Origin of the sequence: Thalassotalea profundi (assembly GCF_014653195.1) — a bacterium.
GTDB lineage: Bacteria > Pseudomonadota > Gammaproteobacteria > Enterobacterales > Alteromonadaceae > Thalassotalea_B > Thalassotalea_B profundi.
This window is the reverse complement of the sequence record NZ_BNAH01000006.1, coordinates 1-115,343: the sequence shown is the minus strand read 5'-3', so window position 1 is coordinate 115,343 and position 115,343 is coordinate 1. Positions and strand designations below refer to the sequence as shown.

The following is a 115,343-nucleotide window of genomic DNA, read 5'->3' as shown; positions in this document are numbered from 1 at the left end:
GAGGTCATTGGCGAGCGTCCCTCCCAAAGTACCAACAGTATCTTTACCATCTATAACTTTACTTGGCTGGGTTTCTCTAATACTGTAGCCAGTGCCGTCGGAAGCAGCTACTAAAAACAGATAATCGCCATTAGCATCAGTTACTGTTGTTTGGTTTATAACAATACCATTACCGTCTTTACCTGTTAGGGTTAACCTAACCCCAGCTATACCAACTTCTCCTATATCGACCACACCATCATCATTTGTGTCTCGATAGACTTTGCCACTAACTTTGGCACTTTGTTCACCAAAATTATAACCACTACCTTGTTGTGCAGCCGTTAATATAATATTAGAAAAGACATCGTTAGCGATATTACCGCCAGCATTACCTAATTGTTCTGAGCCATCGGTCCATACAACAGGATGGGTTTCAGTAACAACATAAGTACCTGCTATTAAGTTATCAAACTCATAATTTCCGTTGATGTCAGTTTGAGTAATAATACTTAGCGTGCCGCTTAATGTGACAGTAACATTCGCAATACCTGTTGTTTCAGCGCCATCTTTTACGCCGTTATTGTTTTCATCGTGCCAAACACTGCCTCTAATACTTGCCCGTCCTAATTCACCAAAGTTATAATTTTCTAAGTTGGTATCCGCCACTAAGACTATCGCATTAATAGTATCTGTAGCACGGCTATTCGTGACTAAACTACCGTTTGCATTTTCTAACCCATCATCAAAATCAGCAGGTTGTATTTCGGTAATGCTATACCCCGACGCATTACTAGGTATAAGTTCGTCAAATAAGTACTGACCGTCAATATCTGTAGTTTTAGTAATATTAACGCTATTACCATACAAATCTATTCCGCTTAGGTTGAGAGTAACGCCTGCGATGCCATCTTCGTTACCAGCAACAATACCATCGTCATTTAAATCAATATAAATCTGACCAGCAATAGATGATTGTGTCACCGTTACTATTTCCGTATCGCTGTTATTACTGCTATCAGAGTCAAAACCGGCAGTAGTAATAGTAGCTGTATTACTGCTAGTTCCGCCTGTTGGATAAGTAATGAAGCGTACTGGCAATTGCACACTTGCAACATTACCATTATTAATAGTGCCAAAATCACAATCAAAACTTGTTTCTGTATTTATCCCTGTACAAACGCCTTGGCTAGGTACTGGTGGCCCAGTTAACTCCATACCTGCAGGCAAGTTATTGGTTAATTCTGAATTAGCGCTGTTCCCTGGACCATTGTTGGTAACTATCATGGTCCAATTAAATGGTTCATATATGGTAACGGATGTTTTAGAAGGGGTTATATCAACGGCTAAATCCAATGCAATACGTAAAGATGTACTTTCACCTTCCGAGTTATTAGGCGTATAAGTATCGAACTCATTAGAGGCTACGGTTGGTGTAATGCTTAATGTATCACCCGTTGGATCAGGTGCCGTATCTGCACGAAAGAATAAATAACGAGTATAAGTATCGTTAACCTCTAACTCTGTGCCTGAAGGTAATTCGCAGCGCATTGTCATGGTATTAGCACCTATTACCGAGTTACCCACATTACTACAAATCACATCAGCTGAAGTACAACTACCGCCACTTGCATCTGTAATGCCATCACATAAAAAAGTGAATTGTTTTCCTGCTTGCGGCTCCAACACAGCATCAAAATAAACATCAGTTGCAACTGATGGGCCGCGATTAGTGATCTCCATTTTATAACGAACTATATTGTCTGTAGTGGCAGGAAATGCACCAAAGCTAGGGTTCCAGCTAATAGGATCTTCAATATCAGTAGTATTAATTAATAAATCTAATTCGGATGATACAACGCTTAAGTCTTCACTCTTGCTATTATTACTTAAATCGCTCTCTATTGTTGTGGTGGTAATTGCAGATGTATTTGTTAATACCCATTCTGGATTGCCACTTTCCCAACGGGGACGCACTTTTAAAGTGATAGAATGACTCTCGTTACGGGTTAACGTGCCAATCGTACACGTTAATACATTTCCAACTAATGCCGCACAATTACCTTGAGTGGTAGTTGCTGAAATTAAATCATAGAAATGCCCATTGGGATTAAAAGTATGAGTAACCTCAACATCTTCAGCCGCGGATGGACCATTATTTCTAAAGGTGAGTACCTTGGTAACATCCGTTCCTGCTTCAGCTGTGCTTGGAGTGAGCCCTAAACTCACCATTTCTACGTCGGCAATAGGGTTAACCGTTAATGCAACACTATCGCTATTGTTCGTTTGATTTGGATCGCCCAATACTGCCGAATCTACTTCCGCTGTATTGGTAAAGGAACCGTCGTCTAATGGTCTGTCTACTATAATAGTAAAAATAGAGACATCACCTTGAGACATAGTTTCGCCATTTTTTAACTCACAACGCACTACTCCACCGGTAGTAGCGCAGTCAAATTTATTATGGTCATCACTAACCGCAATGCCCGTATTGGATGGGGTGGCGCCAATAACATTGGTTAAATAAGCGGGAATATCATCGGTAACTACAACTGCGTCATTGTCATTACCATTAAGGATATCTCCAGCAACATGTGTAACTGTTAGTGTATAAGTAACTTGGTTTTCGTTTGTTTCTAATACATTTACAGTACCACCTACTGTACTTACCGCTTTAACTATAGATAAGTCTGCTGTGTCAGTAGTACTTTCAACGCCAGCACCTGTACAGTGGTTAGGTATAACACTATCAGGTTCTCCGCCTATATCATGAGCACAGGCATTATTGGTCAGGGTACCAGCGGCATTTGCTTTAGTGACAATATACAAATAATCTGAAGAAGCACCATTACTTAGCTGGTTAGAAAATTCACATGTAACCACTTCAGGGCTGGCGTTATCACTATTACAACTCCAATTAGTGCCCGAAAAAGACACATACTCTTCATCATCATGCAATGTATCAATCACAGTAACTATGCCTGAGGTTGCTTTAGGGCCATTATTTTTAACCCTAATACTGCTGGTCATGTTTGACCCTAAAGCCACTGGATTAGGACCTTTGGTTTTACTTATTTCTAAATCAGCACCATCTGGCACAATATCAAAAGTGACTGAATCTGTATTATTACTGGCAATAGAGTCGGTATCTGTCGTTGATATGGCTACCGAATTCACCACATTAACACCTGTTGCGGGTACCGATGTTTGGATTTGAATATTATCCGTTGCACCAACAGCATACGTAGAACGGCCACAAGTAATAGTTTCTGGGTTAGCGCCATCGGTATTACAAACCCAGCCAGCTCCTGTTGCACTTACCATGATAAAATCGGCAGGTAATGTATCAATAACTTCAACCGTATTAGCTAAATATGGACCATTATTTCTTGGCTTTAATGTAAAAGTGGCATTTGTGTTAGCTATAACGGGGGCGTCAACCGTTTTTGTAATACTTAAATCCGTGCCTGGGTTAATTGTGGTATTTTCAGTTTGAGTATTATTGTTAGTATTTGGATCTTTAACAATGCCTGTAGCTGATACTATCGCGCTATTAGTAACTGTACCTGAAATCGCTCCCACAACTTTCGTATTAATCGTAATTGCGGGTGCATTACTATTATTAGCTAAAGCGCTACGTGTACAAGTGACTACTTGACCGCTATTGCTGCAACTCCATCCACCGCCATTGGCTGAAAGGTAATTAACACCTGTAGGTAAAGTATTTTCAACTTTAAGAGCGCCCGAGTCATTAGGGCCTGCATTATTTACAATTAATGTATAGCTAAATTCTCCACCCGCGGTTACAGGGTCAATACTATCACTCATTGTCAGGTTTAGATCGGCACCATCCTCAATCGTTGTATTCTGAGTAGATCTATCATTCAATGCATTTGTGTCTGTAGAAGAGGTTGTTGCAGTAGCTTCTACAGCAATTGAAGCTGGTGTAGTTTCACTGGTTTTTATAATAATATTTAAATCAATCTCTGCTAGCCCAGCCAGATTGCCAAAGTCACAATTTACACTACCAGGTGCACCGCCATCGTGGGTACAACTACCATTATCGACGGAAACAAAACTAGTAGTTGCGGGAAGTGGAAAGGTTAATTCGACATCAGCCGCCGCATCTGCGGCATTATTACCAACGGTAATAGCATAATTTATTTCGCCACCACGTGGCGCGGGATCTGGACTATCTTCCAAAGTAGAAACAAGGACATCAGCAGCAAATATTTTTGCAGTGAAAAATATTAGAAAAAGACTTAAAGAAGATAAATATTTCATAAATTTGATATATACCTTTGACCATAGATTGATGAACGCCCAAATGTGAGAGGCATATAATAGGGAGTAAGAGAATTATGTGCTTATCTGAATCGGTCATTCTTTTATCTGAAACGGTCTAATTAGGCTTTCATTGGCTAAAACAATTTGATTTAGGACTGGTTTTACGGGTACTGTCTGAAATACGACAAAAAGGAATTAATAATATTAATGTTAAAAGCTATTGATAATGCCATCTAAAATAATGAAAAATAATTACTTGCTAACCACTTATTTCGGGCTTTTATGTTACTTTTTCTTTAACTCGTTCTATTCTCTAGCTGTTTCTGTTGATCATCTTGGTAAAAAAAATGGATTAAGTAACTCAAATGTAAACACTATATTTCAAGATAGTGATGGAATTCTCTGGGTGGGAACAGAAACCAAGATAAATTGGTATTTAGGTGGTCAATTCAACGAGTTAGAAGTTAAATTAAATGATACTAAAGTAAAACCTTTAAATGTTGCCCGCATTTTTGAAGATAATGACAAAGGGATCTGGTTTTTTAATGTTGTGAATGGAATATTCCGGCTAGACAAGCAGAAATGGATATTTTCAAAAATTTCGATAAAAGATGAGAAAAATAATTTAACAGAGTTAACGGGAAATCAGATTTTTGTCGATAAAAAAGGCACTATATGGTTAACAACTAATTCTGGTGTCTTTACTTATGATACCACTCGCCAAGAACTTACTCCCATTCCTCTTTCCAGACAAAAATCTGATGAAGTGCTCATGTTCAATCAAATTACTTATTTTTCAGATGATCAAATAGCGCTGGTCACAAGCCAAGGAATTTATCTTTGGCACGCCGAACAACGACAATTTATTACCTTAGAGTCGGATATGTTAAAGCAAAAAGAAATACTCAAAATTAGTGTTTCAAAAAATACAAGCTGGGTACTTACAGCTAAGTCAATGTACAAAATTAATAATAAAACATATGAAACTGAGGAAATTTTTACTATCAGTACGAACCCGAAGAGGTTATTCGATATGTTTATTGAAAAAGACCTTAGTTATTGGGTAACAGCTAAGAATGGTATCTACCATATGTCCTCTGATAACAACTTGATACGTTATTTTCAACCTAAAGAATTCTCTGGTTATGATAAAAATCATGCTGAAGGTATACAAAAAATAGATGGTAGACTATTGATTGCAGTAACTGGGTCATTAGTTACCTACGACTACGATAACGATAAAATGGAACTTCTTGGAAGTAATATCAAGCTTCAAAATGGTGGTGCTGGACTAATAGATAAACTTATTAGTGATACTTCGGGAAATTTATGGGCGATAACCCAAAAAGGTATTGCTAGAATTAGCTTTAATAGACCTACATTTAATGTCTACCAATTTGATCCTAAATCTGCTTTTGGGCCTAAAAGTCAATTAACTAGGGCCATTTTATATGATTCTCAATCTCAGCTTTGGCTAGGGAGTCAAGACAAAGGTATTAGCCGTTTTAACAGTAAAACTAAAGTATGGGATTATTTTACTTATAATAAAGATATTAGTGATTCAATATCCAATATTCATACTAGAGCTTTGCTAGAAGATAAGCAGGGAAATATTTGGGCAGGAACTGAGGGAGGGGGGCTTAATTTATTCAATAAGGATAAACAAAACTGGCAACACTTTAAACAAGGAAAAATGCTAGATCATATTTTCAGTTTACAAGAAGGAAATGATGATAACTTATGGATTGGTCATGGAAGAGGTATTGCATCTTTCTCTAAAAAAACACGAAAATTCACCAATTATTCTCCTGTTGATAAAAATGATACTTCGCCAATGGTCAGGGCATTAAGTTTAGATAATAAAAACAATCTATGGGTAGGTACTCATTTTATTAAAAGTAAAGAATTAGAAAAATACACATATGCGCGCGGGTTATACAAATTTAATACAATTAGCCACAGGTGGAAAAATTACCATCATATACCCAACAATCCGGATAGTCTGTCAAATGATTTAATATTTGCCGTTAATGTTGATAGTCAACAAGACGTTTGGGTTGGAACATGGGGCGGTGGTATTAATTTGTTAAAAAATGATGGTGAAAGTTTCCAACACTATACAACGAATGATGGCCTATCAAGCAATGTTATTTATGCTATTTTTGAAGATAAATTGGGGCGTCTTTGGATTAGTTCAGCCGGCGGGCTTGATCGTATGATCCCCTGCCACCGAAAATCGGCGGCAATTAACTATCAATGTAAACCTATAATTAAGAATTATGATTTTTCTGCGCCCTTATCGGATATAGAGTTTGATTCAGAAAGTGCGTTTCAAGCCGAGGACGGCACCATATATTTTGGAGGGCTCAATGGCGTGATAAGCTTCAATCCAAACAAACCTATGGAATCTAACTCACACCGCCCTCAGAATACATTTTTTAGTCAATTGAAGATAAAAGGAGAATTTGTTACCCCTGATTTACACCATGGTTTGAATCAGTGGATAGGCTACGCTGATAAATTAACACTTAATTATGATGAAAACCCCTTTTCACTTTCTGTGGCAAATAATGAATTTACTCAGCCAGAAAAAAATCAATATCGCTATAGAGTGGATAACGGCTATTGGTCCAGTATTAATCCTAAGTACAAGGATTTAACATTTAGGAAGTTAGGTTTTGGTAAATATAAAATTGAAATTGATTCAAGTAATAACGAGGGTATTTGGTCCAATAACCCTAAAGCGTTGACATTAACTATTACACCGCCATTTTATTACTCTTGGGTTGCCCTCTTTTTGTATGTCTTTATTATTATTGCAGGTATTTTCCTTTTTATATTAGCGCGCCAAAACAAACATAAAAAACGCAAAAATCAACTCAAAAAAGAAGTTAATTTGAAGACAGTAGAAATTCTAAAAGGTAAAAATGAAGTTGAAGAGCTACTTAAAGAAAAACAGCACTTTATTGAAAATATATCTCATGAATTGAAAACACCATTAACACTAATTTTTAACTCGTTAGAGACCATATCCAATAGAGAGTTAACTGGTGAAATTAGTAAAAAAATTAACAATATAAAGCATAATGGCCAGCGCTTATTTCATCTTTTTGAGCAGTTACTATCGCTCACTAATAATGAAAAAACAACAACCAAAAAGTCAATTATATTGTTGGCAAATACTTGTCAACAAGTCATTAATAATTTATCAGGCGTCGCATCAGAAAGACAACAGACAATTATACTTGATTGCAAAACCAATGCAGAACTAATTATTGAAGATCAAGCATTAGAGACAATTCTTAATAACCTTATTTCAAACGCAATAAAATATGCAGATAATTCAAGTATAATCAAGGTGATTTGTACGGTAGAAAACCTTAATTGTGTTATTAAAGTCACTAATGTTGGAAGTAATATTCCAGCAAAAGATTGTGAATCAATTTTTAAAAAATTTTACCGATTAGAGCAGCACCAGAAAATTGAAGGCCAAGGCATTGGCTTATCACTAAGTAGAGAGTTGGTTGAATCTCATCAGGGCACGTTAACATTAGATAACAGCCAACCTAACCTGATTCAGTTTATTGTTTCACTGCCAATTGATTTAATTTTTAATCTTGATCAAGCATTAGTTGAAGATGATGCTGGTGAGAACGCTAAAACAGATTACATACTAAATTCGAGTGGTAAAAAACTGCTTATTGTTGAAGATAATCTTGAAATTAATCAATTCCTTACTCAGTTATTAGCTCCAAACTATAAAGTATTGAGTTTATACAATGGCCAAGAAGCCGTTGAACAAATTGAAGCCTTTCAACCAGATATTATTTTATCAGATGTAATGATGCCATTAATGGGAGGATTTGAGTTATGTGAATTTATAAGATGCAGCGATAAGTCTTATAGTAAAATCCCAATCATTTTGCTTACCGCGAAAAGTGATATATCAAGTCAAAAGAAAGGCTTACAGGTAGGGGCTACAGATTATGTAAACAAGCCTTTTAGCGGAGAAATATTAAAGTTAAAAATAGCAAATTTATTAGATTCTTTAACAGACAAAAGAAATAAAATCACGGCATCAGCTGCCAAATATTTACAAGTAAATCAATTAAATGATGATATTCAAAATAGCTTTATTCAACGCACGAAAGTTTTTTTAAAAATACATTTTCCAGATCCCGAGTTTAATGTAAAAAAACTTTCAGAATTATTAGCGATGGATGAAAGAACTTTAAGAAGAAAATCAGAACTTTATTTATCACAAAAGCCCAAAGATGTTATCCGAGAGTATAGATTACAATGTGCTTTTGAGATGTTAAAGTCAGGTGATAGTATTTCGAATATAGCGATATCTTGCGGCTTTACAACTTTGCCACATTTTTCAAAATGTTTTAAAGATAAGTATGAAACAACGCCTAAACAAGCACAAGGGAAACTACTTATCTCAGGTGATTGCGAATAAGCATCAATTTGAGTAGCTTATGGTAGCATGAGTAATAAGGGCTTATTTTTTAAGATTTAATTAAATTATTATAATCAATATTCTAAGTTTTAAGTATTCAAGGATATTTAAAATAAAATGGCCCACCCTGCAGGAGTCGAACCTGCGACCTTACCCTCCGGAGGGGTACGCTCTATCCAGCTGAGCTAAGGGTGGAAGATGTTAAGCGCGGCAATATTATAGTTTTCATTGATAGTTGTCTAGCCATGCATCATGGCTTAGTGCGAGTTTTTCAAATGTAACTATAATTAAACATTAAACTGTTTGATAAACTGGCCGTTATAAACAGGGAAAAAGGTGTACTTTTTTTGATAATCAGCCTAAAGTAACCTTTACTGTTGATAATTATTAGTTATTGAAGAGCAAAGTAATTTTCCATGATGCGTGTATTTTTTGTTTTATTTTTAAGTTTTATTTCATTGTCGATCATGGCGCAAAGCTATGAGTCACAAAAGATCACTGCGACTCCATTTCAGCAAGCGATTAGCAAAACAGGTAAATTAGACTTTAAACGAACGCTCGACTTATCATTTAAAGCAACAGGATACTTAAAAATACTAAATGTCGATGAAGGTGAATACTTTGAAGCTGGCGATATTCTTGCGGCATTAGAAACAACCGAACTAACAGCAGATAAAAATGCTAAATATGCTTCATTATTAAATGCTAAACGTAATGTAGGCCGGATATCTGAACTCATCGCTCAGGATTTAAGTTCAGCTCAAGCACTTGATTTAGCTCAAACTGAGGTTGAAACGACTAGAGCAGCGTACCGTAGCGCATTTTATAATTTAGAAAAGGCGCAAATAATGGCTCCTTTTTCAGGACAAGTGCTTAAACGGTATACAGAAGTGGGGAAATTAGAATCCCCGTCGCAGATAGCGCTTTCTATTGCGTCATTAGAAAATAATTGGATAATCAAGGTCGCACTTACTGAAGCTGAAATAGCCTTGGTTACATTAAAGCAGCCGGTAAATGTTCGTTTGAATAATGCAGGTAACGTTAATGGGGTTATTTCTAAAATTCCTGCAAGTGCCGATGCCGAAACTCAATTATTTAATATTGAAATACTTTTACCTGACGTTACTAAAGAGTACCGTTTAATTGCAGGCCAACTAGCTCAAATTACGATTAATACTACAGTAGATGACTATGTTTTTGCTGTACCAATTGATGCTTTAGTTGAAATAGATGAGCAAGGCAATGCAATATTAATGACGTTGAATGACACCACTTTGCCTATTTCACAAGCTTTTCCTATATATAAACTCGATAATCAATATATATATTTAAGCGCTGATAGTCGCCTAAGTGAAATGACTGTGATCACTCACGGTTGGCATAATTTTAAGTAGTGAAGTGCGCATGAAACTCCCTCGAATAGCCATAAACAACGCACAATTTACTTTCATTATTGCAATACTGTTGGTGCTAGTTGGGATAGTTTCTTATTTTCATATGCCTCGTTCAGAGGATCCCCAATTTGACCTTCCTATTACGCTAATTGAAGTCGTATATCCGGGTGCCTCTCCTAGTGATATTGAGTCGTTAGTGGTTAATCCAATTGAACAAGAAGTTTCTACGATTGAAAATATTTTAAAAGTTGAATCTCAAATTAAAAATGGTGGTACTCGTATTACCATTGAGTTTATTTATGGTGTTGACCCTGAAGAGGCTTTTAATAAAGTAAAACAAGCCGTTTCTTCTATTCAGTCAAGTTTACCTGATGGCATTCAGCAACTATCCGTTTTTAAAGCAACACCTATTAGCGTTGCTATTATGCAGATAGCGTTGTGGAGTGAACCTCATGATTACAAGTCGATGGAGTTTCATAGCAAACAGCTTGAAAAACGCCTAGAAGCCTTGTCAGGCGTTAAAGAAGCTGAAATTTGGGGCTATCCTCAACAGATTGTGGCGGTAGATGTTAATTTAGATTTATTGAAGCATTATAAACTGTCAATTACTGATATTAGTAATACTCTTAAAGGCCGCGCGCTAAATGTAACCCCTGGCTTTGTTGATGCAGGGAATCGTCGTTTTAATGTTACCAGCAGTGGTAGTTTTGAGCACGTAAACGAAATATCGGAAACTGTGATTCGTTCAGACCAGCAGGCTATTTTACGCTTAAAGGATGTTGCTCATGTTCATTTAACGGATCGTGAACCTACGTATTTAGCTTATTATCAACATAAACCCGTTATATTTATTACTGTACAGCAAAGTAAGGGAACCAATATTTTTGAACTGACCAAAAGTATTGAAGCTGAAATATCTCGGTTCCAACAATCGCTTCCGAGTGAAATAAAATTAGAAACACTGTTTAAGCAAGCTGATAGTGTTGAAGTAAGAGTTGATGGTTTTTTTGATAACCTTTGGCAAGGGCTGATTATTGTTGGCTTAATGTCTCTGCTTTTTCTTGGTTTTCGTGAAGCTGCAGTGGTAGTTGCTGCTATTCCATTGTCTTTTTTAATCGCAATCGGCTGGTTAGATTTCGCAGGCTTTGGCTTACAGCAAATGTCTATTGTTGGCTTAATTATAGCGCTTGGTTTGTTAGTGGATAATGCCATTGTGGTAACTGAAAGTATTCATCGAGAGAAAGCTAAAGATGAAAGTCTGGTGTTAGCCTCAGCCAAAGGAACCAGTAAGGTAGGTTGGGCGATCACCTCTGGCACTGTTACTACGATGTTTGCTTTCTTACCTATGTTATTGATGGCGAGTAATACGGGTGATTTTTTACGCTCTATGCCAGTAACTGTCGTTTTAGTCTTATTGGCGTCATTATTGATTGCGTTAACAGTTACTCCTCTCTTGGCGAGTAAATTATTTAAGAAGAAAGACGGAAAAATAAAAGCATTACAGCACTATCTTAATATTTTTGCAGAAGGTATTTATGCTCGATTTTTAGCTGTAATAATTCGTTTTAAAATACTACTTATTATTATATTTATTATTGGGCTTGTTGGTATGGTTTCATTATTCCCACAGGTCGGCGTAAGCCTATTTCCAAAAGCGGAAAAGCCTATGCTATTAATTGATGTGGAAGCACCAGTAAATTCATCACTCAATTACACTGAGCAAGTGATGCAAGAAATTGCACAAGACTTATCTACTAAAGCCTTGGTTAAAAATATTGCGTTAAATATTGGCAATGCTAATCCACGTATTTACTATAATGAAATGCCTAAGCGTGGCGTTCCTCAATATGGACAGATATTGGTATTATTGACTGAATATGAGTCAAATAAAGTAAATGAATTAGTTAATCAACTTCGAGCACAATATAAAAACTGGAGTAAGGCTGACGTTTCAATTAAAGAATTTACGCAAGGACCTGTCACTGATCAGCCCGTTACTTTTCGTTTAATGAGTGAATCGCTAGCAGACCTACACAAAGTAGCAGCAGATTTAACAGAAAAAATGAAAAGCACTGCTGGCATTATCAATATTAATAATCCTATCGGCATGCCTAATACTGAAGTTAATGTCGCTATTGATTACGAGAAAGCAGGTTTATACTCTATTGATATAAATAAACTTGATAACACCATTAAAACCACTTTATCAGGTGAAAATGTGGGCTTTTATAATGATCTTAACGGTGAAAGTTATCCGGTTGTTTTGCGTAGAAATCAATTTGATATTGAAAGCTTAAATGATATTTATATTGAGAATAATCACGGTAAAAGCATACCATTAAGCCAAGTTACCGAAATAAAATTACAGCAGGGGCAAACTGATTTTTTCCATTATCAAAAGCTGAGAATGGCTAAGGTCTCAGCTGATGTTGAACAAGGCTATTCGATTAATGAATTAACCTTAAATTTAGTCGAATATTTATCTGAATATAAACTCCCCCAAGGTATGTACTTTATGTTGGGTGGTGAGGAAGAATCTCGTCAAGCGTCATTTTCAGGCCTATTTCAAATATTAATGATTACAGCGGTGGGTATTTTTGCGGTGTTAGTATTGCAATTTAAATCAATTTTACAGCCTTTAATTATTTTTACTTCTATACCTTTTGCAATGGCCGGCTCGGTTATAGGTTTATATTTAACAGGCCTTTCGTTTTCAATCATGGCCTTTATAGGACTTATCAGTTTATTTGGAATAGTGGTCAATAACGCTATTATTTTGATAGATACTGCGAATACAAATTTGAAACAGACACAAGAAAAACAACAAGCGATTGTTAACGCTGCTTCAACACGTTTTACCCCTATATTACTGACAACATTAACAACTATTGGTGGTTTATTACCGTTAACATTATACGGCGGCGCAATGTGGCAATCTTTAGGTGTGGTGATTATTTCAGGCTTATGTGTTTCAGCAATTGCGAGCTTTTTATTGGTACCTGTTTTAACATTAGTTTTTACTAAAAATAAAAAGGTTATAAATACAACAGGCACTAAACTTGATGTTAAGTGATAGGTGATTTTATGCAAGTTTCAGAAATAATGAGTAAATCGGTTGTTAGTGTATCAATGGACGATACATTAAAAGTGGTCAAAGATATTTTTGAAAAAGCGAGTTTTCATCATCTTCTTGTTGTTGAATCGAATAAGTTATGCGGTGTTATTTCTGATAGAGATCTCCTTAAAGCGATTAGTCATAACTTAGGTACAGCGTCTGAAACAACAAAAGATATTGCTACTTTAAATAAAAGAGCTCATCAAATTATATCTCGTCAATTAATCACATTACCACCAACAGCAGGTGTTTATGATGCCATTTCACTGTTTAATAACCACAAAATTTCTTGTATACCTATTGTTAATGAGGCAGGAAAGCCTGTAGGTTTATTAAGTTGGCGAGATATTTTTAAAACCATTGAAAATCGAAAGAATAATAAAACTAATTAATACTTTTATGAAGGAGTTAACATGAATAAAATCGTACTAATAATATTAGCAATCTTATTGCCTCCAGTAGCTGTTTTCTTGAAAAGTGGCGTGGGTAAAGACTTAATTATTAATATCATATTGAGTTGTTTGTTTTTTATCCCAGGAGTTTTACATGCACTGTGGTTAATCACCAAATAGTGCATTATTACGCTATAAATTGTTGATGAGTAAAACAAACTGAGTGTTCATCCACTTGGTTTGTTTTTTAATAATTCGCGCAAGTTAGCAACGCCCATTTTTGCTGTCGCTTGTTTTTTTTCAACACTTTGCTTAGTTTGAGTTAATTCCCAGCTTAAATCGTCTTGCGGTAATTCATGTAAAAAACGACTGGCTTCGGTACGCGCAACTTCACCAAATTGACGGCGCTCTTTTGCGTAAGTAAAAATTAATTCTCTTTGCGCACGGGTAATACCCACATAAGCTAAACGACGTTCTTCTTCTACGTTGCCTTCGTCCATACTGGTTTGATGAGGCAATAAACCTTCTTCCATACCGATTAAGAATACATAAGGAAATTCTAACCCTTTAGATGCATGCAGCGTCATTAATTGTACTTGGTCGGCATTATCTTCATCTTCGCTACGTTCCATCATATCGCGTAATGTTAAACGTGTGACTACTTGGGGTAAGGTCATTGGTTCATCATCTTCAGACCCTTCTAACATTTGGGTTACCCAACTAAAAAGCTCTGTTACATTTTTCATACGCATTTCAGCAGCTTTTGCACTAGGAGACGTATCGTAAAGCCAATCTTCATAATTCATTTCACGCACCATGCCTCGTAAAACGGCTGCAGTATCTCCGCGTTCAGCATGGTCAGCCGTTTCTACTAACCAACGAGTAAAGTTTTGTACGTGTAACAACCCACGACCAGTTAAGGTTTGCTCAAGGCCTAATTCAAAGCTGGCAGCAAACATGCTGATTTGGCGCATATTTGCGTAACTGCCTAATTTTTCTAAAGTAGCGGGACCAATTTCTCTACGAGGTACATTGACTATACGTAGAAATGCATTGTCGTCATCAGGGTTAACTAAAACTCTCAAAAACGCCATCATGTCTTTAATTTCTGAACGAGAAAAAAATGAAGTACCACCACTTATTTTATAAGGAATGCGGTTTGTCATTAAGGCTTTTTCAAGTAAACGAGATTGATGGTTACCTCGATACAAAATAGCGTAGTTGCGAAATTGACTTTTGTTTAAAAAACGATGGCCAATCAATTCGCCAACGATGCGTTCAACTTCATGTTCTTCGTTCTTTGTTTGTACTACACGCAACTCAACACCATAGTTTAATTCACTAAAAAGTGCTTTATCGTATACATGGGGGTTATTGGCAATTAAGGTATTGGCACATTTTAAAATACGCCCGCTAGAGCGGTAATTTTGTTCTAGTTTGATTAATTTTAATTGTGGGTAATCTTGTCCAAGTAAGACTAAGTTTTGTGGCTTAGCCCCACGCCATGAATATATTGACTGATCGTCATCACCCACAACGGTTAATAAACCAGCTTCACCTGTGATTAATTTCACTAATTCGTACTGGCTCGCATTGGTATCTTGGTATTCATCAACCAACATATATTGAATTTTACTACGCCAACGCTGACGAACTTCTTCATAGTTTTTCAGTAATAAGGTAGGCACTAATATCAAATCATCAAAATCTAAAGCGTTGTAAGCTTTCATGTGCTTTTGATAACGCGCATAACATTCGGCAAAAAGTGCAGTATCAGCATCAATCGATTGTTTTAAAGCCTGATCAGGTAGTAATAAGTCATTTTTCCAATTAGAAATCATACTTTGCAATTTGCTCAGCAGATCTTTATCCCCATCAAATTCTTCTTGAGTGAGTTCTTTCAATAACGCTAAAGAATCTTGATCATCGAATAAGGTAAAACCAGGTTTATATCCTAAGGTTTTAATTTCTCGGCGAACGATATCTAAGCCCAGAGAATGGAATGTTGATACGGTAAGTCCGCGAGTTTGGTCTTTGCCTAGCATTTTAACAACACGTTCTTTCATCTCGCGTGATGCTTTATTAGTAAAGGTTACCGCGGCAATATTACGTGCTTTGTAGCCACACTTTTGAATAAGATAAGCAATTTTTTGACAAATAACACCAGTTTTACCGCTACCAGCGCCAGCTAATACCAAGCAAGGGCCAGTAACATATTTAACCGCTTCATTTTGTCTAGGATTAAGTTTCATTAAAATTGCACGCCAACAATACACTAACAATCAGGGGCGAAGATTTTACCTTGTTTTAACCATTGGCAAAACAGCTAAAAGCTTTACAATAGACATTAATTGAAAATGATGAGTCTTAAAGATGATTAACAGCAAAAAAATAGAAGATATCGCTAAACAAGTAACTGAAGCGATTCCACCAGGCTTGAAAAATTTAGCTAACGACTTTGAAGAAAAAACGAAAATCGTTATTCAGCGTAAACTGACTGAGTTAGATGTTATTTCACGTGAAGAGTTTGATGTCCAAACCCAAGTACTATTAAAAACCCGTGAAAAATTAGCAGCCTTAGAAGCTAAAGTTGCTGAACTAGAAGCAAAAATGAACGAAGTTGAGTAGATTGATTCTATTAACTGACTTAAACCGCATTTCATTTATAATTTACCTAGAGATAAAAAATGGATTTTGATCAAAGCCAATATAAGGCATGGAAGTTACCTAATTTATTGTTATTACACTGGGTAATTAACCCAGGTCTAGCATTTAATGAGATAATTTTAGGTCAACGTATTCCTAAACTGACGTTAATTGATAAAATAAGTGATGCGCCTTTAATGGAAAGGCAATATGTTCCATGTCCGCATTGCGCTACTATTCATAAAGGTACTTTATGGGCAAAAAAAGCAGCCTTTGGTAATTGGTTTGGTTATTTATGCCCGACTTGCGATAAAACAATTCCTTGCCTTTGGAATATTACTAGTTTAATTCTGCTCACCCTTACTTTTCCTGTATGGGGATGGTTTCGTTCTTCGTTAGAGACAAAATGGCGAAGTGCTAAAAAGCGTCAATACGCGAACAGTTCAGACGATGAACCAGTAACAGCTAAAAATACCGCTTGGCTGAAAATGGGCTTACTATATGGAGTAATAATGTTTTGTGGTATGTCCTTACCGCAAATACTTAAAAGTGAAGTATCACTAGTTTATATAGCGACTCAAATAGGTATTTGGTTAATTGCTGGCCTTGTATTCGGTGGTGCAATGAAATTATTCCTTGGACGAAAGAATAAGAATATTAAAAATAGTGAGAGAAATTAGGTTTTGTCTTTATTAGTTATCGATAACAGCTCTAGTGAGTACTAGAGCTGTTAACTGGGCCAAGCTACACTGCCTTTTTCATTATGCCAGCAAATTCAGAACCGCCTTCAAGTTCGCGAAAATCTACATTCACTAACTCCCAGCCGTCTTTACCTAACTCGTTTAAATAAGCTTCTACATCTTCACGTTTTCTGCCTTTAAACAAACCTGCAGCTTCAACATCGCGAGTATCAATGATTTTATACTTAAACTTTGTCATTTATATATCCATCCCTTTGCCTTTTAGTGGGTAAATAAATCAAATACATTGCCTAACGTACTTGTTTTGCCACGATAAAATTCAGTGTATGTACAATTGCTGCAAATAACGGCAGTAAATTTACGATTTTGCATATCAAAGATTTTAGACCAACCACTACCTGTCGTTGCAATGGTGTCTGTATCATATTCTTGGCAATCACATTTTGGGCATTTCCAACGCTTAGTCATCGTCATTCCTCTTTTTTGGTAAAGGTACCTAATAAAGTGCTTTTACAGCTAGCTCCTTTATTTTTCTTTCATATTCCATAAAATATCTTGCCCATTTCCCATGACTGTTGACGGTAACTTACCATCCCATTGCTGTGCTTTTACATAGTCTACTAATAAGCTACTATTTTTGAGCGATTCAGCTTTCTTCATCATAGACTCAGCTTCAGCTAGACCTTTTAATTTAATCGCTTCAGCTTCGGCTCTAGCTTCGGTAGTAATGGCATAAGCAGAACCATCTGCTCGTGCTTTTTCAGCGTCACGTTTTGCTTCTGCAGTATTTACTTCGCGTTGCGCTTCTAATTTTTGACGTTCTAAGCGATGCATTTCAGCAGCAGCTAGGTTTTTTTCTGTTTGTTTGGTTTCAATACTTTGTAAATACTTAGGAGGTAAAACTAAGTTTTCAATCTGCACACTATCTAATTTTACGGGAAAATTAACCATTTCTGATAATAAGGTTTCTTCAATTTTTTGAATAACTTGTCCACGATTTTGAATAATCTGCTCTGCTTTAAAACGTGCCAAGGCATCTTTAGTTGCGGAACGTAATCGTGGATCTAAAATACGATTTTCAAATTGATCTAAACCACCATAATTTTTATATAACTCAAAAGCTTCAGGGCGAATTACTGTCCAGTTGACTGATACTTCAGCGGTAACCGGCATTTGCTCATAAGTAGAAGCCTTTAGCATTTCTGAATTTTTTCTGGTACGAATTTCTAATTCTTCTACTGTATCTGCAAATGGTACTTTGGTATGTAAACCAGGATTCACCTGTGTAGTGGCCTCACCAAAACGTTTCACAATACCGACATGGCCTTCATCAATAGTATAAAACACTTTCCAAGCACCCACTACTGCTACTGCGACGACAACGACTTTCCAGAGATGTTTAGTTGCATTTTTGGGATTTACTTTAACTGTTGAGTTACTTAAACCATTATTCATTATTATTACTCCTTCGGCTTAATTTAGGCGACAAGACATAATATGTCACGGCGGGACATATTATGTCAACTTATTTGGATTTTATTAAATATGCATGGGTTGGAATTTTTTGTAAGTTATTGATCTCCATAGCCACTCCATTGGACCGAAGCGGTAATGATTAAGCCACCATGTTGATAACAGTATTTGAAAAATAATAATAGCAAGCACAATCAATACTTGAGGACCACGCGATATTTCCCCATATTGCCCACCAGCATACCCATAAAAAATAGAGGTCAAAATTATTGAATGCATTAAATAATTGGTTAAGGCCATTTTTCCCATAGGAGCAAATTTCGCCAAACGAGCATGCCATTTTGTATTATTTAACAAGCAAATTACAAGACCCAAATAGCCAGCTGTAAGTACATATTGGCCAACAAAAAATATCATTTCTCCCACAGAAGCTATGACAGTTGAAATCTGAGCAGCGGGTTGTTGTAGTAATAATAATCCAGCAGCATTAAGGAAAATACCTAAAGATAAACCTATGCGCATCATCATCTTATACATAGGTATATATTGCTGATAATTAATAATGCGTTTACTAGCAACAAACCAAAAGCCTAAAATGAAGATAGGAATTAACATCATAAAAGCGAATAAAGGTGAAAATGGTAGCATGAAGGCTAAAAATTCAAGGCGGTATTCGGTAGCTTTCCAGTAACTCCCCTCGGTAAAAGCTTTAGTTTCTGCCAATTCTTTTTCTTGAATGTCTCTTTCGGCAGTTACGAGTTCTTTTATACTCTCTTCTTTGGGGTCTTCACTTTCGTCAGCTTCACCTGTTGACTGATTAGCTACTTCTTCATTTTCTAATTGACTGGAATCTTTGTGTAATTTATCCGTTTTGATTAATTCGAGTGGTTCCGCCGATATTTCAAGACGTTGTGCAACTATGGCAGAAATTTCTTGTTCTTCTGACCAATTAGCAAGTGTTTTTTCATGGTCGATAAAAATACCGGCACCAATACCTGCAATTGTAGAGAAAAAGATTGGGAGAAATAACCAAATAAGGGAGAGTTTTAAATAAGAGTGAGTATTATCATATTGTTGGAAGCGAGGCTTTTGCAACAAATAGACCCATGCTAATAATATTAATCCTGCTAGGGCGTAATCATGCAAAATATCGCCACCCCAGAGAAAAACCATATGAGCAATGCCAAGTATCCATAACGCTAACATTCTGCGAGTAAACCAAGCGCCAAAAGGTCGACCAACTTCTTTAGCCCTTATTAACATAACAGCAAAGCCCATGCCGAATAGCAAGGCGAAAAGTTTATAAAATTTACCTTCAACAAAACAACGAATTAACCAACCGACCGCATGATCTGTACCAGATAATGAATTATCGAAGCCAATTAAATTGACCATAGGACGGTTAAACCATTCGATATTCATCAATAATATACCGATTAATGCTATGCCTCGAAGAATGTCGAGTGCATCAATTCTTTTGGATTCGTCAATAGGCGCTAACTTAGTTAAAGCGTTCGTTAATTCAGATCCTCCTTGAGCATTTTCCATTATTTATTTCCTTGTTTTTCATGTGCTTTTCTTATTTTTAATTCACAATAAATTAACATAAAGCGAAATGCAAAATTATAATTAACTAATGTGAGAGCAATGCGCTAATTTAAATGGGCTCGACAAATTTGTAATGATTCAGCAGAGGTCAGTGCTTCGTCAAAATGAGAGCAATACCCAGAGTCACTCATTTTAAAGTGGCAACAAGTAAAACATTGCCCAAACGATTGGCTATTTCCATTGTCATGTATTTGATGATAAATGGAATCTAAGCTTCTAATTAACGCTTTTTCGTTGGTTTTACTGAGATTTGTTAATGCAGCTTGAAGTTTTGAATGCTCAGTCAATTGCGCAAGGATATGCTTGCCGACGGTTGTTACTTTGATGTGTAATACCCGTTTATCATCTGGGCTTACTGTTTTATGGATTAGGGCTTTACGCTCCAATACTTTTATGGATTGAGAAATAGTGCCTTTGGTATGACCTAAGTATTCAGACACCGAAATGGCATTATCTGAATGTTTATTTGCCATTGATAAATAAAGCAAAGCGTCAAGTTGAACAGGTTGTAAGCCAAATTCAGCTAGGGCTTTACGTTTTTCATTGATGAGTGTGTTAGTTAAACGGTCAATTAATAAATATAAGTCTCTCATGTAAAACTCCAGCTTAAGGGTGTTGATCACGCTTGAAGTAGTTTTAATCGAAGAGTAATCACCCCTAGTTTCGGCTCAAAACGAAACCAGTTTATTTTATAACTTTAGCTGAATTTTAGGATTTTTGAAGTTTTGCTCAAAAAACGTGCAGAACAGGTGTTTTGCACATTTTTAGGATTCTTTAAATGTTATTTCAAAAACGCTTGATAGGCCTGATTTTCAGTCTCTTCTTGCCAATCATAACCTAAGTCATGAAGATGATTAAAAAAGTCAGCCTGATTAGCATCTGTGACCTCAAAACCAGCAAGCACTTGTCCAAAAGCGGCACCATGATTACGGTAATGAAACAAAGTAATGTTCCAATGTTCGCCTAAGGTATCAAGAAACGTTTCCAATGCTCCAGGGTATTCAGGAAATTGAAAACGAAAAATGCGTTCTTGCAATGGCAACGCATGCTGGCCACCAATCATATAGCGAACATGTAATTTAGCGAGCTCGTTATCAGTAAAATCATCTACTTGATAATTTTGTTGTTCAAGTAAATGAGTAAGTTTTGTTCTTTCTTCTACCCCTGCGACGCGAACACCAACAAAAATATTGGCTTGATTATTATCACTATCGCGTTTATCAACAAAGCGGTAATTAAATTCAGTGATCACGCGTCCTTCAAGGGCATGACAAAAACGTCTGAAACTGCCTTTTTCTTCAGGAATAGTGACCGCTAATACCGCTTCTTTTTGCTCACCTAATTCACAACGTTCTGAGACATAACGCAATGTATGAAAATTCATGTTGGCACCAGACAATATTGCAACTAATGATTCATTTCCATTGCTGGTTTTACAATATTTTTGTAGGCCAGCGAGAGAAAGCGCGCCTGCGGGTTCTGCAATAACACGTGTTTGCTCAAAAATGTCTTTGATTGATGCGCAGATTTCATCGGTAGTTACCGTGATCACTTCATCACAGTAACGTTCAATTAGATCAAAAGTATGCTGACCAATACGCTTAACAGCAACACCGTCTGCAAATAATCCCACTTGATCTAAATCTACTGGTTTACCGGCAGCAAGTGCTGCTTTTAAACAAGCGGAGTCTTCAGCTTCAACACCAATGACCTTTATTTCAGGTCGTAACTGCTTTAGATAAACAGCCATTCCTGCGAGTAAACCACCACCACCTACAGGAATAAAAACGACTTCGGTATTTGGCTGCTGTTGAAGTAGCTCTTTAGCAACGGTACCTTGACCAGCAATTACGTCTTCATCGTCGAAGGGATGAATGTACGTTTTATTTTCTTGTTCGGCATACGCCAATGAAGCAGACTGTGCTTCGTTAAAGCTTTTACCAACAAGACGAACATCAGCGCCAAAACGACGGACATTATCGACTTTAATATCTGGCGTTGTAATTGGCATCACAATCGTCGCTTTAATACCTAACTTGTGAGCCGCCAATGCCAAACCTTGAGCGTGATTGCCTGCGGAGGCTGCAATCACTCCATGTATACACTCAGCTTCAGATAAATTGGCGAGTTTATTATATGCACCACGTAATTTAAATGAATGAACTGGTTGCTGGTCTTCGCGCTTTAAATAAATTTGATTACCTAAGCGCGTCGATAATTTAGTTAATGGCGTTAACTCTGTTTCTAATGCTACATCATAGACTGGCGCAAGTAATATTCTGCGAAGATATTCAAGGCCAATACTTTGATTAACGACTTCTGATTCAGTCATCACTCTCACCATCAAGTAACTTGCGATTACGTACAGCACCTTTATCAGCACTTGTTGCTAACATGGCATAATTTTTCAACGCGTAACTAATTGGGCGAACACGAGATTCCGCTTTCCAAGCATCTTTGCCTTTCGCTTCCATATTTGCCCGACGTGCTGCTAACTCTTGTTCACTCACTTGTAATGTAATTTCACGAGTTGGAATGTCGATATGAATAATATCGCCTTGCTCAACTAGGGCGATAGTACCGCCACTTGCTGCTTCTGGAGAAACGTGACCAATTGATAAACCTGACGTACCACCTGAAAAACGACCATCGGTTAATAACGCACAGGCTTTACCTAAGCCCATTGATTTTAAATACGTGGTTGGATACAGCATTTCTTGCATACCTGGGCCACCTTTAGGGCCTTCGTAGCGAATAACAACCACTTCGCCAGCCACTACTTTACCATCTAAAATACCAGCTACTGCGGCATCTTGGCTTTCAAAAATATGCGCAGGGCCAGTAAACGTTAAATTATCGTCTGATACGCCTGCCGTTTTAACTACACAGCCATCAATAGCAATATTACCTTTTAATACAGCTAAACCACCTTCCAATGAGAAAGCATTGTCTATACTGCGGATACACCCATTTTCACGGTCATCATCTAAAGTATCCCAACGACAATCTTGGCTGAATGCTTTGGTGGTACGGATACCTGCAGGGCCTGCACGGTAGAACTTTTTAACGTCTTCGTCATCAGTTACTTTAATATCGTACTTTTCAATCACGTCAGCTAAAGTGGTGCCTAATACGTTTGGCACATCAGTATTTAATAAACCTGCACGTGATAACTCCCCTAAAATACCAATAACACCACCCGCACGGTGAACATCTTCCATGTGGTAATCTGGTGTTGATGGCGCCACTTTACATAGCTGTGGTACACGACGTGATAATTCATCCATATCAGCCATGGTGTAATCAACTTCAGCTTCTTGCGCTGTCGCTAATAAATGTAAGATAGTATTTGTTGAACCGCCCATTGCTATATCCAAACACATGGCATTATGCAATGCTTCTTTACTAGCGATATTACGTGGCAAAGCACTCTCATCATTATCTTGGTAGTAACGCTTAGTTAACTCAACAATTTGTTTACCCGCTTTTAAGAATAACTGTTCGCGATCAGCATGTGTTGCTAACATTGAACCATTACCCGGTAATGCTAAGCCTAACGCTTCTGCCAAGCAGTTCATTGAGTTAGCAGTAAACATACCCGAACATGAACCACAGGTAGGACATGCTGAACGTTCAACTTGGTCACTATCTGCGTCTGTTACTGTAGGATCAGCCCCTTTAATCATGGCATCTACTAAATCAAGCTTGATAATTTGGTCTGAAAGCTTAGTTTTACCTGCTTCCATTGGGCCGCCAGATACAAAAATAACCGGTATGTTTAAACGCATTGCTGCCATTAACATGCCTGGAGTAATTTTGTCACAGTTAGAAATACATACCATGGCATCAGCACAATGAGCATTAACCATATATTCAACTGAATCAGCAATTAGATCTCGCGATGGTAAGCTATAAAGCATACCTGAGTGCCCCATAGCAATACCGTCATCTACCGCAATGGTATTAAATTCTTTTGCAACGCCGCCAGCTTCCTCAATGGCTCCAGCAACAAGTTGTCCCATATCTTTTAAGTGCACATGACCCGGTACAAACTGAGTGAAAGAATTCACTACCGCAATAATCGGTTTGCCAAAATCCCCGTCCGTCATTCCAGTTGCGCGCCATAATGCTCGGGCACCAGCCATATTACGGCCTTGAGTTGAGGTTGCAGATCTTAATTTAGGCATGATTCTTTCCATTAACGTGTTGATTATTAGTTTACAGCCAACAATTATTGGCATTGTTTAATTTATAACTAAGCAGTACTTTGTTGTGTTTTACTATCTACTTTGACTTCTTTAATATCGATTAGCTTGTTAATTTGGTCGACCAATAGTTCAATTGGACGGTCACTACTGACCATTAACTCAATTGTGCCAATATGCGTTCCTGTATTAACTTTTGCATTTATACCGTTAATTAAAAAACCACGATAGCGTGTGACTTGCAAAATTCGCTCGAGTACTACTTGTTTATCATCTGCTAAGATAATTAATTGATAGTCATTCATCTTAGGTACTCTCCATCATTTTGTCATTTGCGGTTTCTGGTGGTACGAGCGGCCACACATTATCTTCGGCATTAATTTTTACTTGTAATAAATACGGGCCGTTGTGGTCGAGCATTTCTTCTATTGCAGCTGATACTTCATTTTTTAATGTAATTTGTTTGGCTTTAATGTCGAACGCGTTCGCTAACATGACAAAATCAGGATTATCAGATAAATCAGTTTCACTTAATCGACCACTAAAGAATAAGTCCTGCCATTGGCGTACCATGCCCAATTTTGAATTGTCTATTAAAACTATTTTCACAGGCAATTGAAAACGCTTAATTGTTGCTAGTTCTTGGATGTTCATCATTATAGAACCATCGCCAGAAACAGTAACAATACAATCGTTCGGCCGGCTAATTTGTGCACCTATAGCAGCAGGTAAACCAAAGCCCATAGTTCCCATACCGCCACTGGTTAAGAAATTGCTAGGATCTTGAAACGACATATGTTGTGCCGCCCACATTTGATGTTGCCCGACATCTGTTGTAACACAGCTATTTTTAGGCATTTTTTCACTAATTTCTTTCAATACGGCAGGAGCAAAAATAGTCTCATTGGGGTGATCATATTGCCAACCAAAATCATGTTTCATTTGGCGACATTTGTCTTGCCACGGTTTGATAGATAAAGGTACAGATAGTGCGGGTAAATTAACCTTTAAATCACCTAAAATGGCAGAATCTACAGCTCTACGCTTGTTAATTTCTGCGGTATCAATATCAAAATGAATGATTTTCGCATTAGGGGCAAATTCATTTAATTTTCCTGTTACTCGATCATCAAATCGTGCGCCAACTGCAATTAATAAATCGGATTCTTGTACGGCAAGGTTTGCGGCTTTTGTGCCATGCATTCCTAACATACCTAAGTAATTTTCATTATCAGGATCTAATGCGCCTAACCCCTTTAATGTTGAAACACTCGGCAAAGCGGTTGCTTTAACAAATTCTCGCAGTTCATCAACAGCGTTGGCCATACCTACACCACCACCAACATATAATACGGGTTGTTTTGCTTGGCTTAATAGGGCAATAGCTTTACCGACATTAGCAGGGGGAAGTTTAACTTTATTTTGTAAATTAACGGCATCATTAAGTACCGCATTAACAGTCGCTAATTGAATATCTTTTGGGATATCCACTAAAACTGGTCCTTGTCGACCTTCTAGGGCAATAGCAAACGCTTGATGTAAAACATTCTCAAGCTCATTAACATTAGTAACCTGAAAAGAATGTTTAGTACAAGCTAGTGATAAACCGAAAATATCAACTTCTTGGAAAGCATCAGAACCCATTGCCGCTGTAGCTACTTGGCCTGTGATTGCAATAATTGGTATTGAATCTGCCATAGCATCGGCTAAGCCGGTAATTAAGTTAGTTGCCCCTGGGCCAGATGTGGCTAGACATACGCCAACTTTACCTGAGGCTCTTGCGTAGCCTACAGCTGAAAACGCAGCGCCTTGTTCGTGGCGACATAAAAAATGCTCTACATCACTATCGTATAACGCATCATATATTGGCATAATTGCGCCGCCAGGATACCCAAAAACATGCTGAACCCCATGCTGTTGTAATACGTCAAATAATAACGAACCACCAGTTTGTTTCTTTTCGATTACCATAATCAATTGCACCATTCATTTTTAATTTATATTCACCTGCTTAAAAATGAATTAGTTGTTCCTTAATTTGAAAAATTTAAAAATTCACCATCTCAAAACGTACTTGAAACCCTAAAAGAAAAACCCCCGGTCCTTTCGAAGCGGGGGTTTATGTTTACGTTTAGCTTTTCTTAGCCCAATAAACATCCCCGCGATGATTTAATAATCACCACGATGAGAATGTTAATAATGACAGAGACTAAATGTTGCATATTTATTCACATTACCTGAAAAACTAATTAATTAGGTTGGCTTCTTATCAGCCTTATTAAATTAGTACCATAGCTCTAATATCAGACGCAAGTTTTTTTATTAGAGAATTTTTAAGGGCGTTAGTGAATTTAGTTATAACACCGGTTTTTAATTATGATGAAATATGAAACTCGCGCAATAAAAATATCTCAACTAAACTGAGTTTATGGATTTAAAATAAAATGGAATTGTATGTCTCTTGCCTGTGTATACAGTCGTGCTCGTGTGGGTTTAACTGCCCCTCTTGTTACCGTTGAAGTTCATTTGGCTAATGGCCTGCCTGCGTTTAATATTGTTGGTTTACCTGAAACGTCAGTGCGTGAAGCGAAAGATCGGGTGCGCAGCGCCATTATTAATTGTGGTTATGAATTTCCCGCAAAACGTATCACTATAAATCTAGCGCCAGCCGATTTACCCAAAGAAGGTGGACGTTTTGACCTTCCTATTGCCGTAGGGATTTTAGCCGCATCAGGGCAAATTCCAACAGAAGATCTTGCGCGCTATGAATTTTCTGGGGAGCTAGCTTTGTCTGGGGAGTTGCGTGAAGTGATAGGAGAAATTCCTATGGCAATGGCCTGTAGTGAAAGTGAACGAACTTTGATCCTCCCGCAAGACAATGCTGAACAGGCAAGCTGGGTAAAGTCAGCTAAAATTTATGCAATTTCACATCTAAGTGAATTATATCCGCATTTGTTGCACCAACAAATACTGCCTTTAGCAATGAATGTAAGTCAATTAGCACCTGAAGCTGAAAGTCAAAACGATATTGCAGATGTCATTGGGCAACCAATGGCCAAACGAGCCTTAGAGATTGCCGCGAGCGGCGCGCATAATCTACTGTTTATTGGTCCGCCGGGAACAGGAAAAACTATGCTAGCGAGCCGATTACCGGGTATTTTACCAAAGATGACTGAAACTCAAGCATTAGAAGTTGCGGCTATTCAATCTATTTGCCATCACAGTATTACTGTTAATTCTTGGCTTACACGCCCTTTTAGATCGCCACATCATACCGCATCATCGGCAGCACTCGTGGGAGGTGGTAGTCAACCTCAGCCTGGAGAGGTGTCCCTAGCTCATCACGGTGTATTATTTTTAGATGAATTACCTGAATTTGAAAGAAAAGTCCTTGATGTTTTAAGGGAACCACTTGAATCGGGTGAAGTGACTATTTCACGGGCTATGCACAAACAAACATTTCCAGCACAGTTTCAATTAGTTGCAGCAATGAATCCAAGTCCTACAGGGTTTTACAATGATAACCGTAGTACGCCAGAGCAAGTCTTACGTTACTTAAATCGATTATCAGGCCCATTTCTTGATCGCATTGATATTCAAATTGAAGTGACACGCTTACCAAGAGGTTCTTGGTCTAATAGCGATGGTAGAGGTGAAACCAGTGCTGAAATTCGTAAACGAGTTCAGCAGTGCGCAAGTATTCAACAGCAACGGCAAGGCAAAGCTAATGCTCATCTTTCAAGTGCAGAAATTCGCAAATATTGTCAATTAACAACAGACGATAATGAGTTTCTTGAATTAGCGGTTGAAAAGTTAGGCTTATCAACACGGGCCCATCATAAATTATTAAAAATAGCGCGTACCTTGGCGGATATGGAACAAAAGCAAGATATTGAAAACCATCACCTTGTTGAGGCGCTTTCCTATCGTGCAATGGATAGAATTTTGCGCCACCTAACTGAAGCTGTAGCGGTTTAATGGATTTATAGCGTAGCAAAAAAGGCCTTTACTAATGCTTGCTCTCGGCTTTGGTTTAGGCAGCAAATACCAAGATCAAACGGCTCAATTTCACCAACGCCGTTAACATATTGCACACGATCTTTCACCGGACTATTTTCAACAACCACTTTGGGCGAAATCGCAATACCACAACCTAACGCCACCATACTAACGAGTGCTTCGTTACCCGCAACGGTCGCGTAAATATTGGGTTTTCCTTGTTGCTTCTTTCTGAACCAATAATCAAAACGTTTGCGGGCTGCGCCATGTTCCGGAAGAATAAAGGGAATGTCAGACCATGGAATTATATCTGATTGTAATTGTTGTTGAACTCTACAAGGCATGGTTGGTGCAATGATGGCTAAAGGCAATGTTGCTATTTGATGAAAATAATACATTCTTGATAATTTTTCTGGCTTAGCAGCAATGGCTAAATCAACGATGCCGCTACTGACTTGTTCAAAAGCATCGGCTGCATCACCGGTTGATAATACAATCTCAACTAACGGATGTTGCTCGCGAAATCTATCGATTAGAGATGGTAAATGACTATATGCTGCAGTAACTGAGCAGTATAGATGTAACTTGCCTTGAAGCTGAGCTTGTTGCTGATTTAATGAAAGTTGTAATAGTTTCCACTGTTCAATTTGTTGTTCAGCGAATAATTGAAATTGTTTCCCTGCTTCGCTTAATGTGACTGTCCGGTTGTCTCTATGCAATAAATCACAACCCACTTGTTCTTCAAGTCGCTGAATAGCACGGCTAAGGGTAGATGGACTCACATGATACATCTCGGCGGTTTTAGCAAAGTGTAAACTTTTGGCTAAACTAACAAACATTTTTAATGATTTTAAATCCACACGATGCCTTAAATTTTTTATTATTGCAATATATGCAACATGGTGATGCAAATATATCATTTTAAGCAACAAAAGAAAAAAGATATGATGTTTTCATCGTCAGAAAATGCTGACATTAATAATTTTATCAAATTTACAATAAATACTCATATAAAGTATTTGGAGAACATCATGGCTAACTATTTTAATACATTAAGTTTGCGCGAAAAATTAGCGCAATTAGGCAAATGTCGTTTCATGAAGCGCGAAGAATTTGCTGATGGTTGTAATTTTATTAAAGATTGGAACATTGTAATCGTTGGTTGTGGTGCGCAAGGTCTAAACCAAGGTTTAAACATGCGAGATTCAGGTTTGAATATTTCTTATGCTTTACGTGACGCAGCTATTGCTGAAAAACGTCAATCTTATCAATGGGCAAGCGAAAACGGTTTTACTGTAGGTACTTACCAAGAGTTAATTCCTCAAGCTGATTTAGTTTTAAACCTTACCCCTGATAAACAACATACTTCTGCTGTTAGCGCCGTTATGCCATTGATGAAGCAAGGTGCTACGTTATCGTATTCTCATGGTTTTAATATTGTTGAAGAAGGCATGCAAATACGCCCTGATATTACGGTGGTTATGGTTGCTCCTAAGTGTCCAGGTACTGAAGTTCGTGAAGAATATAAGCGTGGTTTTGGTGTACCAACGTTAATTGCTGTTCATCCTGAAAATGATCCACAAGGAAATGGTTTAGCTATTGCTAAAGCCTATGCCTCAGCAACCGGTGGTGATCGTGCTGGTGTACTTGAGTCATCATTTATTGCTGAAGTTAAGTCTGACTTAATGGGTGAACAAACCATTCTTTGCGGTATGTTACAAACAGCAGCTATTTTAGGACATAAGCAATTAATTGCCCAAGGTATGGATGCAGCATATGCCCGTAAACTTTTACAATATGGTATCGAAACTACGACTGAAGGCTTGAAGCACGGCGGTATCACTAACATGATGGATCGCTTATCAAACCCAGCTAAAATTAAAGCATTTGATATGTCGGAAGAATTAAAGGTTATTCTTCGTCCGCTTTTTGAAAAGCATATGGATGACATTATCGAAGGGCGTTTTTCTTCAACCATGATGGAAGATTGGAAAAATGATGATGCTAATTTATTAAAATGGCGTGCAGAAACTGCTGAAACGTCATTTGAACTAGCTCCTGACTGTGAAACAAAAATCACAGAGCAAGAATACTACGATAAAGGTATCTTTGTAGTCGCTATGGTGAAAGCGGGTGTAGAGCTTGCTTTTGAAGCAATGGTTGCTGCGGGTATTATTGAAGAATCAGCCTATTATGAATCGTTACATGAAACACCATTAATCGCTAACTGTATTGCACGTAACAAACTTTATGAAATGAATGTAGTTATTTCTGATACTGCGGAATATGGTAACTATTTATTTAGCCATGCTGCTGTTCCTTTATTAGAAGAATTTGCGAGTAAGTTAACACTTGAAGAGTTAGGCGAGGGCTTAAAAGAAACTTCAAATGGTGTCGATAATGTACGTTTAATTGAAGTAAATGAAGCAATTAGAAGCCACGGTGTTGAAATAATTGGTAAAGAATTACGTGGTTATATGACCGATATGAAAAAAATTGTTGAATAAAAATACATAGCGTTTTGCTCGCAACCCTTTACTAGTAAATTTGTTAATTAACTGATGATTTTAGTACAAGGTTAAAGGGCGGTATTGGAACCCTGAACCCAATACCGCTTTTTTATACATGGATGTATTTATCCTCACGAGCCACGGATGGTGTTAGTGAGGTTTTATGTACAGGATAATTTAGCTTTAACTAATTAAAAAATGAGGAATTTATGTCTCAGTTAAGCCAAGTAACATTAGAAATTGCCGCTAATGTTTATTTTGACGGTAAAGTGACCAGCAGAAAAGTAACATTAGCTGATGGTAGTGTTAAAACGTTAGGTATTATGATGCCCGGCGAATATGAATTTTCAACGGCTGAAAAAGAGCTTATGGAAATAACCGCTGGGGATATTGATATATTATTACCTGAAAACACTCAATGGCAAACGATTAAAGGTGGCGAACAGTTTTATGTTCCTGCCAACGCGAGCTTTAAAGTCAAAGCAAAAACGCTTACAGATTACTGTTGTTCTTATTTAACCGAATAACTTGTATTTTGTCGTTGATAAGTAATCCCCTAGAAGAATACTAGAGGATTACAAACCGATTAATCGCGAACTTGTCCATCACCATATACAACAAATTTTTCAGTGGTTAAAGAGCTTAGCCCCATTGGACCGTAGGCATGTAATTTACTGGTAGAAATACCTATTTCTGAGCCTAAACCTAATTGTCCGCCATCTGAAAATCTTGACGATGCATTAACCATGACTACCGATGAGTTAATCTGTTTGATAAACGCTTGAGTACGCGAGGTATCTTGACTAACTATTACTTCAGTATGATCAGAGGTAAACTCATTAATATGGTTGATCGCTGCGTCAAAACTCTCTACCACTTTAATCGCAATTTCTTGATTAAGATATTCCGCGTGGTAATCATCATTAGTCGCTAAAATTGCATTATCAAAGTAGTTGATACTCTGTTGACATGCATGTACTTTTACTTGTTTAGGTAACAATGCTTTAGCAGCTAAAGGTAAAAACTTATCAGCAAAACTCTGGTGAACCAATAAGGTTTCTAGTGAATTACAAGCGCTGGGACGCTGGGTTTTGCCATTGACTAAAATGTTAATCGCTTTGTCGAGATCAGCATATTTATCAATAAATAAATGACAAACCCCTTTAAAGTGTTGAATCACAGGGATTTGGCTATGCTCTGTTACATAGCGAATCAAGCCTTCACCACCTCTAGGAATGACTAGATCAATGCTTTCACGCTGTTTTAATAGCTTTTCAATTACTTCACGACTGGTATCTGGAATTACAGTCACCATATTGGGATCAAGGCCTTGATCTTTAATGACTTGATGTAAACATTCAGCCAATGCCAAATTACTGTGTATAGCTTCTGAGCCACCCCGTAAAATAACGGCATTACCTGATTTAATGCATAAAGCGGCTGATTCAGCAGTTACATTTGGGCGTGCTTCATAGATCATTGCAATAACACCTAATGGAATACGCATTTTACCCACTTGTAAACCATTAGGTCGTAATATTAAATTAGCGACTTCACCAATAGGGTCTGCCAGAGCAATAATTTCTTTTATTGCATGGGCAATGTCTGCGATCCGCTGCGGCGTTAAAAGTAATCGGTCAAGCATTGACTCAGATAAACCTTTTGCTTTACCAGCGTCGATATCTTTATTATTTGCTTTAAGAATAGCGTCACTATTATTTTCAATTGAAGAGGCTATTTTAAGTAGTAATTGATTTTTTTCATTAGTGTTAAGTTGAGCCACTTGCCGAGCTGCAATTCTTGCTTGTTTGGCACTCGTTTCAATATTAAATGTCATATTTACCTCTTATTGCTAAGTCGCTTTACATAATTACCATATCATCGCGGTGAACTACTACTTGACTGGGACAGCAGCCTAAAATTTCAGTTATCTGATCACTTTTTTGACCTTTAATACGCTCTAAATCGCGTGCACTATATTGTGAGATACCTTTAGCAATGACTCTGTTATTAATATTGTTAATAATTTCAATGGAATCACCGCTAGAAAAACTATTTGTGACTGAAACTATACCTGATGGTAATAGTGATGCTCCTTTATCGCAAACGGCAGAAGTAGCCCCTTGGTCAATAACAATTTTACCGTTACTTTTTAAGGTGTGCTTTAACCAATGTTTTCGGGCTTTATTCGCCGCTTGTTTTGCTAAAAATTGAGTGCCTGGGTTTTCACCTTTTAATAATTTTTCGAATACATTAGCACTACCGCCATTTACGATGAAAGTGGTTATGCCATTTTCTACTGCTTTTTCGGCTGCCTGTATTTTTGTTTTCATTCCCCCGGTTGCTATAGGGTTATTTGTGGTTCCAGCCATTGCATATACTTCGTCAGTAATCTCTTTAATTTCAGGAATTAGAATAGCATCACTGTGTTGTTTTGGATCTTTGTTATACACGCCATCGATGTCACTTAAAATAAATAAGCTATCGGCCTCACTTACTAAAGCAACAAGTGCAGCTAAATTATCGTTATCACCGACCTTCAGTTCGTCAGTTGCCACAGTATCGTTTTCATTAACGATGGGGATAACGCCATTTTCTAATAAAATTCTGAGCGTGTTCTTAATATTAATATAACGTTCACGATCTTTTAGGTCGCCATGAGTGATTAACAATTGGCTACAAGGCACATCAAAGAACCGTTGCCAGTTTGCCATCATTTGCATTTGGCCAACGGACGCCATTGCTTGTTTCATTGGGATAGAGGGAAGAGAACTATGTTGTATTAAATGACGTCCAGCGGCAACACTGCCTGAAGATACTAAAATAACTTCTTTGTTCACTTTATGGCATTCGGTAATAAAACGTGCAATAGCAAGTAAATACTTACCACTACAGCCATTATTGTCAGGTGCAACTAATGCACTACCTACTTTAATAACAACACGATTAAATTTCATTTGTTTATCCTCTAAATCGATATATTAAGCATGCACCTAAACGTGGGAAATAAGCAACTTACTTTTACCGTTTTTCTAGACTATATCGTTATTTTTACTTGCTTTCGGCAATAAAGAAATTAAATCCTTTTATTTGAGTAGTTAAATAAGAAGATTTATTGTCAGGTTTTATTATTAAATTTCAATAGATGTATTATCGAGCACTATTTAAATTGCTTTATAAGGTATATATCCACTAACTATGGGAACTTATTGTTAGATAAATATAAATTCTTTTTTAGCTTTTTAGCGATTAGCAAAGATTTTTCCCTTCAATCATCTAAATTACTCTATTAGCTTGAAAGTTTATTAATTCTTCAAGCGTAAGAGTAAACGACTAATACGCTTTTTAAACGAAGGTAACAATGATAAAATAATTTTACTCTGTTGCTATATTAACGAACTTTTTTAGACGTATTATGTTACATTTTTTACCTGCTTTCTTAATTGGCTTTTTGTCGTTTTGCTTTTACGCACTTAATACTTTTTTATGGTTAATTCCTATTATTGTTTTTTCAATTTTAAAGGCATTATTACCATTTAATACCACGCAAAAAGTATTTAGCTATTTACTTGATCATATGGCCAGTAATTGGGTGGCGATTAATACACTCAATCAAAAATTATTTACTAATTTATCAATAGATGTCTCTGGGCTTGAAGGAGTAAATCCTAAGCAATGGTATTTAGTGGTGTGTAATCATCAATCTTGGGTAGATATATTGATATTACAACGCGTCTTACATGGAAAAATTCCATTTTTAAAATTTTTCTTAAAAAAAGAATTAATTTTTGTCCCATTTCTAGGTATTGCGTGGTGGGCGCTCGATTTTCCATTTATGAAACGTTACAGCCAAAGTTTTATCAAGAAAAACCCACACTTGAAGGGAAAAGATATAGAAACCACAAAAAAAGCCTGTGCTAAATTTAAATATAAACCTGTGAGTGTGATGAATTTTATTGAAGGCACTCGTTTTACCGATGAAAAGCATCAAAAGCAGAATGCAGGCTTTAATAATTTATTAAAACCTAAAGCCGGTGGAATAGGTTTTGTACTTTCAACTATGGGTGAGAGTTTAAATAAAATTGTTAATGTCACTATATATTACCCTGAGGGCATGCCTAACTTTATCGACTTTTTATGTGGAAAAATTAAGAAGCTTAAAGTTGTTATTGAAATTAAAGACATTGAGCAAGATTTGCTTGGTGATTACGTAAATGATAGAAATTATAAAATTAGTTTTCAAAAGTGGGTTAATCAATTGTGGATTGAAAAAGATCAATTATTAGACCAATTAAAAAATAATAATCGTTAGGAAAAAACATGCTTGCAGTGATAACACAATGGTTAAGCGATAATGGAATATCTGATGTAAATCTTACATTGAGTGTAACGTTCGTTGGAAGTATCTGTATTTTTTTCTTATGTGCTGTTAGCTATTACTTAGCGAAGCATCAGGTGCTTAGATTAGTGCAAAAAGTAGTCATACATTCGAATAACACGTGGGATGATTTATTTTTTGAGCATGACGTATTTCAACGAATTGCATTAATGCTGCCTTACATAGTGTTACTGTTTTTAGTGCCTATTTTTACCCTTGAAGATACCTTATACCGCCAGTTTTTACTGACCATAGCTAAAATTGCAATTTGCTTTCAGGTTGCTCGGGCTATTTCTTCATTACTTAACGTTATAAAAAGTATTTATGAAAGGAAGGCTAGTGAACGCTACCTCCCCCTTAATTCAACATTGCAAGTAATTAAATTACTAGTGTATTTAGTGGCAACTATTTTATCTATTTCATACATACTTGATCGTTCTCCTTTCTATTTACTAAGTGGTATAGGTGCTTTAACAGCAGTATTATTACTTGTATTTCAAGATACTATTAAAGGTTTAGTGGCAAGCATTCAAATTTCAGCGAATAAAATGGTAGCGCCAGGTGATTGGATTGAAATACCACAATATGGTGCTGATGGTGATGTTCTTGAAATAGGACTTAGTACAGTAAAAGTTCAAAATTTTGATCGTACCGTTACCACTGTGCCCACTTATGCATTGATTAGTGGCTCATTTAAAAACTGGCGGGATATGTTTAACTCTGGTGGTAGACGAATTAAAAGAGCACTTCATATTGATATTTCAAGTATAGATTTTTATAACAAAGAACAATTAGAAGAACTTAAGAAAATTCGTTTACTAGCGCCATATTTAAAAGAGAAAACGCTTCAGCTTGAAAATCATGCAGAAAAATTTAATTTAGAAGACACTGACGTAAATAGCCGTCAACTTACTAACATAGGTACATTTAGGGCATATATTGAAGCTTATTTAAAACAACATGAAAAGGTGCATAAAAATATGACCTGCATGGTAAGACAATTACCCTCAACAGCCGCAGGCCTGCCGTTAGAGTTATATTTTTTTAGTAATGATCAAAACTGGGTCAACTATGAGAATATCCAAGCCGATATTTTTGACCATCTCTTTGCAATGGCTAAGGTATTTAATATACGCCTCTTTCAGCATCCTAGCGGTAAAGATTGGCAAACTTTTCGCCAATCATAACCATTAGTAAAAATATTAACGTTGACGCATAACTCCTTCTTGCATAGTACTGGCGACTAATTCACCAGTGCGTGTATATATTTGCCCGCGTACTAAGCCTCTGCCCCCCCCAGTAGTAGGACTTTCAATCACATACAATAACCAATCATCCATACGGAAAGGGCGATGAAACCACATAGAATGATCAATTGTTGCTAGCTGAAAATTAGGTTGCCAATAACTTACGCCATGTGTAAATAAAGCCGTTGGTAAAAAATGAAAATCAGAGGTATAAGCCAACATATAATTATGGACACGCAAATCATCTGGCATTTTTCCATTTGCTTTTATCCACATATGACAGATTGGAGCCATTTTTTCTGGTTTTATCCAGTTATATTGCTCTATCGGCCTTAACTCTATAGGTTTCTCTGCTAAAAATTTATCCCGAATTTCTTCAGGAATAAAATGTTGGTGCTCTACGATAAAGTCACGATATGAAGGCACTTCTTCAGGTGGTGGAACAATTGGCATAGTATTTTGATGCTCAAACCCTTCTTCTACGGCTTGAAATGATGCCGTTAAATAAAAAATTACTTTACCATTTTGAAGCGCTTTTACTCGCCGTGTATTAAAACTTTGACCATCACGGATATTTTCAACTTCATACACTACAGGCTTACTTGCATCACCAGGTCTGAGAAAGTACGAATGCAGAGAATGAACATAGCGGGTTGAGTCAACAGTTTCTTGGGCTGCAGACAATGCCTGTCCCATGACTTGGCCCCCAAATAATGCTCTAAAACCTAAGTCTTGGCTTTGTCCACGGTATAAGCCTTGTTCGATTGACTCTAACTTTAATAGGCTTAATAACTCATCTAATACTTGGCTCATAGTGCTCACCGTTAACTTTTTGAAATATGACAATAAAGATAATCAATGTTAACGTAAATTACGAACTGGTACTATCAGTATGATTTATTGTAACTTATTACGATAAAATAGTTGTAAAGCGATAAAAAGTAATATACTGTCCATTATTAATGGTTTTTTTGATTACTTCCTATAGAATACAGAGGTTTTTGTGCAAGCAATAATGGAAAGAGAAGTGTTATTAGAGAGAAGACACTACACTCCTGAGCAAGCGACGCTTTGGGACAAATTGTCTTTGGCTCAAAAATTTGCGGCGAGTAGTTTAACTCAGTTCGGCTATAATTTAGCGTTTATTCGTACAAGCACTACAGGTAGTTTAGCTGTTTTGCTTTGTGATCAAAACCCTGCAACTATTAGTGATGATGGTGAAATTAATACTAGCCCTGAAATAGTTATCCGCCCATAAAAAGTAGAGAAACAATTGATATATTGTTTCTCTAGTTCATTAATACCACTAAAATAATTCACCAAAATTTTTATTTTCACCTAATAAAATTGTTATAACACTCTTAGATTTTATTTTTTAAAGGTGGGCGTTTCTATGCTCGCTGATTCGCTTAGTCGCGATAAAAAGATGAAGGGGTCTATATCTTGGGGGCTAGGAGATTGACAGGAATAACTGTTTTTAACTGAAAAATCGCCTAAATTAGCAAAAAAACGAGTATTTATTGCATTTGAAAGTAAGTTTAATTTGGCCTGTAGACTTTCTTTACTTTGATGTGGTGATAAGAATAGATATTCACCCTCGTTAATTAATCCAACTTGATCAAACTCGCCAATATATTCATTAATTAATAGTGCGATTGTTTTAGTCACTTCTGCAACAACTTTCTTGTTAAAACTAAAAGTAAGTTCTTGCCAATTATCAATTGATAAATAACCAACAGATATGACATATTCGAATTTTCGTGCCTTTTTGAAGTTTAATTGATACATCTTTTTTGTTTGCGGCGGCGGAGCAATGTAATCAATAGGTCTTTCAATATCGTCATAGGCTTTATTTAATCGTTGATTTCGTTGACTCAAATATAAATAAAAAGAAGTAAATAAAAAAATAATGAGTAGCGCTAATAATAAATAAATTATCTTTTTAGTGTTTTGATATTTTTTAAAATAAGATTGACGTAAATCTGATTGGACAGCAACGTTTAACGCGATTTGCTTATTTTTTAAATCAAGAGAAATGTCTTTTTCACCTTGCGCCGTAACAGGCTTTTGATAATAGTGCTCTTTATAAAGTTGTAGCTGCTTTTTCAGGGCTTCAAGTGCTTGTTGTTCTTTATTTTTTTCGCTATACATGTCAGCGAGTAATGTATAGAGATCCAGTTGATCGTAACTTATTTCAATTTTTTGAGCTAACTGCTCTGCTCGTTTAAGTGCTATATAAGAGGCTGGTTTATCGTCAATGGCAGAGTATGCTTTAGCTAAGTTTATTAGAGCCGTTAAATAAGGAGCGCCAAAACTTTCGTTTTTTAGTCGAGATTCTGCTTTTTGTAAATGTTCGATGGCTTGTGCATAATCTTTTTGCAGCAATAACACTTGGCCTAAGCCTAAATTAGCAAAGGCGATACGAATGGGTAACTTATTTTTAGTTGCTTGCTGCTTAGCTTGATAAAAGCCGCTATAAGCATCATTTAATCGGGCTAATTTTAAATTTGTTGTTGCAAGATAATAATAGCTTCGATCAATACCATCTATTTTATTGGATTCAAAACGTAATTTTATTGCTTTATTATATAGTGTTTTTGCGGTGTTATAGTCTTGTTGGTATAAAAGCGCTAAAGCAAGTATCTCAATAACTTCAAGGTGATTATTAAATTGATTATTATCTGCCAATAATTGAGATACTTCTTGTAATTCTTGGTGTGCCGCAGAATTGTTAGCGATTAAAGCATTTGACATGGCGCTATAGCTTAACGCGACAAGCAATGATTTTACTGAAGTGATATGTCTTGATAGTTTTACTGCTTCTTGAGCGAACTCATGAACTTGATGAAAATGACCTTCTACATAATAGCCAGCGGCTAACTTTAGTAATAAATTAACTCTAAGAACGTTATTAATACCAACAACACCTAATCCATCTTGAGCAAATTGTATTGATTTTCCTAAGTCGCCCTTATTATCCGCAGTGTCAGACAATAATATAAACATTTTTGCGATGGTATTAGCACTATAGTAGTGACGTTGTTTGATAACCTTATTAGCCAGGGTTATTACTTCGTCAGCAGGAAGTATTTCTTTTTCCATTGCAAAAAAAGCATCAATCTTTTTAATGTTTTCAGTAATCGCAAGTTCTTGAGCTATAGTATGACCACTTAAGAAAATACAAATGAAGACAACTAAATATAATGCACGTCGTTTCACCAAAGCCCTCATCTATAGAAATGTCCTAACACCGCAGAAATTATAATATCTAAACAGTATAACCATACCAAGAGTATTTTGTCGGAATTAAGTGTTAAAGATGATTATCTATAGGTTTACAAGGATTTTTTTTTCCTTATAATGGCTTTTGAGCTACTAAGGCTCGAAAAGGGCAAATCTAATGAAAATTAGAGACGCAAAGTTACCGGCCTACGGATTACTCTATGGCAGCGGAACTACCGAATTTAGATATAGTGGGGGCTTATCTGAAAACTGTATTCAGTTGTTTGTACCTGCGGTAACTTTTGCGCGCCACCTTTTTCTGTTTTTTGTTAAGAAAATCTATATAGCATTCGCTAAAACCATTAATTTACGCCATTTTTAATAAATTCCTTCACTTATTTTGTATTTTCTATAGATGTTTTCATGCTTTTCCTAGAGAATATGAAAATAATAAATTTTTCGTAATTTGAAATGTTGTATATGAAGGGTGAATTGTGAAGAATCATGATTCTATTACACAAGCGGATCAAAAACTTGCACTAGCAATTAAACAATTGCAGAAATGGTGTTTGCCTGCGACCCCAATAAACTATGCTGTGAGTTATGAGTACATTAATGATAAAAATGCGACTTTAACAGCACTTATCAACCAGCAATTATCTTCAGAAAAACCACTCGATAACTTTTTTCTTGACGAAGTCTACCGACAGATTTTATTGGGGGGAGATCAATTTCGAGATGAGATAATTAGTGATATTGACAATGTTATTGAGCAAGTCAAAATTAGCAGTAAAAAGTCATCACAACAGGCAGAGCAATTTATTACTGATGTTGATAAGCATTCCGAAAGCCTTTATTCACAAGATCATCAGCAAATTAAACAAGCTCTCTTAAGCATACATAAAGCATCAAGAAACTTTAAACTACAGCAAGAAAAGCTTAACTTACAATTACAGCAATCGAAAGTGCAAACTGTTACTTTGAAAAATGAGTTACAAGAAATTCGTAAAGAAATTTATTTAGATCCTTTGACAGGCTTATATAACCGAAAAGCACTAAATAAGCACATTGAAGATTGGATAAAACAAGATCCCAAGAAAAACTTAGCTGCAATAGTCATTAATGTAGATCAACTGCAACAGGTTACTGAAAAATTTGGTGGCCTAATTAGTGATGTTTTATTAGCTAAAATAGCTAATAAAGTGACTAGTTATGTTGGTGAAAGTGGGTTGCCAGTTCGTTCTTCTGGAGATGAATTTACGATTTTATTACCTGAAATAGACAGTTTAGCTGCATCTGAAATAGCCGAAAAAATACGTCAAGGTGTTGAGCGATTAAGGTTTGTTAGCAGTAAAACTGGTATAAGGTTGCCCAAGATGACAATTTCTCTTGCTGTTAATACCTTTGATTTAACTAAAAATGTGCATAGTGCTATTAACCAGACTCGAGCACTAATAACTAAAATGCAACAGAGCTCACAATATAATCAAATTGCTGTTGCTAGTTAAAATTAAATTAGCTTAGTTCAGTTCAATAAATGATTTAACTCATCTATCTGGTGTTCAGAAAATACCTGAATACCATTTTCCTCTAATAACGCGGCAGTAACTCCCATACCTGATATTTTTGAGTTGGAGAATGTGCCGTCATAAATAGTATGGCTACCACATGAGGGACTAGATTCTTTTAATAGCGCATAGCGAATTTCATATTTTTGACATAAAAATAACGCTTTTTCGGCGCCAAGTAGAAATTGATGACCTACGTTTATACCTTTTTGGGTTATAACACGCGAATCGGGCTGTATTTCCGCGGGCTCTCTTGGAATCGTAAGCCCTCCTGCGACTTCTGGGCATATGCTAATAATTCGACCTTGTTGCTGCCACTTATTTAGCATAACGTGATGTTGTTGCTGACTATTACCATCATATCTAACCTTTTCACCGAGCAAACAGGCACTGACTAAAATTTTTTTCATGGTAGATCCTGTAAAAGTTGAGATTTTATTTCTTGAAATAGTATGCTGAAAATGTCTTTATGTGACGTAGCATAAGCATCAATCCAGATAGATTCACATATACATTCAATGTTTAAAATAAATTCATTGTTCTGGTAGCTGAAGCGTAAGCTATGCCTGTCTGCACCATCAATTGTTTCAATTAAATGTAAGTTTGTTAACAACTGAAAAAATGAACGAGTAAATATAATTATTTCCTCGCTCTGCCAGGTGAAATTGACAATCTGAAAGTCAATTATTTCGTAGGTATCATCTAAAACAATACGTTTAATAACATTTTTTAGGTAATTATGGGACATCTAAAGCACATTTTTATGATCAATAGCAAAGTTATGCGTATAATACAAAAAAAGCAACGACAGCTTTGGTCTTTTTACATATAATCCATTAAGACTAAATCTATTATTAACCATGAAAGAGAGATAAATTATGAAAAAATTTACTTTAGCTATTGCAGCTACTGTGATGATTGCATCTCCTGCATTTGCTGGCGATGTTGCGGCAGGTAAAGCTAAAGCGGCAACATGTGTTGCTTGTCACGGTGCAGAAGGTATATCTGCAATTCCTATGTATCCTAATTTAGCCGGTCAAAAAGAAGCTTATCTTGTTAAGCAATTAAAAGACTTTAAATCTGGTGCCCGTAAAGATCCTGTGATGTCAGCAATGGCAATGCCATTATCTGATGAAGATATTGTTAATATCTCAGCATATTACGCAAGTAAAAAATAAATTTAGTTATATTTGAATATTAGCGCTCTTACTTGGGCGCTTTTTTGTATGTGCTTTTTCAAAGCACTAGTTATTTAAGTGTAAGTGTTCTTGAATGACGTCGATAAATGGCTTTCCATAGCGTGTAAGTTTGGTATCACCAACACCACTTATCATTAAAAATTGTTGTGCGTTTAACGGCTTGATACTCGCTAGTTCAGCTAATGTTGCATCGTTAAATACAATATAAGGGGCAATATCTTCAGCATCGGCAATCATTTTTCGTAATTCTCGTAGTTTACTAAATAATTTCCTATCGTAATTATTTCTGTGTTGTTTATTCTGTTGCCAATAACTGGCTTTTTGTAGCCTTGGAGCAGCTAACATTAATACACTTTCGCCTTTTAGTACGTTACGAGAGGCTTGAGTTAAACAAAGCATTGATTGGCTAGCAATATCTTGTTGTAAATAACCTAAATGGATTAATTGTCTAATTATTGCGTGCCAATAACCGGGGGTTTTATCTCGCCCTATGCCGAAAGTCGATACTTTTTCATGATCACTGGCTATTACTTGTTTGTTTACTTCACCACGTATGACTTGAATAAGATAATCAATATTACCTTGCTGTCCAATACGATAGACACATGATAGAACTTTTTGAGCGGCAAGTGTTCCATCAAAAAGAGTGGGGGGATCCAAACAAATATCACAGTTTCCACAGGATTTTTCGGTATATTCAGCAAAGTAATTTAGTACAACTTGTCGTCGACAAGTTTGCGCATCAATAAACCCTTGCATTGTTTGGAAACGCTGCATTTCTACATCAACACGTTGTTCATCATCATTGTCATTGATACGTTTTATAATTCGTTGCACATCTTTATCATCATAAAGAAAAAGTGCCTCTGCGGCTAAACCGTCTCGGCCGGCACGACCAATCTCTTGGTAATAAGATTCTAAGGTCCGCGGTGGTTCAAAATGAATTACATACCTAACGTTTAACTTATTAATTCCTAAGCCAAATGCTATTGTCGCTACTACAACTTGAATATTATCTTTGGCAAAGTTTTCCTGTACATTGTTACGTATTTCACTTTCTAAACCCGCATGATACGCCGCGCAGTTAATGCCTACCGAAGCAAGTGACTTAGCAACATTCTCAACTTGCCAACGGCTATTACAATAAATAATACCGCTTTGATTCCCTTGTTTTTTTATATAGCCGATAGTTTGTTGAATACCGTTATATTTATCTGCCATCGTTAAGCGAATATTAGGCCGGTCAAAACTATCGATATGGATATTAGGCTGATTTAACTGCAGTTGCGTTAAAATATCCTTTCGCGTTGTTACATCAGCAGTAGCTGTTAAAGCTAAAATAGGAATATGCGGAAATTGTTGCTTCAAACAATTTAATTGGGTGTATGCTGGTCGAAAGTCATGACCCCATTGGGAGATACAATGTGCTTCATCTATTGCAAACAAGCTGATCGGTAAGTTATGAAGACCCTCAATAAAATAGCGACTTTTGAGCCGTTCTGGTGCTAAATAAAGTAATTTAATTTCCGCATTGGCTAAACGTTGAAAGATAAGGTTAATTTCTTCGTTTGTTAAGCTTGAATTGATGTACGCTGCAGAAATTCCTTGCCTATTTAAGCTATCAACTTGATCTTTCATCAAAGATATTAGTGGAGAGATAACAATGGTGATACCAGGGAGTAATGCTGCGGGTAATTGGAAGCATAATGATTTCCCCCCCCCTGTAGGCATTAACACTAAACTGTCTTTACCTTCCATTACTTGCTCAATAATTTTTTCCTGACCAAAGCGAAAACTGGAATAGCCAAAAAAATGCTGTAAAGCATTTAATAGTGTTGAATGGTCAGATTTTATAGGAAGAGCAGACAATGATAATTTTCAGTTAATTGGTAATTCTGGGTATTTTACCTGAGAGCGACAGGGCGAAACAGTGATTTATTGTTAAATATGTGATTATTCCTATACACTAGAATTCTTAACTCATCTTACCAGTAGGTTTCTTATGGATCAGGCACTAATACTGCAGCAAATGCAAAAGTTTTGGAATAATGACATGCCATTTAATCAATTACTTGGGTTAAATATCACTAAATTTGATCACCAAGAGTCAGAAGTTAGGTTTGTTTGGCAAGATAAGTTAGTCGGTAATCCAATGCAAAAAATTCTACATGGTGGTGTTACGGCAACCGCTTTAGATTTAGTGGGAGGCGTTGTAGCGGCAGCCAATATTATTGCTCAACTGACAGATCATTCTTCACAAAGTATCGCTTTAAGCCTACGGAAATTGAGCACTATTGACCTACGTACTGATTTTTTACTTCCAGGGAGAGGTGATGAATTTATTGCCACGGCAAAAATTATCCGTAGTGGTAGTAAAGTTGCCGTAGCGAGGATGGAACTTCATAACGAACAAAATGATCATATAGCCTTTGGTACTGGAACTTATATGGTGGGTTAACCATGTATATGATAAGTACTGTGTATGATGAATTTTGAAGATAGGATGCTTATGATGACATAAGAATAAATAATTTTGAATTAGCCATACTTGTATGACTTAACATAATGATATAATGATTCTTTATCTTCATTGCTTTTAATATGACTCACAACCAACTCGCATCGAAAGAACAACGCCAAGGTGTTATTAGTGCTATCAGCGCTTATTTTCTCTGGGGAATTGCCCCTATTTACTTTAAGTTGCTCGATAATATTGGTGCTGATGAAATTATGGTGCACCGTGTACTTTGGTCATGCCTACTATTACTAGTGATTATTGTTATTACGGGGAAATGGCGTTCACTAGCTTTATTAATTAAAAACTCCCCTAAGCTGGTATTTCAGTTAGCAGTTACCGCACTAATTTTAGGAGTTAATTGGTTTCTATTTATTTGGGCAATTAATAATGATCACTTATTAGATGCTAGCTTAGGTTATTATATTAACCCATTACTTAACGTGGCTTTAGGCATGCTTTTTCTTCATGAAAAGCTCAGTAAGTGGCAACTATTTGCAGTACTTTTAGCAGTTATAGGGGTATTAATTCAAGTTGTTATACTTGGGTCGGTACCGATCATATCGTTAGCCTTAGCAGGCACTTTTGGTATTTATGGTTTACTTAGAAAAAAAATGGCAGTCGATTCGTTTATTGGTTTGTTAATTGAATCTATTTTAATGTTGCCAATTGCCGCTGTTTATTGGTGGTTGTTTATCTCAAGCGATACCAGCAATTTATTTAATAACTCTATGGCTTTAAATGCAGGGCTAATACTCGCTGGTGTGGTCACTACGGCGCCATTATTGTGTTTTACTGCGGCTGCGAAACGTTTAACATTATCAACTTTAGGGTTCTTTCAGTATATTGGGCCAAGTATTATGTTTTTACTCGCTACTTTTTATTATCAAGAACCTTTATCAACAGCAAAAATAATTACCTTTGTTTTTATCTGGGTAGCACTGGTAATTTATAGCCTTGATTCATTTCATAACCATAAAAAGAAAGCTCGCCAGTTAAAACCGGCTATTACATAAGCTTAATTAGGATAATTAAATACATTAGTTGGAATGATTACTCAATTTGCTACTTTTATTTGGTTACGTCCATTTTCTTTTGCATAATAAAGTGCATCATCAGCAATACTGAGCTGTTTCGCGAGAGGGTCAGTACTATTAAAGATTACGCCGATACTGACAGTAAACCTAATAGTGTCTTTCTCAAAGGGTGTTATCGCTTCTTCAATATCTTGTCGGAATCTATCTACTTTATTAAGTAACTGCTTTTTGTCTGTATCCTCAATTAAAATAGCGAACTCTTCCCCCCCTAAACGGGCAATTAACCCTGAACCAAAATTTTTTCTTAAATACAACGCCATTATTTTTAATACATGGTCACCGGCATCATGACCATACGTGTCATTAACTTTTTTGAAGAAATCGATGTCAATCATAGCCAAACAGAAGTTAGTTGCCTTGCTGTGATAACGAGCTATTGCCCCCTCTGCTTGTTGAAAAAAAGCGCGTCTGTTAGGTAGTTCAGTTAAGTAATCAGTCAAAGCTGCTTTTTTAATTTTTTCAATATTGGCTAAGTTTTCGATATTTTGGGTAACGCGGCAGTAAAACTCTTCGGGACAAAATGGTTTTCTTAAAAAGTCATCAGCCCCATTTTTGATAAAACGTGCGGTGTTTGAACCATATGTTGCCCCTGAAACACCTATGATAGCCAGCTTTTCGCGATCAAATCGTCGACGTATTTCATTTGTTAATTCGATACCATCCATTTCAGGCATTTCTAAATCAGTGATCACCATTTTAATTGAAGGGTATTCTTGGAGAAGTTCCATGGCTTGCATGCCGTTTTCGGCAACATATACAGTAAAATTACGTCTTTTTAATAACTCAGCGATTAATACTCGAGCAGAGCGAGAATCATCGACAACCAGTATGCCTATTTCACTATTAATCATTTGCCAATAGAGAATACGCTTTAAATACATATAAGCTTGGCTGTTTTCTTTAGGTATGTAATCAATAACAGCCTGGGCGAGTATTTTTTGGCGAGTAACATCATCCATTACCCCCGTCATAACAACCCCTGGTATTTTATGAGACAATACATAATCGATTGCCTCACCATTGGGGCCGTCAGGTAAAGAATAATCAATAGTCGCTGCAAAAAAGTCCGTACTTTGTTGAAGAATAAACTCTAATTTCGCCATGCTTTCAGCAATGGTTACTTCATAATTAAGTGACTCACCAATTTTTTGTATTACTCGAGCAATGGCTTTGCTATCTTCAACAACTAATAACTTTTTTGTCATGTTAAACCTAACTTTTATACTGCCTTAAGGTTAGCATACGCTACTACTAGCCATTTGCTACCTACTTCAGAAAAATTTACTTGAATACGACTTTGAGCGCCACTACCTTCATAGTTTAGCACAACGCCTTCACCAAACTTTTGATGTACAACAGACTGCCCTAATTTAAAGCCGGTGTTTTCAAAAGTTTCTAAAGTTATCGTATTCGAAAAACGCCCTGTTGTGGTGGGACGAGATACTTGGTTTCGTATGCGAATATCTTCTACACACTCTTCAGGTAATTCACGTAAGAATCGACTGGGTGGATGAAATTTTTCTTGTCCATATAAGCGCCTGCTCTCTGCATGACAAAGATAAAGTTTTTCCATTGCTCTGGTCATGCCGACATAGCATAAACGTCGTTCTTCTTCTAAGCGGCCAATTTCTTCAACGGATTGTTGTGATGGAAACATACCTTCTTCTAAACCGGCAATGAACACTAACGGGAATTCTAGCCCTTTGGCAGAATGCATTGTCATTAACTGAACTGCAGGTTCGTATTCGTCTGCTTGTGATTCGCCAGATTCTAAAGCAGCATGAGTTAAGAAACCAGTGAGTTTGGTTTGCTCTTCTTCTAACTCAGGTTCCATTTCATAGGTTTGACATGCCGTCACTAATTCGTTCAGGTTTTCAATCCGAGCTTGAGCACGTTCGCCTTTTTCAGCTTGATACATAGCTTTCAAACCACTATGTTGAATGACAAAGTTGGCTTGTTGGTCCAAGTCTAAATTAGTTGAATCGTCTTCTAATTGTTCAATTAACCGAATGAATTGCGTGATAACTTTAGCACTTCGTCCTTTTAGTTCGTCGTTAGCCAACATCTGTTGACAAGTTTGCCATAAAGTAAGTTCTAAACTTCTAGCCGCATCTCTTACCAAAGCTAAAGTGGTGTTACCAATACCTCTAGTGGGTGTATTGATAATACGTTCAAATGCTGCATCGTCATCGCGATTATTAATTAAACGTAAATACGCCAGTGCATCTTTAATTTCTTGGCGTTCAAAAAAGCGTAAACCTCCGTAAATGCGATAAGGTAATTTGGCTTGAATTAAGGCTTCTTCGAGTAAACGCGATTGTGCATTACTACGATAGAGAATAGCGACGTTATCTAGCGAACCATTATTTGAACGCCATTGTTCTATCCGTCCTGAAATAAAGCGGGCTTCATCTATTTCATTAAAGCGGTATAAATTGAGATTTTTTCGCCAGCATCATCTTCTGTCCATAGCTCTTTACCTAAGCGGTTATTATTGTTAGCAATGAGCTTATTAGCTGCATTGAGAATATTAGCACTGGAGCGATAATTTTGTTCTAAACGTACAGTTTGAGCCTCATCAAAGTCATTTAAAAAACGCTGAATGTTTTCAATTTTTGCACCACGCCAGCCGTAAATTGACTGGTCGTCGTCTCCAACTATCATGACTTTGCTTTTATCTTTACCCAGTAATGTTAACCAAGCATATTGAATTGCATTAGTATCTTGAAATTCATCTACTAATACATGACGAAAACGTTGTTGATAATGGGCTAATAACTCCGGATTATGTAACCATAGCTCGTGAGCTCTTAATAATAACTCAGCAAAATCTACTAATCCGGCTCTATCACAGGCATCTTGGTAAGCTTTATACACCTTAACGAAGGTTTCTTCGGTTTGATCGAATTGTGTATCAATATGTTGCGGGCGAAGCCCTTCATCTTTCTTGCCATTGATATACCATAGCATTTGTTTAGCTGGCCAGCGCTTTTCATCTAAATTTAAAGAGCGTATTATTCGCTTTATTAAACGAAGTTGATCATCCGAGTCAAGTACCTGAAAGCTTTGTGGCAGCTTAGCTTCTTGAAAGTGCATGCGCAATAAACGATGAGCTAAACCATGAAAAGTGCCAATCCACATACCGTGAATATTACCACCTGCCACCTGTTCCACTCGAGATCGCATTTCAGCAGCCGCTTTGTTAGTGAAAGTCACGGCTAAAATACTATGGGGAGAAACATGTTCAACTTTCATTAACCAAGCAATACGTTGTACTAATACTCGGGTTTTTCCACTGCCTGCGCCGGCAAGTACCAGCATGTTTTGTAATGGTGCGGCAACGACATCACGTTGTTTATCATTTAAGTCGTCTAAAAGTTGAGATACATCCATAAAATAAGGTGTTTTTATTGTCGGCAGAATGTCGAGATTATACCGAAATTAGGTGGCTTTGCGAAATCTAGTTAGCGAAGTAGTCTATCAAGGAATATAACTTACATTAAGCCAATTTATGTAGTTCTGTAATATCAGCTATTTCAATATTGGGTAACATAGATAATGGCTTGCCTACAGTATAGCGAGACAGCCAAGCGCTTTGACAGCCAGCTTTAATCGCTCCGTAAATATCGCTGTGTCCACAATCACCGACATGCAATAAATGATGGGGTTCAATTGATAAATCTTGGCATGCCAGTGAGAACATAGCGGAGCTAGGTTTTTGTTGTTTACTTAAATCAGCATGGTAAATATGATTAAAATAGTGTGCAATGCCGATTGTTTCTGTGTTTACATTGCCATTACTGATTGCCACCAAAGGATATTTTTTTGATAACTCTTTTAAAAGTAAGTGGCTTTTTTTCGGTACGGTAAAATTACTACGATGAAAATTAAATGTTTCCATTGCAGAGTGTGCGATCTTATTAGCCTGCATATCACTAAAGCCTAAAGATTTTATGCCTATAAGGTAAGTTTGAAAACGTAAAGCTGCAACATCATGTTTTAACGTTGGATTATTCATTAACACTTGTCGGCGAAACTCAAACCAAAACTGATAGTTATACTGGTTTGAGCTTTTAGGCAGATGTTGTGTAAAGTAATTAATCATCTGGTGATCTGTTTTGGTCATCACAGGATGATTACTATACAAAGTATCGTCTAAGTCAAAACTAATGGCCTTGAAAGGCATTAGCCGTCGATAAAATTTCATCTATAGTTCCCGTAATAACAGATAAAATAACCTTTAATTACTTAGATGCTATGTGTTGGCGTAATAACTTTGACACCAAGCGTGTAAATTGGCTGATGAGTAGCGTATCCATTCGAGGATCAAAATGATCAGCGTCTTGGCTACTAATTGCTAAAAATCCGATAGTGCCGTGCTGATCACTTAATTTGATTAATACCACAGAGCCAAGCACGCTTTCTGAAAATATTTGTTGTTGCTCACTTTGTTGCAAACGACCAAAATAATAGGTTTCTTGCGCTAAACGATTATCAAAGATGTCTTGGCAGTTTTCGTTACAAATACTCGAGTGAGCAATATCTGCAGGCTGAGCTAACCACAGTTTTAAGCCTGATAACGATAATAATTCAGTAGTAGCTTGGGTAAGACAATCAAGAAGTTCAGTGCTGTCCTTACAATCGAGTAAACGTAAATATAAGTCACTATATAAAACAAAAAGTTGTTCATTTTGATTGGCGACAGACATTAAATGAGTGATTTCTTCTTCCAAGTTATGAACTTTAGTACGTAGCAATTGTTGCTGGCGCTCAACTAACGATACTGTACCACGTTGGAAGTCTTGTACTCGTAAGCTTGTGACAAGCTCTGGATGCCGATTAAAAAACTCTGGGTTATCTTGTAAAAAGCTAACGACAATGTCATCCGATAGCGCTATTTCTTCAGTCTGGAGTGATTCTACCGAACTTGTGTCAGAATTCATTTCTTTACTCATATTGATAATTGTCCATCAAAGACATGTGTTGCAGGACCCGTCATCTTTATTGGATGGCCAGGGCCTTTCCAATATATTTTTAATTTTCCACCGGGTAACTCTACAAATACTTGTTTTGCTAATTTTTTTTGCATTTGGCCGATAACAACAGCCGCACATGCACCGCTACCACAAGCCAATGTTTCTTGTGCGCCTCGTTCGTAAACGCGTAACTTAATTGTATCGGCTGAAACAATTTCCATAAAGCCAATATTTGCACCTTCAGGAAAACGCTCATGCACTGATAGCTTAGCTCCTAATTTTTCTACAGGAGCTTCCTTAATAGAGTCAACAGTAATCACACAATGTGGATTACCAAGTGATACCGCACCGCAAAGAACGGTATCGTCTTCACTACGTAAAATATAGGTACCTTCTACTTTTTGCGCATTAAAAGGAATTTTATTGGGTTCAAACTGCGGAACAGGCATAGTCACGGTAATATTACCGTCTCGCTCAACGAATAATGTCATTTTCCCAGCATGAGTTGAAACGCGGATCTTATTACGATTGGTTAATCCTTTCATCCGAACAAATTTGGCAAAACAACGAGCACCATTACCACATTGATTAACTTCACTACCATCAGCATTAAAAATACGATAATGAAAATCTAAATCAGGATCATAAGGTGGTTCAACCACCAATAATTGATCAAAGCCGACACCAAAATTACGATCTGCTAATCGCTTTATTTGATCGTTTGGTAAATACACATTTTGGGTAACATTATCAATAACTAAAAAGTCGTTACCTAAACCATGCATTTTTGAAAAGTTTACTAGCATTTTTGTATTATTCTCTTACCGCTTAAGTTTTAATTAAGCTACTTGTTATCTGGTAGTAAGGATTCACCTTGCCACAGTTGGGCTAATGTTTCACGTTGACGAATTAAATAATGCTGCTCACCGTCAACCATGACTTCTGCGGCTCTTGGTCGGCTATTATAATTTGAACTCATAGTAAAGCCATATGCGCCAGATGAACGCACAGCAAGTAAATCACCAGCTTGAATCGCTAATAAACGGTCTTTACCTAAAAAATCACCGGTTTCACAAACGGGTCCTACAATATCGTAGGTTTTACTTTCAAGTGTATCATTGGGAGTGACAGGAACAATATTTTGCCACGCCTGATATAATGCTGGGCGTATAAGGTCATTCATTGCGGCATCAACTAAAGCAAAATGTCGACCTTGATTAGTTTTAATAAATTCCACCTCGGTAACTAAAATACCCGCGTTTGCCATAATCGCGCGGCCAGGTTCAAACAAGATGGTTAACTTTCGTTCGCCTATGCGTTCAATAATTGCTGCTACATATTCGCTAGGCATTGGCGGCTGCTCATCCTGATAAGTAACACCTAAACCACCGCCTACGTCAATATGCGATAAGTTAATACCTTGTTCGGCTAAATTATCGACCATCATTAATATACGGTCTAGGGCATCAATAAAGGGTGTTATGGTAGTAAGTTGCGAACCGACATGACAATCAATACCTTTAATGTCAATGTGCGACATAGTTGAGGCTTTTAAATAAATCGTGATGGCATCATCTATTGCTACTCCAAATTTATTCTCTTTTAAACCCGTAGAGATATAAGGGTGAGTGCCGGCGTCAACGTCAGGATTTACCCGTAATGAAATGGCAGCTTTTTTATTAAGCTTTTGGGCTACTTGTTGAATACGTGCTAATTCAGGCTCGGATTCTACATTAAAACAGTAAATCCCTTTTTCTAATGCAAATGCAATTTCATCAACTTTTTTACCTACTCCTGAAAACACAACTTTACTTGCATCGCCACCAGCTTCAATAACACGTGCTAATTCCCCTTTTGAGACAATATCAAAACCTGAACCCAATCGTGCTAATACATTGAGAACAGCTAAATTACTGTTGGCTTTTACGGCGTAGCAAACTAAATGTGGATGTAAACCCGCGGCATCATTAAATGCATGCCAATGACGTTCAATAGTTGCTCTTGAGTATATATATAGTGGTGTTTGGTAATGCTCAGCTAATTTAGCGATCGCATTGTCTTCTGCAAACAATGTATTATTTCTATAATTAAAAAAATCCACTATGTATTATCCTGATCTGTTGGGCTAGCCATATGATCGCTTGAAGATGCTTTCTTTATTTTTTCTTTCGGTGCAGGTTCCGGCACTTTCTCGGGTGTTTGATATAAAGGCCCTGGCATTCCACAACCGGATAATAGTACTAATGCCAATAGGCAACCTAGATTTAATGAATTTAGTTTACGCATTTTTGATCAATTCGATTTTTTTCCCATGATAGACGTTTTATAATGCGATGACCATAAGTTACCAGTGAAAGAAAAGCCTCTAACGTGTTAATCTTTCATTTTATGAATACTGATAAGTTGATTTTTCGCTAATAAAAGCAAAATAGTACAATGTGGTGCGCAATTTATATATATTTATCATAACTAAATCGTATAAAAAACACTTAAATGAATCACTATCAATGATAACAGAACGATAAACTAGCAGATCAACAAGGTTTCAATTACGTTTTTACAAAGGACGATATTATGAACGACAGCCAGTACAATTTTATTGCCGATGAGCTTCTTTTAACGCTTGAAGAGGCAATAGAAAATTGCGGTGTAGATATTGATTATGAAGGTGTTAGTGGCATGCTTACACTTACCTTTAAAAACGGCAGTAAAATTATCATTAATAAGCAAGCCCCATTACATGAGATTTGGGTGGCGACAAAATTTAATGGTCATCATTTCCATCTTGAAGATGACAATTGGATTGATAAAAGAGGCGGTGGCGAATTTTGGCAATTTATCTCTAAGGCCATCTCTCTTCAAGCCGACGCCGATATAACAGTAACAGCAAATTAATAACTTTAGGAAATAATATGACCACTAAACTTGTTCGCATTGCTACGCGTAAAAGTGCGTTGGCACTATGGCAAGCCGAATATGTAAAGGCACAACTTGAACACTTTCATAATGACGTAGAAGTTGAATTAATTCCTATGACTACTAAAGGTGATATTATACTTGATACTCCTTTAGCAAAAGTAGGTGGAAAAGGCTTATTTGTTAAAGAACTTGAAGTCGCAATGTTAGAAGGTCGTGCTGATATTGCTGTTCATTCGATGAAAGATGTACCTGTAGAATTTCCAGAAGGCTTAGGTCTTGAAGTGATATGCCCCCGTGAAGATCCTCGTGATGCATTTGTATCTAATCATATTAATTGTTTAGCTGAGCTTCCTAAAGGTGCCATTGTTGGAACATCAAGTTTACGCCGTCAGTGCCAAATAAAGGCATTACGGCCTGATCTTGATATTAGAGATTTACGCGGTAATGTTAATACACGATTAGCAAAGTTAGATAATGGAGATTACGATGCCATTATTTTAGCTGCTGCAGGTTTGATTCGGTTAGCAATGCCAGAACGAATTCGTGAGTTTATTGATCCAGAAACTATGTTACCTGCTAATGGTCAAGGGGCTGTTGGTATTGAATGCCGAACTAACGATGAAACAATTAAAACATTATTGGCACCACTAGAGTGTACTACAACACGAATACGCGTACTTGCTGAACGTGCAATGAATAGAGCACTGGAAGGCGGCTGCCAAGTCCCCATTGGAAGCTATGCCGAAATTAATAATCAAACGTTGAAATTACGCGGATTAGTTGGTGCCGTCGATGGTAGTGAAATTTTGCAAAGTGAAGTGTCTGGAGATGTTGAGCAAGCAGAGTCATTAGGTTTACAACTTGCAGAAAATTTATTAGCACAAGGAGCTGATAAAATTCTTAAAAGCGTTTATGAATCAAAAAATTAATACGATTTTAGTGCCTAGGCCTAAAGCTCAGGGTGAAAAACTTGCGCAGCAGTTAATTTTAGCTGGGTTTAAGCCATTATGTCACCCCATAATGACATATAACTCGAATGCTAACGAGGCAATAATACGTCACCACTTAATTGAGCATAAGCCAACGATTCTTGTTTTTGTTAGCATTGCGGCTGTTGAATTTGCACAACAGCATTTTAGTATTAACCAATGGCAGTCATTAAGTGATATAGAAGCTATCATTGCAGTTGGCTCTAGTACTCAAGAAGCGTTAAAGCGTTACAATATTGAAAGTTTGTGTCCAAATAGCTTTGATAGCGAAGGAATGTTAGCGTTACCCATATTGGAACAACCTTCGCTGAGTCATTGTCGAGTGACTATCGTACGTGGCGAAGATGGTAGAGAGTATTTGGCTCAAAATCTTGAAAAAAAGGGCGCTAAAGTAAACTTTTTATCGGTATATGAAAAAGTTTGGCTAGAATTTGCAGCTGATCAAGCTCAACAATGGCGTCAATCACAAATAAACTGTATTGTCGTTACTAGTAACGCTTTTTTAAATCATCTTGTGCAAATAATCGATATTTCCGACGACTATTGGAAAAATCATTGTTTTTGGTTTGTAATTAGTGAGAGAGTTGCCGTTTGTGCAACGGCACTTGGATTGAGAAATGTAATAAATACTCATGGGGCTACAAACCAAGCCATAATAACTACTTTGTTGAATACGGAATTAACTTATGACTGACAAAAAAACACCTGACTCTACTTCGTCATCAGATAAAAAAGTATCGCAAAGTACTTCTCAAAGTGCTGATAATACCAAAAAAGGTAGTGAAGCTGGTTTATCTGCCAGTATTTCTTTAACTTCACCAACTCAAAACTCGTCTAATACAAACACTGAAAAAAGCGCACAGTCTGATGATTTATCTGCGAAAAATGCACAACCAAGTAAATCTAGAACGTCTTCTGTAAATACCAAACAGCCAATTGTTGCTTCATCAAAAGTCCCCATTTCAAAAATAGCTGTTTTATCTTTACTTATTTCTCTTGCTGTTGCTGGCGGTTTCACCGCAATGCATTTCATGCATAGCAAGGAATTGACCGCAGAGCACCAAAATTTTCAACAACAGCTTGTAGTTCAACAATCGAAAATACAAAAGCAAGTTACTCAATTATTTGAGCAACAAGCGAATACTTTGTCGACTCAAGTTAATAATGAAATTCATCAACAAGTGACACAGATGGATCAAAAAGTTGCTCATAGTAATGCCCGAATAAAACAGTTAGAACAGCAGTTAGGTCGTCTACAGCAAAATAAATCGTCTGATTGGCTTGTGCACGAAGCTCAATATTTACTAAGAATTGCCAGTCGTACGTTATGGTTAGAAAAAAATACAAGCACGGCGATTAATTTATTAAAAGATGCTGACAGCCGCTTAAAAGAATTAAATGATCCACAATATATTGTTATTCGTCAGGCAATAAGAAACGACATTGAAACGCTACAGCTATTACCCGTTATTGATAATGAAAGCATATTACTTTCGTTAAATGCATTAGGCCAACAAGTTAATAAATTGCCTTTAGCTATGGTAAAAATACCAGAGAGTTCAGATAAAGAAGAAAGCTTAATACTTTCTGAAAACACTTCAGATTGGCAAGAAAACTTAGCCAAAACCTGGCGTAAATTTTTAGCAGACTTTATTACGGTAAGTCGTAGAGAAGGCAATGTAGAGCCCTTAATGTCACCGCAGTACCAACAAAATTTACGTGAAAATATCATGCTTAAATTGCAAGTAGCACAATGGGCTGTAACTAAACGTCAAACTCAAGTATTTCAACAAACGTTAACGGATGTATCGGCCTGGGTTAATGAATATTTTGATATGAGCCAATTAAATTCTCAACATTTTGAGCAGTCTATTCAAGAGCTTAAAGCACAAGCTATAGATGCAGATTATCCTAATAGCCTATCTGCTTTAAGTGAAATTCGCACATTGCTGGCGGAAAAACCCTTAACAGAACTTCCTAATGTAACAGAGGATTTAGAAAGCGCTGTTAATGATACTCAGGCAGAAAACACCGCTAATGATTCAGCTATCAATAACACGATAATTGATGATGATAATGAAATAATTAACAAGAGTGAGAACAACTAATGAAAAAAATTGTTGTTTTAATCTTATTATTCTTTGCAGCGGTAGCCATTAGCCCATTACTCATTAACGAAAAAGGTTATATTTTAATTGCTATGGGTGACCTGACGGTAGAGTCTACCGTGGTTACTGCCATTATCATGTTAGTGCTAATTTTTATTGGTTTAATGCTTTCAATAAAAGTATTTCGAGGAGGCTTAAAGTTAACGTTTGGCACATGGAATAAAATCGCTTTTGCAAGTCGCCGTAGGGCCATAAGAGACTTTAATAAAGGTATAGCTTGTTATATTTTAGAAGATAATCAACAAGCAGAGCATTTGTTAAGTAAATGTGCAGAGCCTTCGCAACAAGCTCAGTTATGTTATTTATTAGCCGCTAGTGCTGCAAATAAGCAAGGTTTAGCTACGAACAGTAAACATTATCTTGCTTTGCTTAATGAGCAAGAAATTAGCACCAAAGAATTGGGGTTAGAAACCGTTTTAGTAACGGTAAAACTATTAATCAACTATAAAGAATATAATAAAGCGCGCGAGTTAATTGACGAACATCATAAACATATTGGTCATGATGATCGCTTACTTGCGCTTGATATTAATCTGAGTTTAATTGAACAGCGCTTTGAGTATGTAGTTAAGCAATTAGCCGCTGCACGCAAGAGTAAAACCCTTGAACAAAGTAAAGTTCAATTATGGGAAGCTCAGGCATTTACTGGCATGTTCAATCAGCAAATTGAGCAAAAAAGTAATCATGCATTACATGAATATTGGGAGGCGCTTCCGAGAAAAATTAAACAACGCGAAGCCGTTTTATTGGCATATTGTCAAATTTTAGCCCAGCATAAAATTAATGAACCTCTGACTAAAATTTTATTACCGGTGATTAAAAAAGGAGCTAATCACTATTTGCTTAAGCAGATACGATTATTACCACTTTCTGCCACTAATGAATTGATGCAAGCAGTTCAAAAACACCTACATCATGAACCGTCAAATGCGAAATGGTTAAGTTGTTTGGCGCACTTAGCTATTGCTGATCAAGATTGGGATCGTGCTGAAAAGGCGTTCAATTCATTAGTGAATCTAGAAGGTAATCAATATGACAATGTAGATTTACAATCTTTTGCCAAGGTGCTAGAACAAAAAGGTCAGTTAGAAAAAGCGATTCAAGTACTGAATAAACTTGTTAAATATAATGAGTCTGCATGCTAAAAGGACTTCACCATGCCGCAATAATATGTTCCGATTATCAAAAATCTAAACATTTTTATCTAAATATATTGCAGCTTAAGGTAGTAGCTGAGCATTATCGCGAACAGCGTAATTCTTATAAGTTAGACTTAGCCTTGCCAGACGGTAGTCAAATTGAATTGTTTTCTTTTACCCGTCCTCCCGCTCGCCTGAGTTATCCAGAAGCTTGCGGCCTAAGGCATTTAGCCTTTGTGGTTGACTCAGTTGAAGAAACCGTCGCCTACTTAATAACTCAAGGGGTAGACGTTGAACCTATTCGGATTGATGAATATACCCAAAAAGCTTATACCTTTTTTTCAGATCCTGATGGTTTGCCGTTAGAGATATATCAAAAGTAGCGATGTTAAAAATATAAACTCATCGCTAGAAACAAAAAAACACCAATCATAACAATTGATGTTTTTTAGCTTTAGTTCAAGGCATTAACTTAAGATTGTTGTTTAAACCTACGTGACGCTAATCCAATTATTCCTAATGCAAAAATAGCAAGTGTTGAAGGCTCTGGCACATTTACATTAACATCTTTGTTAACATCCCTCACTAACATATATGATGCTCCAATAGGAGAAACATCCCCACCAGCACCATAAACTGCAGGATAATAATTACTAAATATGAAATTGTTGTCGCGTCTTGCGCCAAATAATCCATAATTTGCCACTAAGCCGTAACTGCCAACTGTTGTGTAATTTATTGTGAACTCTTCATTCCAACTGTCTATTAAATCAGAAAAAGCAGGACTACTCACATTTGTATTTCCTGCATCCAAGTTCAATCCAAACCAGTCATTGACTAGGGTGGTTGCTTCATCAGCTGTTGCAAATCTAAATCCTTCATCTTCATATGTATTTAATGAGGCTGTAGATGACAAACCAACCGTAAAATTAAAATGTAACCACTCTAAAGAGCCATCGTTATATACATCATCTGAAGTTATTAAACCGGCATACGCAAATTGAGATAAACAACTAATTGATAGAATTAAACTGGCAAAAACAGATTTTATAATTTTAAATTTCATTTAATGACCCTTTTATTCTCTTTCCAACCCTCTAGTAGAAAGAGTAGTTAAATTAATTACCGAACAAATATACAAAAAAAATGCCAAATTAAAAATCCATTTAATTCCAAGGACTTAAAATATAATGATTACTGGCATGCTTAAAGAATGTAAAAATATCTGACACTAATCATATTGCCAACTCAATGATTTACATGTCCTTTATTAAGATGATTGTAGTTTATAGGTGTTTCAGTATAGAACTAGAGTAAGACAGAGTTTTATTCGATTTTGATAGTACACAAAATATAACCTCACCTACATATTTAAAACAATGAGAAACCATGTTCGTCTGTTTACATTGGCAAGTATTATAATGTGTATAAAAACCTGACAATTCTTTGCTTACGCTTAATTCTCTATCTGATCAGGTATGAGCGATTACAACTAAAGCCTCAAGAGTTTATTAAATAACTACTTGTTTACCTAGCGTGCATCTTTTAAATTAGTCACCTTATTGTCTATTTAACTAAGTTATGAATAAAACAATTCCTCAAAATCATTTATGCACAATCACTTTACTGGGAAATTTAGTAACGAAACCAGAAATTCGTTATCAAGCTAACCCGGTAATTGCTGTTGCTGAGTTTGTTGTCGCCACGCATAGCCAATGGCTTGATAAAGCAAGTAATCAGATGAAACAATGGACGAGTTATCATACAGTAAAAATGATTGGTGACGTTGTAGAGCGTTCATTATTGCATGCTCAAAAAGGAGATATTGTTTTTATCCAAGGACATTTAGTTAATAGTAAAAAATCCAAACGCGAAATAATTCATGCGACGTATGCGCATACTTATCCTAAAGGCTATACACATTCGATAAACCAGTTGCAATGTAGCGGCGCAATTAGCAGTGAAATTCGTTTGGTTACAACCGAGTCTAATAAGCAATTAGCGGAATTAACGTTAACAATCAATTATTATGCCTTTTCACCAGTAACTAATGAGCTTAGAAGCCTAGAAGTTTCTCGTCCTTTACATATATGGGGTACTCAAGCTGCTTATATCAAAGAACATGCTAAACTTGGCGATGAAATAATAGTTGACGGAAAATTGAGCTACCTTAATAATGAAGAAAAATCACAGTTTTTAGAGGCTAAACAGGTCTTACTACAAAAGAAATAAAGCGATTTATAACTTAAAAAAGGGACTTAATCGGTTGATAATAAAAAATAATAAATCATCACAAGACTTTCTAAGTTACATGTTTAGCTTATTGTTATTTGCTCTATATTTACCGCAAGCAGTAGCTAATAATATTAATTTAACGGCATTAATCGATTTAGGAGATACCTATAAGGAGGATGTTTTTTGGCATAAACCCAGTGTTAACCCTAAAAACAATCAACAATATTATATCGCTAATACCACAGGGAAGTTTCACTTAATTGATGATCAAAAGGTAGTGAAAACGCCAATATTGAACATCCCCAATTATTACCTAGAATTTGTCAAACTAAGCGCTGTTGTATTACACCCTAATTTCTCCTTTAATCAACAAAAAGGTTATAACACCTTTTATACTGCGCACGTTGAATTGGCCGACCAAAGCATTCGCACGTTAAGAATTAAAGATAAAAACTTAGAGCACAGTTTTCCTTATGAAGCGGTTATCGTTGAATGGAAATTAAATGAAGCTAATTCTCTTAAAGTAGATCCCGATAGCCAAAGAGAAATTTTACGTATTGGTATCAATAGCCCTGAAAACTCAGTAATTGAAATGCGATTCAATCCTTATATAAAGTCTTGGCATGATAACTTTTCGCATATGTATATTGCATTAGCTTATGATGAAACGTTAAGAGAGAGCCCTTTGTATTCAGGAGCGATATTACGCATTAATCCAGAGAAATTTGGTTTACGTAGTTACACCACTCCTAACAACAATCCGTTTATTAATCAAGCTGATGTTCCGGATGAATTGTTGATCATTGGTATACAGCAACTTATGCAGTTTGTTTGGCAAAAAAACAATGATCAGCAACTAATTTTAGCGCATAGATTTAACCAACAAGTGTTATTAAGCTTAGTAAATTATGGAGATATTTTAAGCAACACTGAGCCGGAACACACTTTGCTTAGAGGAGCGTCTCAATTAGCAGAAGACTCTTTAGTTTTCTATCGAGGTCGAGAATTTAAAGCCTCAAGAAATAAAGTGCTGTTTATGAGTCAAAATGATGGTTATTGGCAATTACAATCAATTGATACTTCGCCTCCATTTCAAAAATCCGTGATAAATGTATTTTCAGGAAATGACTTAGCACCAAATGATCAGATCTCAATACTCACCGACGAGAATGATGAATTACTCATTTTTTCAAGGGCTCACCATGTAATTCAACAGCTTGTAAATAATACCCCTAAAGGCGAGACAACGGCTGATGAATACTTGTTTAATGAACCTGAAAATCAAGCCAATGACAGCTCTATTAGCAGCTATATTTTTTGGGTCGTTGTAGTTTTTGGAATAATAATAGCTTGGTTTGCTAAAAGTAAAAAAAGCCAACAAACAGTGAAAAGCCTTTTACATAGAAATTATGCTCGATTTGAATTATCGGCTGATAATAAGCAACTTTCACTATTTCATCGCCATCAACAAGATGCGGCGTTAACTCTTGATGTTAGTAGTATTGTTCGTAGCGATGTATTACTCAATGATGAGGTATTATTGTCAATAGAGGCTGATGTTTCTGGTTTTAATGAACAACTTGAACAAATGCTTGAAAACAAGTTTATTGATGAAAAACGCATCAAAATGGTAGACGACAGAACACGAAAATTAGCAGTGAACCTTACTGATGATAAAGGGACGGTTTATAGCGTATTCTTATATTTTCGCGAAGGTAATCAACGATTAACTAAAGCTAAATTTGGCCAAATTACAGATGAAATCAAAGAGTGGTGCTGGTTCATTTCAGCTCAATTATCCCCTGATAAAACAGGAAAACGTATTGTTGAAATAGTACAACCCAAAATAGTAAAAACTCAACCAAGTGTAAATAAACCGACAGTGAATATACCTGAGTCAACAGCGAAGGTAGAGGGTACTGAATATCTTAATGTAGACCACGAAAGTAACAATAAAGTTAAACTAGATTCAGATAAAAATACAAAAAATATCCAAACGGTTCCATCGAATAAAGAAACAAAGGTAATAAACAAAAAAACGCAAAATACTGATAGTAGTAATATTGATACACAACTTATTGAAGCGTTAAATAAATTAGCAAACTTAAAAGCAAAAGGCTTTTTAACTGAAGACGAGTTTATTAGTGCGAAAGCAAAAATATTGGCAAATCTACAAAATGAATAGTTTGTGTTGAATACTCGTTTTAAAAATTCTCTATCTCTTATTTTTTTGGGGATAGCGGTAATACTATTACCATTTTTGTTTTACATTATTGCTGACCAAGCCTTAATTAATCTTTTTATTGAAGAGTTCCGTCCTGATAGCCTAGGTGATTACTACTTGTGGTTTGCTTTGTTAACGTTAATGATGAGTATTGGCTTACCACGCCAAGTAGCAGCATTTAGCTCCGGATACCTTTTAGGAACTGGCTATGGCACTTTATTTGCGACGTTAGCAGCAAGTATCGCGTGTTTATTCACTTTTGTTGCAGCGCGCTTTATCTTCCATCGAAGCCTAAGTAAGCGTTTTCCTAAACAATTGAGTAATTTTAGTGCTTTTTTTACACATGATGTGTTGATTAAAGCATTTATTATTCGTCTGATACCAGCAGGCTCAAACTTTTTAACCAATGTGTTAGCTGGAACAGCAAAAGCTCCTTTATTTCCTTATCTATCGGGTAGTATGCTGGGTTTTATTCCACAAATGATAGTATTTTCAATGTTAGGATCGGGGATAAATGTGGGCAGTAAACAACAAATAGTGATCAGTATCTGTTTATTGTTAGTTGCGGCGGGGTTGACTGGCTACTTATATCGTTCGGGCAAATTAAACATAATGAATAAGAAGGCATAAAAAAGGCGCTGTACTGCGCGCCTTATTTGCTTTACTTGCCAATATTTACTTAAGGCTAACTAAATAACTGACTAAATTTAAGTAATCTTCTTTAAAGTTTTCTTTATCAAGTCCGCTGTTTACAATACGATATTTACCATTAACAATAACGGCTGGAACGCCTGTAATTCCTTCCGTTTTAGCTAATGCATCCTGATTAGCTTTCATTGTTTTTGCTTTTGCAATAACGTTTTCACTGTTAATTAACGCATCAAATTTATCAGCATCAACACCTATTAGGATAAAAATGTTACGTATATCCTTCATTGAAGTTGGGGTTGCATTAGAAACATGGATATATTTAAAAATAGCAGCTGAAGCTTCTGCTTCCATATTTAACTCTTGCCCTACAACTAAGGCTTGCGTTAATAACTGCTGCATTTTTTGTGAGGCCATTCTTAAGAAATCAACGTGATTTTTTTCTAAGGCAATATCTTTTGGTAGCTCTTTTTTCAAAATATCAATAAAGCCTTCAAACTGATAACAGTGAGGGCAATAAAAAGAAAAATACTCTCTCACTTCATCTTTTTCTGAGACTATACCTTCAACTTTTACATAGTGAACACCTTCTTGATAAGACGTTGTTGAGCTTACCTTATCTGAGGTAGGCTTTAATGATTGAGCTGTTTTATGGGAGTTATGTCCTTCATGAGTTTCATGGGGCTTGGCGTTTAATGGTTCATTACAGCCACTCACTAGTAATAGCGTTGACATCACTAAAAGTGCGATTAAATTTTTCATAAAATTTCCTGTTTCAATAGCAAGAAGCGTTAAAGCTTTAACATTAAGGTATCAGTGTTAATGACGGTTGTTGTAACGCGGAGAATTGTTCTTTTAGCATAAGTATTTGCTGCTCCCAATATTTTTCGGTATTAAACCATGGAAAATTATGTGGAAATGCAGGGTCTTGCCAACGTTTACTCAACCAGGCCATATAGTTAACTACCCGCATACTACGTAAAGATTCAATTAAGGCAAGTTGTTTTGTGTCAAATGAATAGAACTCTTCATATCCCATTAACATTGTATCAAGTTGAAGTAGTTGTTGTTGACGGTTACCAGACAGCATCATCCATAGATCTTGAATCGCGGGGCCCATTCTACAATCATCTAAATCTACAAAGTGTGGACCTTCGTCTCGCCATAGGATATTTCCCGCATGGCAATCACCATGTAAACGAATATTATTACTTGGAATAAACTGTTCACTTGCTAGTGCAATCACTTGCTCTAGAATCGTAAAAAAAGGTAAGGCTAATGACTGTGGAACAAAGCCTGAATCCCGTATGGTTTGCTGTGCATCGAATAAGAACTCTTGGCTACTAAATGAAAGCCTTTCGTTAAATGATTTTTTAGCTGAAATGGCATGTATACGCCCAATAAACCGTCCCATCCATTCTAATTGGTCGAGATTGTCGACTTCAAAAATACGACCACCACGGCAAGGGAAAAGGGCAAAATGGTAGCCTTCATGTTCAAACAAGGATTCATTATCTATCTTTAGTGGCGCAACAATCGGAAGTTCATGCTCAAGTAATTCGAAAGCAAAGTTATGCTCCTCACGAATTTGAGCTTCACTCCAACGCTGAGGTCGGTAAAACTTAGTGACATATTTTACACCATCGTAATCACTAAATTGGTAGACACGGTTTTCATAGCTATTTAGGGCCAATAAGCCACTGTCTACCGTAGTACCTGTTGTTTCAATACCGTCAAGAATACAATCAGGTGTTAGCGAACTAAAATCAAAAACCGACATTAGCGTTTATTAAAGAAGCGGCTTTCATGTTCTACTACCACCTCATCTTCATCTGAAACTAGCTCAATAACAAAGGTTATGTCTGTCATATAACCGTCTAATTCAAAAGGATCAACGGTTAGGCTCATTGGTAAGGTAAAAACACTAGCGGCTTTTACCGTAACTTCTTGTTCACCATTCCATACGGGATTATTAATGCCTTTTACTGACAGGCGATAGCGATTATCAGTTTGAGATTTATTAAGAATTTTTAGGGTGTAAACATTTTCGATTTCACCATTAAAGTTTTCTTTTGCAAGTTCCGTTCTATCGCGAATAATATCGATGGATACAGGTTTTCTATTAACTATTTCCATCACTAATAATACGGTCATTATCGTTAATACTAATGCATAACCAATGAGTTTTGGGCGAATGAAATGGACTTTTTTTCCTTCTAATTCGTGTTCTGTTGTATAGCGAATTAAGCCACGGTCGTAATTCATTCTATCCATGACACCATCACACGCATCAACGCAAGCACCACAGTTAATACATTCATATTGTAAACCATTACGAATATCTATTCCTGTAGGGCAAACATGAACACATAAATTACAATCAATACAGTCGCCTAGTTCAAGTTTTTTGGGATCTTGTTTTCTTGAGCGTGGCCCTCGATTCTCGCCTCTGTTGTAATCATAAGTAACGGTTAAGGTGTCTTTGTCAAACATTGCAGATTGAAAACGAGCATAAGGACACATGTGTAAACACATAATTTCACGCATCCAACCGGCATTTCCGTAGGTACAAAAAGCAAAAAACCATACAACAGCAGCAAGACCTAAGGACATATTAAACGTGAAAAAATCAATAAAAACTTGTTCAACAGGCACAAAATAACCAGCAAAGGTTAGTGAAGTAATAATAGAAAATAATAACCAGCAAAAATGTTTAAGGGCTTTTCGCCAAAACTTATTAAAATTAAGTTTTTGGTTATCTAAGGCTTTTCGCTGATTAGCTGTGCCCTCAATTTTTTCTTCAAACCATATAAAAATAAAGGTCCAGACTGTTTGTGGGCAAAGGTAACCACACCAAACCCGACCTAAAAAAGTTGTTACAAAAAACAATAAAAACGCACTAAGAATAAACAGCCATGCTAATAAGGTAAGGTCTTGTGGCCATAAGGTTAACCCCCATAAGGTAAAACGCTGTTCAGCAATATCAAATAAAATAGCTTGGTGTCCGTTATACTGTAACCAAGGGAGTACGGCAAATACGGCTAAAAAAACAAAATTCATTTTTTGACGAAATTGTTGGAAAAACCCTTTTACTTTCCTTACATAAATTTGATCGCGTGGCTTGTAGTTTTCATCTTGCTTAGGCTGATGAATTTTAATATTTTTAACGGGTATTTGTATGCCAACACTTGATTTTTTATCTTCTGATTTCACCGTAAATCCTAGAATGCGCCGCCACGCATATAACAATTGCTACTTTAAATCTTAGCTGTGTAAAAAAATTTTACTTAAAAGCATTCATTGTTTGTATAAAATTGATTATTCTATAAAAACAGCATCATTATACCGTAGACTATGAAAAATTTATTGATCTTAATCGTTGCAGCAGCAATTTTTTTGCATTTTTATCCGCAACCCAAGCTTGAAGCATGGTTTGAAGAGCAAAAGGCATTTGTTTTAGGTGAGTTTTCTGATGCAACTGACACTAAGGTTAGGTTAAAGTCAGATAAAATTTATAATGACTTAAAGCCTAATTTTAATCAGTTTGGTCCTGAAGAGTTAGAATTCTTAAAAGAAATAACCTCAAATCGTAAGGTTGTCATCGCTTTTCACAAAGAATATTGTTCAACAAACGCGCCGAAAAGAACGCCTAAATTTCATCAGGCGAATCAAACATTGGTGTGTAAAGCAATAGGTAAATACCAGTCATTATTTTAAAAAATATCAGCGAGCTAATTAACTTGGTGATATTAAATTGTTGAGTAAGAATAGTTAATGAGCAAAAGCTAACTTACTCTATTTAATAATTCAGTAAATGCTTCGTTAGCTTCTTGTTCAAATGGGTGTTGACCATCAAGAATACACCATTTTCCATTGACCATCACATCTTTGATTACGTTATTTTGTGTAGCAAATATTAAGCTATCAAGTACGTGCTTATCTTTAGCTGCAAACATCGCGAGCTTACTTTCATCAAGCACTATCAAATCAGCTTGTTTACCAACGGCTAATTCACCTGTATTGCTATTCGTACTTTGAGCCCCATATTTTGCGGTATGAGTCCATAAATATTGTCCAACTGATGGTTGCTGTGATGTAGCAAGTAATGCTCTTTGTTGTTTAACTAAGCGTTGTGCATACTCTAACCAGCGTAACTCCTCAACTGGGTTAACTGATATATGACTATCGGAGCCGATAGCTACAGTGCCCCCTTCGGCTAAAAACTCGGTGGTAGGAAAAACACCATCACCTAAGTTTGCCTCGGTTGTTGGGCAAATTCCGGCAATCGCTTTACTTACAATAATATCACTACATTCTTGAGCATTTATATGCGTAGCATGAATCAAACACCAGTGTTGGTCTAATTTACAATTGTTCAATAACCATTGTACTGGACGCTGATGATAATGTGTTAAGCAATCATCTACTTCTTTTTGTTGTTCAGCAATATGAATATGGATTGGCGCTTTACTGTCTAAACTTCGAACATGTTCTACGGCACTATTAAGAGAGGCTTTATCAACCGCTCGTAAAGAATGGGGAGCAATACCAATATTCGTATTACTAAACTTTTGAGTTAATTGATAGCAGTCGCTAACCAAGGTATTAAATGTATCAATATGATTAATGAAACGTTTTTGTCCATCGTTTGGCGATAGTTGACCAAAACCACTATATTGATATAGCACAGGTAATAAGGTTAACCCAATGCCTGACTGCTCACTGGCTGCAAAAATAGCTTCAGCCATAGTGGCCAAGCTTTCATAATGGCTACCATCAATATCATGGTGTAAGTAATGAAATTCTGCAACGCGAGTATAGCCAGACTTTAGCATTTCAATATAAAGCTGAGTAGCAATAATTTTAGCATCTTCAGGCGTTAATGTTGCCAAAAATTGATACATTACATTGCGCCACGTCCAAAAGCTGTCTTGTCCTTCGCTACCTTGCTCACTAAAGCCCGCAAATGCTCGCTGAAATGCATGGGAATGGCAATTTACCATCCCCGGTATTACTGTGCCTACACATTCAGCATTAATTTCCTTTCCGCAAGTGATTGCTTTTATTATGCCATTTTCGACAGTGAGTGTTTGCTTACTTTTCCAGCCATCGGCAAGAAGGATGCGCTCTGCAAATATTTTCATAAAGTTACTATTCTTTGGTTTGTGCGTAGGAAATTAATAATTGAACTAAATTTTTTAGTTTGGGCTTTACTTGATTAGCCATGTCGTCAAGATATTCAAAGTTGTTTTCATCTAAATATGTACGTTGTGAAAGCTCTAACTGAACAGCATGAATATCATTGGCTGGATCGCCATAAGCACGGGTAATATAGCCGCCTTTAAAGCGACCGTTGGTGACCATTGTATAAGGTGAAAAATCAAGCTCAGTAATGTGTGTTAATAACTGCTCCGAGCAACTTTTACCACTTGCGGTACCAAAATTAAAATCAGGAAGTTGGCCTTCAAAAAAACGCGGTACTTTCGATAAAATAGAATGCGCTTCAAGTAATACGGCACGTGAATGTTGTTGTTTTATTTCTGCTAATGTCGTTTGAATAGCGTCATGATAAGGTTGCCAATATTGGCCTATTCTTTTCGTTATTTCACTTTGACTAGGTGTTTTACCTTCAATATATAAAGGCGAAAGATCGAAAGCAGTTGTTGGACATAATTCTGTTGAATTAGCCCCAGGGTATAAATCAACTCCATTAGGGTCTCGATTAAGGTCAATAACATAGCGGCTATAATTAGGAATCAAAATGTAGGCACCTAATGACTTAGCAAAGTCATATAACTTGTCTTTATACCAATCAGTATCATGAACTGCTTTAGCTTTGTTAGTCATATTTTTTGCTATATCGGCAGGAATTAACTGGCCGTTATGCGGCATACTAATCAGTAAAGGTACTGTACCCTTTATAAGAGTGTAAACGTCAGACATAGGCTTCCTAAATTGTATATACAACTTGTATAATTTATCATGCTGATAGGGCTAAATACAACATGTGTTTAAATGAATTGAGTTTAGATTATCTGGGTAATAGCTTGAGTTAATAAATATCCCCCCACAAATAACCAAGTAAATAGAGCACTTGCCAAATAAATTGGTTTTAAGCCAATACCTTCAAATTTACTTAAACAAGTATCCATACCTAAAGCTGTCATCGCCATCGTTAAAATAAACGTATCTGCATGGTTGATAATAGTAATAGTTTGCTGGGGTAAAACGTTTAAGGAATTAAAAGCCACGACGGCAATAAAGCCAATTGCAAACCAAGGGACCATAATTGGTGCTTTATCAGTATTTGCAATATCTGGGGTGTTCTTTCTGAGTTTGTCTTTAAGCCAATAACAAAGTATTAATAAAAATGGTGCAAGTAGCATCACCCTTAACATTTTCACAATAACGGCACTATCCGCTACATTATTATTAATAGCATGTCCTGCGCCCACAACGTGAGCTACTTCATGTAAAGTTCCGCCAAGATATATTCCCATCGCTTGCTCAGACAACTTTAGTAGCTCGCTTTCACCGATAACAGAATAAATAAAGGGGTATAAAAACATAGCTATAGTGCCAAATATCACAACAGTCGCCACCGCAATACTGGTTTTATATGATTCAGCTTTTATTACGGGTTCGGTTGCTAAAACTGCCGCAGCGCCACAAATCGAGCTGCCTGCACTAATCAAAATAGTCGTATCTCTATCCATTTTTAAAAGCTTTGTGCCCACCCAATAGCCCAATAAAAATGTTAGAACAACAATAGATAAACTCATTAATACACCAGATAAGCCAACCTCGGCAATATTCTGAAAAGTCAAACGAAAACCATAAAAAACAATACCTGCACGCAATATTGTTTTGGTTGAAAAACTAATGCCGACTTGCCACGCGATAGGAAATTTATGACGTAAAGTATTTGCGTATATAATCCCGATTACAATACCAATAATTAAAGGGCTGATAGCCAGCTCTTGAAAAATTTTGAACATTGCAATCACCGTTGCAATCACTGAAAGTAGAGCAACGAGCAAAATACCTTTGAGTGTATCTTGATATCTATTTTCCGAATAACTCATTTGTACCAACATTTTAAGTAAGCGATTACTATCAATAACTTCAAGATAGACAAACCTATATTCATTTTTTATATAATATATAACGTTATTTTAAATAAATAAAACAGATGTTTTTTATGTGTTATATTAATATTTTTAATATAGATTGATTCTTTGTCACGTATTTCATGAATATTACCCTTAAACAATTGGCTATTTTTGTATCTACAGCACGTTTAACACGTATTAGTAACGCAGCCGACGAATTGTGCTTAACTCAATCAGCAGCAAGCCAATCATTAAAAGAGTTCGAAAATAATTTAGGGTATCAAGTGTTTAATCGTTTTGGGCGACGTCTAATATTAAATGATCATGGTCGGGAAATTTTGCCAAAAGCCATACAAATGCTGGAGTTGCAAACACAGCTTCAACAACCGCTAAGTAACGAATTGCAAGGTCATCTAAATGTAGCGGCAAGTGTGACAACAGGCTCATATCTACTACCCAAAATACTGGCTCAGTTTGTAAAATTACATCCTAAAGTTTCACCTACACTTGTTATTGGAAATTCTGATGATGTCATAACTCGCTTAGCAGAAGGACAAGCCCATATTGGGCTTATTGAAGCACCAATTACTCATCAACATTTATCTATATACCCTTGGCGACAAGATCAATTAATTGTATTTTGTATGCCAGATAATCCTTTGATAAAGGAAAAGTCATTATCGATAAAGACCATGTCAGAACAACGATGGATATTGAGAGAGCAAGGCTCAGGTACACGGGCGGTATTTGTAAATGCGATGCAACAGCAAGGCGGCATTGTTGACCATTGTTTAAACTTATCACGCCAAGAAGCAATTAAAGAGGCGGTTCGCGCTAATTTAGGGCTTGGTGTATTATCAGCCTTAGCGATTAAACAAGAAATAGAATTAGGTTTATTTGTAGAGTTACCTACCCCATTAAATTTAAATCGACAACTTTCAATCGTCCAATCTCAGTACTATCAAAAAAGTCTATTAGTTGATGAGTTTGTTAATTATTTAAATGACTTGTGATCTGCAATTGATAGTTTCTGTCATTATTAATAGTTGAACTGATATACTATTTATTATTAATAACACAATAGATAAAAGTGATCATTACTGTGGACAATCAACCTTTTAATCCGTTACACGGTTTAACCTTAAAAGTTATAGTGACAGAGCTTGTAGAGCACTTTGGCTTTGAACGCTTAGCACAAGAATTTAAAATGAAATGTTTTAGTGATAATCCAAGTATTAAATCAAGCTTGACCTTTTTACGTAAAACCCCTTGGGCACGTGAAAAAGTGGAACAGTTTTATCTTAAAAATAAATTAGCAATACGTGGTTAATAACTCGTGGCAAAGGTTGAAATTTTTTAGTAAAAAAATGTATAGAAACGAATAGCATATCTCATAGAAATAAAAGCTAGTGAGTATTGTATATATACTGGCAAAATAGCTTTTATCGCAATACTCACTCTAATTACTGGTTAGTTAATAAAATGCACCCAATACCGAATCATCACTATATTTTAACATGGCAATGTCCTGATACCTCAGGTGTGCTCGCACAAGTCTCACAAAGTTTATATGAACATGGCGCTTTTATTACCGAAACTTCGCAATATAGTGATCCTTATAGTGAAACTTTTTTTTCTCGCGTAGCCTTTGATGATCGTAGTTTAACTGTACCCATTGAAGAGGTAAGAGTCGCAGTTGAAGAGCTAGCTAAAGCATTAAATATGAATTTTCAATTACGGGAACGTGATGATTACCCTAATATTGCCATTGCGGTTTCTAAATATGATCATTGTTTAGTGTCTTTATTAACGAAATGGAAGTCAGGCGCATTACCAGTAAATATTGTTGCGATTATTTCTAACCATACCGATTGCCAAGCACTTGCTCAGTGGCATGGCGTCGACTTCTATCACCTGCCAATTAATAAAGACAATAAGCCGGAACAAGAAGCGCAATTGTTAGCCGTAATTGAGAAAACAAACACTGACTTATTAGTATTAGCACGTTATATGCAGATATTGTCAGATGATCTTTGTCAAAAACTCAAAGGCAAAGCGATTAATATCCATCACTCATTTTTACCTAGTTTTAAAGGTGCTCGACCCTACCATCAAGCACATTCAAGAGGTGTTAAAGTAATTGGCGCTACTGCACATTATGTCACTTCTGATTTAGATGAAGGGCCAATTATCGTACAAGAAGTCAAACCAATTAATCATACCTTTACGATAGAGCATATGGTGCACTTAGGGCATGATTTAGAAGCTACGGCATTAAGCCATGCGGTGAAAATGCATGCCGAACAACGTATTTGTATCAATGGCGATAAAACCGTTATTTTATCGTAAAAAAGTAAAATTTTATCAGTCTGATAGCGTTAATTAAGACTATTTCTGGTACATTGAAGAAAATTTATTTTCTTCAATGTACTTATGACCGTTTATTACACTATTTCCGCCGATAACTTCAATAGCCACTTATTTGATGTCAGCATTAACTTTGAAACTAATGCCAATCAAACCTACAATTTAAGTCTACCTGCTTGGTTACCTGGCAGTTATATGATCAGAGACTTTGCGAAAAACATCCATCAACTTTCAGTAAAAGATAGCCAAAATAACCCACTTGAATTACACAAAAAAGACAAACAAAGCTGGCAGGTTACTGCGACCGATGAAAAATTATCTATACACTATCAAGTCTTCGCTTTTGACTTGTCAGTAAGAACCGCTTATTTAGATAATCAGCGAGGATTTTTTAATGGTAGTTCCACGTTTTTAGCCATTAAAGAATTGCTGAATGTGCCATGTGAATTGACAATCCACACTGTAGCACAACAAGAAACATGGCGAGTAGCAACAGGAATGACACGCTCTTCTTCAACGGAAAAGTATCAATTTGGTCAATATCAAGCGGCTAACTATGACGAACTAATTGATTGCCCTGTTGCGATAGGTGATTTTGATGCGTTTGAGTTTGACGTAAATGGCATTCGCCATCACATGGTGTTTACTAGCAAACATTATGGAGACCGTGAGCGCATCGTAAAAGATGTCACCAAGCTGTGCCAGCATCACATTGATTTATTCACTCATGCGCCTTTTAGTGAATATTGGTTTATTACCCATTTACTGGCTGATGGTTTTGGCGGTTTAGAACATAAAAATTCGACTATTTTACAAACCAGTCGCTTTGATTTGCCCAATCCTAATAAGCCTGAAGAATTAACAGAGCAATACCAAACGTTTTTAAGTTTATGTTCGCATGAATATTTTCATGCGTGGAATGTCTGTCGAATAAAACCTGAAGAATTCGTACCTTACGACTTATCTAAAGAATCGTATACCGAACAATTATGGGCATTTGAAGGTATTACTTCATATTATGATGATTTTTCCCTTTATCGTGCTGGCATCATAGATTTTGAAGCTTATTTACAAATATTGAGCAAAGTAATGACCCGAATTAATCGAGGCAATGGTGAGCTAAAACAAAGTGTCGCTGACTCAAGTTACTATGCCTGGACTAAATTTTATCAACAAGGGCCAGAAGCGGTTAATCACATTGTTAGTTATTATTTAAAAGGTGCCATTATTGCGTTGTGGTTAGACTTAACCATTCGTGATAAATCAAAGCAAAAGTACAGTTTAGATACACTAATGCGTGAAATTTGGTTTAATTTTGGTCGAAAAAATATAGGTACAACGACACTCGCTTATATTGAAATTGCTAATAAGCTTTGTGGTGAAGAGATTGGAGAACAGTTTAGTGAGTTACTCAATCAAGCAAAGCGAATTGATTTAGCCCAGTTACTTGAAAAATTTGGTGTAAAGCAAGTTACGCAAAAATTTAAAAATTTGGCTAGCCTCGAATCAACTGAATGTAAAGATTATATTCCATACCTAGGCTTACAATTTAAAGCGAGTGAACATGGTTTAAAGGTAACCCAAATATTAGAAGACTCACCCGCTAATAGCGCGGGATTAGCTGTAAATGATATTATTATTGCAATAGATAATTTAAAAGTAACAACAACTAATATACAAAGCCTAGCGGAGCACTTGCCATCTAATACTTTGATTGATTGTCATTACTTTAGAGACGATAAGCTAGTAAAAACGGCAATAGCTTTTACAGACTCTCCTGAAACTGCACTGACATTAAAAGTTATCGAGATTGATAAAATAAAGCAGTGGCAAACAATTATAGATAAAGTCTAGCGTAGTGTTTTGCTGACATTCTACACCATAACAATTAATCACGAATAATAGTGACTATTCATACTTTATGTAAAAATAGTCATTATTAGTGAATCTCATGTAGAGCGTAGGTTGTTATGATTAAAATAGAAAAAATTCACCACGTTGCTTATCGCTGTAAAGACGCGAAAGAAACAGTCCAATGGTATAAGAATATGCTAAACATGGACTTAACCTTAGCAATTGCTGAAGACGAAGTTCCATCGACTAAAGCCCCAGATCCTTATATGCATATATTTTTAGATGCGGGTATGGGGAATGTATTAGCATTTTTCGAGTTACCAAATTCAGACGAAATGGGTCGAGATGAAAATACGCCAGCATGGGTACAACACATTGCATTACAAGTTAAAGATTTAAATGCCTTAGTGGAAGCAAAAGAGTCGTTAAAAAGCAAAGGACTTGATGTACTTGGACCGGTAAACCATGGGGTATTTAAATCAATTTACTTTTTTGATCCAAATGGCCATCGTTTAGAGTTAGCGGCTAATACAGGAACGGTTGAACAATACAAACAATTAAATGATGTGGCTCAAGACATGATCGAAGAATGGTCTGTTACAAAAAAAGCACCACGTCATGCTGCTTGGCTACACGAATAAAGTTATTAATAATGACTATTACGATTAAAACCGACAATATTGTCGGTTTTTTTATAATTTTAAAATGTAACTAAGTATATATTTTGTCTATATTTATTATGTTTCTTACGACACTATTGCTTGGAACATTACCATAAACGAGTTTCACAAATGAAATACATACTAGTTTGTTTATTATCTACCATTTACGCTACATCATCATGGGCAGCTCAGTTACCTGAGTTCTCCTCATTAGTTGATATAGGTAAGCGCCAGATACATATTCGAACGATGGGAAGTGAAAGCCATCAGCCAACAATTATTTTGCTCTCGGGTCCGAATCAGCATTGGCATAGCGATAGTGCTTGGTTTTCTTTATTACAACCGCTTCTTGCAGAAAAAAATCACGTTATCAGTGTTGACCGTGCAGGAAATGCTTGGAGTACAACATCAGAACAAGCCTCCTACCAATTATTTGCACAAGATCTAAAGGCTCTCATAAAAACACTTAACTTAGACGATATTATCTTTGTTAATTTTGCGAGCAGTAATATAACCAGCATACTTTTAGGAGACATGCTGAAAGATTTAAATGTAAAAGGCATGGTTTGGATTGATCCTGATATTATTTTACCGCATTCAATTAGCTTATATGCTGATTATCCAGCAAGCTGGTATCAAAAAAATATTACTCAATTACTTCCACATATTGCAGGCAGTAATTGGACAGAAAAAACAGTAAAGCGTAATACAACTCAAGTACTAACAATTGAGAAGTTGATCCCAGCATCATATGGCTCATTAATGGATTGGCCTTATTTTAAAGCAGTTCAACAACAACGCATAAGTATAACTAATCAACAAACAGTTGCCCGTGAAATAGCTCATTATCATCAAGATTTAATCCTGGCTGAAAAACAAGGAATGAACTGGGATATTCCTATTTCAGTTATTAATACAGATTTTGAATTACACGATATAACACCAGAAACTGAAAATTACGCAGCAATTAAAAAATGGCAAACAGAAGGTGATGAATGGAGCTGTTATATCGCAAAAAATAGTGGTGGTGAATATTTAGCTATTAATGACGGTGATCACTTAATCATGTTTCAACAGCCAGAGGTTGTCGCTAAAGTTATTGAGAGATTAATCATTAAATTGAGGGAATAATAAGCGAATAATATATCCAACGAAATATTTCGTATAAAAAGAATTTGTCTAATATTAATATAATGACCATATTTTTTGTAAGACATTGGCTATTGAATTACATTCTCATTATATCTGTATTTCACAAATAAAAATAAATTTATTTAAAATACAGTCAGTTAGTAAATTACGAATTAAATTTTGTAATTAATTGTAATATTTTACTTGCTGTATTATTTCACTTGCGTAAAGTATCTAGCAGTTGATTAATTCAACTAAAGAAAAAGGACATAAAAACACAAGGAAAGCGAACAGTTTTTATAACGTAAAAACTAAATATTCGAATATGGATGATTACCTTAAATCAGGAAGATTGCTACTACTTTGTCCTGGAGGACATACGGAAAGCCCAAAAAAGCGTTAGGATGACCGAAAAAAATAAATAGCTAGGAATGCGCTAATAAAAATAGGATTACTGTCAGAGATCACAGGGATTGTACTAATAGGTTTGGATAACCACTTCAGAATTGGAACTTGATATAATTGCTGAATATTCACAATTATTTTATCCTAAAACGATGGCCTCCCCATCGTTTTTTTCTTTTTACAAAAGATTTTTTCCTATCTACTAACCATTGTCTATTTTATGTCGTAAAATAGATGCATACTTATTAATAAATTTGAAAACCATGAGTCGCATTAAAAAATCGAGAAAACCTAGTTTTGTGCCCACAATTGCCTCTAAAGAAGACAAAAAAAGGGAAATTGTTGCTAGTGATCGAAAGCCAAAGAAAAAAAACGGTAAGCAATCAGGTAATCGCCAGAAAGAAGCGATTCAAGTAAAACAAACCTCTCAAGTTAATAACCAAGCTAAAGACCCAAGAATTGGTAGTAAAAAGCCAATTGATCTAGGTAAGCCGGTAGCCGCAGTAACAGAAAAACCTCAAGCTAAATCGAGTAAGAAAATGTCTGTTGCACCAATACGTGAAGTGCAATCAGAGGCTGTTTCAATGGACATTGAAGCACTTAAACAAGAACTTTACGCCATTGAAGATGATAGCTATTTACAAACTATTTTGGCAAAGCAAGAAGATAATATTGCGTTAACTGAAAATGAAGTTGATTTTTTCAATGAAAAAATGGCACGTCATGAAGTATTACGAGAAATACTTGGCTGGGATAACGAAGATGATGAGAACACAGCAACTAAACATTCTGATGCAATTGATGAAGAAGCACTATGGGATAAGTTAGATAAGCCTAATTTGTCTGATTTTGAATAAGTTATTCTAAGTTTGAGGAAATTATGTTCGAGAATTATAGTGTTATACTAATTGTTTGTGCTGTTGTCATTATTGCCGCCTTGTCGTTTTATGCAGGAAAACTATTATTTCAATTACGTAGACAAACACAACTTCAAGATGAGATTTTACGAGCCAATAAAAAAGCACATAATGAACATGATACTAAAGTACTTAATAGTGTGGTGATCATTGTTCGAGCAATGAAAGAAGATCAATGTGATTATTCAGAGGGCTGCTGGCGTTTAAGTGTATTACTTGACTCTTTAAAAACCGCAGAAGGTTTGGAGCAAGAGTTTCCTGCTATTTTCGAACTTTATCATGCCATAAAGCATATGCCGATTATGCAGGAGCGTAAAAAATTAGCCAAGCAAGAGCGTATGAAATTAGATTTAGAACGCACTAAAGCAGAGGCGAGATTAACGCCAACTATCGTAAAAGAGCTGACATCACTTCATCAATACGCCTTAGATAAAATCGTAATCATTTCATAATAAAGGTTTTCTATTTTTTAGAGCACGGATTATCCGTGCTTTTTTGTTTCTGCGCTTTAATAAATGGGCCAAATTATTCACATTGTTCGTACCAATGTACAAAGATAAATAAGTATGATACAAACTGGTAAGAGCAGATTAAGCGTGATGTAAAATTACGTCTATACTAAAAGTTAAATTAAAAAATTTGCCAATAATAAAATTACATTATCCTTGGGGGACTTGTTTTGAAAAATAAATTTAAGCACTTAGCTATGCCTGTATCGGCTCTAAGTTTAGCGTGTTTACTCGCTGCATGTGGTGGAGATTTTAAATATAATAATAGCTCAACCTATGAGCCTACTCAGCCAACAGAGCCTACAACACCTACCTCACCTGATCCCATTCCAGCTTTTGATACCGATGGCGTACTTAGCGCCAATATTCGTTGGACTGATTATGGTGTGCCGCATGTAACTGCTGATAATCTACAGAGTTTATCTTATGGTGTTGGTTATGCCTTTGCTCAAGACAATATCTGTGTATTAGCAGATCAAATTCTTAAATATAACTCACAGAGATCTAAGTATTATGGTCCTGATATGACACCTGGCTCAGGAGACTCTGAGCATTTAATTAATGACTTTGGTTATTTAGCGTTAGAAATAAGAGCACAAGCGGAAAAAAATATCCGTTTAATGTCTGTTAATAGCCAAGCTTTGTTATCGGGTTACGCACAAGGCTATAACAAATATTTAGCAGATACGGGTGTTGATAATATTGATGCTTCATGTGCAGGGCAACCTTGGGTACAGCCAATTACTGATATTGATATGTTGACTTATTCCTTAGGTGTCGCTTTATTACCTGGCGCGTCTAATTTTCTTGGCCCAATGTTTTTAGCCGCACCTCCAGGAGAAAGCTTTTTACCTTATACGGTTTCTGCCGCCGCATCTGCGCCAATGAAGATTCAACCAAAAATTAAAATGCCAGAAAAAAATCCAAGTGATATGGGGTCAAATGGTTGGGGCTTAGGTAAAGATAAAACGGAAAATGGTAAAGGTATGGTACTAGCCAATCCGCATTTTCCACATACAGGTAATTTACGTTTTTGGCAGTTCCATACCACAATTCCTGGACATTTAAATGTAATGGGTGGCTCATTAATGGGTATGCCGGGCGTGATCAATATTGGTTTTAATGAAAATGTTGCATGGACACATACATTTTCTACTGCTGAGCATTTTGTCGTTTACCAATTAACCATAGATAACAGCCTACCTGGGCTATTAAATCAATCGGTTGATGGTTCTCCACGCGCTATAGATGTTAAAGAGCTTGTGATAGATGTAGCGGTTGCACCAGGCGTAACGATTGAACTTGCGAAGAAAAGTTACTCAACTTTGCAAGGACCTATGATCGTTGTTCCAGGTAACTTCGAATGGACAAGTACTAATGCTTTTGCGATAAAAGATGCTAACAAGCAAAATTTAGACATTATCGACCATTGGTTAGCAATGAATGTGGCGTCTGATCTTGATGAGTTTAAACAAGCTTTTATCGACTATGACGGCGTTATTTTTAACAATACCATGTCTGCTGATAAAGATGGCAATGTGTTCTATATCGATGATTCAACTGTACCTAACCTAAGCGATACTGCAATTACTAATTTAACAACGAATCCTCAGCTAATTGGTATTAAGCAAGCTGCAGGCTTTACTGTATTACCAGGGAATATTTCAGCGTTCATTTTTGATGATGCCGTTCCATACGATAAAGCACCTAAATATAGCGGCACTGATTATGTACAAAATTCAAATGATAGTTTCTGGTTAACCAATGCCGAGATGCCAATTGTAGGAGTATCTCCATTATATGGAAATGTTAATACTCAGCAATCATTACGCTCTCGCATGGGACATACATTATTGAATGATGCAGCTGGCGCTGATAATTTATTTTCTCTAGCAGAAGTAGAACAGGCATTAGTGGGAAATAGAAGCTTTTTAAGTGAAACCGTTCTTAATGAACTATTAACTATTTGTAGTGCTCAAGGTGATACTCCAGTAAATGGTATCGATATTAGTGCGGGTTGTAGTGCCTTAGCTCTTTGGGATGGTACCATGAATAAAGGTAGTGTCGCGGCACATGTATTTCGCGAATTTGCTTTCCAGTTTAATCGTGATCCACAGTGGATTACTCCCTTTGATGCTAATGATCCATTAAATACTCCCTCAGGCTTAGCTAATAACAGCACAACACTAGCACAGTTTGCACAAGCCATTAATAAAATAGAAATGGCTGGCATTGCACTTGATGCAACTTTAGATGAAGTACAGTTTGTTGAGCGCAGTAAAGCCGACGGTAGTGCAAGCGGTGAGAAAATTGCCTGGGCCGGCGCGCATAATATCGAAGGTGGCTTTAACGTATTTACTACACGCACAGACAATGATGGTACGTTATTACCTCGTCATGTTTATCCAGCACAAGATGGAACGTCAATTTTAAGTGAAGAAGCCAAAGGGTATCATATCGGATACGGTAGTAGTTGGATGAGTGTTGTTAACTTTACTGATGACGGCCCAGTAGCGAAAGGTTTATTGAGCTATTCTCAATCTCATGTTTATGGCAGTGAACATAACACAGATCAATCATTGCTTTATTCTGCACAACCTCAATTACGTCCACTCATATTCAAAGAGGCGGATATTGAAGCGAATAAGATTGCTGAAATGACGATCTCTTCACAGTAATAACATACGTGTAATAATATACGTCACTGAAAACCAGCGGCTTAGTCGCTGGTTTTTTATTGCCTTAATCTTGCGCCCGATCAACTATTTTTAAAATGCGTTGCATTAAAATGCCTTAAGTTTGAAGAGTAGGAATAGTGATGAAAGCAGATCAATTTTTCGATAAAGGTTTATTAAATAAATACAATACTAGTGGTCCTCGATATACGTCATATCCTACGGCGTTGGAATTTAGTGATAACTTTACCCATAACGATCTTGTTACGGCTATTGAACATTCAAACAACAGGGAGTTGTCGTTGTATGTACATATTCCATTTTGTCATAGCCTCTGTTATTACTGCGGTTGTAATAAAATTATTACTCGTCATCGTAGTAAAGCCGATGATTATTTAGCAATATTAGCAAAAGAAATAGCCTCGCGTGCGCCACTATTTCAAGACTATACCGTTAAACAATTACATTGGGGCGGTGGTACACCAAGCTTTTTAACCCATGCTCAAATTACCAAGCTAGTATCCTTACTTAAACAAGAATTCAATTTTGCTAATGAACTTGAAATGAGCATTGAAATTGATCCTCGTGAAATAGAAATGAACTTAGCTGAGCATTTATATCAACTTGGTTTCAACCGCTTAAGTATTGGTGTACAAGATATTGATGAAAAAGTACAAAAGGCAATAAACCGCTTACAATCAACTGAGTTTATTAGTGACTTTATCACCCATGCTAAAAAAGTAGGATTTAAGTCTATAAATGTCGATTTAATTTATGGTTTACCACACCAAACCCTCGATACGTTTACCAGAACTATAGATAAAGCCTATGAAATGGACGTTGATCGTATTTCTTTGTTTAGCTATGCCCATATTCCTAGTCGTTTTGCCGCACAACGAAAGCTGCGTGATGAGTGGCTTCCTAGTGCCAATGAAAAATTTGCTCTAATGAAATTAGCAATTGAAAAATTATGTGATTATGGTTATGAATTTATTGGAATGGACCATTTTGCAAAACCTACTGATGAGTTGGCAATCGCCCAAAAAGAAGGACATTTGCATCGTAATTTTCAAGGCTATACCACCAGAGGTAATTGCGATTTGCTTGGTTTAGGTGTTTCTTCAATAAGTGCTATTGGAAATAGTTACTCACAAAATATCAAAGATCTAATACCCTATTACCAAGCTATTGACGCGCAAGGACATGCGTTAGATAAAGGTCTAACATTAAGTAAAGACGATATTATTCGAGGAGATGTTATTCGAGAATTAATGTGTAATTATTACCTCGATAAACAAAATATAAATGAAAAACATGGTATCGATTTTAATCAATACTTTGCTGAAGATTTACCCTTGTTGAATACTTTTATTAATGATGAGTTAGTTGAAAATAGTGAAAACTATATCGTGGTTAATCAGAAAGCGCGTTTGCTGATCAGAAATATCTGTATGAGCTTCGATGCCTATATGAAACAACATGTTAATCAACAACGTTTTTCTCGTGTCATATAAGTGCAAAAGACGTTATTAATCAATTTTACCTAAACTAAAGGTATACCCCGAGCTTGTTAACACAAGTTCGGTGCCGTCATTGGTAGAAGACTCCTGCGCTATATTTGCCCATTGATAATAAACATTACGATGAACTTTGGCCAATAAATTACGTCGTACAGTCACATATAACTCGCCACTTTCATTGATAACCACTGGATGTTCACTATTAATTTCAAAATAATCATCTAAGTTTGTACTAGCGCTTATAGTGATGTGGTTATTATTTGTCCATTGCCACTGGGTTAATAAAAAAGGTGCGTCTTCAACGATAATTTTTACTTTCTCAACAGGGGTTACTAAGAAATAGTCCTCACCTTCGCGTTTTAAAACTGATGCAAATAGTTTTACTAAAGCCATTCGTTTAAATATAGTGCCATTATAGAACCAGTTGCCATCAGCTTTAATCACTAAATTTATTTCACCGCAATATGGCGGGTCCCATAATTCCACTGGCGGTAGTTTTGTGTTTGAGCTTAGCTGATCAGAGAGTTTATCTAGCGACATAACATCACCACAGAGAACATAGTAGTAGGGTAATTATAATAGCAAATTATTCAGATCTTTTAACCCATATATTACCGCTTATCTTTTAAGGTAATTTTTTTGCGTTAAAGGTAAGATCAATTATGCTTAGTCTAGTGTTTGATTATTTCGTAAATTCAGTGGAAGTTGGATATAGATGCCTTTAATTAAATGGGATGATGCGACCTTAAGTGTCGGTATAGAAAGTATAGATAATCAGCATAAGATAATAATAGAGTGCATTAATGAATTATCTATAAATATAAAAGAAAACAAGTCATTGATTTTATTAGAGAAACAATTTGATAAACTCATTAGCTATACTAAGTATCACTTTGCTAATGAAGAGCCTTACTTTAAGCATTTAAATGAAAAGGATATTCTTCTACATCAACTACAACATAAACACTTTATCGAACAATTATATCTTTATAAAGATGAAGCATTGGAACACATATCTCAAGACGTACTAGATTCTCTTTTAGATTGGTTTATCGCTCATATTCAATGTGAAGATATGAAATTGATGAGTAAAAAAAGTACTAAAGATATTTAGTACTTTTTAATCGGTTAAAAGTTGTATTCGAATTAACTTCTACTGAACTTACGAGTTACTAATCCCAGCATAGCAACACTAAAAATGGCAATAGTCATTGGTTCTGGTACCTGAATAACGTTACCGTTAACCTGTAATTGCGCAAAGGTTGCTGTTTGACTTTCAGTATAAATACCAACCTTTCCATTAATAAACTGTGAACTTTCAACTTCAAATGCTGTTCCGCCAAAGTCTATCGATAGTAAGTTATCTTCTCTAGAAATGTTAAATTCATAGGTTGTATCATCAGTCCAGAACAGATCATTAATATTAAATAAAGTGCTAGAATGACCATTGACTTCTTGAATTAAAAACAAGCCAGTGCGACCAGTTATATCTGTATATGAACGGTCATCAACACCGATTGCCTGTGTTTGTGTCCAACCTAAGCGATAGTGGTTTAACTCATTTTCCCAACCAAAGACAATGCCAATAATATCGTTATCGTCATAATCCATACTTGTCGGTGTGACTAAACCACTAAAAGTAAAATCACCTAATAATTGAAAATCACTAACTAAAGCACCTGAAGAATTCCCTTTTTTCTCTGGTGTTTGGTTGTGAACACCAATCCATTTTCCAGTATCACGAGAATTTGAAGGCCCAAGTTCATTTGACCAATTTGATGTATTCAGAGGAATAAGAGTAGCCATTGACTCTAATGATATGAAGCATAAAATTATGAAATATAAGTATTTTTTCATGTAAATTCGACTCACAAATTAAGTATATGACAAAGTGTCGATACAACTATACGGTTGAAAATTGTACTATAATTTATTTTCTTTTGCAACTTTCGATACTTTCCAAGGGTTCCATTTATCATCGTAAGAGCGTTTATGAACAAGCTCCATAATATAAGAGAATGTTCGGACAAACCTTAAAAATATACCGGTATATAATGGCATTAGCGGGACAAACAATAAAGATAAGTAATAGGGTGATTGCCTTAATTGTTTTTGTAAAATTATTGAAAAAATCCATTGGGCAAGGTTTGCAAGCACGTATAGACTGTAATTGATTATTAAAATGTAAACGATGTAATCAGAGCTAAGTTGTATAATGAGAAAGAAATAAATAAACCACTTAATATCTAAAAATAAATTAAAGGCTAAATTATCAACTACAGTAATAAAATTACTCCACCTAAATTCAGCCGAAGGTTTTAAAATATCTATATGTTTACGTAAGCGAAAACGAATCATTGATTTGTCCCAACGATAACGTTGTTTCGCCAATTTTCTTATAGTTATGGGGACATTGGTATAACATACACTAGCAGGCTCGTGTACGACCTGATACCCCAGTTTACGCACTTTTAAAGTAATATCTCCATCTAATCCAGGTCCAACATCCCAACCTTTTATTTGTTCTAGTACGTCTTTACGAAATGCTCCATAAGCTCCTGATACTATCCTTAAAATACCTAGTTGCGAAGCAACGGTTCGTCCAAGCATTAAGCTTTTTGTATACTCAACACCTTGTACTTGCGTGATCAAGCTAGTGTCATAGTTAGCAACTCGCACATCCCCACCAACACAACCAACCTCATTATTCATAAAAAAGGGGATTAAGATAGTCTCAATCGCATTGTTGTCCATATGAGAATCAGCATCTATATGAACAATATATTTTCCTTTCGCAAAATTTAGTGCGGTGTTGGCTGCAGATGCTTTACCCCCACGCACTTCATTACGAATAAAAACATTAATAAGTCCACGCTTATTCAACTCTTGGCAAATAATAGGAGTATTATCATCTGAACCATCGTCAACCACTATGAGTTCAATATTTGAATAGGTTTGTCTGTTAAGAGTCTCGACTAATTTAGGTAAATGTTGCCCCTCATTCTTACCTGGCACAAGTATCGATACCAAAGGTCGTTGAGTAAATAAAGCCTGCTTTGCTTGTTGATATTCAGACACCATGCGTTTACGTTTAGGTAAATAATGAAGTAAAACTAATCCCTCAATAATTACATAACGAGTCATGTCTAGAATAAAAAATGGCCAAAAATACCCAAACAATTCAGCGGTAGTTAAATTGGCTAAAAAGCTAAATGCTTGCTCAATCAAGTTAATTTTCCTGCGCGTTTAAAAAGTTATCCAAAACTCTTTTTATATCTAATTCTGCATTAACGAGTATTGATTTGGTTGACACTTCTTGTAAGGAATCAAAGTTTTGACTAAATAGCTGTTTAACTGATTCAGATAAACGATTCAATGCTATATCTGCACTATCTTTACTGGTTTCTGTCATCAGTACAGCAAAAATACTTTCATTGTATGCAGTAATCACATCAGACTCTCTAAATACAGCTTTAAAGATACTTGCTAACTCAGAAAAGACTTGTTTGGCTTTGCTGCCCAACGCTAAGTAAACCTTTTCTAATTCAATTAACTGTACAATTGCCAGAGAGCTTTCTGATTTTTTGTAACGCTCAATTCGGGCTGCTTCAATATTGGTAAAAAGTTCAAATTCTCGTAAAGAAAGCAGTTGTAGTTCGGTTTCTAGTATATTAGTGAAATAAGTATCTAATCCATAATATGCGGCGTTTATGCCAATAGAAGAAATATTGTAACGGTTGATGCGCCGCACTTCTAAATGCTCAGAATTAGTTTTTTTACCGCATTGATAGCATTGAGCGACAACTTCACTATCTTGTCCTACATATGAACAAGTGCGACATTTATTTACCGTTGAAGGTTTATCATAATCAACTCCTATATGTGTTAAAGTTTGATCACATTTAGGGCAAACTAAGCTACCATCGTTTTGTTTAAACTGAGTGATGTCTGCTGTGTGGGCACATTTAAAGTGGTGAATTAGCTCTAAAGTTTCTAAGTCATGAGAATGGCATTGCGGGCAAGTTTCTTTGAAATTTAAAAAAGCGCTATCACAATGGTTACAAAAGTGTGCTTTATCAATAAAACTAGGTATTAATAGTTGCTGCTTTTCTAAATACGCTAACATTTGAACCACCCCCATATCTTTCAGCGTAAAAAAGGGCTGTAATTTGGGGTAAATAAAACCACTCACCATGTCTGTTGTAGCTAAAGGCTCTGCAATTAAATTACGGCTGACTAACATTCGCAGGATTTTAACCGTTAAGTGGCCATCAACAGATTCATCTTCGTCAGTTAATTTTTTTATCCAACGGTTATAACTTTCAACTTGTTCAGCCCAAAAAGACCAATCTATTTGTGCTTCATTTTTAAAATTAATAACACCATCTGCAGCTTTCCACTTCCATGAAAGCTCTTTTGATTCGCGGCTTATAAATATTAATGGTCTTAAATATATGTTTGCTGAGCCAAGTTGGCGAATTCTTAATAATGCTTCATAGGCATCATCAATATCTGATGCATCTATGGCAATGTAAGAGACTTGCTCCCAATCTAATGCTAAAAGGTCATGCCAATTAGTTTTACTCGATAAGTAATGATGATTAGTGTCTGCAAAAATTAATTGTACCGGTTGTTTATTCATCGGACGCCTCGTATTGATACAGACATTCTTTCATACTTTTTCCAAAGCGCTTGGCTATGGTTATCTGCAGGAACTAAAATTACGCGTAAGGAAACTGTCTCATTAGATAAAATTTCATTAACTGATAGAGAGGTATTGCTTGCCGTAGATTCAACATGTTGAATTTTTGCTAAGCTTTCTGTTTGATCAGGAAAAGTTACCGTTAAAGCCGGTTGTTTGATTAGATCTTGGTAAAGTTCATTATCAGCCAACATCACCACTTTAACTACAGGCTCTAATTCACGGTAACTCATTAAAATATCTCCTCTTTTAACGTAAGTGGCGTTATCTACATGTATTTTTGATACCTGTCCGTTACTAGGTGCATAGATAGACTTATCTAAACATTCGGCGTTGGGTTTGGTTTCATTATTCTCTTTTGTTAGTTTTGCTAATCGAGCATTCATAGCACTAATTTGCGTACTATTGGTTTCAATTTCATATTCAAGTAGCTTCTCTTGCTTCTCTTTATTAAGCTTTTGTGCATTTTCTTGGACGAATAATGAACTATTTATTTCTAAGGCTCTTTGAAGTGTTTCTGAAGGTGTTATTGTTGAGTGCAAATACTCTTTTTCTTTAGTTAAAGCAAGTCGTTTAGCTTTGGCGACTTCAATATCATATGCTAGTTTCTCTAAGCGTGTATCAGGTGTATTAAGACATTGCTTTTCTGGCGATAAAGTAACGAGCAATGACCCTTGCTGGATTATCTGTTCGGGTGTTGTATTAATTGTTTTAACAAGGCCTGCTCTGTCTGCATATACATACTTGTTTTCAACATCAACAATCCCATTTGTGGTAATGATAAAGTAAGGTTTAGCTATTAAATAGATAATATAGCCGATCATGAAGGCAAGAAATATAAAGTAGATCCATTGGGTAAAACGAGGCTTATTTGTCGTTTTCGCTTCCCCTTCAGGAGCTGAATTGATAAAACCTTTGCGATTATGTAATTTCATCATTACTCCTGTGTGTAAATATCCAATTTATGGACGGCAAATTGGAATACTCCCGTAGACTGCATTACGTCATTTATGATCTGTTCTAATGCTATTTCGTTAGCAAATTCTTGTTGTCTAAAAACAAGCACTAGCTTATCTATAGCAATTGAATTTAACAGATTTTTAGTGCGCTCAGCGATAATGTCTAATTTATTATTTCCATAAGCCATAAAATAAACTTGATCAACGTAATCAGCTAATGATTTATAGGTTTTTTCTGGCCAATGATGAGGAATAGCAACACTTAAGTTTAGCATTGGGTGTCTCTCACGTACTTTTTCTAATAGGCGAATATATTGAGCAAGAATTTTAGTTTTATCACGTTGAAAAGAGCTAAGGGTATGTGGCTCAATATCAAGGTGAATACTATTACCATATTGGCTTTGCAACTCAATGGCTGCAAGCGCTTTATCATGGTTTTCAGTTAACGCCCAATCAGCTTCTCCTAGTAGGTGACTCACCACTAAATTTTGTTTTTTAGCATCTTTTAAAAATTGAAAACGCTTAGCTTGTTTAACTTTGCTACTTGCACTAAGCATGACATGATTAATGTCTTTAGTGGCTAATTAAAATCATCTGACCACAAATAGGCTGATCGTTCACCCGACCTTGCGCGATAGGTTGTTTCATTTAATGTATTGATTTTGATAAAACGAGGATTGTAAGAAATTCGCGAAACTAAAAACATTTCATTAACCCGACGGTATAATTCTTCTTTGGCTTGTATCAATTCTATTGCTGAATCAATATAGTTTCGAAGGCGAACATTAACCGCAGCAATATCTAATGGTTTTTTCATTGCTAGATAACTCTCAATGCGACGCATCTTTTCATTAGCGCGCATCAGGCGATATTGTTGTTTCGTTGTACGTTCTAGTTGTTCTTGTAATGATTGATAAGCTGCTTGAGTACGAACTTTGATTTCCCACAATTCATGATTTAGGTCATTTTCTAGTTGGTTTAATTTTGATTCCGTTTGATTACCTGAACGACCAAATACAATAGGAATCTGAAAGCGCATCCCAGCAACTAGTTCGTCTTGACCCGTTCTGGCAATATCATACTCTTTACGGACAAATAGTCTGAAGCGAGAACCATTAAGAAATGATTCGTTATATTGCGATTCATCTTGTAATTGTAAACTTTTCAACTGTCTAATTTGTAAATATTCTTTGTTATCTTCAATCGCTTTCATTAAAGCATTAAGGTCAACATTAATTACAGGGGGATTGACTAGAGTGTCTGGGTTTTTATATTCGAATGGGGAATTATGTAACCGTTCTAAATTTTGTCTTGCCAGAATTATATCTTCTTCAGAAATTAGTAACTCATCTAAATAGCTTTCCCCAGAGAAATAAGCTTTATTTTCAACTTGATAGATTGCTTCCATAAATTCTAACTTTAACAAGTTGAGATAAGCTTCCATGCCTTCAAAATGAGTGCCTATCCGATAGCGACGGCACTGGTAATCTAATGTTTGTTTTTTTACTTTCCCTGACAAGGTTTGAATGGCTGCTTGGCGTTTTAAATCTGTTGCCTTGTATTGATTTTCACGTAAGCCATTTCGTAAAACGTCCCACGACAGTTCCATATAAGTACTACCGTCATCATCATTTATACTATGTTCAATATTTTGAGAAGTGTAACCTGCACGAAATTCAAGGCCATAGGTGTTATCTAATGCTGATGCTTGAGCCTCTAAGGCAGCCACTTCATAACGGTTTGTCCAATCAATGTTACATTTCGAGGAGAGAATTTGAGAAACATCGCTAATTTGATAATTATCTTGCAACTTCTTTTTAGTGGACTGATAGGTGTTTTGTGCATTTTCCCATAAAATTTCATCTATTGATGCTGCTTTTATATTAAATGAGTGTGTTATGAGTACAATAACAAAAATGTAGTAACGCAAACAATGTGACAAACCGACCACCTAATAACAAATTCCATTCGTAATCTATACTAATTATAAATTAAAAGCAGGTAAAGATATTTTCAGGTAATTGAGAGTATTATATTTTTATCTTATTTTAAAAGCGTAACTACTAATACAAATATGTATTAACGTTTTATAAAATTTATAAAAAACACTTCCTGACCAGCACCCAAATCGTAGCGCATTATTTGATATGAATACGGGAGTCATAGAGAAGTAGAGAAAAACTTAAAGCTATTGGGTTTTAATGGCATTATGGCAATAGCAACGTTAGAGGTGAGGTTAATCTGGACATATATTATGTAGCAAGTTGCAGCTTCGTTATGCAAACACTGAAAAAAGAATGAATAACCAAAATTTTTCTTGTCAATCACCGCATAAATGCAATATACTCCCCGCGCCTTACTAGAAGGCGCTTCAAGTATACTCAGTGGTGGCTATAGCTCAGTTGGTAGAGCCCCGGATTGTGATTCCGGTTGTCGTGGGTTCAAGTCCCATTAGCCACCCCATTTATTAAGCTAATTTCTTTAATTAACCGTTGATTATGTAGCCCCGACACGAAATCACCAGTGATTCCGTTAATCTAGGTTCGCGTGGGTTCAAGTCCCATTAGCCACCCCATTTATTAAGCTAATTTCTTTAATTAACCGTTGATTATGCAGCCCCGACACGAAATCACCAGTGATTCCGTTAATTTAGGTTCGCGTGGGTTCAAGTCCTTTTAGTCTTCTTTTTAACTTCATTTTTGTGTAACCATCACAAGCACTTACAGTCGTTTTTACCGTTAATTCATTGTTGTCTAGAGTCATTTGAGGATATTTATTTTAATATAATGATGTTTGATATATATTGATGTTTGACATATTGTAATTGTTAAATATTGCCATTGTTCTACTTTTGCTGTGGATAATGGGTTTTAACTTTTTATTGTTATTTGCAATTTTATGAAAACTTTTATGTAGGATTTATTATGAATTTATTACCTGTTGTCATTATTGGTGCGGGGCCAATTGGACTTGCAATGGCCGCTAAACTAGCCGTTAGGAATATCCCTTTTTCATTATTTGAAAAAGGGCAAACAGCCGGTTCATCTATTAAGGAATGGGGGCATGTTAACGTTTTTACTCCATGGGAAATGAATGTAGATGAAGATGCTAAGACATTGCTCCTTGAATGCGGTTGGACTCCACCTAAAAATGATGAAATTGCATGTGGTAAGAAAATTTATGAAAACTATTTACTACCTCTATCACAGGTTCCTGCTATTAAGGCTAACTTGCATACGCAGGCTGAGATAGTACAAGTGGTGAGGCATAATTTAGATAAAACAAGTATTGAGTTACGTAAAAATACACCATTTAAGGTGACTTTCAAAGATACTCAATCAGATCAGAATAACACGCTACTGGCTCGTGCAGTAATTGATGCTAGTGGTGTTTGGAATAGCCCTAATCCCATAGGCGTTGATGGCTTTCATGTCCCTGGTGAACAAGAAAATGCGTCTTATATCTCTTATGGAATTCCTGATATCTCGGGGAAAGATAAGACAAAATATGTTGGTAAAAAAGTACTCGTGGTGGGTAGTGGGCATTCCGCTATGGCGTCTTTGTTTGCGTTAGATAATTTACATGAAAATGATCCTAGCACAGAAGTAATATGGGCGATGCGACGTGGTAAAATACTGAATAATTTAAGCGATAAAAATACCGATGCTATTAAAGCTCGTGGTGAATTAAATTCAGCCCTACCAAACCTAATCTCGAAAGAACACATAAGCGTATTAGCTCCTTCTCGAATAAGTGCTATTAAAAAAGTGACTAATGGCTTGGACGTTGAAATTAACGTTAATGGCGAAACTATGAATGTTAATGTTGATTTTATTATTGTATCTACTGGTTTTAGACCTGAAACAGGATTCATAAGTGAGCTCCAATATCAGTTAGACCCTGTTTGGGAAGCACCACTATACTTAGTCGATTTAATTAACCCGCACCTACATAGTTGTGGCTCAGTACCTAATCATGGTGTTAAGCAGCTTTATCACCCAGAACCTGATTTTTTTATTGTTGGCCATAAAAGTTATGGTAGAGCGCCAACATTTTTGATGAAAACAGGTTATGAACAATTAAATTCTATTGCCAATCATATTGAAAAAGGTGAAGAAATAGAACCTTCAATTAAAACAGAAACTCGTTCGTGTTCTATATAAGCCTAGTTTTCTAATGCACCTAAATAAACAGCCGGCCATTATCTGGTTATTAGCATTTGCGCAAATTTGTACATGGGGAAGTTTATTTTATAGCTTTCCCCAAATAGGCGGGGCAATGGCAAATGAGTTAGGGATTGTAAAAACAGAGTTATACACAGCGTTTAGTATTGCTTTAGTTGTGTATTCTTCTCTAACATATTTTGTCGGCAAATTTATGGATGGAACTCATGGCGTTTATGTTTTCCCGATAGGGGGAGTATTAGCCGTTATTTCCTTAATAGCTTGGTCAATGGTTTCTAATGCAAATGAGCTTTATTTAGTATTCATTTTCATTGGTATTTCTCAATCATTACTCTTGTATGAACCAACATTTGCTTATTTGGTAAGGTTACAATCTAGTGATACAGCTAAAAAATCTATTGCTTTTATCTCAGTTATCGCTGCGCTTTCTGGAAGTGTTTATATACCGTTAGTCGAGGTGTTAATTCAATCTATTGGCTGGAGAAGTGCTTTGTTAACACTCGCTTTGATTATTGCGTTCATTCTAGTTCCAATCTATCTTTACTTAGTCTCTATTGATGCTAAGAAAGCGACACCTATTAAAAAAATGACTACAGTAGGGTTAGATAAGTTTGCTCTTTTAACACATAAAGTTTTTTGGGCGTATGTTATCAGCTTGTCTATGTTTAGCTTAACATTTTCAGCGCTAGCTTCACATTTGTACCCTATTTTATTAGAAAATAATTTAAGTAAAGATAAAGCCGTATTTCTGCTTAGTATTATTGGACCGGCTCAATTAGTAGGTCGCTTATGCTTTCAGAGGTTACACCTTACTCGCCCACTAAGTATTATTGGTCTCTATACCAGTGGCATTATACTCATTGCAATAGCAACATTACTAATGGATATAAAAAGCATTTCGCTACTCATATTAATGTTTATTACGTATGGTAGTTGTGTTGGAATTTTAATTACGATTAAAGGCTTAAGTGCTTTAACTATAACGCATAGCCAATATTACGGCCAAGTTTCTGGTATGATGGCAATACCGATATTGCTTTCACAAGCCCTTGCCCCTTGGTTATTGGCTATGATATGGAATATGCATCAGTCTTACAGCCTACCGATATACTTTTTAATGGCTATTATGGCGATAGCTACGGTTGGATTCCTTTATATTGAAAAAGCATCACATTAGCTATTAGACTATACCTTATTCTCCTCATTAACTGTATGTAGGTGGTCGGTTAAACTACTAACCAAACATATAGGGAACATTAAATGCTAGAAAAAAAATCTAACAGAGCTGTCAAAAGATTAACTCCAGACTATGAAAGCACGGAGTACTGGAATGGTATAATAAAAATGAGCTTGTCGAAGTTTTTTGTTTTATGTGTATTACAAAGAGATGAGCTGCATGGTTATGAAATAGCAAAGCAGGTAGAAACGTGTACTAAAGGTTCATGTTCGCCAACACAAGGCGCCATTTATCCTGTGCTAAAAGAGTTTGAACAAGGAGGTTATCTTACGTCAAGAACAGAACTAGTTAATGGCCGACAAAGAAAACTGTATGCAGTTACAGATAAGGGAAGACGAGCCTTTAGACAAGCAGCCTCAGCATGGCAAGAGGTGGGTGAACGCGTTAAAGAAGTTATAAATGAATCTCCTTAATGACGATGATCTAAATTTAATGGTGAAATAGCCTATGTTAAACGGTATGTTGGCTTTTCTTTTAAAACCAATAAATCTGATGTACAGAATATGTTGTACCTGATATAAAAGTTATATGGACTATGGTTCTAGGAATAAAATGTTGAAAAAACGTTTATTGATAGTAGAAGACAGTAAACCCATCGCTTTGGTTATCGAACATATGGCTAAGTCTGTAGGTTATGATGTCACTATTGCTCATTCTTTGTCTGAAGTTAAAAAGCTACTTGCTAAAGATCATAACTTTTTTGTAGCCACACTCGATTATGGCTTACCTGATGCGTCTGATGGCGAAGTCATCCCTTTCATTATTGAGCATGACATTCCCGCAATTATTATGACGGGTCGAATGGATGATAATACCCATAAAAAGCTATTAAATTTCCCTATTGTTGATTACGTTACAAAAGAAAACTCTCAAGCTTATCATTACCTTATGATGCTTCTTCATGGGCAATTAACAAATCATAAAATTGGCGTTTTAGTCGTTGATGACTCATTAACTGGCCGTAATCATATTCAACAATTGTTATTGCGTCGAAACTTTACTGTATATTGTGTTTCCGATGGCACGAAAGCACTAAAAGCATTAGATGAAAAAGAAGATATAAAACTCGTGATAACCAATCATGAAATGCCAGGTATGGATGGTGTTGAATTAGTGCAGAGAATTAGACGAAAATTTTCAAGAACTGAAATGATTATCATAGGAGTTTCTAATTCAAAAGGTAATTACCAATCGGCTCGCTTTATCAAAAATGGTGCCGATGATTTTTTGAGAGCTCCTTTTTGTCCGGAAGAGTTTTATTGTCGCGTTATCCAAAACATTGAAAAATTACAATATATAGAAGAGATTGAATCTGCTGTTAATAGTGATTATTTAACGTCAATTTCAAATCGTCGTTATTTTGTAGAACGTGTAAGTAAGCAATTAAACAATTTAGAAATATCTGATTTAATAAAAGTGTTAGCAGTAGTTCATATTGATGATTTTAAAAGCATAAATGATAAACACAAACATGAAGCAGGCGATGAAGTACTTATTTCATTCGCCTCATTATTATCCGAAAGCTTTTCTGAGGATGATATTGTTGCTCGGTTAAGTGGCGCTGAATTTGCTATTTTTTCCGTAGATGAAAAGTCGAGTGGTATTCTTGAAAAATTGAAAAAGTTGCAAGCTGACTCAGGAAAAAGAAGTGTTAAATTTGGAAATATCAATATTAACTTTACTGTGAGTATTGGTGGATTAGTAACAGATACCGGTGACGGAATTCATGAATCTTTGGCGAAAGCAGTTGAAGTGCTTAATGGGGCAATGAATAAAGGAAAAAGCCAATTATTGATTGAGGGAGCTACGGCCTAAATCTGGCGATTTGATTAAAATTATCCCTTTAAAGTAATAACAACGCTCATATAAAATGAAAGGGGTAATTAAAAGTTACAAGCTATCACACAAATGTTATTCTAAAACTAAGAATTTAAATCATTTAGTTATGTCTCATGGAAAAATACGAAGAGCTACTTGTTTCTATTCGCAAGGTTATTCGAGCGATAGATCTACACTCTAAACAACTTAATAAGTCTTCAGGGTTAACAGGACCTCAATTATTGATAATGAAAGAAATTTCACAAGTTTCAGGTGTTACGGCGAGTATTATCGCTAAAAATATTAATTTAAGTGCCGCTACGGTAACAAATATCTTAGATCGATTAGAAAAACGAGATCTGATAAAAAGAGTGAGAAGTTTAACCGACAAAAGACGTGTAGAGTTGTTTTTATCTGAAGCAGGAGAAGTATGTTTAGTCGGGTCACCACAACCTCTACAAGAACATTTTATCGATAAGTTTTGTTCATTAGAAAGCTGGGAACAATCGTTACTTTTATCGTCAATGCAACGCATCGCTACTATGATGGACGCGAATGAAATAGATGCTTCACCAGTGTTAGAAATTGCTTCAATGGATAACAGTATTGTAGATAAAGCTTAACATTATGGCATGTTCAATGCTTTAATTAACACGGCTTATAAAATTTCTTTTTCCAATAATTCTACCAGTTTTTGATGCTCGATTACTTGTTGTTCTGCATCAGTATCTGCGTGAGAAACCAAAAATACATTCTCAGTTGTTTCACCTAATGTACTAATTTTTGCTGAATGGATAAAAAAGTTATGTTTGGCAAGTATTTGGCAAATCTGCTCAATATAACTTGGATCATCTAACGTGTTAACTTTAAGCAAAGCTTTATTCTTTCTTGTTGTTTTAAGCAACTCAATGTGTGGTGTATGCTCAAAATTCCTCACCGATAATGGTGTACTTAACGTTGAAGGAGTAAATTCATTCTCTACCGTTTGTTCAATACGCTTAATGACTGATTTTAATCGATATTCATCATCAATTGCTTCATCATCATGATCGAGCAATCTAAAAATTTCTAATGCGTAGTTATTCTTTGTGCGCATTATTTGTGCATCTTTGACTCTCAGTTTAGAGCTTGAAAAAGTTTTAAATAAATCGAGGAAAAGTTTAGGCCTATCTAGTGTGTATACTACTAGTGAGGTGATGTTTTGCTCACTGTTTTCGATCGCAAAAACGCTTTGTTCTGTTGGCTGTTGGGCGATAGTCTCGGTAATACTTACAATGTCATGGAGTGTATTATGACTAAAAAAGTTATTCGGTAGGACTGACCAAAAAGCGGCTACTTGCTCTTCGTTTATTGCTAATTCATTGAGTAATTTTTTAGCATCTTGTTTATTTTCACGAATAACCTGCCGTGCGGCAAAAATATTTTCTAATCCTTGGCTCAAAGCATCACGAATAAACATATACATTTGATTTAATTGATATTCGTGCCAGTCATTAAAGTAATTCTCGTTGGTTGCCATCATATCGGCCATGGTTAAAATATATAAGGCGTTTAACTTTTCTTGAGAACCAATAAGCTGTGCAAGCCGCTTAATTTCCTCTGGTTCATTTATGTTTTGAGTTTGTATTGCTGAAATAAGCAAATCTTGATTGGCAATTAACCAGTGAATCCTATTTTTAGTTGAGCTTTTTAACTGGTGTAAGTCGGCAATTTCTTTAGCCTGCATAGCGCTTAATTTATTCTTATCAATGGCTTGCTTACCTGATAAATGATGGAATAATGCGGCAAATTTGAGTGCTAATTCATCTTTAATACTTCGACAAACTGAATAAGCTAAACTTGTTTTGTCCTTCCTTCGCTTAAATGAGTCAATAATTTGTAGTGTTTTAAAAGAATGTTCATCAACGGTATACGCATTATGCATATCAAATTGCATTTGACCTTCAATTAAACGCCACTGCGGAAAATATGACGCTAAAATACTATAACGATGCATAAGCGCTAAGGCTTTTTGTGTGCCAGTAGGGTGCGTAAGAATGGCTAGAAACTCTTCTCTACACCCTTGGTAATCTTGTAATTCCCCTAATAATCCGCGGCGAGTTTGTCGAAGTAGTCTTAATGTTTGTGGTGCAATGCCATCAATATTTTTATTATCAGCAATTAATTTAAATAAGCGAATAACTTGTTGTTTATTAATAAATACATGTTCAAATTGCGCTTCAATAAGATTATTTCTCACCATAAAGTATTCGTCTATTATGGTATCTTTTGCTTTAGCCCTTTCGTTTAGGGTGTCTAATTTGAAAGAATCGCTGATCATTTGATTTAACTCACGCACACGTGTCATTGCTCGGTAAAGTTGTTTCATCATACGTTCAATGGCGGTTTGGCTATTGTCGCCACTGCCAAAATGCATAAACTCAGCGACATCTGCTTGATGTTCAAATAATAAAGACTCTTGGGCGCTATCTGTGACTGAATGTAACGCCCAGCGGACACGACAAATAAAGTCGTAAGATTCATTGAGTTCGGCAAGCTCATCGCGTTGTAAAAAGCCCGTACTGCGAAGTGCATGAGCATTTTCGACAGAAAAATGTTTTTGAGCAATCCACATAATTGTATGCGCATCACGCAAACCACCAGGATTGTTTTTTAAATTAGGCTCTAAGTATAACGATGTGTCTTGTGCTTTTTCGTGACGGGCTGTTTGTTCGGCAATTTTTGCTTGATAGAAAGATTGACTAGTCCATAACTTATTTTGATATAAATTGTCCCTGATAGTTTCACTATGAAGATCTGAACCAATTAACTTACGAATATCGAGCAGGTTAGTCGCAATTGTAATATCGTTTTTAGCGGCTTGAACCGATTCTTTTATTGAACGAACTGAATGGCCTATATCGACGCCAAAATCCCAAAGTTTTGTCAGAAATAAAGAGAGGTTTTCTTGTTGATTTGCTGATAGTTTGCCATCGTAGATAATCGCTAAATCAATATCAGAATATGGGTGTAACGCTTGGCGTCCATAACCACCAACGGCATTTAAGGAAATGTTATTCTCGTTAAGTTGGTACTGTTGCCAAAGGTTAGTAAGTAATTGATCGAAGTGTTTGGCACGTTCGTGCATTAGCATTTGTATAGAATGAGTTAAAAAACATTCATTTAGTTGTTCTGATAATGTTTGAATGCTTTCCTTCAGTGCTTCCCTTGACGATAATTCGCTTTCGATATTCACGTTATATTCCGTTTAGCTATTTAAACTATGTGTTTAAATTATCAAGTTGTTCTTTAGTAATAAAGTAACGATGGTAATATCTATTATATAAGTGCATTAAGAACCAAGATTGATGCACTACAGCTGCTGATAAAATAAGTTAATTTTAAATAGACACCTATTAGAATATTAACAAAACTAACTAATTCCAGCAAACTTGTGATTTATACTGTTTGTTTATTATTGTTTCTACGGTTATTTTTACAATTAAAACTAGTTAGACTACAAACTAGTTTTAATTGTAAAAAAGGACGAAGAGTGTTATTAGGAAAAGGTTGGCTGATGATTCTGTCGGTAATTTTATAACAGCTCAACAGCCTTTTAAAACAAGGAATGGGCTATGCGGTCGTATTGATAATCGAATCACCTTCTTCTATGTTAAATTCTTCAAATACCTTGGCTAAAATTGATTCTTTATCTTCTTCACTTAGCTTACCGGTATCACTTGCAGATAAAGTTTCTTCAAGTAGTTCAGTTAAATAATCAACCATAGAACTAATTTCATCTGTACTTTGTTTCGGTGGCGGTGGTGGTCTATTACCTTTTTCAGACACATTAGCTAGGTCACCAAGCGATTTGGCATCAATCCCCAATTCAGACAGCGTTTTTTCTAATGCAGCACTTGGCTTGATACCAGCTTCAGAGAAGGTTTCTATAATAGATACCGCATCGGATTCAGTTAAATTGTCTAAATCAAATTCAGAAAGGGTTTCTGAAATTAATGACTGTTGACTCTGTGTTAATGAATAATTTGACTGGTTTGATGATGGCATTTGTATGCCTGTATTCATTGTATTTTGTATTGTACTAGTCATTTCTTTTCCCTCTAGGCTTTTGTGGACGTGGAGGTTTATGATTGGTGAACTCTTCCTTACTGATCACGCCGTTATTGTCTGTATCAATTAAATCAAAAATAACCTGGGGATCTCCCTGTGGCATTTTTTGAGCTGAAAATTCATCTATATCAATATCAGTATCAGAATTAGTATCAATTGATTCAAAAGTCGGTCTTGGAGGTCGCTCTTCTTGGGTTTCGTTTTTACTTTCTGCGTAACTAGATACAGACAATAAAAGCGCAATAAATATGACTATCTTGCTTGTGTTTATTTTCATCATCATTCCTATCATTAAACTTAATTTGAACTTACAAAAAAGAGTAACAAGTGAATTTGCAAACAATGTGCAAGAATAAAGGAAGTTTCACAATTAGAGCTATTTGATAGCAGGTATCTCGTCTAGTTGCTTACATTACTAGTCGATAACCAGTGCCATATACGGAATGAATCCATTCTTTTCCATCACTAATGAGCATGAGTTTCTTGCGTAATTTTTTTATATGACTATCAATAGTGCGGTTATTGACTATGCGATGATCTGAATACATATTTTGCATAAGTTGCTCGCGGGTAAATATACGTTCGGGCTTTGCAACTAAAGGTTTCAATAATTGAAATTCAACAGAGGTTAATTCAACACTATTTTGTTGAAAGCTTGCTATAAGACGGTGTTCATCGAGTTGTAAACCGTCAGATATTATTTCAACCGATTGTGTACGTCTTAAAACTGTTTTGACTCGTGCAACAACTTCACGTGGGCTAAAAGGCTTGCAAATATAGTCATCAGCCCCAAGTTCAAGGCCAATTAAACGGTCAATTTCTTCAACTTTTGCGGTTACCATTAAAATGGGAATATTTGAAAATTGTCTTAATTGTTTACATATCTCAATACCATTTTTACCTGGTAGCATAATGTCGAGTAAAATCGCATCTGGCTGATTATCTTTCACCCAAGCAAGCACTTCATCACCATGATGAATCATATGTGGAGTATATTCTGCTTGCTTAAAGTAATCAGCTAACAATTGTGCAAGCTTAATTTCGTCTTCTACAATAAGTATTTTATGTGGCATAACTTAAACCTTAGCAAGCAAAATTAATAAATAGTGGGAAGTTATTCTACTAGTCGATCAAATAAATTCGTTGGGGGTCAAGTTGCAGGCAATTGAATAATAATAGCTAATCCCCCTAACGATGATATTTCTGCTTTAATATCCCCTTGGTGTGCCATTACAATGTTGTGACAAATAGATAACCCTAATCCTGAACCGCCCATGCTGCGATTTCTTGAATCATCAACACGATATAAGTATTCAAATAAATGAGGCATATGTTTTTTGTCGACACCATTTCCGTTGTCTTCTAATGTTAATATTGCCATATTATTTGCATTTTTATATGTTAAAGAAAGCTTGAATTCAGTTGCATGTGAATACTTAATACAATTATTTATTATATTTTCAAGCAATTGAAATAATCGGGTTTTATCAATAAAGGTGATGATGTTTTTAGTTGTAATGTCTCGTGTAAGGGTTATTCCAGCATTTGATAAATAACTATCATATTTGTCTAATTCAGAGGTTAGCACCGCAGTAAGGTTTTCATTTTGTTTGCGATAACGCATACCGCCAATATCAGTACTGGTTAGCAGGCTTAAATCATCAATAAGGTGTTGTAAATGCTTAACTTCGTCTGCTGCCGATGCAATATTAGACTTGGTTATCGGTCTAACATCATCAAGCATCGCTTCTAATTCACCTCTTAATATTGCAACAGGTGTTCTAAGTTCATGTGAAATATTCGCCAGCCAACGTTTTCTGGCCTTATCATTCTCTGAGAGCGTTAATGCTAATTCATTGTAGTCTCTACTTAATTCACCTAATTCATCTTTACGTTTTAAATCAATCGACTGTTGATATTCTCCTTGTGTTAATTTGTGCATACCTTTGGCAATCAGCTTTATTGGTTCAACTACATGGCGAGATAACGGAAAGGTTATTAGTGCTACTAGACCCATAGAGAGCATAGCTATGAGCCATAAATAACTCCTTTGTTGTTCTAAAAAATCAACTTCGTAACCTTCGGTTAAATGCTTTCGTTTAGAAACAGCTAAGTAGCCAATGGTTTTAGTATCAATTTTTATTGGAGTTTTACTGTAATCAATAGATTCTATATATCGTCCAGCAACAATATCTCCTTCATTGTTGAGTAATGCGTATAACGCCATATTCTCTTTTGGTGGAGGTGGTATTCTACGAGTTTCATTGCCATGAAGCCGGTTGTTTTTTTCAATTGGTGCGCCAATAGGAGGTCTTTCATGGAAATCATTATATCTTGGCATTGGGTTAATCGGTCTAGGGGAAAACGCGCTACCCTCTAATTGTTTAGAGATTAATTGGTGGAATCCTTGGTGTTTATTTTCCATAACACGCCAGCTATTCTCTTGTTGATATATTTGACTTAATTTCGCAATGGTTGGTGCTAAAGCTTGAATCTCTTTGGAATTGACATAATCCACCATGCCTTTACCTATGCTCCACTGAATCACCAAAATAAGTATGGCAATTAGAAACAAACTAAAACTGAAAAGAATTAAGAACAGTTTGTTTTGTATTTTCATTAAATATTAAGCACCTTAGTAAAATGAGAATTGTTATATAGCATCAACACAAAAGTGGTTTATCATAGTTTAATAGTGTGCAACAAATGTGCAGTTTTCAAATTTAATCCTAGTTATACAGAGAGCTGTTAGGCAATTGATTTAGAGGTGAGTTAACGTCAGTGGTTTGTTGTAGTTAACATATTTTAACGTTACTAAAATATTAATATTTTTATGCCTATAAATATTAATACTAATCCACCAAAGAACTCGGCTTTACTCTCTAACCAAGTGCCACTTATTTTACCTATGTATACGCCGACACCACTAAAAACAAATGTAGTAATACCGATAAGAAAACAAGAAAAATAAGGATCAAAGTCGATTAATGTGAGTGTAAAACCAGCTGCCATAGCATCAATGCTTGTGGCAATTGCAAGGATAAACATTAACTTATGTGTAATTTTGCTAATTGCACGGTTGTCGTGATCACCGAATGACTCATAAATCATTTTACTGCCAATAGCGATTAATAAAACAAAAGCAATCCAAGGGGCGTAATGTTCAACCCAACCCAATATACCCATGCCGCCAGCGTATCCTATTAATGGCATAATGGCTTGAAATAAACCAAAATATATCGCGCTTAATATGGCCACCGACATTACTGGTTGGGTTCGTTTTGCTCCTAAGCTAAGAGATACGGCAAAGGCATCCATACTTAATGCAATAGCGAGAGCAAGTACTTCAAGTAACATTGAAAATCTGCCTATTTTAAATAACTTTTAAGAATTGATATAACTTGTTCTACTTCTTCTAAGCGCTGGTCTTTACTTAAGTCTTCTGCACCTAAGTGTTCACGTAAATGCCCTTCTAATACTTCCTTCATTAAACCATTTACCGCGCCTTTAATTGCAGCTACTTGTTGTAATACGGCCATGCAATCAGGTTCATTTTCCAAGGTATTTTCTAAAGCAATAGACTGACCTTTAATGCGTTTTACGCGATTAAGCAATTTTTTTCTATCTGTTACAGTATGTGCCATAGGTCTACCTTACTTGAAATATAGTATACTAGGGTATAGTATATTTCAAGTTAATAATAGATGCTATTTGAAAGTAGGATCAACCATATTATGGATATTCAATGAAAGATAATAAAAGTATTCAATGGCAACACTCTCATAATTTTGGCGTAGATAATAAACACAATGCCAACAAAGTGAAAAAGGTGTTTTGGCTAACAACCATTGTCATGGTGCTTGAAATATCAGCCGGAATTTGGTCGGGATCAATGGCCTTACTTGCTGACGGTTGGCATATGGGTACTCATTCAGCAGCCTTTTTAATTACCATGTTTACTTATGCTTACGCAAAAAAGCACGCCAATAATCAGGCGTTTAGCTTTGGTACTGGTAAGGTGAATTATTTAGGGGGATTTACCAGTGCAATAGCATTAGGTATTGTCGCTTTATTAATGGTAGTAGAGTCGGTTCACCGAATACTTGAGCCACAACCCATCCTTTTTAACCAAGCAATTGCCGTCACAATAATAGGCTTGGCTGTTAATGTGGTCTCTGTATTCGTGCTCCATGATGATCACCACCATGATCATCATCACAAACATAGTGATAAACATACCCACGACCATCATCATGATCATAATTTGAAAGCGGCTTACTTTCATGTATTAGCAGATACATTAACTTCCTTATTAGCAATTGTGGCTTTGTTAGCAGGTAAGTATTTTGGCCTCATTTGGATGGATGCTTTAGTTGGTATTATTGGCGCAATTGTCATTGCTCGTTGGTCTTATGGCCTAATGAAAGAATCCAGTGAAGTGTTGCTGGATAAATCAGATGATAAATCCGCTTTAAAAACAATAGTTGAGGTGATTAATGCAGAAAAGGGTGTAACAATTCGAGACATTCATTTATGGCGTATTGCCCCAGCACATCAAGCACTTATTTTGTCTTTAGAGATTAAAAATACTGATACGTTAAGCGATTACAAACTGAAAATACAAAAAATATTACCAGAGATTTCGCATATTACTCTTGAGGTTAGCAAGGTTTAGATTATAAAGTTTAGGCGCTTTCATTTAATAGCCCTGCTCTCGAATAATTCAATAGCAGGGCTATATTTTTAACTATGTTAAATGCTGTGCATGAAAACGAATGTGTTCATCAATAAATGAAGCAATAAAGTAATAGCTGTGATCATAACCTTCATGTAAATTTAACACTAAAGGGTAATTACTTACTTTAGCTGCAGCATTTAAAATTTCTGGTTTTAATTGCTCCACGAGGAAACTATCATCTTGACCTTGATCTACCTTAGCCGGTACATATACTGTGGCTTTTTTCATTAGCTCACTTGCGTCATATTGTAGCCAGTTTGATTTGTCTTTACCTAAATAAGTGGTAAATGCCTTTTGTCCCCAACTACAGTTGATTGGGTTACATATAGGGCTAAATGCTGATACCGAGCGATATTGTTCAGGATTTTGCATTGCGATAGTAAGAGCGCCATGCCCCCCCATAGAATGGCCACTAATTGAACGCTTATCTGAAACCGGAAATGTTGCTTCAATTAGTGAGGGTAATTCTTTTACGACATAGTCATACATTTGATAATGCTGCTTCCAAGGCGCTTGAGTGGCATTCACATAAAATCCGGCTCCTTGGCCTAAGTCGTAACCCTCATCATTTGCTACGTCTTCACCTCTAGGGCTTGTGTCAGGAGCGACAATAGCAATGCCTAGCTCGGCGGCTAAGCGTTGTGCTCCTGCTTTTTGCATAAAGTTTTCATCAGTGCATGTGAGCCCTGACAGCCAATAAAGCACAGGGACTTTATGCTCATTCGATGCTTGTGGCGGTATGTATATCGCAAAACGCATGGTGCAATTTAATGTTTTCGAGTGATGACTATACTGCTTATGCCAGCCACCAAAAGATTTATTTATGCTTAAGTTTTCAATGGTCATGATTAACCCTTTAATGCCCGCCTTTGTATAGTTACATACTGGCGGGAAATGTTCGTTAGGTTTAAAAACTATTTCAATACAATAAACTATTTATCAAAATGGATAACGGTGCGAATACTTTCACCTTTATGCATGAGTTCAAAAGAGTCGTTAATGTCTTCAAGTGACATGGTATGCGTAATAAAGTCGCTTAACTTAAATTCACCGGCTAAATAGCGCTCTACATAGTCTGGTAACTCTGTACGACCTTTAACGCCGCCAAAAGCAGTACCACGCCATACTCGTCCGGTGACTAATTGAAAAGGACGGGTTGATATTTCTTGCCCAGCACCGGCAACACCAATAATCACGGATTCACCCCAACCTTTATGGCAGCACTCTAGTGCTGAACGCATTAAATTAACATTACCGACGCATTCAAATGAATAATCAACACCGCCATCGGTTAACTCTACAATTACGTCTTGTATTGGTTTATCGAAATTTTTGGGATTAATGCAGTCAGTAGCCCCTAATTGTTTGGCTAGTTCAAATTTACTTTCATTAATATCAATGGCAATTATACGACTTGCTTTTGCCATGGTTGCACCAATTACCGCTGACAACCCAATACCGCCTAAGCCAAAAATAGCAACGGTTGCGCCTTCTTCTACTTTTGCAGTATTCATTACAGCGCCCATACCTGTAGTAACGCCACAACCCAATAAACACACTTCTTCTAAAGGTGCTTCTTTATTGACTTTCGCTAATGAAATTTCTGGTAATACAGTGTATTCAGAAAATGTAGAGCAGCCCATATAATGAAAAATTGGTTCACCGTCTTTATAAAAACGAGTAGTACCGTCAGGCATTAAACCTTTGCCTTGGGTTTCACGAATTTTTTGACACAAGTTAGTTTTACCTGATAAACAAAACTTACATTCGCCACATTCTGGCGTATAAAGCGGAATAACATGATCTCCTACTTTAACACTGGTTACGCCTTCGCCGACTTGTTCTACAATACCGCCGCCTTCGTGACCTAGAATAGCAGGAAATATTCCTTCAGGATCTTCACCCGATAACGTAAATGCGTCGGTGTGGCAAACGCCTGAAGCAACTATTTTCACTAACACTTCGCCTTTACGCGGTAACATTACATCAACTTCTTCTATAGTTAATGGTTGCTTAGGACCCCAAGCAATAGCGGCTTTTGATTTGATAAATTGATCTGACATATTCGTTCTCACGTTTATTTAGGAGTTGTTATTCAACAAAATCACACTTAGATTGTAGTGTATTATATTTGTTTCTTCAGAGATGATAATATTCATTTTTGGAATTCACTTTTACATATAGGTAACAATAATGCAGTGGGAAGGTATCAGCGAATTTGTAAATGTTGCAGAAACAGAGAGCTTTACCTTAGCTTCAAAGCAAATTGGGATATCAACTGCTCAGGTAAGTCGACAAGTCAGTGCCCTCGAACAGCGCCTTAGTATTAAGCTATTTTACCGTACCACGCGAAAAGTGTCGTTGACTGAGGAAGGGCGTGTCTTTTATCAGCATTGTCGAAGTGTGCTTGATGGCTTAGATGCTGCTGAACGAGCCATTACAAATTTACAGTCAAAGCCTCAAGGAAAAATAAAATTAACTGCACCTGTTACCTATGGCGAACAACAAATATTACCGCTAGTGAATGATTTTATAAAAATTTATCCCGATGTAGAGGTAACCGCCTATTTAAGCAATCAGCAAGTAGATTTAGTAGAACAGGGTTACGATTTAGCTATACGCTTAGGTAAATTAAGTGATTCTACGCTTATGGCTAAAAAGCTAGGGCAACGAACAAACTATCTATGTGCATCGCCAAGCTATTTAGCAACATACGGGTTTCCACATTCATTATCAGAACTTAATAAGCATAGCTGTTTACTGGGCACCCTTGATTATTGGCATTTTATTGTTGAAGGAAAAGAAAAGCAGATCAAAGTAAATGGTAAACTTCGTTACAACAGTGGTTTTGCATTAGTTGATGCCGCACTTAAAGGTTTGGGTATAGTCCAACTTCCAGATTATTACGTTAGAGAGCATGTGCAAAGTGGTAAGTTAGTCACATTATTGGATAATGTTAGAGAGGCAGATGAAGGTATTTGGGCTGTTTATCCACAAAATCGACACTTATCGCCCAAAATAAGGCTGTTAGTTGACTACTTAGCTAAACATTTATTAAAGCAAAATAAAGTTAATAATTAATTGAGTATCGGATGAGGGCTTTTATTGTCAGTGATAACTAAATACACTGATGCCATTGAGTGGTTTATCTAATATGTTGCGATAGGAAAGAATATGACAAATAAATATACCCCGCCTAAAGTATGGGTTAATGACACCAACGGCGGTAATAAATGGGCGAATATTAATAGTCCTGAAGCCGGCGCAAGATTCGACAAAGCGTTACCAACAGGTCAACATGCTTTGCAGTTGTATTCTCTGGCTACACCTAATGGTCAAAAAGTCACAATTATGCTTGAAGAGTTACTGGCTTTAGGTATTAAAGCAGCGGAATATGATGCTTTTCTTATTAATATAGGTGAGTCAGATCAGTTTTCTTCTGGTTTTGTTAGTGTAAATCCAAATTCTAAAATTCCGGCTTTAATTGATAAATCAGGTGATGAGCATGTCAATGTATTCGAGTCTGCTTCTATTTTAGTACATTTAGCCGAGAAGTTTGGGCAATTTTTACCTAAAGAAGGGGCTGCGCGAACACAAACATTGAATTGGTTATTTTGGGCTCAAGGCTCTGCACCATTCTTAGGTGGTGGCTTTGGACATTTTTATGCTTATGCCGATGAAAAACAAGAATATCCTATTAATCGTTTTGCTATGGAAGCCAAACGTCAGTTAGATGTGTTAGATAAACAATTAGCACAAAACACCTATGTCGCTGGTGAAAACTACAGTATTGCTGATATGGCTATTTGGCCTTGGTACGGCAATTTAGTACTTGGTGAGCTATACGATGCTGCAGAGTTTTTACAAGTAAAAAGTTATACCAACGTTGTTCGTTGGGCTAAATTGTTGGCGGCAAGAGAGGCTATTGTAAGAGGACGCATTGTTAATCGTTCTTGGGGAGAAATATGGGAACAAGTACCCGAACGACACAGTGTTGACGATATTAATAAAGTATTAGCGCTCAAGCCAAAAAAATAACTACATATTAGGTAATATATGCGATTGAAAGGGAAGTTGATTAAATGGGATAACGATAAAGCATTTGGCTTTATCGCCCCGAATGGTGGTGGGGAGCATGTTTTTATTCATAAGAATGCGTTTTCAAACCGAAACCGTACACCAAACATTAATGATATTATTACCTTCTCAATAACGAAAGATAAGCAAGGACGATATTGTGCTGATTTAGCCACCTATTCGGGTGAAAAGCTAAAAATAAGGCAGGCTAAAAATATTAATCAGTTTTCAATTTATCTCTCAATCATATTTTTAAGCGGATTAGTCTTTGCTCTTCTCTTTAATATCATTTCTTCGACAGTCGTCTTTTATTATTTCGGTTGTAGTATGTTTACCTATATCATTTATGCCGTTGATAAAGCTAAAGCCCAGCGTGGAGAGTGGCGTACATCTGAAAGTGCATTGCATACTTTAGCGTTAATAGGTGGTTGGCCTGGTGCGGCTGTCGCTCAACAAACTCTTCGACATAAATCACAAAAAAAAGCCTTTAGAAGTGTTTTTTGGCTTACTGTAATCATTAATTGTGGGGTATTAAGCTGGTTATTGTCTGTTAACGGCCCGACACTTTGAGTGATAAAGTTAAAGCGTTGGTTTACCTTAACAAGGCTGAAGTTGCATTTGAGGATATCCTCTTAATTTAAACACTAGTGCTAATTAACCTGTATTGATAGAATCCATTCAATTTAATAACATCAAACCTATCATCTAGGCTTATTTGACTATTGCAGGTAATAGCTGTGCGCACTAAAGAGTACTTATTTCATCACCCTATTGCCTTTTGGTTTGGCTGTATTTTAATTACTTTTGGCGTGCTATCTCATCTTCCTATGTTTGTGCATGCTTCGCATATGAACTTTCACATGGCAGGTATGCCAATGGATAACACCATGTTAATTGGCATGGCGATGATCCCTTTTGGCTTGGCATTTTCTTGCTATGGCTTAATGCCACGATTAGCCACCTTACGAGTCAATAATAATACTGAAGTTATACAATTTCATGTGGCTGATAATAGCCCACTAAATAAAGAACATATTAAATTAGTCATAGCATTATTAATTGCTGTCATCGTTGACGTAATGAAGCCTGCCACTTTGGGTTTTGTTATGCCTGGTATGACCCATGAATATAAAATTAGTAGTGAAGCCGTAGGTACTGTTGCGTTAATTGCTTTAACGGGAACGGCAATTGGCTCTGTTTTATGGGGGCGAATGGCTGATGTATTAGGGCGAAGAGCCAGTATTTTGTTGTCAGCATTGATGTTTATTGGTACTGCTATTTGCGGTGCTATGCCGAGCTTTCAGTGGAATTTAATTATGTGTTTCTTAATGGGCCTTTCTGCTGGCGGTTTACTACCTATTACTTTTACCTTAATGGCAGAAATGATCCCAGCTCATCACAGAGGCTGGTTACTTGTGGCATTAGGGGGTATTGGCACATCAGTAGGTTACTTAGTTGCATCTGGTGCAGCAGCCATACTTGAACCACTGTTTAGTTGGCGTGCATTGTGGCTGTTAGGGCTACCTACAGGGCTACTTGTTATAATGTTAAATAAATATATCCCCGAATCACCTCGTTTTTTAGCTAATGCTGGCTTAATTAAGCAAGCAAAAGCAGTATTACATAAATACAATGGCGAACTAGATGAGCCAACGCAAACACCATCTGAAAATCATTTAGAAATTGAAAAAACAAGTTTCTATGAAATTATGCGCAAACCATATGGAATGATCACACTAGCGTTGATCGGTACCGGAACCGCTTGGGGATTGGTTAATTTTGGGTTTCTGTTATGGCTTCCTACTAATCTGCGTGATATGGGAATGAGTGCTGATACAACGAATGGTTTATTAGCACAATCAGGACTCTTTGCTTTGCCGGGAATCTTTGCCGTTATTTGGCTCTACCATAGTTGGAGTAGTATCAAAACATTAGTACTATTTGTAATGCTAACCTCATTAAGCCTTATTTGCTTTGTGCTTAGTGATTTTCTTGGTCAAATTAATAATACTATGATCATTTTATCAACTGTCCTTTTATTAATCAGTAGCAGTGGTGTTATTGCAATGCTTATTCCTTATGCGGCAGAAATTTACCCAGTACAGCATCGCGGTATTGGTGCTGGCCTTATTGCTGCTAGTTCAAAGGTTGGGGGAATAATTGGCGCATTGTTAGGAGTTGCAGGTTTTTTCGAACAAATAGGCTTGTCAGCCTTTATACTTGCTATCCCTCTAAGCCTTTGTGCTTACATATTATTGAAAAATGGTATTGATACTAGAGGCCGACGTTTAGAAGAAATTCACGGAGACTTAATTAATCGTATTTGAAAATAATTGGCATAATTATTTTTGGTTCACATATCTATAGGAAGCATTTAGAATATAGCTGTATTCTATTCAGAGGTGTTAATGTTTAAAGCAGTTACAAATATATGGATTATAACGGTGATGATTGTTGTCTTTATTGGACAAGCAATGGCCTATAATGCCTCTATACCTTGTGAAACTTCAGACGAAATACATTCCACTTCTATTTATAGTGAGTTAATTATTTATAATGATTCACATATCGGTAACTCTGAAGATTGTTGCGGAATTGAGTGTTGTGATATTGGTTGCAGTTGTGTGGCTAATGCATGTACAAGCATCGTATTTATCAACACAGAAATTGCTACAACAAATTTAAGCGTTCTTAGTGAAAGCATTTACACGCAACTGTCTGAACAACCCAAAACTATTGATACGCCGCACTATCGCCCCCCCATTTTTATTTCGTAAAACGTAATACCAACTCGGCTAAATTGATTTATTAATCAATAGGCTATAAGGGCTTGGTATGTATATTAAAAAATTTAGTTTAAAGCTGGTCAGCACGTTTGTGCTGAAAATAATACCAAGCATTACTCGGGGTAAAAATGTTTAAAAAGTCATTAAAAATGGCAGTAGTATTACTGTTAATACCTGCGTTTTCCTACGCAAATAAAAATAACCAAGAACATGTTCATCAAAAAAAACATGAAGAGCATGGTCATCAAAAAGAGCATGGCCATGAAGATGAACATCATGAACATGCTGAAAGCAAAATAGAAAAAATACAAGTAAGAGCTTCTCGTTTAGGCCGTATTGTGACGGAATCGGCGACCCGAACAGAAATTATTAATGGCGAAGAAATTCAAGAAAAAGCATTAATGCGCCCAGGTAATATTTCTATGTTAGTGGCTGAAACTGGCGGCGTTAGAGTACAGACAACGTCACCCGCATTAGGTAGCGCTAATATTCGGTTGCAAGGGCTTTATGGCCGCTATACCCAATTATTAAGTGATGGTTTACCTCTTTATGGCGGACAAACCGCTTCAATAGGCTTATTACAGATCCCACCGACTGATCTAGCAAATGTTGAAATAATTAAGGGTTCAGCGTCCTCTCTTTATGGTGGTTCCGCATTGGGTGGCGTAATTAATTTAATTTCACGGACACCTTCAGATGAATATGAAGGGGAAGTACTAATTAATGCTACGTCTAAAGATGGTCAAGATATTACATCGTATTTTTCATCACCCTTAACTGATGCTTTAAGTGCTTCAGTAACGGCTGGCGTTCATCACCAAGCAAAGCAAGACTTAGACGATGACGGTTGGGTTGATATGGCGGGTTACAAAAGAGGAAGTATTCGTCCGCGCTTATACTGGCAAGGCGATAATGACGCAAACCTTTACGTCACTTTAGGCGCAATGAAAGAACAAAGAGAAGGAGGTACGTTAGATGGAGCTAAAGTGGCAGACGGTACGCACTTTCTACAAACCCAAAATACCCTTAGAACAGATATTGGTTTTATTTATGACCAACCATTAGGCGAGGTCATGAATATAAACGTACGCGGCTCAGCAATGAGGCAAGATCATGAACATGAATTTGGCTCTGTTTTGGAAGAAGATAATCATGCGAGCTATTTAATTGAGTCGAGTGTTTCAGGTTACTCCGATAAAACGGCATGGCTTGTTGGAGCCGCGCTACAGTCAGAAAAGTTTGACTCTGATACCTTTTCTACATTTAACTATTCTCATCAAGTGCCTGGACTATTTTCACAGCTAGATTATGAAGCAAATGATGAAATTTCCATGTCTTTTAGCGCAAGAGCTGACTGGCATAGTGAATACGGTACGCAAGTTAGTCCTCGAATTTCGTTATTATATAGTCCTGAAAATTGGACAGTAAGGGGCGCATATGGGCAAGGTTTCTTCGCACCAAGTCCCTTTATTGAAGATATTGATGAAGCAGGTTTATCCCGCTTAGCACCAATAGAAAACCTTAATGAAGAGAGAGCATCTACTGCTTCTATTGATATTAGTTACGTACTAGGTAATGTAGAAACAAGCATGACACTATTTTCATCAGATATTGATAACGTGACTGAATTAGAAGTGCTAGAAAATATAGATAATACTTCTGGTAAACAAGTACGCATTGTCAATGCCCCAGGAGAAAGTAAGATTAGCGGCGCAGAGTTATTACTACGTTATCGCTGGCAAGATATAAAATTTACCGGTAGTTATTTATATACAGATGCTACGAAAGAAAACGACTTAGGTTTAAGCCGAGTACCTTTAGCCCTGACACCTAAACACTCTGCTGGTCTTGTAGTAATGTGGGAAGAGCACGGCAGTCATTTATTAGGATTTGAAGCCTACTATACCGGCACACAACATCTAGAAAACAACCCTTATCGTGAGAAAAGTGAGGCCTATTGGCACTTAGGGCTTTTAGGTCAAATTACTATTGGGCGGGTAAGCTGGTTTGTTAATGCTGAAAACTTGTTAAATGTGCGACAAACTAAAGTTGACCCATTAACGCTACTTGAACAAGCGCCTAGCGGAAGGTGGACAACTGATATTTGGTCAAGAAATGATGGTTTCACCGTAAATGCTGGCGTACGCTTTACATTTGGAGATTAACTAAACGAAAGGCTTATAGGAATCGCTATATCACGCGATGAATTAAGTTTCTCGCGTGATATGTGGCTAAGCTGACTAGAATTTAGGTTGGGTATACTTAGGCATTTTAGCCTCCTCAGTGTTATGAGGAGGTGTCCACTAAAACGGGGGGAGCTACATTTTTCCGTTTGAGTGCTTTGTTAGCTGATTAATTACTTAGCAGACTTAACCACTCTTTTGGATTAGACAAAATAAATTGATACCTGCTGCCATCAACAAGCGTAATTTGTATCGCGTCTGATGTTACAGGAAAGATACCTCCTCCCTTGCCCAAACACTTTTCTACCTTTGAAACTTCTCTTCGCTTCAGCTCATATGGACCAAGCCCTAATTCCTTATTATAGGGGGCAAAATTAATATTTTTTTCAGTTACAGAAAGCTTTCCGTCAGCTCGTGCAACACCATTTTGAATTGTCGTAACCGAAGATTTTATGATATTTTCCTGCATATTTTCACTCCTTTGGATCCATATTTGAAACTTATACCGATCTAAGTTAGCTGCCGCTAACGCTAATAGTGATAGCGACAGGAAATTATAATTAAATATGAATCCGATACTGCATAAACTAAACGATTAGTTTCATCTATTCGTCTAGACCAAAAACCAGATAAATTCTCTTTTAATGGCTCAGGTTTACCAATACCCTCGAATGGAGAACGCTTGGAGTCATTAATTAGTTTATTTATACGTTTTAAAGTCTTTTTATCTTGGCTTTGCCAGTAGACATAATCACTCCAAGCTTCATCAGTCCATGCAAGTTGTCTAACCATCTATTAAGTCTCTAGACTTTACTTGACCTGAATTATACTGCTCAATTGATTTAGATAAATGAGCAGCATTAGCTGGAGATTTAAGTAAATGAACAGTTTCCATAAGACTATTAAAATGATCCATGGACATTACAACTGCGTCTTCAGAATCTCTCCGAGTTATAACTGTGTAATCTACATCATTTACAACTTGGTCTAGTACCGACTTAAGCCTATTTCGAGCTTCTGTAAAAGATACAATACGCATAAAACACCTCATAGTTGTACAATAAATAAGACAAGTTTAACTGTTCAATGATACATGTGCAAGATCTAAGACAACTCTGAATTTTAAAGGCTGCTAACGCCCATATTCACGTGCCATCGTAGCTGGTCACGTGGAATTGATTGTTACCTGTCGATCCATTAAGTTTTGCTCCTATCAACCGATTGGATAAGGTCAACAACCGCTTGCGTCATGATTCTTCGCTGATCAGCGGCTGATATTTGAGCCCGCCGATCTATTGGTTGAAAACCGTACCAGCCGAACTGCGAGTGATTACCGCCTTGTACCCAGACCCAACGCGTTTTATCTGGAAGGAGAATAGCATTTTTCACGACCTTCTCAGGCGTCGCGAGTCCATCGCGAGTACCGACGATCTTAGTGACGGGTATCTGTAGCCTGCTGAGGTCTACATCCCTGGGATGAGATGTGCCGATGAGTACCACTCCGGCATATTCCGACGACTGTGCTGATAACCTTGACGCCACCACTGCGCCCCGCGAGTGACCACCGACGACGACCGAATGGGTTTCGGTTATCGATGTCAACGCCGCCGCAATCCGCATCCGCAACTCAGGTGACTCAGCGCCACCGAACGCGCCGCGGTATGGAAGCTCTACAAGCAACACATGATACCCTGCCACTGCTACAGAACGGGCGAGAGGAGCGTAAGATTTGGGGTCTACCAGTGCTCCGGGGAAGAAGACAAGCGTTGCCAATTTCGAACTCCTCGTGGGGCGATACTGCCAGATGCCTTCATCATAAGTGACAGAAACGGCATCATCTGTGACAGTAGCAGCTAGAGCCTCAGAATCTGCGCGATACGCAATTAGCGACCAGACAACGAATACGGACGTCGCAGTAAGACCCACCGTTATCCAAACACGTCGAACAACTGGCCAATATTTACGGATTCTCATTGAAGATCCCTTATGCTCGTGTTCTACGAGCAGCTAACGCCACAATAAACGACTTGTATGGATAATAACACCCACATCCATGTTCTTTTTTAAAACCAGTTTAGGTAAAGTGAGGCCCAAGCTTTGGC

Annotated in this window: 102 protein-coding genes, 2 tRNA genes, 1 pseudogene and 1 riboswitch (1 of these 106 running past the window's edge); of the genes and pseudogenes, 51 read left to right on the top strand and 54 right to left on the bottom strand. The window is 36.4% G+C overall.

The window, feature by feature from the left end:
• Positions 1–4,263: the beginning of an SdrD B-like domain-containing protein gene (locus IE155_RS09065; RefSeq protein WP_189377929.1), read on the bottom strand. The gene continues 4,401 nt to the left of window position 1, outside the view; the window shows 4,263 of its 8,664 coding nt (coding positions 1–4,263); the start codon lies at positions 4,261–4,263; its stop codon lies off the left edge, out of view.
• 229 nt (positions 4,264–4,492) lie between these two features.
• Here IE155_RS09065 and IE155_RS09060 point away from each other — a divergent pair, with 229 nt between their 5' ends.
• Complete coding sequence (locus IE155_RS09060; protein ID WP_189377928.1) at positions 4,493–8,728, top strand: hybrid sensor histidine kinase/response regulator transcription factor; 4,236 nt, start codon at positions 4,493–4,495, stop codon at positions 8,726–8,728.
• Positions 8,729–8,846: 118 nt separating this feature from the next.
• Here IE155_RS09060 and IE155_RS09055 read toward each other — a convergent pair.
• Positions 8,847–8,923 (bottom strand) — tRNA-Arg (locus tag IE155_RS09055).
• Positions 8,924–9,144: 221 nt separating this feature from the next.
• Between IE155_RS09055 and IE155_RS09050 the strand changes: the two genes are divergently transcribed.
• Genes IE155_RS09050 through IE155_RS09035 form a run of 4 tightly spaced genes read left to right on the top strand, consistent with a single transcriptional unit; the run spans position 9,145 to position 13,809 of the window.
• Complete coding sequence (locus IE155_RS09050) at positions 9,145–10,122, top strand: efflux RND transporter periplasmic adaptor subunit (protein ID WP_189377927.1); 978 nt, start codon at positions 9,145–9,147, stop codon at positions 10,120–10,122.
• A 10-nt stretch (positions 10,123–10,132) separates the two neighbouring features.
• Entirely contained in the window at positions 10,133–13,195 is a 3,063-nt protein-coding gene (locus IE155_RS09045) for an efflux RND transporter permease subunit (protein WP_189377926.1), read from the top strand.
• An 11-nt stretch (positions 13,196–13,206) separates the two neighbouring features.
• Positions 13,207–13,629: a CBS domain-containing protein gene (locus tag IE155_RS09040; protein ID WP_189377925.1), complete on the top strand. Its 423-nt coding sequence runs from the start codon at positions 13,207–13,209 to the stop codon at positions 13,627–13,629.
• A 21-nt stretch (positions 13,630–13,650) separates the two neighbouring features.
• The gene (locus IE155_RS09035; protein WP_189377924.1) at positions 13,651–13,809 is read left to right on the top strand and encodes a YqaE/Pmp3 family membrane protein; all 159 of its coding nucleotides are present in this window, start codon (positions 13,651–13,653) and stop codon (positions 13,807–13,809) included.
• A gap of 47 nt (positions 13,810–13,856) precedes the next feature.
• On the opposite strand, the gene rep is transcribed toward IE155_RS09035, so the two are convergent.
• Positions 13,857–15,881, bottom strand: a complete 2,025-nt coding sequence (rep, locus tag IE155_RS09030) for a DNA helicase Rep (RefSeq protein ID WP_189377923.1) — start codon at positions 15,879–15,881, stop codon at positions 13,857–13,859.
• Between the two features lie 121 nt (positions 15,882–16,002).
• Between rep and ubiK the strand changes: the two genes are divergently transcribed.
• Both ubiK and IE155_RS09020 read left to right on the top strand, forming a co-directional pair.
• Positions 16,003–16,257: a ubiquinone biosynthesis accessory factor UbiK gene (gene ubiK / locus IE155_RS09025; RefSeq protein WP_189377922.1), complete on the top strand. Its 255-nt coding sequence runs from the start codon at positions 16,003–16,005 to the stop codon at positions 16,255–16,257.
• Between the two features lie 59 nt (positions 16,258–16,316).
• Complete coding sequence (locus tag IE155_RS09020) at positions 16,317–16,955, top strand: hypothetical protein (RefSeq protein ID WP_189377921.1); 639 nt, start codon at positions 16,317–16,319, stop codon at positions 16,953–16,955.
• Positions 16,956–17,019: 64 nt separating this feature from the next.
• Here IE155_RS09020 and IE155_RS09015 read toward each other — a convergent pair whose 3' ends face one another.
• From IE155_RS09015 to ilvG, 9 genes are all read right to left on the bottom strand, one after another.
• Positions 17,020–17,214: a DUF4177 domain-containing protein gene (locus IE155_RS09015; protein WP_189377920.1), complete on the bottom strand. Its 195-nt coding sequence runs from the start codon at positions 17,212–17,214 to the stop codon at positions 17,020–17,022.
• Positions 17,215–17,237: 23 nt separating this feature from the next.
• On the bottom strand, positions 17,238–17,444 hold the full coding sequence (locus tag IE155_RS09010) for a zinc ribbon domain-containing protein (RefSeq protein WP_189377919.1): 207 nt from the start codon (positions 17,442–17,444) through the stop codon (positions 17,238–17,240).
• Positions 17,445–17,501: 57 nt separating this feature from the next.
• Positions 17,502–18,431 carry a prohibitin family protein gene (locus tag IE155_RS09005; protein WP_189377918.1) on the bottom strand — a complete coding sequence of 310 codons (930 nt, stop codon included), beginning with the start codon at positions 18,429–18,431 and terminating at the stop codon, positions 17,502–17,504.
• 84 nt (positions 18,432–18,515) lie between these two features.
• Positions 18,516–19,997, bottom strand: a complete 1,482-nt coding sequence (locus IE155_RS17955) for a DUF418 domain-containing protein (protein ID WP_229817173.1) — start codon at positions 19,995–19,997, stop codon at positions 18,516–18,518.
• A 104-nt stretch (positions 19,998–20,101) separates the two neighbouring features.
• Entirely contained in the window at positions 20,102–20,650 is a 549-nt protein-coding gene (locus tag IE155_RS08995; RefSeq protein WP_189377917.1) for a MarR family winged helix-turn-helix transcriptional regulator, read from the bottom strand.
• A gap of 188 nt (positions 20,651–20,838) precedes the next feature.
• Positions 20,839–22,389 (bottom strand): threonine ammonia-lyase, biosynthetic, encoded by a 1,551-nt coding sequence (gene ilvA / locus IE155_RS08990; protein ID WP_189377916.1) that lies wholly within the window; start codon positions 22,387–22,389, stop codon positions 20,839–20,841.
• Entirely contained in the window at positions 22,382–24,244 is a 1,863-nt protein-coding gene (ilvD, locus tag IE155_RS08985) for a dihydroxy-acid dehydratase (RefSeq protein ID WP_189377915.1), read from the bottom strand. The genes ilvA and ilvD overlap by 8 nt, the downstream gene beginning before the upstream one ends.
• Before the next feature lie 68 nt (positions 24,245–24,312).
• Positions 24,313–24,567 (bottom strand): acetolactate synthase 2 small subunit, encoded by a 255-nt coding sequence (gene ilvM / locus IE155_RS08980; RefSeq protein WP_189377914.1) that lies wholly within the window; start codon positions 24,565–24,567, stop codon positions 24,313–24,315.
• 1 nt (position 24,568) lies between these two features.
• On the bottom strand, positions 24,569–26,233 hold the full coding sequence (ilvG, locus tag IE155_RS08975) for an acetolactate synthase 2 catalytic subunit (protein WP_189377913.1): 1,665 nt from the start codon (positions 26,231–26,233) through the stop codon (positions 24,569–24,571).
• A gap of 483 nt (positions 26,234–26,716) precedes the next feature.
• Here ilvG and IE155_RS08970 point away from each other — a divergent pair, with 483 nt between their 5' ends.
• On the top strand, positions 26,717–28,240 hold the full coding sequence (locus IE155_RS08970; RefSeq protein ID WP_189377912.1) for a YifB family Mg chelatase-like AAA ATPase: 1,524 nt from the start codon (positions 26,717–26,719) through the stop codon (positions 28,238–28,240).
• Between the two features lie 5 nt (positions 28,241–28,245).
• Here IE155_RS08970 and ilvY read toward each other — a convergent pair whose 3' ends face one another.
• The gene (ilvY, locus tag IE155_RS08965) at positions 28,246–29,121 is read right to left on the bottom strand and encodes an HTH-type transcriptional activator IlvY (protein WP_189377911.1); all 876 of its coding nucleotides are present in this window, start codon (positions 29,119–29,121) and stop codon (positions 28,246–28,248) included.
• Positions 29,122–29,292: 171 nt separating this feature from the next.
• Here ilvY and ilvC point away from each other — a divergent pair, with 171 nt between their 5' ends.
• Together ilvC and ppnP are read left to right on the top strand one after the other, a co-directional pair.
• Entirely contained in the window at positions 29,293–30,768 is a 1,476-nt protein-coding gene (gene ilvC, locus IE155_RS08960; protein ID WP_189377910.1) for a ketol-acid reductoisomerase, read from the top strand.
• A gap of 212 nt (positions 30,769–30,980) precedes the next feature.
• Positions 30,981–31,298, top strand: coding sequence for a pyrimidine/purine nucleoside phosphorylase (gene ppnP, locus IE155_RS08955; RefSeq protein ID WP_189377909.1), 318 nt, complete (start codon positions 30,981–30,983; stop codon positions 31,296–31,298).
• Positions 31,299–31,357: 59 nt separating this feature from the next.
• On the opposite strand, the gene IE155_RS08950 is transcribed toward ppnP, so the two are convergent.
• A complete protein-coding gene (locus IE155_RS08950) occupies positions 31,358–32,608 on the bottom strand; it encodes a glutamate-5-semialdehyde dehydrogenase (protein ID WP_189377908.1) in 1,251 nt (416 codons plus the stop codon).
• 25 nt (positions 32,609–32,633) lie between these two features.
• Positions 32,634–33,728, bottom strand: a complete 1,095-nt coding sequence (gene proB, locus IE155_RS08945; protein WP_189377907.1) for a glutamate 5-kinase — start codon at positions 33,726–33,728, stop codon at positions 32,634–32,636.
• A gap of 458 nt (positions 33,729–34,186) precedes the next feature.
• Here proB and yihG point away from each other — a divergent pair, with 458 nt between their 5' ends.
• The gene (yihG, locus tag IE155_RS08940; protein ID WP_189377906.1) at positions 34,187–35,083 is read left to right on the top strand and encodes a 1-acylglycerol-3-phosphate O-acyltransferase, YihG family; all 897 of its coding nucleotides are present in this window, start codon (positions 34,187–34,189) and stop codon (positions 35,081–35,083) included.
• Positions 35,084–35,091: 8 nt separating this feature from the next.
• Positions 35,092–36,336: a mechanosensitive ion channel family protein gene (locus tag IE155_RS08935; RefSeq protein ID WP_189377905.1), complete on the top strand. Its 1,245-nt coding sequence runs from the start codon at positions 35,092–35,094 to the stop codon at positions 36,334–36,336.
• Between the two features lie 15 nt (positions 36,337–36,351).
• Here the strand turns inward: IE155_RS08935 and tesB are convergent, their stop codons facing one another.
• Complete coding sequence (gene tesB, locus IE155_RS08930; RefSeq protein ID WP_189377904.1) at positions 36,352–37,209, bottom strand: acyl-CoA thioesterase II; 858 nt, start codon at positions 37,207–37,209, stop codon at positions 36,352–36,354.
• Positions 37,210–37,399: 190 nt separating this feature from the next.
• On the opposite strand from tesB, the gene IE155_RS08925 reads away from it, so the two are divergent.
• Positions 37,400–37,654 (top strand): hypothetical protein, encoded by a 255-nt coding sequence (locus tag IE155_RS08925; RefSeq protein ID WP_229817170.1) that lies wholly within the window; start codon positions 37,400–37,402, stop codon positions 37,652–37,654.
• 110 nt (positions 37,655–37,764) lie between these two features.
• On the opposite strand, the gene IE155_RS08920 is transcribed toward IE155_RS08925, so the two are convergent.
• A complete protein-coding gene (locus IE155_RS08920; protein WP_189377903.1) occupies positions 37,765–39,615 on the bottom strand; it encodes a tetratricopeptide repeat protein in 1,851 nt (616 codons plus the stop codon).
• Positions 39,616–39,776: 161 nt separating this feature from the next.
• Positions 39,777–39,859, top strand: a riboswitch (cyclic di-GMP riboswitch).
• Between the two features lie 253 nt (positions 39,860–40,112).
• Between IE155_RS08920 and IE155_RS08915 the strand changes: the two genes are divergently transcribed.
• Positions 40,113–41,126, top strand: a complete 1,014-nt coding sequence (locus tag IE155_RS08915; RefSeq protein WP_189377902.1) for a GGDEF domain-containing protein — start codon at positions 40,113–40,115, stop codon at positions 41,124–41,126.
• 17 nt (positions 41,127–41,143) lie between these two features.
• Here the strand turns inward: IE155_RS08915 and IE155_RS08910 are convergent, their stop codons facing one another.
• Entirely contained in the window at positions 41,144–41,596 is a 453-nt protein-coding gene (locus IE155_RS08910; RefSeq protein WP_189377901.1) for a 2-thiouracil desulfurase family protein, read from the bottom strand.
• Positions 41,593–41,934 carry a DUF3630 family protein gene (locus IE155_RS08905; RefSeq protein WP_189377900.1) on the bottom strand — a complete coding sequence of 114 codons (342 nt, stop codon included), beginning with the start codon at positions 41,932–41,934 and terminating at the stop codon, positions 41,593–41,595. Before IE155_RS08905 ends, IE155_RS08910 begins: the two co-directional genes overlap by 4 nt.
• A 130-nt stretch (positions 41,935–42,064) precedes the next feature.
• Here IE155_RS08905 and IE155_RS08900 point away from each other — a divergent pair, with 130 nt between their 5' ends.
• A complete protein-coding gene (locus IE155_RS08900; protein WP_189377899.1) occupies positions 42,065–42,364 on the top strand; it encodes a c-type cytochrome in 300 nt (99 codons plus the stop codon).
• A gap of 66 nt (positions 42,365–42,430) precedes the next feature.
• On the opposite strand, the gene recQ is transcribed toward IE155_RS08900, so the two are convergent.
• The gene (gene recQ / locus IE155_RS08895; RefSeq protein ID WP_189377898.1) at positions 42,431–44,254 is read right to left on the bottom strand and encodes a DNA helicase RecQ; all 1,824 of its coding nucleotides are present in this window, start codon (positions 44,252–44,254) and stop codon (positions 42,431–42,433) included.
• A 133-nt stretch (positions 44,255–44,387) separates the two neighbouring features.
• Here recQ and IE155_RS08890 point away from each other — a divergent pair, with 133 nt between their 5' ends.
• The gene (locus IE155_RS08890) at positions 44,388–44,843 is read left to right on the top strand and encodes a thioesterase family protein (protein WP_189377897.1); all 456 of its coding nucleotides are present in this window, start codon (positions 44,388–44,390) and stop codon (positions 44,841–44,843) included.
• A 143-nt stretch (positions 44,844–44,986) separates the two neighbouring features.
• Positions 44,987–45,916, top strand: a complete 930-nt coding sequence (gene rarD, locus IE155_RS08885; RefSeq protein WP_189377896.1) for an EamA family transporter RarD — start codon at positions 44,987–44,989, stop codon at positions 45,914–45,916.
• Between the two features lie 41 nt (positions 45,917–45,957).
• Here the strand turns inward: rarD and IE155_RS08880 are convergent, their stop codons facing one another.
• The 7 genes and pseudogenes from IE155_RS08880 to lptM form a co-directional block, all read right to left on the bottom strand.
• Complete coding sequence (locus IE155_RS08880) at positions 45,958–47,202, bottom strand: diguanylate cyclase (RefSeq protein ID WP_189377895.1); 1,245 nt, start codon at positions 47,200–47,202, stop codon at positions 45,958–45,960.
• A 14-nt stretch (positions 47,203–47,216) separates the two neighbouring features.
• Positions 47,217–49,390, bottom strand: a pseudogene (gene uvrD, locus IE155_RS08875) (DNA helicase II).
• A gap of 106 nt (positions 49,391–49,496) precedes the next feature.
• Positions 49,497–50,204, bottom strand: coding sequence for an HAD-IA family hydrolase (locus IE155_RS08870; RefSeq protein ID WP_189377894.1), 708 nt, complete (start codon positions 50,202–50,204; stop codon positions 49,497–49,499).
• A 37-nt stretch (positions 50,205–50,241) separates the two neighbouring features.
• Positions 50,242–50,952 (bottom strand): DUF484 family protein, encoded by a 711-nt coding sequence (locus tag IE155_RS08865; RefSeq protein ID WP_229817168.1) that lies wholly within the window; start codon positions 50,950–50,952, stop codon positions 50,242–50,244.
• Complete coding sequence (gene dapF / locus IE155_RS08860; protein ID WP_189377893.1) at positions 50,949–51,779, bottom strand: diaminopimelate epimerase; 831 nt, start codon at positions 51,777–51,779, stop codon at positions 50,949–50,951. The genes IE155_RS08865 and dapF overlap by 4 nt, the downstream gene beginning before the upstream one ends.
• Positions 51,780–51,817: 38 nt before the next feature.
• On the bottom strand, positions 51,818–53,074 hold the full coding sequence (lysA, locus tag IE155_RS08855; protein WP_189377892.1) for a diaminopimelate decarboxylase: 1,257 nt from the start codon (positions 53,072–53,074) through the stop codon (positions 51,818–51,820).
• On the bottom strand, positions 53,074–53,259 hold the full coding sequence (lptM, locus tag IE155_RS08850) for an LPS translocon maturation chaperone LptM (protein ID WP_189377891.1): 186 nt from the start codon (positions 53,257–53,259) through the stop codon (positions 53,074–53,076). The genes lysA and lptM overlap by 1 nt, the downstream gene beginning before the upstream one ends.
• Before the next feature lie 288 nt (positions 53,260–53,547).
• Between lptM and cyaY the strand changes: the two genes are divergently transcribed.
• From cyaY to gloA2, 6 genes are read left to right on the top strand one after another with little or no spacing between them, the layout of a single operon-like run.
• Positions 53,548–53,868, top strand: coding sequence for an iron donor protein CyaY (gene cyaY, locus IE155_RS08845; RefSeq protein ID WP_189377890.1), 321 nt, complete (start codon positions 53,548–53,550; stop codon positions 53,866–53,868).
• Positions 53,869–53,885: 17 nt separating this feature from the next.
• Positions 53,886–54,821 (top strand): hydroxymethylbilane synthase, encoded by a 936-nt coding sequence (hemC, locus tag IE155_RS08840; protein WP_189377889.1) that lies wholly within the window; start codon positions 53,886–53,888, stop codon positions 54,819–54,821.
• Positions 54,805–55,575 carry a uroporphyrinogen-III synthase gene (locus IE155_RS08835; RefSeq protein ID WP_189377888.1) on the top strand — a complete coding sequence of 257 codons (771 nt, stop codon included), beginning with the start codon at positions 54,805–54,807 and terminating at the stop codon, positions 55,573–55,575. The genes hemC and IE155_RS08835 overlap by 17 nt, the downstream gene beginning before the upstream one ends.
• Positions 55,568–56,989, top strand: a complete 1,422-nt coding sequence (locus IE155_RS08830; protein ID WP_189377887.1) for a uroporphyrinogen-III C-methyltransferase — start codon at positions 55,568–55,570, stop codon at positions 56,987–56,989. The genes IE155_RS08835 and IE155_RS08830 overlap by 8 nt, the downstream gene beginning before the upstream one ends.
• Entirely contained in the window at positions 56,989–58,194 is a 1,206-nt protein-coding gene (locus IE155_RS08825; protein ID WP_189377886.1) for a heme biosynthesis HemY N-terminal domain-containing protein, read from the top strand. Before IE155_RS08830 ends, IE155_RS08825 begins: the two co-directional genes overlap by 1 nt.
• Positions 58,188–58,571: an SMU1112c/YaeR family gloxylase I-like metalloprotein gene (gene gloA2, locus IE155_RS08820; RefSeq protein ID WP_189377885.1), complete on the top strand. Its 384-nt coding sequence runs from the start codon at positions 58,188–58,190 to the stop codon at positions 58,569–58,571. The genes IE155_RS08825 and gloA2 overlap by 7 nt, the downstream gene beginning before the upstream one ends.
• An 89-nt stretch (positions 58,572–58,660) precedes the next feature.
• Here the strand turns inward: gloA2 and IE155_RS17950 are convergent, their stop codons facing one another.
• Entirely contained in the window at positions 58,661–59,254 is a 594-nt protein-coding gene (locus IE155_RS17950; protein WP_229817165.1) for a PEP-CTERM sorting domain-containing protein, read from the bottom strand.
• Positions 59,255–59,769: 515 nt separating this feature from the next.
• Here IE155_RS17950 and IE155_RS08810 point away from each other — a divergent pair.
• Genes IE155_RS08810 through IE155_RS08800 form a run of 3 tightly spaced genes read left to right on the top strand, consistent with a single transcriptional unit; the run spans position 59,770 to position 63,277 of the window.
• Positions 59,770–60,420, top strand: coding sequence for a single-stranded DNA-binding protein (locus tag IE155_RS08810; RefSeq protein ID WP_189377884.1), 651 nt, complete (start codon positions 59,770–59,772; stop codon positions 60,418–60,420).
• Positions 60,421–60,454: 34 nt separating this feature from the next.
• Complete coding sequence (locus IE155_RS08805) at positions 60,455–62,608, top strand: SHOCT domain-containing protein (RefSeq protein WP_189377883.1); 2,154 nt, start codon at positions 60,455–60,457, stop codon at positions 62,606–62,608.
• 3 nt (positions 62,609–62,611) lie between these two features.
• Positions 62,612–63,277 carry a TVP38/TMEM64 family protein gene (locus IE155_RS08800; protein WP_189377882.1) on the top strand — a complete coding sequence of 222 codons (666 nt, stop codon included), beginning with the start codon at positions 62,612–62,614 and terminating at the stop codon, positions 63,275–63,277.
• Positions 63,278–63,322: 45 nt separating this feature from the next.
• Here the strand turns inward: IE155_RS08800 and IE155_RS08795 are convergent, their stop codons facing one another.
• The 3 genes from IE155_RS08795 to ccoG are packed head-to-tail and all read right to left on the bottom strand — an operon-like array spanning position 63,323 to position 66,508.
• Positions 63,323–64,057, bottom strand: coding sequence for a thiol:disulfide interchange protein DsbA/DsbL (locus IE155_RS08795; RefSeq protein ID WP_189377881.1), 735 nt, complete (start codon positions 64,055–64,057; stop codon positions 63,323–63,325).
• Between the two features lie 43 nt (positions 64,058–64,100).
• Positions 64,101–65,075, bottom strand: a complete 975-nt coding sequence (locus tag IE155_RS08790) for a serine/threonine protein kinase (protein ID WP_189377880.1) — start codon at positions 65,073–65,075, stop codon at positions 64,101–64,103.
• Positions 65,075–66,508, bottom strand: coding sequence for a cytochrome c oxidase accessory protein CcoG (ccoG, locus tag IE155_RS08785; RefSeq protein WP_189377879.1), 1,434 nt, complete (start codon positions 66,506–66,508; stop codon positions 65,075–65,077). The genes IE155_RS08790 and ccoG overlap by 1 nt, the downstream gene beginning before the upstream one ends.
• Before the next feature lie 141 nt (positions 66,509–66,649).
• On the opposite strand from ccoG, the gene IE155_RS08780 reads away from it, so the two are divergent.
• The gene (locus IE155_RS08780; RefSeq protein WP_189377878.1) at positions 66,650–67,012 is read left to right on the top strand and encodes a hypothetical protein; all 363 of its coding nucleotides are present in this window, start codon (positions 66,650–66,652) and stop codon (positions 67,010–67,012) included.
• Between the two features lie 68 nt (positions 67,013–67,080).
• Here IE155_RS08780 and IE155_RS08775 read toward each other — a convergent pair whose 3' ends face one another.
• From IE155_RS08775 to IE155_RS08765, 3 genes are all read right to left on the bottom strand, one after another.
• On the bottom strand, positions 67,081–68,439 hold the full coding sequence (locus IE155_RS08775) for a formimidoylglutamate deiminase (RefSeq protein WP_189377877.1): 1,359 nt from the start codon (positions 68,437–68,439) through the stop codon (positions 67,081–67,083).
• Between the two features lie 7 nt (positions 68,440–68,446).
• Positions 68,447–69,238, bottom strand: a complete 792-nt coding sequence (gene hutG / locus IE155_RS08770; protein ID WP_189377876.1) for an N-formylglutamate deformylase — start codon at positions 69,236–69,238, stop codon at positions 68,447–68,449.
• A gap of 83 nt (positions 69,239–69,321) precedes the next feature.
• Positions 69,322–70,380 carry a YeiH family protein gene (locus tag IE155_RS08765; RefSeq protein WP_189377875.1) on the bottom strand — a complete coding sequence of 353 codons (1,059 nt, stop codon included), beginning with the start codon at positions 70,378–70,380 and terminating at the stop codon, positions 69,322–69,324.
• 167 nt (positions 70,381–70,547) lie between these two features.
• Between IE155_RS08765 and IE155_RS08760 the strand changes: the two genes are divergently transcribed.
• The 10 genes from IE155_RS08760 (at position 70,548) to hemN (ending at position 82,441) form a co-directional block, all read left to right on the top strand.
• Positions 70,548–71,420: a LysR substrate-binding domain-containing protein gene (locus tag IE155_RS08760; RefSeq protein WP_189377874.1), complete on the top strand. Its 873-nt coding sequence runs from the start codon at positions 70,548–70,550 to the stop codon at positions 71,418–71,420.
• 89 nt (positions 71,421–71,509) lie between these two features.
• The gene (locus IE155_RS08755; RefSeq protein ID WP_189377873.1) at positions 71,510–71,737 is read left to right on the top strand and encodes a VF530 family protein; all 228 of its coding nucleotides are present in this window, start codon (positions 71,510–71,512) and stop codon (positions 71,735–71,737) included.
• Positions 71,738–71,889: 152 nt separating this feature from the next.
• Positions 71,890–72,756 (top strand): formyltetrahydrofolate deformylase, encoded by an 867-nt coding sequence (gene purU / locus IE155_RS08750; RefSeq protein ID WP_189377872.1) that lies wholly within the window; start codon positions 71,890–71,892, stop codon positions 72,754–72,756.
• 84 nt (positions 72,757–72,840) lie between these two features.
• Complete coding sequence (locus IE155_RS08745) at positions 72,841–74,628, top strand: M61 family metallopeptidase (RefSeq protein WP_189377871.1); 1,788 nt, start codon at positions 72,841–72,843, stop codon at positions 74,626–74,628.
• Positions 74,629–74,744: 116 nt separating this feature from the next.
• Positions 74,745–75,269, top strand: a complete 525-nt coding sequence (locus IE155_RS08740) for a VOC family protein (RefSeq protein ID WP_189377870.1) — start codon at positions 74,745–74,747, stop codon at positions 75,267–75,269.
• Positions 75,270–75,419: 150 nt separating this feature from the next.
• Positions 75,420–76,421, top strand: a complete 1,002-nt coding sequence (locus IE155_RS08735; protein ID WP_189377869.1) for an alpha/beta fold hydrolase — start codon at positions 75,420–75,422, stop codon at positions 76,419–76,421.
• 668 nt (positions 76,422–77,089) lie between these two features.
• A complete protein-coding gene (gene yihI / locus IE155_RS08730; RefSeq protein ID WP_189377868.1) occupies positions 77,090–77,683 on the top strand; it encodes a Der GTPase-activating protein YihI in 594 nt (197 codons plus the stop codon).
• A gap of 23 nt (positions 77,684–77,706) precedes the next feature.
• Positions 77,707–78,195, top strand: coding sequence for a DUF2489 domain-containing protein (locus tag IE155_RS08725; RefSeq protein WP_189377867.1), 489 nt, complete (start codon positions 77,707–77,709; stop codon positions 78,193–78,195).
• 254 nt (positions 78,196–78,449) lie between these two features.
• On the top strand, positions 78,450–80,930 hold the full coding sequence (locus tag IE155_RS08720) for an acylase (protein ID WP_189378072.1): 2,481 nt from the start codon (positions 78,450–78,452) through the stop codon (positions 80,928–80,930).
• A gap of 140 nt (positions 80,931–81,070) precedes the next feature.
• Entirely contained in the window at positions 81,071–82,441 is a 1,371-nt protein-coding gene (gene hemN, locus IE155_RS08715) for an oxygen-independent coproporphyrinogen III oxidase (protein WP_189377866.1), read from the top strand.
• 15 nt (positions 82,442–82,456) lie between these two features.
• On the opposite strand, the gene IE155_RS08710 is transcribed toward hemN, so the two are convergent.
• Positions 82,457–82,987 carry a DUF1285 domain-containing protein gene (locus IE155_RS08710; RefSeq protein WP_189377865.1) on the bottom strand — a complete coding sequence of 177 codons (531 nt, stop codon included), beginning with the start codon at positions 82,985–82,987 and terminating at the stop codon, positions 82,457–82,459.
• 175 nt (positions 82,988–83,162) lie between these two features.
• Between IE155_RS08710 and IE155_RS08705 the strand changes: the two genes are divergently transcribed.
• Positions 83,163–83,561, top strand: coding sequence for a bacteriohemerythrin (locus IE155_RS08705; RefSeq protein ID WP_189377864.1), 399 nt, complete (start codon positions 83,163–83,165; stop codon positions 83,559–83,561).
• Positions 83,562–83,593: 32 nt separating this feature from the next.
• Here IE155_RS08705 and IE155_RS08700 read toward each other — a convergent pair whose 3' ends face one another.
• The 6 genes from IE155_RS08700 to IE155_RS08675 form a co-directional block, all read right to left on the bottom strand.
• The gene (locus IE155_RS08700; protein ID WP_189377863.1) at positions 83,594–84,253 is read right to left on the bottom strand and encodes a PEP-CTERM sorting domain-containing protein; all 660 of its coding nucleotides are present in this window, start codon (positions 84,251–84,253) and stop codon (positions 83,594–83,596) included.
• 117 nt (positions 84,254–84,370) lie between these two features.
• A complete protein-coding gene (locus tag IE155_RS08695) occupies positions 84,371–85,675 on the bottom strand; it encodes a glycosyltransferase family 2 protein (protein ID WP_229817164.1) in 1,305 nt (434 codons plus the stop codon).
• 1 nt (position 85,676) lies between these two features.
• Positions 85,677–87,089 (bottom strand): TackOD1 domain-containing metal-binding protein, encoded by a 1,413-nt coding sequence (locus IE155_RS08690; protein ID WP_189377862.1) that lies wholly within the window; start codon positions 87,087–87,089, stop codon positions 85,677–85,679.
• Positions 87,086–88,084, bottom strand: coding sequence for an HlyD family secretion protein (locus IE155_RS08685; protein WP_189377861.1), 999 nt, complete (start codon positions 88,082–88,084; stop codon positions 87,086–87,088). Before IE155_RS08685 ends, IE155_RS08690 begins: the two co-directional genes overlap by 4 nt.
• Before the next feature lie 2 nt (positions 88,085–88,086).
• Entirely contained in the window at positions 88,087–88,665 is a 579-nt protein-coding gene (locus IE155_RS08680) for a hypothetical protein (protein ID WP_189377860.1), read from the bottom strand.
• Positions 88,666–88,688: 23 nt separating this feature from the next.
• Positions 88,689–90,050, bottom strand: coding sequence for a hypothetical protein (locus IE155_RS08675; RefSeq protein WP_189377859.1), 1,362 nt, complete (start codon positions 90,048–90,050; stop codon positions 88,689–88,691).
• 445 nt (positions 90,051–90,495) lie between these two features.
• Between IE155_RS08675 and IE155_RS08670 the strand changes: the two genes are divergently transcribed.
• From IE155_RS08670 to IE155_RS08645, 6 genes are all read left to right on the top strand, one after another.
• Positions 90,496–90,571: transfer RNA gene (locus IE155_RS08670), tRNA-His, on the top strand.
• Between the two features lie 461 nt (positions 90,572–91,032).
• The gene (locus IE155_RS08665) at positions 91,033–92,271 is read left to right on the top strand and encodes an NAD(P)-binding domain-containing protein (protein WP_189377858.1); all 1,239 of its coding nucleotides are present in this window, start codon (positions 91,033–91,035) and stop codon (positions 92,269–92,271) included.
• 13 nt (positions 92,272–92,284) lie between these two features.
• Positions 92,285–93,469 (top strand): MFS transporter, encoded by a 1,185-nt coding sequence (locus tag IE155_RS08660; protein ID WP_189377857.1) that lies wholly within the window; start codon positions 92,285–92,287, stop codon positions 93,467–93,469.
• 167 nt (positions 93,470–93,636) lie between these two features.
• Positions 93,637–93,942 carry a PadR family transcriptional regulator gene (locus IE155_RS08655; protein WP_189377856.1) on the top strand — a complete coding sequence of 102 codons (306 nt, stop codon included), beginning with the start codon at positions 93,637–93,639 and terminating at the stop codon, positions 93,940–93,942.
• A gap of 139 nt (positions 93,943–94,081) precedes the next feature.
• A complete protein-coding gene (locus IE155_RS08650; RefSeq protein WP_189377855.1) occupies positions 94,082–95,344 on the top strand; it encodes a GGDEF domain-containing response regulator in 1,263 nt (420 codons plus the stop codon).
• A gap of 137 nt (positions 95,345–95,481) precedes the next feature.
• A complete protein-coding gene (locus tag IE155_RS08645; protein WP_189377854.1) occupies positions 95,482–95,970 on the top strand; it encodes a MarR family winged helix-turn-helix transcriptional regulator in 489 nt (162 codons plus the stop codon).
• A 35-nt stretch (positions 95,971–96,005) separates the two neighbouring features.
• On the opposite strand, the gene glnD is transcribed toward IE155_RS08645, so the two are convergent.
• The 7 genes from glnD to IE155_RS08610 form a co-directional block, all read right to left on the bottom strand.
• Positions 96,006–98,582 (bottom strand): [protein-PII] uridylyltransferase, encoded by a 2,577-nt coding sequence (glnD, locus tag IE155_RS08640; RefSeq protein ID WP_189377853.1) that lies wholly within the window; start codon positions 98,580–98,582, stop codon positions 96,006–96,008.
• A 377-nt stretch (positions 98,583–98,959) separates the two neighbouring features.
• Positions 98,960–99,436, bottom strand: a complete 477-nt coding sequence (locus tag IE155_RS08635; RefSeq protein WP_189377852.1) for a hypothetical protein — start codon at positions 99,434–99,436, stop codon at positions 98,960–98,962.
• Entirely contained in the window at positions 99,429–99,734 is a 306-nt protein-coding gene (locus tag IE155_RS08630; RefSeq protein WP_189377851.1) for an EF-hand domain-containing protein, read from the bottom strand. The genes IE155_RS08635 and IE155_RS08630 overlap by 8 nt, the downstream gene beginning before the upstream one ends.
• 130 nt (positions 99,735–99,864) lie before the next feature.
• Positions 99,865–100,530 carry a response regulator gene (locus tag IE155_RS08625; RefSeq protein ID WP_189377850.1) on the bottom strand — a complete coding sequence of 222 codons (666 nt, stop codon included), beginning with the start codon at positions 100,528–100,530 and terminating at the stop codon, positions 99,865–99,867.
• Between the two features lie 77 nt (positions 100,531–100,607).
• The gene (locus IE155_RS08620; protein ID WP_189377849.1) at positions 100,608–102,077 is read right to left on the bottom strand and encodes an ATP-binding protein; all 1,470 of its coding nucleotides are present in this window, start codon (positions 102,075–102,077) and stop codon (positions 100,608–100,610) included.
• 194 nt (positions 102,078–102,271) lie between these two features.
• Positions 102,272–102,814 carry a manganese efflux pump MntP gene (locus IE155_RS08615; protein WP_229817163.1) on the bottom strand — a complete coding sequence of 181 codons (543 nt, stop codon included), beginning with the start codon at positions 102,812–102,814 and terminating at the stop codon, positions 102,272–102,274.
• 11 nt (positions 102,815–102,825) lie between these two features.
• Entirely contained in the window at positions 102,826–103,101 is a 276-nt protein-coding gene (locus IE155_RS08610) for a metal/formaldehyde-sensitive transcriptional repressor (RefSeq protein WP_189377848.1), read from the bottom strand.
• Positions 103,102–103,202: 101 nt separating this feature from the next.
• On the opposite strand from IE155_RS08610, the gene dmeF reads away from it, so the two are divergent.
• On the top strand, positions 103,203–104,132 hold the full coding sequence (dmeF, locus tag IE155_RS08605; RefSeq protein WP_189377847.1) for a CDF family Co(II)/Ni(II) efflux transporter DmeF: 930 nt from the start codon (positions 103,203–103,205) through the stop codon (positions 104,130–104,132).
• 72 nt (positions 104,133–104,204) lie between these two features.
• On the opposite strand, the gene fghA is transcribed toward dmeF, so the two are convergent.
• Both fghA and IE155_RS08595 read right to left on the bottom strand, forming a co-directional pair.
• Positions 104,205–105,041, bottom strand: a complete 837-nt coding sequence (gene fghA, locus IE155_RS08600; RefSeq protein WP_189377846.1) for an S-formylglutathione hydrolase — start codon at positions 105,039–105,041, stop codon at positions 104,205–104,207.
• An 86-nt stretch (positions 105,042–105,127) separates the two neighbouring features.
• Positions 105,128–106,258 (bottom strand): S-(hydroxymethyl)glutathione dehydrogenase/class III alcohol dehydrogenase, encoded by a 1,131-nt coding sequence (locus IE155_RS08595; protein ID WP_308433824.1) that lies wholly within the window; start codon positions 106,256–106,258, stop codon positions 105,128–105,130.
• A 130-nt stretch (positions 106,259–106,388) separates the two neighbouring features.
• Here IE155_RS08595 and IE155_RS08590 point away from each other — a divergent pair, with 130 nt between their 5' ends.
• From IE155_RS08590 to IE155_RS08565, 6 genes are all read left to right on the top strand, one after another.
• Positions 106,389–107,276, top strand: coding sequence for a LysR family transcriptional regulator (locus IE155_RS08590; RefSeq protein WP_189377845.1), 888 nt, complete (start codon positions 106,389–106,391; stop codon positions 107,274–107,276).
• Between the two features lie 93 nt (positions 107,277–107,369).
• Positions 107,370–108,233, top strand: coding sequence for a glutathione-dependent disulfide-bond oxidoreductase (gene yghU, locus IE155_RS08585; RefSeq protein ID WP_189377844.1), 864 nt, complete (start codon positions 107,370–107,372; stop codon positions 108,231–108,233).
• Between the two features lie 18 nt (positions 108,234–108,251).
• Positions 108,252–108,842, top strand: coding sequence for a DUF1294 domain-containing protein (locus IE155_RS08580; protein ID WP_189377843.1), 591 nt, complete (start codon positions 108,252–108,254; stop codon positions 108,840–108,842).
• 167 nt (positions 108,843–109,009) lie between these two features.
• Complete coding sequence (locus tag IE155_RS08575; RefSeq protein ID WP_189377842.1) at positions 109,010–110,599, top strand: MFS transporter; 1,590 nt, start codon at positions 109,010–109,012, stop codon at positions 110,597–110,599.
• Positions 110,600–110,680: 81 nt separating this feature from the next.
• Entirely contained in the window at positions 110,681–111,049 is a 369-nt protein-coding gene (locus IE155_RS08570) for a hypothetical protein (protein ID WP_189377841.1), read from the top strand.
• 137 nt (positions 111,050–111,186) lie between these two features.
• Positions 111,187–113,223: a TonB-dependent receptor plug domain-containing protein gene (locus tag IE155_RS08565; RefSeq protein WP_189377840.1), complete on the top strand. Its 2,037-nt coding sequence runs from the start codon at positions 111,187–111,189 to the stop codon at positions 113,221–113,223.
• 187 nt (positions 113,224–113,410) lie between these two features.
• Here the strand turns inward: IE155_RS08565 and IE155_RS08560 are convergent, their stop codons facing one another.
• The 4 genes from IE155_RS08560 to IE155_RS08545 form a co-directional block, all read right to left on the bottom strand.
• Complete coding sequence (locus tag IE155_RS08560; protein WP_189377839.1) at positions 113,411–113,710, bottom strand: hypothetical protein; 300 nt, start codon at positions 113,708–113,710, stop codon at positions 113,411–113,413.
• A gap of 62 nt (positions 113,711–113,772) precedes the next feature.
• The gene (locus IE155_RS08555) at positions 113,773–114,033 is read right to left on the bottom strand and encodes a Txe/YoeB family addiction module toxin (RefSeq protein WP_189377838.1); all 261 of its coding nucleotides are present in this window, start codon (positions 114,031–114,033) and stop codon (positions 113,773–113,775) included.
• Entirely contained in the window at positions 114,026–114,280 is a 255-nt protein-coding gene (locus IE155_RS08550) for a type II toxin-antitoxin system Phd/YefM family antitoxin (protein ID WP_189377837.1), read from the bottom strand. Before IE155_RS08550 ends, IE155_RS08555 begins: the two co-directional genes overlap by 8 nt.
• 158 nt (positions 114,281–114,438) lie before the next feature.
• Positions 114,439–115,215 (bottom strand): alpha/beta family hydrolase, encoded by a 777-nt coding sequence (locus IE155_RS08545; protein ID WP_189377836.1) that lies wholly within the window; start codon positions 115,213–115,215, stop codon positions 114,439–114,441.
• Positions 115,216–115,343: the final 128 nt, after the last annotated feature.

Excerpts from the sequence above, each read along its gene's own strand:
- tesB (WP_189377904.1), bottom strand. The coding sequence starts at position 37,209 with ATGAGCCAAGTATTAGATGAGTTATTAAGCCTATTAAAGTTAGAGTCA.
- lptM (WP_189377891.1), bottom strand. The coding sequence starts at position 53,259 with ATGCGTAAACTAAATTCATTAAATCTAGGTTGCCTATTGGCATTAGTA.
- IE155_RS08615 (WP_229817163.1), bottom strand. The coding sequence starts at position 102,814 with ATGTTACTTGAAGTACTTGCTCTCGCTATTGCATTAAGTATGGATGCC.
- IE155_RS08680 (WP_189377860.1), bottom strand. The coding sequence starts at position 88,665 with ATGCTTAGTGCAAGTAGCAAAGTTAAACAAGCTAAGCGTTTTCAATTT.
- IE155_RS08995 (WP_189377917.1), bottom strand. The coding sequence starts at position 20,650 with ATGAGAGACTTATATTTATTAATTGACCGTTTAACTAACACACTCATC.
- proB (WP_189377907.1), bottom strand. The coding sequence starts at position 33,728 with ATGAAATTTAATCGTGTTGTTATTAAAGTAGGTAGTGCATTAGTTGCA.
- yihG (WP_189377906.1), top strand. The coding sequence starts at position 34,187 with ATGTTACATTTTTTACCTGCTTTCTTAATTGGCTTTTTGTCGTTTTGC.
- dapF (WP_189377893.1), bottom strand. The coding sequence starts at position 51,779 with ATGCTAGTAAACTTTTCAAAAATGCATGGTTTAGGTAACGACTTTTTA.
- IE155_RS08935 (WP_189377905.1), top strand. The coding sequence starts at position 35,092 with ATGCTTGCAGTGATAACACAATGGTTAAGCGATAATGGAATATCTGAT.
- IE155_RS08645 (WP_189377854.1), top strand. The coding sequence starts at position 95,482 with ATGGAAAAATACGAAGAGCTACTTGTTTCTATTCGCAAGGTTATTCGA.
- IE155_RS08660 (WP_189377857.1), top strand. The coding sequence starts at position 92,285 with ATGCACCTAAATAAACAGCCGGCCATTATCTGGTTATTAGCATTTGCG.
- IE155_RS08910 (WP_189377901.1), bottom strand. The coding sequence starts at position 41,596 with ATGAAAAAAATTTTAGTCAGTGCCTGTTTGCTCGGTGAAAAGGTTAGA.
- gloA2 (WP_189377885.1), top strand. The coding sequence starts at position 58,188 with ATGCTAAAAGGACTTCACCATGCCGCAATAATATGTTCCGATTATCAA.
- yghU (WP_189377844.1), top strand. The coding sequence starts at position 107,370 with ATGACAAATAAATATACCCCGCCTAAAGTATGGGTTAATGACACCAAC.
- IE155_RS09005 (WP_189377918.1), bottom strand. The coding sequence starts at position 18,431 with ATGAATAATGGTTTAAGTAACTCAACAGTTAAAGTAAATCCCAAAAAT.
- IE155_RS08790 (WP_189377880.1), bottom strand. The coding sequence starts at position 65,075 with ATGTCGGTTTTTGATTTTAGTTCGCTAACACCTGATTGTATTCTTGAC.
- IE155_RS08590 (WP_189377845.1), top strand. The coding sequence starts at position 106,389 with ATGCAGTGGGAAGGTATCAGCGAATTTGTAAATGTTGCAGAAACAGAG.
- IE155_RS08775 (WP_189377877.1), bottom strand. The coding sequence starts at position 68,439 with ATGAAAATATTTGCAGAGCGCATCCTTCTTGCCGATGGCTGGAAAAGT.
- IE155_RS08555 (WP_189377838.1), bottom strand. The coding sequence starts at position 114,033 with ATGGTTAGACAACTTGCATGGACTGATGAAGCTTGGAGTGATTATGTC.
- IE155_RS08970 (WP_189377912.1), top strand. The coding sequence starts at position 26,717 with ATGTCTCTTGCCTGTGTATACAGTCGTGCTCGTGTGGGTTTAACTGCC.
- ppnP (WP_189377909.1), top strand. The coding sequence starts at position 30,981 with ATGTCTCAGTTAAGCCAAGTAACATTAGAAATTGCCGCTAATGTTTAT.
- IE155_RS08900 (WP_189377899.1), top strand. The coding sequence starts at position 42,065 with ATGAAAAAATTTACTTTAGCTATTGCAGCTACTGTGATGATTGCATCT.
- IE155_RS08780 (WP_189377878.1), top strand. The coding sequence starts at position 66,650 with ATGAAAAATTTATTGATCTTAATCGTTGCAGCAGCAATTTTTTTGCAT.
- IE155_RS17955 (WP_229817173.1), bottom strand. The coding sequence starts at position 19,997 with ATGGAAAATGCTCAAGGAGGATCTGAATTAACGAACGCTTTAACTAAG.
- IE155_RS08760 (WP_189377874.1), top strand. The coding sequence starts at position 70,548 with ATGAATATTACCCTTAAACAATTGGCTATTTTTGTATCTACAGCACGT.
- IE155_RS08550 (WP_189377837.1), bottom strand. The coding sequence starts at position 114,280 with ATGCGTATTGTATCTTTTACAGAAGCTCGAAATAGGCTTAAGTCGGTA.
- ilvC (WP_189377910.1), top strand. The coding sequence starts at position 29,293 with ATGGCTAACTATTTTAATACATTAAGTTTGCGCGAAAAATTAGCGCAA.
- IE155_RS08610 (WP_189377848.1), bottom strand. The coding sequence starts at position 103,101 with ATGGCACATACTGTAACAGATAGAAAAAAATTGCTTAATCGCGTAAAA.
- IE155_RS08580 (WP_189377843.1), top strand. The coding sequence starts at position 108,252 with ATGCGATTGAAAGGGAAGTTGATTAAATGGGATAACGATAAAGCATTT.
- IE155_RS09020 (WP_189377921.1), top strand. The coding sequence starts at position 16,317 with ATGGATTTTGATCAAAGCCAATATAAGGCATGGAAGTTACCTAATTTA.
- hemN (WP_189377866.1), top strand. The coding sequence starts at position 81,071 with ATGAAAGCAGATCAATTTTTCGATAAAGGTTTATTAAATAAATACAAT.
- IE155_RS08745 (WP_189377871.1), top strand. The coding sequence starts at position 72,841 with ATGACCGTTTATTACACTATTTCCGCCGATAACTTCAATAGCCACTTA.
- IE155_RS08725 (WP_189377867.1), top strand. The coding sequence starts at position 77,707 with ATGTTCGAGAATTATAGTGTTATACTAATTGTTTGTGCTGTTGTCATT.
- IE155_RS08655 (WP_189377856.1), top strand. The coding sequence starts at position 93,637 with ATGAGCTTGTCGAAGTTTTTTGTTTTATGTGTATTACAAAGAGATGAG.
- IE155_RS08690 (WP_189377862.1), bottom strand. The coding sequence starts at position 87,089 with ATGAATAAACAACCGGTACAATTAATTTTTGCAGACACTAATCATCAT.
- IE155_RS09045 (WP_189377926.1), top strand. The coding sequence starts at position 10,133 with ATGAAACTCCCTCGAATAGCCATAAACAACGCACAATTTACTTTCATT.
- IE155_RS09050 (WP_189377927.1), top strand. The coding sequence starts at position 9,145 with ATGATGCGTGTATTTTTTGTTTTATTTTTAAGTTTTATTTCATTGTCG.
- hemC (WP_189377889.1), top strand. The coding sequence starts at position 53,886 with ATGACCACTAAACTTGTTCGCATTGCTACGCGTAAAAGTGCGTTGGCA.
- ilvM (WP_189377914.1), bottom strand. The coding sequence starts at position 24,567 with ATGAATGACTATCAATTAATTATCTTAGCAGATGATAAACAAGTAGTA.
- IE155_RS09015 (WP_189377920.1), bottom strand. The coding sequence starts at position 17,214 with ATGACAAAGTTTAAGTATAAAATCATTGATACTCGCGATGTTGAAGCT.
- IE155_RS08625 (WP_189377850.1), bottom strand. The coding sequence starts at position 100,530 with ATGCCACATAAAATACTTATTGTAGAAGACGAAATTAAGCTTGCACAA.
- rarD (WP_189377896.1), top strand. The coding sequence starts at position 44,987 with ATGACTCACAACCAACTCGCATCGAAAGAACAACGCCAAGGTGTTATT.
- IE155_RS09060 (WP_189377928.1), top strand. The coding sequence starts at position 4,493 with ATGCCATCTAAAATAATGAAAAATAATTACTTGCTAACCACTTATTTC.
- IE155_RS08740 (WP_189377870.1), top strand. The coding sequence starts at position 74,745 with ATGATTAAAATAGAAAAAATTCACCACGTTGCTTATCGCTGTAAAGAC.
- IE155_RS08905 (WP_189377900.1), bottom strand. The coding sequence starts at position 41,934 with ATGTCCCATAATTACCTAAAAAATGTTATTAAACGTATTGTTTTAGAT.
- fghA (WP_189377846.1), bottom strand. The coding sequence starts at position 105,041 with ATGACCATTGAAAACTTAAGCATAAATAAATCTTTTGGTGGCTGGCAT.
- rep (WP_189377923.1), bottom strand. The coding sequence starts at position 15,881 with ATGAAACTTAATCCTAGACAAAATGAAGCGGTTAAATATGTTACTGGC.
- IE155_RS08765 (WP_189377875.1), bottom strand. The coding sequence starts at position 70,380 with ATGAGTTATTCGGAAAATAGATATCAAGATACACTCAAAGGTATTTTG.
- IE155_RS08650 (WP_189377855.1), top strand. The coding sequence starts at position 94,082 with ATGTTGAAAAAACGTTTATTGATAGTAGAAGACAGTAAACCCATCGCT.
- IE155_RS08880 (WP_189377895.1), bottom strand. The coding sequence starts at position 47,202 with ATGACAAAAAAGTTATTAGTTGTTGAAGATAGCAAAGCCATTGCTCGA.
- IE155_RS08705 (WP_189377864.1), top strand. The coding sequence starts at position 83,163 with ATGCCTTTAATTAAATGGGATGATGCGACCTTAAGTGTCGGTATAGAA.
- IE155_RS08595 (WP_308433824.1), bottom strand. The coding sequence starts at position 106,258 with ATGTCAGATCAATTTATCAAATCAAAAGCCGCTATTGCTTGGGGTCCT.
- IE155_RS08890 (WP_189377897.1), top strand. The coding sequence starts at position 44,388 with ATGGATCAGGCACTAATACTGCAGCAAATGCAAAAGTTTTGGAATAAT.
- IE155_RS08835 (WP_189377888.1), top strand. The coding sequence starts at position 54,805 with ATGAATCAAAAAATTAATACGATTTTAGTGCCTAGGCCTAAAGCTCAG.
- ilvD (WP_189377915.1), bottom strand. The coding sequence starts at position 24,244 with ATGCCTAAATTAAGATCTGCAACCTCAACTCAAGGCCGTAATATGGCT.
- IE155_RS17950 (WP_229817165.1), bottom strand. The coding sequence starts at position 59,254 with ATGAAATTTAAAATTATAAAATCTGTTTTTGCCAGTTTAATTCTATCA.
- IE155_RS08950 (WP_189377908.1), bottom strand. The coding sequence starts at position 32,608 with ATGACATTTAATATTGAAACGAGTGCCAAACAAGCAAGAATTGCAGCT.
- yihI (WP_189377868.1), top strand. The coding sequence starts at position 77,090 with ATGAGTCGCATTAAAAAATCGAGAAAACCTAGTTTTGTGCCCACAATT.
- IE155_RS08620 (WP_189377849.1), bottom strand. The coding sequence starts at position 102,077 with ATGAAAATACAAAACAAACTGTTCTTAATTCTTTTCAGTTTTAGTTTG.
- IE155_RS08810 (WP_189377884.1), top strand. The coding sequence starts at position 59,770 with ATGAATAAAACAATTCCTCAAAATCATTTATGCACAATCACTTTACTG.
- IE155_RS08665 (WP_189377858.1), top strand. The coding sequence starts at position 91,033 with ATGAATTTATTACCTGTTGTCATTATTGGTGCGGGGCCAATTGGACTT.
- hutG (WP_189377876.1), bottom strand. The coding sequence starts at position 69,238 with ATGTCTGACGTTTACACTCTTATAAAGGGTACAGTACCTTTACTGATT.
- IE155_RS08635 (WP_189377852.1), bottom strand. The coding sequence starts at position 99,436 with ATGACTAGTACAATACAAAATACAATGAATACAGGCATACAAATGCCA.
- IE155_RS08700 (WP_189377863.1), bottom strand. The coding sequence starts at position 84,253 with ATGGCTACTCTTATTCCTCTGAATACATCAAATTGGTCAAATGAACTT.
- ilvG (WP_189377913.1), bottom strand. The coding sequence starts at position 26,233 with ATGGTAATCGAAAAGAAACAAACTGGTGGTTCGTTATTATTTGACGTA.
- IE155_RS08630 (WP_189377851.1), bottom strand. The coding sequence starts at position 99,734 with ATGAAAATAAACACAAGCAAGATAGTCATATTTATTGCGCTTTTATTG.
- dmeF (WP_189377847.1), top strand. The coding sequence starts at position 103,203 with ATGAAAGATAATAAAAGTATTCAATGGCAACACTCTCATAATTTTGGC.
- ilvA (WP_189377916.1), bottom strand. The coding sequence starts at position 22,389 with ATGACTGAATCAGAAGTCGTTAATCAAAGTATTGGCCTTGAATATCTT.
- IE155_RS09035 (WP_189377924.1), top strand. The coding sequence starts at position 13,651 with ATGAATAAAATCGTACTAATAATATTAGCAATCTTATTGCCTCCAGTA.
- IE155_RS08560 (WP_189377839.1), bottom strand. The coding sequence starts at position 113,710 with ATGCAGGAAAATATCATAAAATCTTCGGTTACGACAATTCAAAATGGT.
- ubiK (WP_189377922.1), top strand. The coding sequence starts at position 16,003 with ATGATTAACAGCAAAAAAATAGAAGATATCGCTAAACAAGTAACTGAA.
- IE155_RS08545 (WP_189377836.1), bottom strand. The coding sequence starts at position 115,215 with ATGAGAATCCGTAAATATTGGCCAGTTGTTCGACGTGTTTGGATAACG.
- IE155_RS08685 (WP_189377861.1), bottom strand. The coding sequence starts at position 88,084 with ATGAAATTACATAATCGCAAAGGTTTTATCAATTCAGCTCCTGAAGGG.
- IE155_RS08565 (WP_189377840.1), top strand. The coding sequence starts at position 111,187 with ATGTTTAAAAAGTCATTAAAAATGGCAGTAGTATTACTGTTAATACCT.
- purU (WP_189377872.1), top strand. The coding sequence starts at position 71,890 with ATGCACCCAATACCGAATCATCACTATATTTTAACATGGCAATGTCCT.
- IE155_RS08870 (WP_189377894.1), bottom strand. The coding sequence starts at position 50,204 with ATGAAATTTTATCGACGGCTAATGCCTTTCAAGGCCATTAGTTTTGAC.
- IE155_RS08865 (WP_229817168.1), bottom strand. The coding sequence starts at position 50,952 with ATGAGTAAAGAAATGAATTCTGACACAAGTTCGGTAGAATCACTCCAG.
- IE155_RS09040 (WP_189377925.1), top strand. The coding sequence starts at position 13,207 with ATGCAAGTTTCAGAAATAATGAGTAAATCGGTTGTTAGTGTATCAATG.
- IE155_RS08795 (WP_189377881.1), bottom strand. The coding sequence starts at position 64,057 with ATGAAAAATTTAATCGCACTTTTAGTGATGTCAACGCTATTACTAGTG.
- IE155_RS08720 (WP_189378072.1), top strand. The coding sequence starts at position 78,450 with ATGCCTGTATCGGCTCTAAGTTTAGCGTGTTTACTCGCTGCATGTGGT.
- IE155_RS08710 (WP_189377865.1), bottom strand. The coding sequence starts at position 82,987 with ATGTCGCTAGATAAACTCTCTGATCAGCTAAGCTCAAACACAAAACTA.
- IE155_RS08735 (WP_189377869.1), top strand. The coding sequence starts at position 75,420 with ATGAAATACATACTAGTTTGTTTATTATCTACCATTTACGCTACATCA.
- IE155_RS08830 (WP_189377887.1), top strand. The coding sequence starts at position 55,568 with ATGACTGACAAAAAAACACCTGACTCTACTTCGTCATCAGATAAAAAA.
- IE155_RS09010 (WP_189377919.1), bottom strand. The coding sequence starts at position 17,444 with ATGACTAAGCGTTGGAAATGCCCAAAATGTGATTGCCAAGAATATGAT.
- cyaY (WP_189377890.1), top strand. The coding sequence starts at position 53,548 with ATGAACGACAGCCAGTACAATTTTATTGCCGATGAGCTTCTTTTAACG.
- IE155_RS08570 (WP_189377841.1), top strand. The coding sequence starts at position 110,681 with ATGTTTAAAGCAGTTACAAATATATGGATTATAACGGTGATGATTGTT.
- IE155_RS08825 (WP_189377886.1), top strand. The coding sequence starts at position 56,989 with ATGAAAAAAATTGTTGTTTTAATCTTATTATTCTTTGCAGCGGTAGCC.